The 86,211-nt window shown below is 68.7% G+C and carries 70 protein-coding genes and 3 pseudogenes; 33 read left to right on the top strand and 40 right to left on the bottom strand.

What is annotated here, in order from left to right:
* The 3 genes from X946_RS10440 to X946_RS10450 all read left to right on the top strand — a co-directional run.
* Nucleotides 1–973: ATP-binding cassette domain-containing protein (locus X946_RS10440; protein WP_152611678.1), on the top strand; the 973-nt coding region annotated here is incomplete at its 5' end.
* Nucleotides 970–2,049 (top strand): ABC transporter permease, encoded by a 1,080-nt coding sequence (locus X946_RS10445; RefSeq protein WP_038746782.1) that lies wholly within the window; start codon nucleotides 970–972, stop codon nucleotides 2,047–2,049. The genes X946_RS10440 and X946_RS10445, both read left to right, overlap by 4 nt.
* On the top strand, nucleotides 2,042–3,019 hold the full coding sequence (locus X946_RS10450; RefSeq protein WP_038746785.1) for an ABC transporter permease: 978 nt from the start codon (nucleotides 2,042–2,044) through the stop codon (nucleotides 3,017–3,019). The genes X946_RS10445 and X946_RS10450 overlap by 8 nt, the downstream gene beginning before the upstream one ends.
* Nucleotides 3,020–3,161: 142 nt before the next feature.
* On the opposite strand, the gene X946_RS10455 is transcribed toward X946_RS10450, so the two are convergent.
* The 10 genes from X946_RS10455 to X946_RS35450 all read right to left on the bottom strand — a co-directional run bounded on the left by X946_RS10455 (nucleotide 3,162) and on the right by X946_RS35450 (nucleotide 13,256).
* Nucleotides 3,162–4,007 (bottom strand): hypothetical protein, encoded by an 846-nt coding sequence (locus X946_RS10455; protein ID WP_038746966.1) that lies wholly within the window; start codon nucleotides 4,005–4,007, stop codon nucleotides 3,162–3,164.
* 89 nt (nucleotides 4,008–4,096) lie between these two features.
* On the bottom strand, nucleotides 4,097–6,757 hold the full coding sequence (locus tag X946_RS10460; RefSeq protein WP_038746787.1) for a TonB-dependent siderophore receptor: 2,661 nt from the start codon (nucleotides 6,755–6,757) through the stop codon (nucleotides 4,097–4,099).
* A 114-nt stretch (nucleotides 6,758–6,871) separates the two neighbouring features.
* On the bottom strand, nucleotides 6,872–7,876 hold the full coding sequence (locus tag X946_RS10465; protein WP_038746790.1) for a FecR domain-containing protein: 1,005 nt from the start codon (nucleotides 7,874–7,876) through the stop codon (nucleotides 6,872–6,874).
* Nucleotides 7,873–8,382: a sigma-70 family RNA polymerase sigma factor gene (locus X946_RS10470; RefSeq protein WP_038746793.1), complete on the bottom strand. Its 510-nt coding sequence runs from the start codon at nucleotides 8,380–8,382 to the stop codon at nucleotides 7,873–7,875. The genes X946_RS10465 and X946_RS10470 overlap by 4 nt, the downstream gene beginning before the upstream one ends.
* 913 nt (nucleotides 8,383–9,295) lie before the next feature.
* Nucleotides 9,296–9,835, bottom strand: coding sequence for a hypothetical protein (locus tag X946_RS10485; RefSeq protein ID WP_152611680.1), 540 nt, complete (start codon nucleotides 9,833–9,835; stop codon nucleotides 9,296–9,298).
* 512 nt (nucleotides 9,836–10,347) lie between these two features.
* Entirely contained in the window at nucleotides 10,348–10,707 is a 360-nt protein-coding gene (locus X946_RS10490; protein WP_038746804.1) for a COG4315 family predicted lipoprotein, read from the bottom strand.
* 37 nt (nucleotides 10,708–10,744) lie between these two features.
* Nucleotides 10,745–11,707 (bottom strand): YceI family protein, encoded by a 963-nt coding sequence (locus tag X946_RS10495; protein ID WP_038746807.1) that lies wholly within the window; start codon nucleotides 11,705–11,707, stop codon nucleotides 10,745–10,747.
* 41 nt (nucleotides 11,708–11,748) lie between these two features.
* Entirely contained in the window at nucleotides 11,749–12,573 is an 825-nt protein-coding gene (locus X946_RS10500; protein WP_038746809.1) for an anti-sigma factor family protein, read from the bottom strand.
* The gene (locus X946_RS10505) at nucleotides 12,570–13,091 is read right to left on the bottom strand and encodes a sigma-70 family RNA polymerase sigma factor (RefSeq protein WP_038746811.1); all 522 of its coding nucleotides are present in this window, start codon (nucleotides 13,089–13,091) and stop codon (nucleotides 12,570–12,572) included. Before X946_RS10505 ends, X946_RS10500 begins: the two co-directional genes overlap by 4 nt.
* A gap of 15 nt (nucleotides 13,092–13,106) precedes the next feature.
* Complete coding sequence (locus X946_RS35450; protein WP_038746970.1) at nucleotides 13,107–13,256, bottom strand: hypothetical protein; 150 nt, start codon at nucleotides 13,254–13,256, stop codon at nucleotides 13,107–13,109.
* Nucleotides 13,257–13,699: 443 nt separating this feature from the next.
* Between X946_RS35450 and X946_RS10515 the strand changes: the two genes are divergently transcribed.
* Both X946_RS10515 and X946_RS10520 read left to right on the top strand, forming a co-directional pair.
* Nucleotides 13,700–14,620, top strand: coding sequence for a helix-turn-helix transcriptional regulator (locus X946_RS10515; protein ID WP_038746814.1), 921 nt, complete (start codon nucleotides 13,700–13,702; stop codon nucleotides 14,618–14,620).
* Nucleotides 14,621–14,780: 160 nt separating this feature from the next.
* Entirely contained in the window at nucleotides 14,781–15,485 is a 705-nt protein-coding gene (locus X946_RS10520; protein ID WP_038746816.1) for a fumarylacetoacetate hydrolase family protein, read from the top strand.
* A 179-nt stretch (nucleotides 15,486–15,664) separates the two neighbouring features.
* Here X946_RS10520 and X946_RS10525 read toward each other — a convergent pair whose 3' ends face one another.
* Together X946_RS10525 and X946_RS33600 are read right to left on the bottom strand one after the other, a co-directional pair.
* On the bottom strand, nucleotides 15,665–15,889 hold the full coding sequence (locus X946_RS10525) for a GDCCVxC domain-containing (seleno)protein (protein ID WP_038746973.1): 225 nt from the start codon (nucleotides 15,887–15,889) through the stop codon (nucleotides 15,665–15,667).
* A complete protein-coding gene (locus X946_RS33600; RefSeq protein ID WP_152611681.1) occupies nucleotides 15,886–16,251 on the bottom strand; it encodes a hypothetical protein in 366 nt (121 codons plus the stop codon). Before X946_RS33600 ends, X946_RS10525 begins: the two co-directional genes overlap by 4 nt.
* A 55-nt stretch (nucleotides 16,252–16,306) precedes the next feature.
* Between X946_RS33600 and X946_RS10530 the strand changes: the two genes are divergently transcribed.
* On the top strand, nucleotides 16,307–17,215 hold the full coding sequence (locus tag X946_RS10530; protein WP_326929477.1) for a CPBP family glutamic-type intramembrane protease: 909 nt from the start codon (nucleotides 16,307–16,309) through the stop codon (nucleotides 17,213–17,215).
* Between the two features lie 192 nt (nucleotides 17,216–17,407).
* Here the strand turns inward: X946_RS10530 and X946_RS10535 are convergent, their stop codons facing one another.
* Together X946_RS10535 and paaK are read right to left on the bottom strand one after the other, a co-directional pair.
* Nucleotides 17,408–18,079 (bottom strand): MarC family protein, encoded by a 672-nt coding sequence (locus X946_RS10535; RefSeq protein ID WP_038746822.1) that lies wholly within the window; start codon nucleotides 18,077–18,079, stop codon nucleotides 17,408–17,410.
* Between the two features lie 327 nt (nucleotides 18,080–18,406).
* Entirely contained in the window at nucleotides 18,407–19,744 is a 1,338-nt protein-coding gene (paaK, locus tag X946_RS10540) for a phenylacetate--CoA ligase PaaK (RefSeq protein WP_038746825.1), read from the bottom strand.
* A gap of 270 nt (nucleotides 19,745–20,014) precedes the next feature.
* Here paaK and X946_RS10545 point away from each other — a divergent pair, with 270 nt between their 5' ends.
* Nucleotides 20,015–21,100: a calcium:proton antiporter gene (locus X946_RS10545; RefSeq protein WP_038746828.1), complete on the top strand. Its 1,086-nt coding sequence runs from the start codon at nucleotides 20,015–20,017 to the stop codon at nucleotides 21,098–21,100.
* 365 nt (nucleotides 21,101–21,465) lie between these two features.
* Here X946_RS10545 and X946_RS10550 read toward each other — a convergent pair whose 3' ends face one another.
* Nucleotides 21,466–22,437, bottom strand: a complete 972-nt coding sequence (locus X946_RS10550) for a LysR family transcriptional regulator (RefSeq protein ID WP_038746831.1) — start codon at nucleotides 22,435–22,437, stop codon at nucleotides 21,466–21,468.
* A gap of 21 nt (nucleotides 22,438–22,458) precedes the next feature.
* Here X946_RS10550 and X946_RS36670 point away from each other — a divergent pair.
* The 5 genes and pseudogenes from X946_RS36670 (at nucleotide 22,459) to X946_RS10570 (ending at nucleotide 26,890) form a co-directional block, all read left to right on the top strand.
* Nucleotides 22,459–22,722 (top strand): annotated as a pseudogene (locus X946_RS36670) (hypothetical protein).
* Between the two features lie 60 nt (nucleotides 22,723–22,782).
* Nucleotides 22,783–23,961: an HPP family protein gene (locus tag X946_RS10555; RefSeq protein ID WP_038746832.1), complete on the top strand. Its 1,179-nt coding sequence runs from the start codon at nucleotides 22,783–22,785 to the stop codon at nucleotides 23,959–23,961.
* 127 nt (nucleotides 23,962–24,088) lie between these two features.
* Nucleotides 24,089–24,502, top strand: a complete 414-nt coding sequence (locus X946_RS10560; protein WP_038746834.1) for a MarR family winged helix-turn-helix transcriptional regulator — start codon at nucleotides 24,089–24,091, stop codon at nucleotides 24,500–24,502.
* A gap of 31 nt (nucleotides 24,503–24,533) precedes the next feature.
* On the top strand, nucleotides 24,534–26,495 hold the full coding sequence (locus X946_RS10565; protein WP_038746837.1) for a chloride channel protein: 1,962 nt from the start codon (nucleotides 24,534–24,536) through the stop codon (nucleotides 26,493–26,495).
* 80 nt (nucleotides 26,496–26,575) lie between these two features.
* Nucleotides 26,576–26,890, top strand: coding sequence for a hypothetical protein (locus tag X946_RS10570; protein ID WP_038746840.1), 315 nt, complete (start codon nucleotides 26,576–26,578; stop codon nucleotides 26,888–26,890).
* Nucleotides 26,891–27,179: 289 nt separating this feature from the next.
* Here the strand turns inward: X946_RS10570 and X946_RS10575 are convergent, their stop codons facing one another.
* Together X946_RS10575 and X946_RS10580 are read right to left on the bottom strand one after the other, a co-directional pair.
* Nucleotides 27,180–27,911, bottom strand: coding sequence for a LytR/AlgR family response regulator transcription factor (locus X946_RS10575; RefSeq protein ID WP_038746843.1), 732 nt, complete (start codon nucleotides 27,909–27,911; stop codon nucleotides 27,180–27,182).
* Nucleotide 27,912: 1 nt separating this feature from the next.
* Complete coding sequence (locus X946_RS10580) at nucleotides 27,913–28,923, bottom strand: sensor histidine kinase (RefSeq protein ID WP_038746976.1); 1,011 nt, start codon at nucleotides 28,921–28,923, stop codon at nucleotides 27,913–27,915.
* Between the two features lie 593 nt (nucleotides 28,924–29,516).
* On the opposite strand from X946_RS10580, the gene X946_RS10585 reads away from it, so the two are divergent.
* The 3 genes from X946_RS10585 to X946_RS10600 all read left to right on the top strand — a co-directional run bounded on the left by X946_RS10585 (nucleotide 29,517) and on the right by X946_RS10600 (nucleotide 32,147).
* Nucleotides 29,517–30,059 (top strand): hypothetical protein, encoded by a 543-nt coding sequence (locus tag X946_RS10585; protein WP_038746845.1) that lies wholly within the window; start codon nucleotides 29,517–29,519, stop codon nucleotides 30,057–30,059.
* Nucleotides 30,060–30,325: 266 nt separating this feature from the next.
* Nucleotides 30,326–30,934, top strand: a complete 609-nt coding sequence (locus tag X946_RS10590; protein ID WP_038746848.1) for a pyridoxamine 5'-phosphate oxidase family protein — start codon at nucleotides 30,326–30,328, stop codon at nucleotides 30,932–30,934.
* 943 nt (nucleotides 30,935–31,877) lie between these two features.
* A complete protein-coding gene (locus X946_RS10600; protein WP_317135480.1) occupies nucleotides 31,878–32,147 on the top strand; it encodes a hypothetical protein in 270 nt (89 codons plus the stop codon).
* Between the two features lie 137 nt (nucleotides 32,148–32,284).
* On the opposite strand, the pseudogene X946_RS36140 reads toward X946_RS10600, so the two are convergent.
* A pseudogene (locus tag X946_RS36140) lies at nucleotides 32,285–33,039 on the bottom strand (DUF6683 family protein).
* Nucleotides 33,040–33,219: 180 nt separating this feature from the next.
* Nucleotides 33,220–33,723, bottom strand: coding sequence for a GFA family protein (locus X946_RS10615; protein ID WP_038746858.1), 504 nt, complete (start codon nucleotides 33,721–33,723; stop codon nucleotides 33,220–33,222).
* A gap of 250 nt (nucleotides 33,724–33,973) precedes the next feature.
* Between X946_RS10615 and X946_RS10620 the strand changes: the two genes are divergently transcribed.
* Nucleotides 33,974–35,275: a UDP-N-acetylglucosamine 1-carboxyvinyltransferase gene (locus tag X946_RS10620; RefSeq protein WP_038746860.1), complete on the top strand. Its 1,302-nt coding sequence runs from the start codon at nucleotides 33,974–33,976 to the stop codon at nucleotides 35,273–35,275.
* A gap of 60 nt (nucleotides 35,276–35,335) precedes the next feature.
* Here the strand turns inward: X946_RS10620 and X946_RS10625 are convergent, their stop codons facing one another.
* From X946_RS10625 to X946_RS10660, 8 genes are all read right to left on the bottom strand, one after another.
* Nucleotides 35,336–36,103 carry an ABC transporter ATP-binding protein gene (locus tag X946_RS10625; RefSeq protein WP_038746863.1) on the bottom strand — a complete coding sequence of 256 codons (768 nt, stop codon included), beginning with the start codon at nucleotides 36,101–36,103 and terminating at the stop codon, nucleotides 35,336–35,338.
* Nucleotides 36,104–36,167: 64 nt separating this feature from the next.
* On the bottom strand, nucleotides 36,168–36,881 hold the full coding sequence (locus X946_RS10630) for an ABC transporter permease (protein WP_038746864.1): 714 nt from the start codon (nucleotides 36,879–36,881) through the stop codon (nucleotides 36,168–36,170).
* Nucleotides 36,878–37,567: an ABC transporter permease gene (locus tag X946_RS10635; protein ID WP_038746867.1), complete on the bottom strand. Its 690-nt coding sequence runs from the start codon at nucleotides 37,565–37,567 to the stop codon at nucleotides 36,878–36,880. The genes X946_RS10630 and X946_RS10635 overlap by 4 nt, the downstream gene beginning before the upstream one ends.
* A 561-nt stretch (nucleotides 37,568–38,128) precedes the next feature.
* Nucleotides 38,129–39,244 carry a porin gene (locus X946_RS10640; RefSeq protein WP_038746869.1) on the bottom strand — a complete coding sequence of 372 codons (1,116 nt, stop codon included), beginning with the start codon at nucleotides 39,242–39,244 and terminating at the stop codon, nucleotides 38,129–38,131.
* 52 nt (nucleotides 39,245–39,296) lie between these two features.
* Entirely contained in the window at nucleotides 39,297–39,710 is a 414-nt protein-coding gene (locus tag X946_RS10645; RefSeq protein WP_038746872.1) for a DoxX family protein, read from the bottom strand.
* A gap of 186 nt (nucleotides 39,711–39,896) precedes the next feature.
* Nucleotides 39,897–41,267: a cytochrome c gene (locus X946_RS10650; protein WP_038746875.1), complete on the bottom strand. Its 1,371-nt coding sequence runs from the start codon at nucleotides 41,265–41,267 to the stop codon at nucleotides 39,897–39,899.
* Complete coding sequence (locus X946_RS10655) at nucleotides 41,267–42,880, bottom strand: GMC family oxidoreductase (protein WP_038746878.1); 1,614 nt, start codon at nucleotides 42,878–42,880, stop codon at nucleotides 41,267–41,269. The genes X946_RS10650 and X946_RS10655 overlap by 1 nt, the downstream gene beginning before the upstream one ends.
* On the bottom strand, nucleotides 42,880–43,395 hold the full coding sequence (locus X946_RS10660) for a sugar dehydrogenase complex small subunit (RefSeq protein ID WP_038746880.1): 516 nt from the start codon (nucleotides 43,393–43,395) through the stop codon (nucleotides 42,880–42,882). Before X946_RS10660 ends, X946_RS10655 begins: the two co-directional genes overlap by 1 nt.
* A gap of 1,872 nt (nucleotides 43,396–45,267) precedes the next feature.
* Here X946_RS10660 and X946_RS10670 point away from each other — a divergent pair.
* The 3 genes from X946_RS10670 to X946_RS10680 all read left to right on the top strand — a co-directional run bounded on the left by X946_RS10670 (nucleotide 45,268) and on the right by X946_RS10680 (nucleotide 51,243).
* A complete protein-coding gene (locus tag X946_RS10670) occupies nucleotides 45,268–46,875 on the top strand; it encodes a S8 family peptidase (RefSeq protein WP_081989496.1) in 1,608 nt (535 codons plus the stop codon).
* A gap of 766 nt (nucleotides 46,876–47,641) precedes the next feature.
* Nucleotides 47,642–50,428: a magnesium-translocating P-type ATPase gene (mgtA, locus tag X946_RS10675; RefSeq protein ID WP_081989497.1), complete on the top strand. Its 2,787-nt coding sequence runs from the start codon at nucleotides 47,642–47,644 to the stop codon at nucleotides 50,426–50,428.
* A gap of 71 nt (nucleotides 50,429–50,499) precedes the next feature.
* Complete coding sequence (locus X946_RS10680; protein ID WP_038746891.1) at nucleotides 50,500–51,243, top strand: transporter; 744 nt, start codon at nucleotides 50,500–50,502, stop codon at nucleotides 51,241–51,243.
* Between the two features lie 247 nt (nucleotides 51,244–51,490).
* Here the strand turns inward: X946_RS10680 and X946_RS10690 are convergent.
* Nucleotides 51,491–51,772 (bottom strand): annotated as a pseudogene (locus X946_RS10690) (DNA-binding protein); the annotation flags it as partial.
* A gap of 200 nt (nucleotides 51,773–51,972) precedes the next feature.
* Entirely contained in the window at nucleotides 51,973–53,391 is a 1,419-nt protein-coding gene (locus X946_RS10695) for an aminotransferase-like domain-containing protein (protein ID WP_038746896.1), read from the bottom strand.
* 177 nt (nucleotides 53,392–53,568) lie between these two features.
* Between X946_RS10695 and X946_RS10700 the strand changes: the two genes are divergently transcribed.
* Both X946_RS10700 and X946_RS10705 read left to right on the top strand, forming a co-directional pair.
* Entirely contained in the window at nucleotides 53,569–55,893 is a 2,325-nt protein-coding gene (locus X946_RS10700; RefSeq protein ID WP_038746899.1) for an FdhF/YdeP family oxidoreductase, read from the top strand.
* Between the two features lie 12 nt (nucleotides 55,894–55,905).
* Nucleotides 55,906–56,814, top strand: coding sequence for a bestrophin family protein (locus X946_RS10705; RefSeq protein WP_038746901.1), 909 nt, complete (start codon nucleotides 55,906–55,908; stop codon nucleotides 56,812–56,814).
* A 75-nt stretch (nucleotides 56,815–56,889) separates the two neighbouring features.
* Here the strand turns inward: X946_RS10705 and X946_RS10710 are convergent, their stop codons facing one another.
* From X946_RS10710 to X946_RS10720, 3 genes are all read right to left on the bottom strand, one after another.
* A complete protein-coding gene (locus tag X946_RS10710) occupies nucleotides 56,890–57,537 on the bottom strand; it encodes a hypothetical protein (RefSeq protein ID WP_038746904.1) in 648 nt (215 codons plus the stop codon).
* 290 nt (nucleotides 57,538–57,827) lie between these two features.
* Nucleotides 57,828–59,141 carry an Nramp family divalent metal transporter gene (locus X946_RS10715; RefSeq protein WP_197422216.1) on the bottom strand — a complete coding sequence of 438 codons (1,314 nt, stop codon included), beginning with the start codon at nucleotides 59,139–59,141 and terminating at the stop codon, nucleotides 57,828–57,830.
* 130 nt (nucleotides 59,142–59,271) lie between these two features.
* Nucleotides 59,272–60,528, bottom strand: coding sequence for an oxalate decarboxylase family bicupin (locus X946_RS10720; protein ID WP_038746910.1), 1,257 nt, complete (start codon nucleotides 60,526–60,528; stop codon nucleotides 59,272–59,274).
* Between the two features lie 284 nt (nucleotides 60,529–60,812).
* Here X946_RS10720 and X946_RS10725 point away from each other — a divergent pair, with 284 nt between their 5' ends.
* A complete protein-coding gene (locus X946_RS10725) occupies nucleotides 60,813–62,402 on the top strand; it encodes an ABC transporter substrate-binding protein (RefSeq protein WP_038746912.1) in 1,590 nt (529 codons plus the stop codon).
* A 219-nt stretch (nucleotides 62,403–62,621) separates the two neighbouring features.
* Here X946_RS10725 and X946_RS10730 read toward each other — a convergent pair whose 3' ends face one another.
* Both X946_RS10730 and X946_RS10735 read right to left on the bottom strand, forming a co-directional pair.
* The gene (locus X946_RS10730) at nucleotides 62,622–63,236 is read right to left on the bottom strand and encodes a 2OG-Fe(II) oxygenase (protein WP_038746916.1); all 615 of its coding nucleotides are present in this window, start codon (nucleotides 63,234–63,236) and stop codon (nucleotides 62,622–62,624) included.
* 171 nt (nucleotides 63,237–63,407) lie between these two features.
* Nucleotides 63,408–66,797: an autotransporter domain-containing protein gene (locus X946_RS10735; RefSeq protein ID WP_038746919.1), complete on the bottom strand. Its 3,390-nt coding sequence runs from the start codon at nucleotides 66,795–66,797 to the stop codon at nucleotides 63,408–63,410.
* A gap of 479 nt (nucleotides 66,798–67,276) precedes the next feature.
* On the opposite strand from X946_RS10735, the gene sapR reads away from it, so the two are divergent.
* The 8 genes from sapR (at nucleotide 67,277) to X946_RS10780 (ending at nucleotide 75,148) form a co-directional block, all read left to right on the top strand.
* The gene (gene sapR, locus X946_RS10740) at nucleotides 67,277–68,167 is read left to right on the top strand and encodes a sap1 transcriptional regulator SapR (RefSeq protein ID WP_038746922.1); all 891 of its coding nucleotides are present in this window, start codon (nucleotides 67,277–67,279) and stop codon (nucleotides 68,165–68,167) included.
* Nucleotides 68,168–68,187: 20 nt separating this feature from the next.
* Nucleotides 68,188–68,757: a D-alanyl-D-alanine dipeptidase gene (gene ddpX / locus X946_RS10745; RefSeq protein ID WP_038746985.1), complete on the top strand. Its 570-nt coding sequence runs from the start codon at nucleotides 68,188–68,190 to the stop codon at nucleotides 68,755–68,757.
* 101 nt (nucleotides 68,758–68,858) lie between these two features.
* Entirely contained in the window at nucleotides 68,859–70,460 is a 1,602-nt protein-coding gene (locus tag X946_RS10750) for an ABC transporter substrate-binding protein (protein WP_038746925.1), read from the top strand.
* 20 nt (nucleotides 70,461–70,480) lie between these two features.
* Entirely contained in the window at nucleotides 70,481–71,551 is a 1,071-nt protein-coding gene (locus X946_RS10755; protein ID WP_038746988.1) for an ABC transporter permease, read from the top strand.
* Between the two features lie 43 nt (nucleotides 71,552–71,594).
* Nucleotides 71,595–72,536, top strand: a complete 942-nt coding sequence (gene nikC / locus X946_RS10760) for a nickel transporter permease (protein WP_038746928.1) — start codon at nucleotides 71,595–71,597, stop codon at nucleotides 72,534–72,536.
* Between the two features lies 1 nt (nucleotide 72,537).
* The gene (locus X946_RS10765) at nucleotides 72,538–73,419 is read left to right on the top strand and encodes an ABC transporter ATP-binding protein (RefSeq protein ID WP_038746931.1); all 882 of its coding nucleotides are present in this window, start codon (nucleotides 72,538–72,540) and stop codon (nucleotides 73,417–73,419) included.
* Nucleotides 73,416–74,183 carry an ABC transporter ATP-binding protein gene (locus X946_RS10770; protein WP_186448620.1) on the top strand — a complete coding sequence of 256 codons (768 nt, stop codon included), beginning with the start codon at nucleotides 73,416–73,418 and terminating at the stop codon, nucleotides 74,181–74,183. Before X946_RS10765 ends, X946_RS10770 begins: the two co-directional genes overlap by 4 nt.
* A gap of 629 nt (nucleotides 74,184–74,812) precedes the next feature.
* Nucleotides 74,813–75,148, top strand: a complete 336-nt coding sequence (locus X946_RS10780; protein WP_038746934.1) for a type 1 fimbrial protein — start codon at nucleotides 74,813–74,815, stop codon at nucleotides 75,146–75,148.
* A gap of 176 nt (nucleotides 75,149–75,324) precedes the next feature.
* On the opposite strand, the gene X946_RS10785 is transcribed toward X946_RS10780, so the two are convergent.
* From X946_RS10785 to X946_RS35075, 4 genes are all read right to left on the bottom strand, one after another.
* On the bottom strand, nucleotides 75,325–76,197 hold the full coding sequence (locus X946_RS10785; RefSeq protein WP_038746937.1) for a LysR substrate-binding domain-containing protein: 873 nt from the start codon (nucleotides 76,195–76,197) through the stop codon (nucleotides 75,325–75,327).
* A gap of 746 nt (nucleotides 76,198–76,943) precedes the next feature.
* Entirely contained in the window at nucleotides 76,944–77,831 is an 888-nt protein-coding gene (gene blaPEN-bpc / locus X946_RS10795) for a PEN family class A beta-lactamase, Bpc-type (RefSeq protein WP_038746943.1), read from the bottom strand.
* A gap of 209 nt (nucleotides 77,832–78,040) precedes the next feature.
* Complete coding sequence (locus X946_RS10800) at nucleotides 78,041–79,030, bottom strand: peptidoglycan DD-metalloendopeptidase family protein (RefSeq protein ID WP_442854589.1); 990 nt, start codon at nucleotides 79,028–79,030, stop codon at nucleotides 78,041–78,043.
* A 153-nt stretch (nucleotides 79,031–79,183) separates the two neighbouring features.
* A complete protein-coding gene (locus tag X946_RS35075; RefSeq protein WP_161788654.1) occupies nucleotides 79,184–79,357 on the bottom strand; it encodes a hypothetical protein in 174 nt (57 codons plus the stop codon).
* Between the two features lie 265 nt (nucleotides 79,358–79,622).
* Between X946_RS35075 and X946_RS10805 the strand changes: the two genes are divergently transcribed.
* On the top strand, nucleotides 79,623–80,534 hold the full coding sequence (locus X946_RS10805) for a LysR family transcriptional regulator (RefSeq protein ID WP_038746949.1): 912 nt from the start codon (nucleotides 79,623–79,625) through the stop codon (nucleotides 80,532–80,534).
* An 853-nt stretch (nucleotides 80,535–81,387) separates the two neighbouring features.
* On the opposite strand, the gene X946_RS10810 is transcribed toward X946_RS10805, so the two are convergent.
* Nucleotides 81,388–82,542: a porin gene (locus X946_RS10810; protein WP_038746952.1), complete on the bottom strand. Its 1,155-nt coding sequence runs from the start codon at nucleotides 82,540–82,542 to the stop codon at nucleotides 81,388–81,390.
* Nucleotides 82,543–82,985: 443 nt separating this feature from the next.
* Between X946_RS10810 and X946_RS10815 the strand changes: the two genes are divergently transcribed.
* Together X946_RS10815 and X946_RS10820 are read left to right on the top strand one after the other, a co-directional pair.
* Entirely contained in the window at nucleotides 82,986–84,134 is a 1,149-nt protein-coding gene (locus X946_RS10815) for an OpgC domain-containing protein (RefSeq protein ID WP_038746955.1), read from the top strand.
* Between the two features lie 64 nt (nucleotides 84,135–84,198).
* Nucleotides 84,199–85,044 (top strand): alpha/beta hydrolase, encoded by an 846-nt coding sequence (locus X946_RS10820; protein WP_038746957.1) that lies wholly within the window; start codon nucleotides 84,199–84,201, stop codon nucleotides 85,042–85,044.
* Here X946_RS10820 and X946_RS10825 read toward each other — a convergent pair.
* Nucleotides 85,016–86,074: a delta(1)-pyrroline-2-carboxylate reductase family protein gene (locus tag X946_RS10825; protein ID WP_038746960.1), complete on the bottom strand. Its 1,059-nt coding sequence runs from the start codon at nucleotides 86,072–86,074 to the stop codon at nucleotides 85,016–85,018. The two genes, X946_RS10820 and X946_RS10825, sit on opposite strands and share 29 nt — an antisense overlap.
* Nucleotides 86,075–86,211 lie beyond the last annotated feature (137 nt).

Below are 86,211 nucleotides of genomic sequence, written 5' to 3' on the forward strand. Positions count from 1 at the left end.
TGCTGCCGATGCTGCCGATGCTGCCGATGCTGCCGATGCTGCCGATGCTGCCGATGCTGCCGATGCTGCCGATGCTGCCGATGCTGCCGATGCTACCGCTCGCGGCGCGACGCCGCGCCGCGAGCGGGCCGCGCCGCGCACGCCGGGCGAGGTCGCGCTCGACGTGCGCGACCTCGCGCTGCCCGGCCGCTTCGGCCCGCTGTCGTTTGCGGTGCGGCGCGGCGAGGTCGTCGGCCTGACGGGCGTGCTCGGCTCGGGCGGCAAGGACGTGATCCGCGCGCTCTTCGGCCTCGCGCGCGGCGTGCGCGGCGGCGTCGCGCTCGACGGCCGTCCCGTGCGCGTGCGCCGGCCGCGCGACGCGGTCGCGCACGGCATCGCGCTCGTGCCGGAGAACCGCGTCGCGCACGGCGTCGCGCTCGCGTTGTCGGTGCGCGAGAACGTCGTGCTCGCGAGCCTGCCGCGCGTGTCGCGCTTCGGCTTCATGCGCGGCCGCCGCGAAGCCGACGCCGCCGACGCGCTGATCCGCCGGCTCGACATCCGCCCCGCGCGCGCCGACTGGCCGGTGCGCTTCCTGTCGGGCGGCAACCAGCAGAAGGTCGCGCTCGCGAAGTGGCTCGGGCGCGCGTCGTCGGTCTATCTGCTCGACGAGCCGACGGTCGGCGTCGACGTCGACGCAAAGGCCCAGATCTACCGGCTGATCGACGAGCTCGCGCGCTCGGGCGCCGCCGTGCTGCTGTTTTCGAGCGACCTGACCGAGCTGCTCGACGTGACCGATCGCGTGTACGTGATGGCGCGCGGCGAGATCGTCGCGGCGCGCGCGTCCGCGCAAACGACGACGCAGGACGTGCTCGCGTGGGCGACGCTCGCGCGCGAGCCGCGGCAAGGCGATGCCGGCGCGCACGATGCGGCGGCCGCCGCCGACGCGTCGCGCGACGAGAAGCCGGCGCCGCCCGCCGCGGAGGCGGCGGCATGAGCCGCGGCGCATTCGATCTCGGCCGCCCGGCCACGACGACGCGGCGCGCGAATGACGCGGCGGCCGCGCAACGCCCGCACGCGCGCGGCCGCGCCCTCGGCCATGCGCTCGACCGCCGCGCCCTCCTTCGCGGCGGCGCATGGCTTGCGCTCGCTTTCGTATTCGCGGGCTTTTCGATCGGCTCGCCGCTCTTCCTGACATTCGCGAACCTCGGCAACGTGCTGCAGCAAAGCGCCGTCACCGGCCTGCTCGCGTTCGGCCTGACGATCGTGATGATCGGCGGCGGCGCGGACGCGGTCAAAGGCGGGCTCGACCTGTCGATCGCGGCCAATCTCGGCCTGTGCGCGGCGGTGTTCGCGGTCCTCACGCGCGACGGGCACGGCGACGCGTTCGCGATCGCCGCGACCTGCGCGACGGGCGTCGCGGTCGGCGCGGTGAACGCGTGGGCGGTCGCGTGGCTGCGAATCCTGCCGCTCCTCGCGACGCTGACGACGATGAACGTCTGCGCGGGCCTCGAGCTCGTGCTGACCGAGAACACGCCGGTGCCGTCGGCGAGCCCGCTGCTCGGCGCGCTCGTCGGCGCGGGCCCGTTCGGCGCGGCGTGGCTGGCTTACGCGCTCGTCGGCGTCGCGGCCGCGCTCGGCGTGCTCGTTCACCGAACCCGCTACGGGCTGCGGCTGCACGCGGTCGGCGCGCATCGCGCGGCGGCGCTCGCCGCGGGCGTCGACGCGCGCCGCCACGTCGCGTCGAGCTATCTCGCAAGCGGCCTGTCCGCCGCGCTCGCCGCGCTCGCGTCGTCGGCGCTCCTGAGCGGCAGCGCGCCCGGCGCGGGCGACTACCTGCTGCCCGTCGTCGCCGCGGTGCTGCTCGGCGTGGCGTTCTCGCGGCGGCTCGTGCCGACGATCCCCGGCACGCTCGTCGCCGTCCTGTTCGTCGGCGTGCTCGCGAACGGCTTTCAGTTGAACAACGTGTCGAGCTATTGGGTAAGCGGCGTCGAGGGCGCGCTGATTCTCTTCGTCGTCGCGGCCGTCGCGCTGCTGCGCCGGCGCCAGTCGGAGGGTCCCTTCGATGCATGACGCATTCGATCGCCTGCAACGCTTCGCCGCCGTCGGCGCGCTGGTCGCCGTTCTCGCGTTCTTCGCGGTCGCGGCGCCCGGCTTCGCGACGCTCGCGAACGTCGAGCGCGTGCTCGTCAACAACTTCGCCCTCCTCGCGATCGCCGCGCTCGGGATGACGCTCGCGCTGTCGATCGGCGCGATCGATCTGTCGCTCGGCACCGCGATCGACGTCGCGAGCCTCGCGTTCGTCGCGGCGCTCGCGCATCGCGCGGGCTTCGCACCCGCCGCGCTCGCGGGCCTCGGCGCGGCGCTCGCGGTGGGCGCGGGCAATGCGCTGCTCGTCACGCGGCTCGGGATCGCGCCGTTTCTCGCGACGCTCGGCACGCTCTTCATCGGCCAGACGATCCAGCAGCTCGCGACGGGCGGCGGACAGCCGATCTACCTGCTGAGCGCCGCTCCGCCGCCCGCGTTCGACGCGCTCGCGCACGGCGCCTGGTTCGGCGTCGCGCTGCCGCTGTGGATCGTCGCCGCGCTCGCGATCGCGCTGCATCTCGCACTCGAGCATTCGACGCTCGGCCGGCAGGCACGCGCGCTCGGCGCGCAACCGGGCGTCGCGCGCTACTCGGGGCTGCGCGTCGGCGCGCTCGCGGCGGGCGCGTTCGTCGCGAGCGCGCTGATCTACGGCACCGCCGGGCTCGTGTTGTCGTCGACGGTCAAGTCGTACGCGCCGCAAGCGGGCAACGCGTATCTGCTGAACGCGATCGGCGCGACGTTCATCGGCGCGACGCTATCCGCGACGCGCCGGCCGAACGTCGTCGGCACGCTGGTCGGCGTGCTGCTCGTCAGCTTCGTCGCGAACGGGCTGCTCCTGATCGGGTGGAATTTCTACTGGCAGCAGGTGGCGAGCGGCGCGCTCGTGTTCGCGGTGCTCGTGCTCGGGTCTGCATTCGGGCGCGGACGCCTCGCGCGCGAGGCGGGCCACGCGTGAAGCGGCGGGCGCGACGTCCGCTGATGGCGAGTTGCCGGATGGCGAGTTGCCGGGTGTCGAATTGCCGGACGCGGAGCCGCCGGACGCCGAGCCGCCGGACGCCGAGTCGTCGGCTGCCGCGCTCCGCCTCCAGAGCCGCCGCTCAGCGCAAGCCCGCCGCCCAGTCGATCGCCGCGTCGAACAGCGCGACGCCCTCCGGCGACAGATTGCCGAACGTGTCGTTGTTCAGGAAGAACATCACGCGCCGCGCGGGCGCGAGCGATTCGTAATCCATCGTCGCGCCTTTCTCGTAGGCGAAGATCGCCGCCTTTTCCGGCTCGCCGTAGACGGTCGCGACGATGCTCGCGCCGAGCCCGGGCTTGCCCCAGCTCATCGACGCCTGCCGGCCGTAGACGTTCGTCGTGCCCGCGGGCAGCCCCGCCGCGATCGGATGCGGCGCATTCACGAGCCACAGATAGCGCGCCTTGCCCGTCTCGCCGAAATCGACGTCGTGGCGCTTGCCCGTCATCGCGAAATCGTCGAGCAGATCGTTCTCCCACGTCAGCAGCGGCTTCGCGAGCGTGCGCCAGCCGCGCGCGACGCGCTTGCTCGACACGCTCGACGACACGATCACGAGATCGGCGTCGGCCGCGGCGTCGACGGGCTGCGCTTCGTCGACGAATCGCACCGCGTAGCCGCGCGATTCCAGATGCGCCTTCGCCCGCTCGTCCGTCTTCAGATTGGGCCCGCCGAGCTGGACGAGCATCGCGACGCGCTTGCCGGCAGCGGGCTTCGGCGAGCCGCCGGGCGCGCGCTGCGGCTGCCCGGCGGACGCGGGCGTCGCCGCGGCCGCGGCTGACTGCGTGACCAACTGCGTGGCCGGTTGCATGGCCGGCTGCGCGACGACCGGCGTCGCCGCGCCCGCAAGGCCATATGCGAGCACTGCGCCGCCGAGGCCGCGCAGCACGCGGCGGCGCGCCTGCGCCACACGATCGAATCGTTGCTTCATCGGTTTCTCCCGCGCGCCCGCGCCGTGCGCCGCACGGCACGAAGCGCGCTTCATCGATTCAAAAAATCCGCGATGGAAAACGCCGCCGCTCAGAACTGCAGCGTCGTCAGCAGCGACACCTGCCGCGCGTCGCCGATCGACACGAAGTAGCGGTTCACGCTCGACGGGTAGTAAGTCCGGTTGAACAGATTCTTCACGTTGAGCTGGAACTGCAGCTTCTGCTTGCCGATCCGCGTGTCGTAGGTCGCGAACGCATCGGCGGTCGCGTACGCGGGCAGCGTGAAGCTGTTCGCCGAATCGCCCGGCCGCGCGCCGACGTAGCGCCCCGCCGCGCCGATCCGCAGATCGTCGCCGCCGAACACCGTGCCCACGTCGTAGACGGCCGCGAGCGAGGCCGTGTGCCGCGCGACGTTCCACAGCCGGTTGCCCGCGTAGAGCGGGTCTTCGGTCGTCTTCGCGTCGATGTACGCATAGCTCGCGATCACGTTCCAGCGCTCGCCGATCCGCCCCGACACGTCGAGCTCGATCCCGCGCGAGCGCGCGCGGCCGGACGTGCGCCAGTCGGTCTGGCTCGTCGCGTCGTTGTACTGCGACACGAGCACGTTCTTCTTGTCGATGTTGAAGAACGCGAGCGTGCCCGTCAGGCCGCTCGGCATGTCGAGCTTCGCGCCGAGCTCCCACGACGCGCCCTCCTCGGGCGCGGTCGAGCCGTCGATCACGTAGCCGCCCGTCATCGGCGCGATCTTCGAGGTCGGCTTGAGCGACTGCGTGTAGCTGCCGTACAGCGACAGCGCGTCGTTCCATTTGTAGACGATGCCCGCGCGCGGCAGCCACTTCGTGCCGCTCAGGTTCGTGTTGACCCGGAACGGCCGGCCGCGTCCCGCGATCTGGCTGTAGCGCACGAAGCGCGCGCCGCCGACGAGAATCCACTTGTCGGTCAGGTGAACGCTGTCCTGAAAGAACAGCGACGCGGTGTGCAGCGTGTCGCTCTGATCGCTGTCGGACGCCGAGACGGTCGTCGACGGCGGAATCAGCCCGTACGTCGGATTCAGATAGCTGAACGGCGTCTTGATCGACTGGCGCAGCATGTCCGCGCGATAGACCTGCCGGTATTCGCTGTCGACGCCGAACTGCACGTCGTGCCGCATCCCGGCGAGCGTGACGCGGCCGTCGACGTACGCGATCCCGTAGCTGTCGGTGCTGCGCGAGCCGTGCGTCGCGTCGTTGCTGCGCGTGAGCGTGCCCTTGAGCGGATCGATCGCCGTGATGCGAATCTGGTTCGCATCGTAGGTCTCGCGGTTGTAGCTGTAGCCGAGGTGCACCTTCCAGTCGGGCGCGAGCCGATGGTCGACCGTTAGTTGCGCAAGATTCGATTCGCCGCGCATGTCGTTGAACGGCTCGTCGAGGCGCCGCCGCGCGGGAATCGCGAGCGGCTCGCCGGTGCGCGGATCGAGCGCGGTGCCCCGGTCGAACGGCATCAGGAAGCGCCGGTACTCGTACGACAGCACCACCTGCGTATCGCGGCCGTACCACGCGAGCGACGGCGCGACGAGCGTCTCGCGATGCTCGCCGTAGTTGCGCCAGTACTGTTCGTTCGTCTGATCGACGATCAGGCGGTACGCGAGCCGCGAATCGCCGATCGCGCCCGTCGAGTCGAACGTGACTTCGCCGCCGTTCCTGCCGTGCCCGTAGGTCGAGCCGAGCACCGAGATCGCGTTGTAGCGCGCGAGCTGCGGCTGCTTCGTGACGACGTTGATCACGCCGCCCGGGTCCATGATCCCGTACAGCAGCGACGCCGGCCCCTTCAGCACTTCGACGCTGTCCGTCGTCGCGTTCAGCGAGCGCCCCTGCACGATCGGCATTCCGTTGCGCATCACCGAGCCGTCGCGGTTGTCGCCGAAGCCGCGCTTCATCACCGTGTCCTGCGTGCTGCCGAGCGTGTTGCCCTGCGTGATGCCGCTCACGTTCGCGAGCGCGTCGTCGAGGTTGCGCGGGCGCTGGTCGCGCAGCACCTGCTGCGGCACGATGTTGACGGCCTGCGGCACCTCGGCGAGCGGCGCGTCGCTGCGCAGGCCCGCGGCCTCGCGCGGCGGCCGGTAGCTGTCCGCGTGCAGGCCGCTCGCGCGCACCGAGACGGTGGGCAGCGTCGTGTCGGCCGCGAGCGCGGCGCCCGCGCCCGGCGCGGCCGGCGCGGCGGACAGCTTGACGAGCGTATAGCCGCCGCTCGGCTGCGTCACGGCCACAAGGCCCGTGCCCGTCAGCAGCCGGTCGAGCGCCGCCGCCGTGTCGGCGCGGCCGTGCAGGCCGGGGCTTTGCAAGCCGGCCGCCAGCTCGCCGGGGAACGACAACAGAATGCCCGCCTCGCGGCCGAAGCGGGTCAGCGCGGCGTCGAGCGGGCCGGCCGGGATGTCGTACGCGCGCATCGCGGCGGCCGGCTCGGCGGCCTTCGATGCGGCGGGCGCGGCGAACGCCGCGAACAGCGCGGCGGCGGCGACGCTCTTGACGATGCGACGGGGCGCGAACTGCGGCGCGGGCGCCTCGCTCCGCCGCTGCTCGCTTCGCTGCGCCGCATGCGCGCGGCCATGCGCGCGAGACGGACGCGCGGCGTGCGCCGCCGGTTCAGCGGGTTCAGCGGGTTCAGCGGGTTCAGCCGGTTCGGCCGGCACGAGCGCCGGGGCGGCGAACGCGCCGCCGCGCGCCTGGCGATATTGGCGATATTGGCGATATTGGCGATTGCAGAATGAATCCATGATCGATGACTCGTTGACGATGGGTGGAATGCAGCCTTCACTTCCCATGTCACGCGAACATCGAAAACGGCTCAGGCCCGGCGAGATTTTTTTGTCCGAAGCGCTCGCAAGCGCTCATTCGCGCGCCGCGACGACCGTCACCCAGTAGCGGGTCACGTATTCGACGTCGACGGGCAGCGTCTCGCGCAACGTGTCGAGGATGCGGTCGGTATCGTCGAGCGGATACGTGCCCGACACGCGCAGGTTCGCGACCGCCGCGTCGCAGCGCACGCGGCCCGCGCGGTAGCGGTCGATCTCGGCGAGCAGATCGGCGAGGCGCAGGTTCGACGCGACGAGAATCCCGTCGGCCCACGCGCCCGCGCCGCCGCCGATCGCGCGCGGCGGCCCGGCGAGCGCGTCGCGCGTGAAATCCGCGCCGTGCCCGGCCGTGACCCATGGCGCGTCGCCCGCCGCGCGCAGCGGCGCGATCCGCACCGCGCCCTCGAACACGTCGACGCGCGTCGCGTCGCCGCGCTCGCGCACCGAAAAGCGCGTGCCGACCGGCCGCACGTCGCCGTGCGCGGTCGCGATCACGAGCGGACGGGCGACGGCGCGCGCCGCGTCGTCGCCGCTCGTCACCATGATCTCGCCACGCAACAGGCGCACGCGGCGGGTTGCGTCGTCGAAGCGGACGTCGATCGCGCTGGCGGTGTTCAGGACGACTGTCGTGCCGTCCGCGAGCGTGATCGTGCGCCGCTCGCCGATCGCCGTGCGCACGTCGGCGCCCCACGCGCGCCACGGCGCGTCGACATCGGCCATCCATGCGGCGCCGCCCGCGAACAGCAGCACCGCGAGCGCCTTGACCGCCGCGCGCCGCTCGCGCGAGCGCGGCGGCAACAGCGCGGCCCGGGCGGCCTGCGCGCTCAGCGCGTCTGCGACGCGGCCGAGCCGTCCGTTGACGGATTCGATGTGGCGCCACGCGGCGTCGTGCGCCGGATCTTCCGCGCGCCAGCGCGCCAGGCGCGCGCGCGTTGCGTCGGTCGCATGCCCGGAGCCGAGCTCGACCCACCATTGCACCGCGCGGCGCGCGACGGGCGCGGGCACCGCGGGCGAGCCGCACGAGCGCTGCGCCCCGCTCATGCGGCGATCGCGAAATAGCACTGCGCGCCCGCCTTCACGAGGTAGCGCTTGACGGTCGCGAGCGACACGCGCAGCTCGGCCGCGATCTGCGCATGCGTCATCCCGTCGAGCTGCGCGAGCAGGAACGCGCGCCTGACCGCGGCGGGCAGCCCGTCGAGCATCCGCTCGATCTCGACGAGCGTCTCGAACAGGATCGCGCGCGTCTCCGGCGACGGCGCGACCTCCTGCGGCAACTGCGCGAGCGCATCGAGATACGCGCGCTCGAGCCGCTCGCGCCGCCAGTGGTTGTACAGCACGCGCTGCGCGACCGTCGTCAGGAACGCGCGCGGCTCGGCCGCGTCGATTGGCTCGTCGCGCGCGAGGAGGCGGATGAACGTGTCGTGAACGAGATCGGCCGCGCGATCGCCGCAGCCGAGCTTCTTCGTCAGCCAGCCGTGCAGCCAGCCGCGATGGCCCGTGTAGAGCGCAGCGATCTCTCGCTGCAAAGGCAGAGTGTTGGCCGGCATGGACGTGATCCCCCCGGACCGTCGCGCCGGGATGCGGTTTTGTAAATGAGAATGATTATTATATACAAGCTTGTAATCGGACAGTTAGCATGGCCGCGCGATCTGTGGGGCCGCCGCCACTTTCCGGCGGCGGCGGCGGGCATTCGTGATCCTTGATTCGTCGCTTGATTCGTCGCTTGATTCGTCGCGATGGCCGGCCGATCCCGATGCGCGTCGCGCCGATACGGTCGCCTCGCTCGTCGCATCAGGCAGGCGATTTACGGGGCCGACGCCAACGCGTACGAGCGACGGGCGCCGCACGCGCGAGCGCGTGCCCCCGCCGACGGCCCCCCGATGAGCCATGCGATCGAATGCCCGACGCAGCCTCGCATCGACGTTCGCGACGGCCGCCGCGCCCGCTCGGCGCGCCGATGCGCGATCAGCCGCGCCCCCATCCGCCGCGGATCGACGCAGGCCGCATTCCGGTTGAAGCGTGAACACGTGACGAGCGAGCGCGTCATGGCGATCGTCGGCGTGCGGGCGGGCGCCCGGCGCGTCTCGAGCAGCCGCCGTGGTTCTGGTTCGACCCGTGCGATCGCCGGCTTCAGGCGGCCGGCAGCCCCTCACTCGGCGAACGCACCGTCGCAACGCCGGAATCCGTTTTCATTTCGCCGCGCGCGAGCGGCTCGCGCCGAGCGCGGCCACGGCCCGGCTTGCGGATTCGTCGACGCAATGACGCTCGCGCGGATGATCGTCGGGCACGGCGATGCGATCGCGCAGGACAAGCCCGTCGCTCCGACGATCCGACGATCCGAGATCGATGAACGGCGGTCGAGACGCGAGCGCGACGACGCCCGCGCCATTTTCCCTTCGGAGCGCGCGCCGAAACACTTGCGATCGACAAAGCAGCCGCGAAGGCTGCTTTGTCGCATCGTCACTGGCCGGCTGCTTCAGGCGCAAACGACTTCTGAACGATCCGCCCGGCGACTTGAAGCACCTCCTCCCGCATCGCGCCGTCGAACGATTGCGCGGCGACGCCAAGCTCCGACACCAGGGTCGCCGTCAGCGGGTTCGGTCCCGGCCACGGCCAGGGGTGGCCGGGAGGCCGCGTGCCGCACCAATCGTCGATAAAATCGGCGATGGCGACGTCGACGCTTCTGGACAGATCGCGGCGAGGCTGCCCTTCCGGCATTTGGCGCGCGACCTGGTTCAGACCGATCGCCGAGATGAGAAAGGACGTTGCGGGCGACCAGGGATTCGGTTCGGGGTCGGCGGCAAACCACGGGGTCGGCGGCGGCTCCGACGCTCGCGCGGCGAGGTGCGCGCGCAAATGGTGCGGATGCCCGCCGCCGAGGGACGGATTATGAAGCAGCGCCTTGACCAGATCGTCCCACGAGCCCAACACGGGAATATAGGAGATTATGCGAGCGGCGAATCGAGCTCCATGAACGGACATCCAACCTGCGTCGTTCATCGCTCCCTCCCGGCCGCTTGCCGTGCGCCGTGTCCGGCTGCAGGCGCTCGCGGCGCCGATGACCATCCGCGCCGAACGCGCGCCGCCCTCGGTCTAGATCGTTTTCGGGTCCGACCGCTCGCGCAAGAATCGCTTCGACGCGGCAACCCGATCGTCGGCCGAACACGCCTCCCGTGGGCACACTTGCGGGCATCGCGCTCGTGACGCAAGCGAGGCCGCCCTGTGCGCGCCGCCGGTTCGCGTCGCGCGATCGAGCGAGCGCGTCGGCCGCACGCGCGAAGCAACACCGGCGCGCATCGCGTGCATCATGGCCGGGGCCAGGCCGATACCGCCTTCACGATCGTTCGCGGCCGCCGCAACCGACACGATCGGCCATTCCCGGTGGGTTGGCGGGGTTGGCGGGGTTGGCGGCGATTTTGAACGCGTCGGCCGCACGCATGCGCGAACGGCCGACGCCGACGCACCCGATCGGCGCTCATCCGTCGCGGCCCGCCCTCACCCGCCCTCGCCCGTCACGGCCTCGCGGCGTGCCACATGCCGCCGAAGCCTTCGCCGTTGTGCTGCCCCGGCTTCCTGTCGCCCGAGAAGCGATACAGCGGATGCCCCTTGTATGTCCACTGGAGCTTGCCGCCCGCCGCGGCGATGAGGCCTAGGTCGCCGCCCGGCTTGTCGTACGCGTCGGCGAGCGCGGCCGGCCAGTTCGCCGCGCAGCCGCCCGTGCACGCGCTCTTGCCGGGCATCGTGTCCCGGTCGAACGTGTAGAGCGTCATGCCGTCGTCGTCGACCACCATCCCGTTCGCCGCCTTCGGCGGCTCCGCGAGCGCCAAGGAGGGCACCGCGCATGCGATCGCGATCAGCAAAATCTTCATCATGATGACTCTCCTCCAACGAAAAAAACGGGCGCGCCGGCTACGGATTCGCGCGCTCGCTGACGAATTCGGCGTCGATCCGCATCCGCACGTCGTCGCCGACGGCGGGCAGCCAGCGCGACAGCCCGAATGCGGACCGGCTGAAGTGGCCGTCGGCGACGAACGCGAGCGTGCGCGCAGCGCCCGGCGCGTCGCGCGAAAACCTGTCGCGCGGATCGGCGCCGGCGCCGCGCGCAACCGGGTCGGGCCGCACTCCGCCGTACGGATTCGCGCCGCCATGAACGGCGCTGCGGGAATCGGCGTCGCGCACGTTCGCGTCGGGCGAATCGGCTTCGCGCACGCCGGCGTCGCGCCTGTTCGTGCCCGGCGAAGCGGCTTCGCGCCGCCCCGCGTGCCGCACGTCGCCGCGCTCGCCGCCGCGCCAATCTCCGCTCCGCGGTTCGGCCGCGAACCGGACGGCGAGCGTGATCGGCCGCGTCGTCGCGCGGATCGTCAGCTCGCCGGACAAAAGGCCCGTCGTCGCGCCCGTGCGCTCGAAACGCGTGCCGACGAAGCGGATCTCCGGATAGCGGGCGACGTCGAGCATCGCCGAGCCCTTCACGAGCGCGGCGACGAACGGCACGTTCGCGCCGAGGCTCGCCGCATCGACCGTCACGTCGACGCGGCTCGCGACGAGATCGTCGTCGCCGCCGATCAGTTCCGCGCGCATTCGCGTGAAACGCATCGTCAGGTGCGCGTGCCAGAAGTTGTCGACGCGAAACGTGAGCCCGGAGCGTTGCGGTTCGAGCCGGTAGCGCGGCACCGCGCGCCGCGACGCGTCGAGCGCGCCGGCCGGCTCGGCGGCTGCCGAATCGGCCGAGGCCGAGGCCACGGTCGCGGTCGCAACCGCGTTCGCGGGCGTGCCCGCCGCACTCGCCGCACTCGCCGCACTCGCCGTGAGCGCCGTGAGCGCCGTGCACACGAGCATCGCGACGACTTTCGCGCATGAACCGGCGGCACCCATGATCGACTCTTCGCGGCATCGACGCCGGCCCCGGTTCGCGCCTACCGCCATTGCTCCGGATGGCCGCCGAGCTCGCCGCAGACGTCGACCGCGATCGCGCGCAGCCGGTCCTCGGCGATCTGGCCCGAGAGCGCATACGCGGTGCGGTCGCTGACCCAGTAGAACGTGCGCCGCTCGCCGTCGCGCAGCAGCCGGACCGCCGTCTCGCGCTGCGCGGACGCGCTGACGTAGAGCGCGAGCCGCCCGCCCGCGGGGCTTTCGTACATGAACTGCGCGGCGGGGCCGGCCGTGCCGGGCAGCAGCCGGCCGCCGAGCAGCGCGAAGCCGTATTCGTCGAGCGACGGCGCGGCGATCCGCCGGCCCACGCGCGCCGACAGCCATGCGCCGAGCGCGCCGTCGCGGCCGCCCGCGATTTCGACCGGGTGCCGCGCTTCGGGCGCGTAGACCGCGTAGGCGAGATTCGCCTGGCGCGCGAACGCAGTCTGCGCGGCCGCGGGCGCGGCGAACGGTAATGCGAACTGCGGCGCGAGCTCGGGCGCGAACGCGCCGCCCAGCCAGCCGAGCGCGACGCCCGCCGCCAGCGCGCCGCCCGCGAGCGCGGCGCGCCGCCACCACGGCGTGCGCACGCGCAGCACGATGCACGGGCCGCTCGTTTGCGCGACGGGATCGGCGAACAGCGCGCGCAGCGCCGCACGCTGCGCGCGATAGTGCGACACGACGCCGGCCGCGCGCGAATCGCCCGCGAGCCGTTCGGCAACCGCGCGGCGCTCCACCTCGTGCAGCTCGCCGTCGACGAACGCCGACAGCGAGAAGAGCCCCGGCTCGTCGGAATCCGGCGCGACGGTGGAATCGAAATCGTCGCTCATCGATGATGTCCCATCGTTGTGAAAGACACCGGCCGTCGAAGCGGCGCGTCGGTCAGCAGCGCGCGCATGCGCTCGCGTGCGCGCGAGAGCCGCGACATCACCGTGCCGACCGGCACGCCGAGCACCGCCGACGCCTCCTGATAGCTCAGCTCCTCGACGCAGACGAGCAGCAGCACCTCGCGCTGCTCGAGCGGCAGCCGGTACAGCATCCGCTGCACGTCGCGCAGCACGAGCGCGTCCACCTGGCCCGCCGGCGCCTCGAGCGTGCGCCACGGGCCCTCGTCGTCGTCGACGGCGAATTCGCGGCGCGCGCGCAACTGGTCGATGTACAAATGGCGCAGGATCGTCAGCAGCCACGCGCGCAGGTTGCTGTCGGGGCGAAACGCGCGCATCCGCGCGAGCGCTCGCTCGGCGGTGTCCTGCACCAGGTCGTCGGCCCATGCGGGGTCGCCCGTCAGCGCGCGCGCATAGCGCCGCAGTTGCGGCAGCCAGCCGACGACGTCCGTTTCGAAGCTCACGCGCGGCGCCGTCGTTCAATAGCCGCCGCTGCCACTGCCTCGGCCGTAGCCGCTCGCCGGCGCCGCATGGCCGGACGGCGACATGTCGTCCGACGACGCGCAGCCCGCGGACAGCATCAGCGCGAGCAGCGCGCATACGACCGAAAGTATCCGCGTCGATTTCATTTCCGCCTCCGGGCGGCGCGCCAGTCGGGTCCGGGCGTCGCGCGCACGCCGCGGCGGACGGCGCCCCATGTGTACGAGAACGATCACCGCGCTTGTTTTATTCCGTTGTTTGCGGGACGCACTCACAACCACTCACAACGATACGCGGCTTCGCGGGCGTTGCACGTGCTGGAAAACGCGGTGGAACCGTTTCGGGATCGGATGGCGGGCGTTCCTGCGCGTCATCCCGCGCCGACGCGACGCCGATGCAAGCAAGCTGCGAGCGCGCCCGCCGCCGCGCGCCCAAACACGCGGCCGGCCCATGCCGCTCCCCCCGCGGCCCTTTTTTGCGACAATTCGACGATTGCCCGCCGCGCCGCCGCGCGCGGCCGACCGCACCATCCGCATCACGACAGCCCCGACCGCCCATGCCGCCCACCCCAGCCAAGCCGCGCACGTACGCGATGCCCGAGCGCAGCGACCGCCTCGACTTCTACATCCGCGACGAGGCCACGCGCCAGGCGATCACCGAGCCGCACCGGCATGCGTACTTCCAGATCCAGTTCAACCTCGGCGGTGACACCGAGCAGCAGATCGGCGGGCTCACGCGGGCGTTCCCGCGCGGCGCGCTCGCGTTCGTGCTGCCGTACCGCGAGCACCTGATTGCGCATCCGCCGGGCGCGCACTTCGTCGTGATCAATTTTTCGCAGACGTTCCTGCGCGCCGATCTCGACGTCGACCCGCTCGATCTCGAAGACGTATCCGCGCAGCGCGCGCCCGAGCTCGCGCCGTTCCGCTTCCAGGAGCACCTCGACTTCATCCTGACGGGCGCGGCGTTCGACGACGCGCGCCGCCTCGCGCAGCGCATGCTCGAGGCCGACCGCGCGCGCACGTTCGGCTCGGTGCCGCTGCTGCGCGGCTATCTGCTGCAACTGATCGGGCTCGTCTGCACGCAGTACGCGGGCCCGCTCACGAAACTCGCGCTAAGCGGCGCGCACCGCGCGGGCCGCCGCGACGCGTTCGCGCGCGTGCTGCGCCACGTGCGCGCGAACCTGACGAACGACGAGCTGACGCTCGCGGGCACCGCCCGCGCGGCGTTCCTGTCGCCGAACTACCTCGCGCACCTGATCCGCAAGGAAACGGGCAGCACGTTCACCGATCTCGTCACCGAGCGGCGGATCGCGCTCGCGCAGTCGCTGCTCGCGCACACGACGCGGCGGATCGCCGACATCGCGCACGCGGTCGGGTTTCGCGACGAAGGCTATTTCTCGCGGCGGTTTCGCGCGTGCGTCGGGGTGTCGCCGAAGGAGTACCGCGAAGCGAACGGCGCGGCCGGCGCGGCGAAAAGCGTGGCGCGGAGGGCCGCGAAACCGCGCGCGTCGTAGTTTTGTCCATGAACGCGACACATCCGTCGCATCGGCGTGCGCGCCGCATTGGTATCGTCGACGGGTCGACGACGCCCGCCGCGACGCACGAGCGGACGTCCCGCCCGCGAAGGCCGCTGCTAGCGCTTTCGCTTTCCGAACCCTTTTCCGAGACCAGAAGATGACCGATTACGTTTTCGCGCCGCCCGCCGCTCCGTCCGTCGAAGTCGCCGGCTCCGCCGCGCGCTTTCCGGTGCGCCGCGTGTTCTGCGTCGGCCGCAACTATGCGGACCATGCGCGCGAGATGGGCGCCGATCCGAACCGCGAGCCGCCGTTCTTCTTCACGAAGCCGGCCGATGCGATCGTGCCCGCGAGCGGCACGGTGCCGTATCCGACGCTCACGTCCGACCTGCACCACGAGATCGAGCTCGTGATCGCGATCGGCCGCGGCGGCCGCGCGATCGCCGCCGACGCGGCGCTCGATCACGTGTGGGGCTACGGCGTCGGCGTCGACCTGACGCGGCGCGATCTGCAGGCGCAGGCGAAGAAAGCCGGCCGCCCGTGGGACTGGGCGAAGGGCTTCGACGCATCGGGCCCGTTGACGGCGCTCCTTCCGGTCGCGTCGATCGGCCATCCGCTGCGCGGACGGATCTGGCTCGCGGTCAACGGCGAAACGCGCCAGCAGGGCGATCTCGCCGACATGATCTGGCCGATTCCGGACGTCATCGCGTACGCGTCGCGCGCGGTCGAGCTGCGCGCGGGCGACCTGATCTTCACCGGCACGCCGGCGGGCGTCGCCGCGCTGCAGCCGGGCGACCGCGTGACGGGCGGCGTCGACGGCGTCGCGTCGTTCGAGTTCGTCGTCGGGGAAAAGCCCGCGGCGTGAGCGATTCCGCGCTCGCGCGGCGCGCACGCACGCAGACACTGCCCGCACGCGCGGCGCTCGCCTTCGCGTGCGCCGTGTCGTGCAGCGCGTCGTCCGCGCCGGCATTCGGGCAACGTCGCGCGCAGGGTCGAGCCGGACCGCGGCGGCGGCGCTGACGTCAGTGTCCGCGCCGCCCGACGTCACGCCCGATCCGGCCCCTCGGCTTGCGATCGTCTTTGCATCGACGGGCAACGCACCGAGCCGTACGAGCAGAACACGCAGCAGTCGCCCGGCTTCGGACGCAGCAGCGCGCCGCACGCGCCGCATGCGTAATAGAACAGGCAGACGTCCTCGGGCATCGTCTCGCGCCGCGCGAAGCCGCAGTGCGGGCAGGTCAGCACGGATTCCCGCACAATCTCGTTCATCGCTCCCTCCTCGATACGCGGCGTCGCGCGGCGCGGCCCGCGCGCGAACCGCGCCACACCGCGCTGCATCGCATCGCATCGCATCGCATCGCATCGCATCGCATCCAGAATATCGCCGCCGCCGCGAGCCACCACGCAATCGCAATACGCCGTGTCGCGAGGCTCTCGCCGACGCCAGCGGCGGCAACGGCAGCGGCAGCGGCAACGGAGACGGCCCGCGCACACTCGGCGTCCGCCGTCGCGCTCGCGCCGCGCGGCGATACGGTGGCCTCGGCGGCCATGATCCCGATGCGCCTCAAATCAACGTCGCGGCGCCGTCGCCGGTCGCCCGCGCGCGGCGTCGACGGCAGTTGCTCGGACAAACGGCGCGTCGAACGAAGCCGCGTGGGCGGCCCGCGATTCCAATCGCGTTATGATGTGCGGCCTTTCATCAGATCATTCGTGGTTCTATTCATGTCTGGCAACACCTTCTGGCTCGCGGCTCCGTGGGCCGCACTCTTTGTCGCCGCGCTCGCGGCCGTCTGGTTTCCTAAGCTGCGCGCGGCAAGCCTCGGTTTCGGCGCGCTCGGCTATGCGGGCGCGTTCGCGACCGGCCTGATGGCGCCCGTCGCGCTCGCTCCGATCGCGCTCCTCGCAGCCGCCGCATACGCGGCCGCGCCGCGGCGCCACGCGGCCGTTCGCGTCGCGGGACACGCCGTCTTCGTCATGCTCGCGGTCGCGCTGATGCTTCACTGGCTGCCGGGCTTTCACAACCCGCGCGTGATCGGCCCCGTGCGCTACACGCCCGACGCCGTGCCGTTCTCGATGTACCTGAATCTCGACAAGCCGCTCGTCGGCTTCTGGCTGCTGTGGGCGCTGCCGTGGCTGCAGCCGATCGACGATCGCGCGCGCGCATGGCGCACCGGCATCGTCGCGGCGATCGCGACGTCGGCGGTCTGCCTCGTGTTCGCGCTCGGCGTCGGCCTCGTCGGCTGGGCGCCGAAGTGGCCCGAATCGGCATGGCTCTGGTTCGCGAACAATCTGCTGCTCGTCTGCTTCGCCGAAGAGGCGCTGTTCCGCGGCTATCTGCAAGGCGGGCTGAGCCGCCTTCTCGCGAATCGCGTACCGGCGTCGGGCGCGGTCGCGCTCGTCGCGGCCGCGCTGCTGTTCGGCGCCGCGCACGCCGCGGGCGGCTGGCAGTGGGTCGCGCTCGCGACCGTCGCGGGCATCGGCTACGGAATCGCGTATCGCTTGGGCGGACTGCAAGCCGCGGTGCTCGCGCACGTCGGGCTCAATCTCGCGCATTTCGGCCTGTTCACGTATCCGATGCTCGCGGCCGCGCGCTAAGCGCCGTCCCAAGCGCGGCCGAACCGGCCGCGCGTTGCGTGAGTCGCACGCGCGCTCGCACCGGCCGCGCAACGCGCCTTGATGCGCGGCCGAGTCTGGCTGCCCGTCACGGCCTTTCGTACGCGCGCCGACCGGCCGTCACGCCGTTTCCCGCGCGGCCGCGCCGGCCGCGCGCCGCATCGATCGATGCCGTCACTTCATCTGATCGGCGATCGGCTGCAAGAATTCCGAAAATCCCGTCAGCATGATCTGCACGCCGACGCACAGCAGCAGGAACGCCGACACGCGCATCGCGACCTTCGTCCCTTCGGTGCCGAGGTAGCGCGCGAGGAACGCGGCGCGGCTGTACGTGAGCCAGATCACGAGCGCCGCGAGCGCCGACACCGCGACCGACACGATGCTCGACAGCAGGAACTCCGACAGCTTGTGCGTGCGGTTCGCGTTCAGCGCGATCGCGGTCGCGATCGAGCCGGGGCCCGTCGTCAGCGGAATCGTCAGCGGGAAGAACGCGCGCGCCATCGCGTTGCGCGGCTCGACGGGCTTCGCCGCAGAATCGCCTCCGCTCGGCACGTCGGGCTCGTTGAGCATCTGCCAGCCGGCCACCGCCACGGCAAGGCCGCCGCCGATGCGCAGCGCCTCGAGCGAGATTCCGAAGAAATGCAGGATCGGCGTGCCGACGAAGAACGCGGCGAGCAGCACCATGAACGCGTTGATCGCCACCTTGCGCGCGAGCGCCGCGCGCTGCGCCTCGGTCAGCGACTCGGTGCGCTCGAGAAACAGGAACGCGATGCCGAACGGATTGATGATGCCCATGAGGCCGGTGAAGCCGAACAGGATTTCGGAGATCAGGCGGTCGACGATCATCGGGAAGCGGGAAGAACGAAGAAGGGTTATGGGGCGCCGCTCGCGCGGCCGCGCCATTGTAGAGCATGCTCGCCGAGCCGCGGCCGACGGCACGCACGGCGGCCGAGCCGCCCGGACGGCCTCGGCATTCCCGCCGCCGTTGCGTGTTGCGTGTTGCGTGTTGTCTTTGCGTGTCGACTTTACCCTTTGCGCGTCGCCTTTACGCATCCCCTTTGCGTGTCGGCTTCGTGCATCACCCTTGCACGCCGCCTTTATGAGTCGACTTTACGCGTCGACTTTATGCGTCGACTTTGCGTGCCGACGTCACCCGTTGCCGTCACGCGCCGCTCACGCCGCCTTCCCGCGCGTGTCGATCACGCGCCTCGCCTTGCCCGTCGCGGTCGTCGAAATCCCACCCGCCGGCAGCACCGCGACGCCCGCCGACACGCCGACCATCGTCTTGATCCGGTGTCGCAGCTCGTGCGCGAGCGCCGCCCGGGCGTCGCCGCGCGCGCCCTCCGACGCGCCCGCCAGCGCGTCGGCGCGCAGCTCGACCGCGACGTCGAGCCGGTCCATGTGCCCGTCGCGCGAGACGGTCAGCTGGTAGCGGCCGGACAGCTGCGGCAGCGCGACGACGAGCTCCTCGATCTGGCTCGGAAACACGTTGACGCCGCGGATGATCAGCATGTCGTCCGAGCGGCCCGTGATCCGAGCGAGCCGGCGCATCGCGCGCGCGGTCGGCGGCAGGAGCGCGGTCAGGTCGCGCGTCCGGTAGCGGATCACGGGCAGCGCTTCCTTCGTGAGCGACGTGAACACGAGCTCGCCCTCGCTGCCGTCGGGCAACACCTCGCCCGTCGCCGGATCGACGATCTCCGGATAGAAGTGGTCTTCCCAGACGGTCGGCCCGTCCTTCGTGTCGATGCACTCGCACGCGACGCCCGGCCCGATCACCTCGGACAGCCCGTAGATGTCGAGCGCGTCGATGCCCGCGCGCGCCTCGACCTCGTCGCGCAGCGCCTGCGTCCACGGCTCCGCGCCGAACACGCCGATCGCCAGCGACGACTTGGCGGGGTCCATCCCCTGCCGCGCCATTTCGTCGAGCAGGTTCAGCATGTACGACGGCGTGACGAGGATGATTCGCGGCTCGAAATCGCGAATGAGCTGCACCTGCTTCTCCGTCTGCCCGCCCGACATCGGCACGACCATGCAGCCGAGCCGCTCCGCGCCGTAATGAATGCCGAGCCCGCCCGTGAAGAGCCCGTAGCCGAACGCATTGTGCAGCGTGTCGCCGGGCCGGCCGCCCGCCGCGCGGATCGAGCGCGCGGTCACGTTCGCCCACATGTCGATGTCGCGCGCGGTGTAGCCGACAACCGTCGGCTTGCCCGTCGTGCCGCTCGACGCGTGCACGCGCACCACCTGCTCGCGCGGCACGGCGAACAGGCCGAACGGATAGTTGTCGCGCAAGTCTGCCTTCGTCGAGAATGGAAATTTCGCGAGATCGGCGAGCGTCGTCAGGTCGTCCGGATGCACGCCCGCCGCGTCGAAGCTGCGGCGATAGTGCCCGACGTTGTCGTACGCGTGGCGCAACGACCACTTGAGCCGCGACAGCTGCAGCGCCTGCAGCTCGTCGCGGCTCGCGGTCTCGATCGGCTCGAGTGCGCCGGCCGGGTGGGACGGTCGAGTCATTGGGGTCGCTCCTCCGATGGAGTGATGTCGTTCTGCGTTGTCGAGCGCGAATTATAAACCGACCAGTCGGTCGACAATAAAGAAGTATTCGCGGGCCGTTCCGCAAGGCACTTTTACCGTCCGCGCAAGCATCGGCGGCATGACGGCGGCGCTTCTTTTGCCTGTCCGCCGGCCGCTCGCCGAAGCGCCGCACGGCCCGCACGCCGGATTTCGGTGCCGGACCGCCTGTTAGAATCCCTGCTCGCGCCCCGCCACGACCAAGGACCCGCCATGCCGATCTCTTCGCCCGCCCTCCCGCGCTGGACGCTCATCGCCCCGCTCGCCGCCTGGCTGGTGCTCGCGCTGTCGCGCGTCGTGCCGGCCGAAGGCTTCGCGATCGCATTCGTCGCCGCCGCGCTCGCGGGTGCCGTGTTCTCCGCCGTTCACCACGCCGAAGTCGTCGCGCACCGCGTCGGCGAGCCGTTCGGCACGCTCGTGCTCGCGATCGCCGTCACCGTGATCGAGGTCGCGCTGATCGTGTCCGTGATGTTGTCGAGCGGCCCCGAGAAATCGGGCCTCGCGCGCGACACGGTGTTCGCCGCGGTGATGATCGTCTGCAACGGGATCGTCGGGCTGTGCCTGCTCGTCGGCGGCTGGAAGCACGGCGAGCAGGATTTCCAGGGCCGCGGCGCGACCAAGGCGCTCGCGGTGCTCGCGTCGCTGTCAGTGCTCTCGCTCGTGATGCCGAACTACCTGAGCGCCGCGCCCGGCCCGCGGCTGTCGACGTCGCAGCTCGCGTTCGCCGGCGTGTCGTCGCTGGTGCTGTACGGCATGTTCGTGTTCGTGCAGACGGTGCGCCACCGCGACTACTTCCTGATCGACGGCAGTGCCGACGAATCCATCCATGCGGTGCCGCCGAGCGGCCGCACCGCGCTCATGAGCATCGTGTTCCTGTTCGTGAGCCTCGTCTCGGTCGTGCTGCTCGCGAAGCTCCTGTCACCCGCGGTCGAGCGCACCGTGTTCAGGCTCGGCGCGCCCGAAGCGGCGGTCGGCATCGTGATCGCCGCGCTGGTGCTGCTGCCGGAAGGGCTCGCCGCGGTCGGCGCGGCGCGCGCGAACCGGCTGCAGACGAGCATGAACCTCGCGCTCGGCTCCGCGCTCGCGAGCATCGGCCTGACGATTCCGACCGTCGCCGCCGTGTTCATCTGGACGGGCGACCCGCTCACGCTCGGCATCGGCGGCATGGAGACGGTGCTGCTGTCGCTCACGCTGCTCGTCAGCACGCTGACGCTGAGCATGGGGCGCACGACCGTCCTGCACGGCGTCGTGCACCTGTCGCTGTTCGCCGCCTATCTGTTCCTGTCGGTCACGCACTGACACGCATCGCCGGCTCGGGCGTTCCGCGGGAAGCTTCGCGCCGATCCCGGATGGCGGCGGGCAAGCTTGGATTTACATCGCGTGTCGCGCGCCCTTACGCGCCGCGGTTCGTGTTGCCGGAAAGAATCGGCGGCGGATAGAGCGGCCATCGCGCCTGCGTGCTTCGAGCGTGCTTCGAGCCGCTCGCTGCCACGAGCGGCTCGAAGCACCGTGCCGGCCTTCCGTGCGCGACGGCCAACGAGCCGCACGTCCCTGCACGTCGCCGCCCGGCTCGATCGCCTAGTCGTCTCGATCGGATTGATCGCGCCGCGCGTCATCCGGCGCGCGGCGCATGATGCGCGATACGCTCACCGCCGCGGCAACGGCTACGCGACTTCGCGCAGCTTCTTCCCCGCCGCCGCGCCGTTCAGCCGATTGAGTTCCTTCAAATCGTTCTCGAGCGCGGGCGCGAGCGTCGTGCGCAGGTGATCGAGGAACGTGCGGATCTTCGCATCGAGATAGCGGCGCGTCGCATAGACCGCGTACACGCTCAGCGTGTCGAGCCGATAGTTCGGCAGCACGCGCACGAGCCGCCCTGCGCGGATGTCGTCGAGCGCCGTGTACAGCGCGATCGAGCCGATCCCGCGCCCCGCGCGCACGGCCACCGACAGCGCATCCGGCACGTTCGCCTGGAACGGCGCGGGCGGCAACGCGTACACGGTCTCGTCGCCGTCGTCGCGCTCGAGCCGCCATTCGCCGCCCGGCGACGCCGGCGTATCGAGCCGCAGGCACACGTGCTTCGCGAGATCCTCGGGCGTCGTCGGCGTGCCGTGCCGCGCGAGATACTCCCGCGACGCGACGAGCACGCTGCAGCTCGTCCCGCAGGTCTGCGCGACGTAGCCCGAATCGGGCAAGTGCGACGCCGACACGATCGACACGTCGTAACCCTCCTCGACGAGGTTCGGCATCCGCTGTGCGAGCGTGAGCTCGACCGACACGTCCGGGTTGTCTTCCTGATAACGCACGATGGACGACACCACGTGGCTCTGCCCGAGCCCGGTCATCGCGTGAATCCGCAGCTTGCCGCTCGGCCGCAGCAGCGCGTTGCGCGCCTCGGCGTTCGCGTAGTCGATCTCGGCGAGAATCGATTTCGCTCGTTCGAAGTAGCGCTGACCGCTTTCCGTCAACCCGAGATGGCGGGTCGTCCGGTGCAGCAGGCGCGTCTGCACGTGCGCTTCGAGGTTCGAGACGGCGCGCGACACCTGGGCGGTGGTCGCGTCGATTTCCTTCGCGACCGCGGTGAAACTTCCGGCTTCGACGACGCGCACGAACAGGCGCATGTTATCGAGCATGTCCATGGGGATTGGCTTCGGGAATGAATGGGAAACGATGGCCGGCGAGACGCGGCTGGCGCCGCCGAGCGCGGCCGGGGACGGCTGATCGACCGGATGCGCGGGCCATGAGACAGGCTAGGTGCGGGCATCGCGGGCGGCAAATGTCGTGATTCGTCGAGATCAGTTCGGGCGAATTGTACGCCGATGCGCGCCGGCGCGCTCGCTCGCGCCCATTTTCCGCATCCTGAAACACCGACGGCCGGCCCCGTCATCGTCGGGGTCGGCAATTTATATCACAATGACATATAATTTCGCGTTCGTCGCGCGACCGATCGGCGCACCCTCCATTTACGTTACGGCACTCCGACCTTGTCTTCGTCCCACGCGTTTCGTCATCGCCTCTTTCAGTGGCTCCTGCGCTTCGTCCCGATTCCCGTGACGCTCGGCTGGCGCGAGCGCCTGCGTTCGTGCGCGGGCGCGCTCGCCGGGATCGGCTGCGTCGGCGTGACGATGCGCGCGCTGCCGGGCATCCCGGGCGACATGCCGCTCCTCGTCGCGCCGATGGGCGCCTCCGCCGTGCTGCTGTTCGCGGTGCCGGCGAGCCCGCTCGCGCAGCCGTGGTCGCTGATCGGCGGCAACCTCGTCGCGGCAATGGTCGGCGTCGCGTGCGCGCGGTGGATCGCCGATCCCGTGCTCGCCGCGTCGCTCGCGATCGCTTGCGCGATCGGCGCGATGTTCGCGCTGCGCTGCGTGCATCCACCGTCGGGCGCGGTCGCGCTGACGGCGGTCGTCGGCGGCCCGGCCGTGCATGCGCTCGGCTTTCGCTTCGTCGTCGAGCCGATCGCGCTGCAATCGACGGCGCTGCTCGGCGCGGCGCTCGTCTATCACGCGCTCACCGGCCACCGCTATCCGCACGGCGGCGCGCGCAAGCAGCCCGAGTCGAACGCGCACGCCGCCGCGCCCCCGCTGCACGCGCGCTTCGTGCGCGCCGATCTCGAAGCGGCGCTGAAAAGCCGCGGCGAATGGCTCGACGTCGCGCCGGAAGACCTCGAATCGCTGTTGCGCGAAACCGAGCTGCGCGCGTATGCGCGCACGTTCGACGAACTGTCGTGCGCCGACATCATGTCGCGCCACCCGATCAGCATCGCGCCCGACACGCCGCTGCCCGCCGCGCTGACGCTGCTCGAGCGGCACCGGATCAAGGCGCTGCCCGTGGTCGACGCGGATGCGCGCGTCGTCGGCATCGTCACGCGCGCGGACTTGTCGAAGGCCGCGCCGCACGCGACGCCGGGCCTGTTGCGCCACCTGTCCGCGCGGCTGCCGCGCTCGCTCGTCGGCCCGGCGTTCGTCGCGCGCGCGGTGATGAGCGCGCGCGTGCGCACGGCGCGCACGACCACGCCGATCGCCGAGCTCGTGCCGCTCTTCGCCGATCACGGCCACCACCACATTCCGGTCGTCGACGCCGAGCAGAAGCTCGCCGGCATCGTCACGCAGGCGGACCTGATCGCCGGGCTCTACCGGCAATCTCAGGAGCGGCTCGCCGCGTAAGCGCAGAGAGCCGAAGCGAAGAAAACCGAGACGGGACTCGACACCATGAGCACGAACGCGCCGGACACCGCCCAAATACATCACAACATGATATATTTTCGCGCTTTCCGATCACGTTGGAGCGTCGATGACGAAACCGGCACGCGAGCTGCGCAAGGCGGATTTTGCCCAGCTTTCCGAATTCCGCTACCAGATGCGGCGCTTCGAGCGCTTCTCCGAGCGGGCCGCGCAAAGCGAGGGCATCACGCCGCTGCAATACCTGCTGCTGCTGCACATCAAGGGCTATCCGGAGCGCGACTGGGCGACGGTCGGCGAGCTCGCCGAGCGGCTGCAGGCGCAGCATCACGGCGTCGTCGCGCTCGTCACGCGCTGCGAGGCGCTCGGCCTCGTGCGGCGCAAGACGAGCGAAACCGACCGGCGGCAAGTGGAAGTGCATCTGGAGCCGGCGGGCGAGCGCGTGCTGGCCCGGCTCGCGGAGCTGCACCGAGCCGAGCTGAAATCGCTGCGCGGCGCGTTCCAGGTGCCGCAAATCGATTACTGATCCGACAATCAACGCAATCTCTGCCGACACCATGAGCATCGCCGATCCACACAAACGCGATTTCGCGACGAACGCAAGACTGCCGCGCATCGCGCTCCTCGCGCTCGCGATCGGCGTGCTCAGCACGTTCGCCGCGTTCGCGCTGCTGAGCCTCATCCATCTGTTCACGAACCTGTTCTTCTTCCAGCGGCTCTCGTTCGCCGACCGCTCGCCCGCGCTGAACACGCTCGGGCCGTGGGCGGCCGCGGTGCCGGTCGCGGGCGGCGTCGTCGTCGGGCTGATCGCGCGATTCGGCTCGGAGAAGATCCGCGGCCACGGCATTCCCGAAGCGATCGAGGCGATCCTGTTCGGCAAGAGCCGAATGTCGCCGAAGGTCGCGGTGCTCAAGCCGCTCGCGTCCGGCATCGTGATCGGCAGCGGCGGGCCGTTCGGCGCCGAAGGCCCGATCATCATGACGGGCGGCGCGATCGGCTCGCTGATCGCGCAGTTCGTGAAGGTGACGGCGGCCGAGCGCAAGACGCTGCTCGTCGCGGGCGCGACGGCCGGGATGACCGCCGTGTTCGGCACGCCCGTGGCCGCCGTGCTGCTCGCCGTCGAGCTGCTGCTGTTCGAATGGCGGCCGCGCAGCTTCCTGCCCGTCGCGCTCGCCTGCGCGGTCGCGGGCTTCGCGCGGGCCGCGTTCTTCGGCGTCGGGCCGCTGTTTCCGCTCGTGACCGCGCCGCCGTCGGCCGCAGCGCTCGGCTCGTGCGCGGCGGCCGGGCTGCTGTCGGGCGCGCTCGCATGCGCTCTGTCCGTCGCGCTCTACAAAACCGAGGACTGGTTCGGCAAGCTGCCCGTCCACTGGATGTGGTGGCCCGCGATCGGCGGCCTCGCGGTCGGGATCGGCGGGCTAATCGAGCCGCGTGCGCTCGGCGTCGGCTACGACGTGATCGGCGATCTGCTTCACGGCAACATCGCGCTGCAGTTCGCGCTCGCGATCCTCGTCGTCAAGGCCGTGATCTGGGTGATCGCGCTCGGCTCGGGGACCTCGGGCGGCGTGCTCGCGCCGCTGCTGATGCTGGGCGCGGGGCTCGGCACGCTGCTCGGGCCCGTGCTGCCGGGCGGCGAGCCGGCGCTATGGCCGCTCGTGTGCATGGCCGCGACGCTCGGCGCCACGCTCGGCGCGCCGCTCACCGCGATCGTCTTCGCGCTCGGCCTCACGCACGATGCGAACGCGCTGCTGCCGCTCCTCGCGGCGACGCTCGTCGCGCACGGCTTCGCGACCGTCGTGATGAAGCGCTCGATCATGACCGAGAAGATCGCGCGGCGCGGCTATCACATTTATCGCGAATACGGCGTCGATCCGCTCGAGCGTCATTACGTCGACGAAGTGATGACGCGCGACGTCGTCACGATCGACGCGGACCTGAGTGTCGGCGTCGTGCGCGCGCGGTATTTCGGCGCGACGCAGGCGCACCGCGCCTATCCGGTCGTGCGCGACGGCGTGCTGATCGGCCTGCTCGATCGCGCGACGCTCGATCGCGGCGGCGACGCGCACGCGGGCGATGCAAACGGCGGCGAAATGCGGGCGAGTGACGGGCGAGCGAAGCGAGAGCCGATGGCCGACATGCGGGTGGCCGACATGCGGGTGGCCGACATGCGGGTAGCCGACATGCGGGTGGCCGACATGCGGGTAGCCGACACGCGGGTGGCCGACGCACGAGTACCCGACCTGCCGGTGGCCGACCTGCTGCCGCGCCGCACCCCGCCTTTCTCGCTCGCCGACGAAACGTGCCGCCTCGTCGCGACGCGGCTCGCCGTGCATCGGCTCGAGCGCCTGCCCGTGGTCACCGATCCCGACACGATGCGGCTCGTCGGCATCGTGTCGCGCAGCGATCTCGTGAAGCCGGCGCTGCGCCACTTCGACGACGAGCACAAGCGCGAACGCTTCCGCCGCGCGCATCCGGCCGCGTTCGTGAGGCGGCGCTTCGCGCCGGCGCGCAAGACGGGCTGAGCGGCGCGCTCGCGCATGGCACATGGCGCCGGCGATCGCATCGGCGGATAATTCCCCGCTGCGAATCCGGCTGGCGCGCGATGAAACACGAACTTGAGAATCAGATCGAGACACTACGCAAGCGCATCGTCAAAACCGGGGTGTCGAGCAAAACCCCGGATGAACGGTCGATCTGGCTTCGCGCCCGGGCGCGCGAAGTCGACGATTGGAAAAATCGGCTCGGCGGAGTCGATTTGACGCCGCCGGTCATTCAGGCGCTGCAAGCCCGGGCGGACGCATGCCTGCGTTGCGCGCAGCGCAAGGTTCGAACCGCGAACGAGGCCGACGAGCTGCGCGCCGAGGCCGGGGCGGTCATGCCGGCGCATCCTCCGCGCCTGCGACGCAAGCGGCTCTGATCGGCCGCGCGCGGACGGCGAATCTGGCGCATTCCGTTTATCGATTCGCTTTCGCCTCGCCGCCGGGCGACGCCGCGCGTCGGCGCCTCGAGTGAAGAGCGCCGCGACCGGCGGGTGCGCGCCCACGTTCGGCGCATCGCGCGCTGCGCGTTGCGGAACGTCGGCTTCCCAACGTCATCGCGCATCCGGCGCGCGAGCGAAAAACGCAGCCGTCCGGCAAGCCGCGCCGCCTGCCGATCCGATTCGCTCGTGCGAGGCCATCTCCCGCGACGACCCGACGCCCAACGCGTCACATATGCTTGAACTGCCCCGCATACGCGCGGCTCACCGGCAGCACATCGCATCGGCCGCGCAGATGAATGCGCAGACGCCCGAGCAGATCGCGCTCGATCCGGTCGATCGCCGCATACGAGACGATCACGCCGCGATGCACCTGCGCGAAGCGATCCTGATCGAGCCGCTGCAGCAGTTCCTTGAGCGGCGTGCGGATCACGTGCCGCTCGCCCGCCGTCACGACCTCCGTGTATTTGTCGAGCGCCCGGAAATACAGCACGTCGTCGACGGACACGAGCCGCGTCGTATCCTTCAGCCCCACCGTCAGCCAGCGGATCGGCGTCGCCGCCTGCGACATCCGCGCGCCAACGAGCGCGTGCGCGCGCGCCGGCGCGAAGCCGCCGCGCTGCAGCTTCGCGATGCAGCGCAGAAGACGTTCGTCCGTCACTGGCTTCAGCAGGTAGTCGACGGCCGATCGATCAAATGCCTCGACCGCATGCTCGTCGTACGCCGTCACGAACACCACGCGAACGTCGGGCACGAGGCTTGCAAGCTTCAGCCCGTCGATGCCCGGCATGCGAATGTCGAGAAACGCGACGTCGGGGCGCGACGCGTTGAGCGCCGCGAGCGTGTCCACGCCGTTGCGCGGCATCGCGACGATCTCGAGCTCCGGCCACAACCCGGCAAGGCGCTCGGCGAGTTCGGCGGAGAGGTTCGGTTCGTCGTCGGCGATGAGCGCGGTCGGCATGTCAATCGATCGGAATGTGCAAGGTCGCGGTCACGCCCCGCGCGGCGCCGGCCGTCGCGCCTACCGACACGCGGCCGTGCTCGCCGTAGAGGCGCTTGACGCGCGCGACCACGTTGGCGAGCCCGACGCCGCCGTGAAGCTTGGTTTCGCCGTTGCCGAGGCCGACTCCGGTGTCGATCACGCTGAGTTCCAGCGTCGCGCCGTTGCGCACGCCGCGGATGCGAATCTCGCCGCCGTCGATCGACGGCTCGATGCCGTGCAGCAGCGCATTCTCGACGAGCGGCTGCAACAGAAGCGGCGAAAACGCGAGCTCCCGCAACGGCGCGGGCACGTCGATCGCATAGCGCAGCCGCTCGCCGAGCCGGATCGACGCGATCCGCAGCAGCGCATCGACGAGCTCGAGCTCCTCGCCGAGCGTCGACGTCGCCCGGCGGGTGCGGCCGAGGCTCGCGCGCAGGTAGCGGTTCAGGCTGTCGAGCATCGTCGACGCGCGGACCGGATCGCGCTCGATCAGGCTCTGCACGTTCGCGAGCGTGTTGAAAAGAAAATGCGGCTCGATCTGCGCCTGCAGCAGCGCGAGGCGCGCGGCCGTCTCGGCCTGACGCGCCTCGGCGGCTTCGCGGCGCTGCGTCTCGAGCGATGCGCGCATCCTCGCCGCCTGCACGAACAAGATGAAGAACGCGCAGGCGACACTGGTGAGCGCGAGCGACGAGCCGTACGCGAACCATTCGCGGACGCTCGCCCGGCCGATCAGATGCGGCACGTGCCCGATCGTCGACGCCGTGATCTCGAAACCGGCGAAGACGCTGACGGGCGCGACGATCAGCACCTTCGGCAGCACCCCGAGCTTGCCCCGCGTCAACTTGTCCGCGCACCAACAGAGCAGCAGCGCGGACAGGCCGATGCCGTTCGCGAGCACGAGGTACGGCAGCACCGCGTCGTCGCGACGGTTCGCCCACGAGCTCAGGCCGATCACGCAGTTGAACAGCACGAGGCCGAACAGACCGAGCATCCTGCGGCGCATGGTTCGCGGAACGCCGGAATCGGTCGTCCGAGCGAACAAAAATGGATGAGGCCGGCTTTGCATGGTGTCGAGCGAGCGAGAACGCGAACGAAAGCGATGCCACGACCTTGACGCCAGGCGCGCGCAAACGGCGCCGCGTGCGACGAACGGCGCCGACGCGCGACGAAACGCCATTGCATCCGACGCGCGGCGACGCCTCGGTCACGATTGTAGTGGAACGCCGAGTCGAGCGGCCGGCCTTGCCGAATGCGGCGAGCCGATCGTGCGCGCCCCGCCCGTTCGCGCATTGCAATCGCATTGCCCGCCGTCGCGGCGTCGCATCGTCGCGCCGATCGACGAACGCGGCTTGCGGCGACGCAACATGCCGGGCAAAACCCGCTCGCAGCAAACGCCGCTCAGGCCACGCCGGGCCGACCGCGATGCCGCGTGAGACGTGCCGCGCCGCCGTATGTTGCCCGCCCGCTCGTCGCACATCGATGCCGTTCGTCGCCCGGATTGCGCTGTCCGTCGCAAACAACTGCGCACGCAATCGAGCGCGCCTATTGTGGTCGACAAGCCGACCAACGATTGCGATCTCGATCATGTCCTCGATACCCCGCCTCCCGCCCTACGTCTTCGTGCTGTTTTGCGCACTGGTCTACGTCGGCGTGAAACGCTGCTTCCCGCGCGAAGTGACGCCGACGCGCCCGCTTCTGACGCCGATCGTGTTCGCGATGCTCGGCATCACGAGCCTCAATTCATTGTTCCCGCGCGCGGGCACCGGCGCCGACGCCATCGCGCTGACAAGCCTTGCCGCCGGTGCGGCGATCGGCTGGCTCCATGCGCGCCGCTGGAAACTGCAATTCAACGTCGAGAAAACGCGTCGGCTCGTGCGCCTGCCGGGCGACGCGAGCCTGCTCGCGACGCTGATGCTCACCTTCGCCGCCGAAACCTACATGCATTACGCGGTCACGGCCGCGAAGCCGTGGGCCGTGACGAACGCCTTCGTCATCGCGTCGTTCGCGGTCTGGGGCATCCTCGTCGGCATGCCGCTCGGCCGCGCGATCAACGTGGTCGCGCGCTGCGTCCGGCGCGCGAACGAATCGCGCGGCAAGGACGGCGCATACACGTTCGATTCGAACTGACCCGATATGCGCGAGAACGCGGCGGTGCGCAATCGGCGCGATCGGCGCGATCGGCGCAGTCGCCGCGCGGCGATCGCGCCAGGCGCGCGGCGGCGTTCGGGCAAGCCGCGCCGGCCGATCGACGGGCTCGCCGTCGAGCCCGCGCCCGCCAATGCGCGCCCGATCGCACCGAATGCCGGCCGGCCGAGCACCTCGACACCGAAGACAGGAATCCCGCGCGGCCCACATAATGACGAACCCATCGGCCGGATCACACAGGATCAACGATGCTTCTCACGACCCTCGAACAACTCGAAGCGCACTACGGCAAGCCGAGCGACCGCTCTCTTTGGAAGGAGATCCCGCATTTGAGCGACGACTACCGCGCGTTCGTCGCGAAATCGCCGTTCATCGTGCTTGCGTCGTCGGGCCCGGACGGCCTCGACTGCTCGCCGCGCGGCGATCGCCCCGGCTTCGTCCGCGTGCTCGACCCGCACACGCTCGCGATCCCCGATCGCCCCGGCAACAACCGCGTCGACACGCTGCGCAACATCGTCGCGAACGGACGCATCGGCGTGCTGTTCGTCGTGCCGGGCATAGGCGAGACGCTGCGCGTGAACGGCCGCGCGAAGGTGTCGATCGCCCCCGAGCTGCTCGCGTCGTTCGCGGTCGACGGCAAGCCGGCGAAGGCGGCGATCGTCGTCGACATCGAGGCCGTCTATTTCCATTGCTCGAAGGCGTTCCTGCGCTCGCAGCTGTGGGATGCGTCGCGACACGTGCCGCGCGCGGAACTGCCGTCGCCGGGCGCGATCCTGAAGAAGCTCGCTCCCGCCGAATTCGACGCCGAGCAATATGAGCGAGAACTCGAGGAGCGTAATCGCACGCGGCTTTATTGATACCGCTTAGTCGATGCGGCTCTGTTGATTCGGCCACGTCGATTCGATCGACCGACACGCGCGGTGCGGACGAAGCGCGCCGTACCGCATCGCACGTGACGCGGCGCGGCGCTGCACGAGACGGCGGATGCGCGCGAACACACCTGCATCGACACGCACCGACACGAGATGCGCAAGCGAAATGATCGCGATGCGCACCGTTCGCCCGAAGGCGAAACGGCGGCAAGATGAAACGGGAGCGCCGGCGGACGTTCCGCCTGTCAGACGGGAAGACTGCTCGGAGATCGACTTTCGCTGTCCAAAGCGTCGGTCCCGTGAGTTGAAAGCATCGTCTGTTCAATGAGGGCCGCTTGCCCCGTCAAACGAGCGGCGCGCGCCAAACAATCTATGACAATCTTTTGCCGTCGATTTGAACGTGCTTAACAGTCATCGAGCGCATCCTTTGCCATCATGAACTCAACGAATACGAACGCGACGGGGCCACCGTTAGCATGCACCCTGCGCCAAGCGGCCGCAGAGCCGCGCGGCGCAGGCTGACGGTTTCAAAAGCGCGCCGCATCCGGCGCGACGGGTCGCACCGAATTCCCCGCTTCACTCCTTCGCAGCGCCAATCCATTCATCCCATTCGTCCGCAAGCATGCGCGCGGCCTCGGCGACGCCGGGTCGTCGCGCGTGTGTGTGCGCCGCAGCAATCTCGCTGCGACACTCTCGCGACGTGCGCAACGCACCCGGTTGCGATTGGCAAGCTCCTTAACATCTTGTTTCCGAATCGTCGGAACATCGCCGACGATGCGCACTCAGACTGGATCGTAGTACCCGTTGAAACCCGATTCACGAATCACGACCAGAGGGAGATAACGTGAAATACTCACCGTTCATCGCATTGATCATGGCAGCTTCGGTGGCAACTTCGGCCAGCGCCGCAGGTACCGATGTCCAAAACGTGGGACAGAGCCAGAAGCCTGCGCAGGACGTCGCAACCTGCATCGCGAAGACCTGGGCCGACAAGGCGCAGCAGCAGGTCGTCACGCAGGAAGTGCTCGCGAACGGTCTCGCCGCTGACGTCTACGTGCCGGGCCAGCAGCCGCCGAACGGCGCAGCCGCGGTCGTGCGCCCCGCGCCCTCGGGCAACGCGAAGACCTGGGTCGGCTTTCGCGCGGGCAGCGGCGCCGCGGGCGGCGCTGCCGCGAGCGACATCAATAGCTGCCTGTAACGCCTGACCTGCCGGCGACGCCGGCATGCGCCGAACACGCCGGCGCGGCGGAAGTCGCGCCGGCGTGTTGCGCGTTTACCGCTCCCTCGCACCGCCCCGCCCCCTCGCGCGCCGACCGATCCGCATGCGCGACGCCTTCATCGAGTCAGCCCGTTTTCCGTCAGCCGCAGCCCTTTCACGTCGATGCCGATCATCTTGCGCGTCGACTGCCGCACGCCGTCACGCAACTGTTCGAGCGCGGGCGCGTTGCCGCTGCGGCGCAAGTCGTTCTGCGCCGTGACGGCGATCATCGCCAAATAGGCAAGCGTCTCGGCGAGCCGCTGCTTGTCGGCGTCCGACATCGCGCGAATGCGGTCGTCACGAACCAGCGTCGCGCTCGACTTCGCGCGCAGCGCATCGACGCCCGCTTGCCGTCCGCGCGCGTCCTCTCCGTTGACGACCTCCCACGACATCACGACATACGCGGCGAACACGTCGCCCAGATTGCGGCGATCGAACGCGCGGCGCGGCGCGACGCCACGCGCTCGAACGCCTCGAGCAATTCGCCCTGCTCGACCACGCGCTTCGCCTCGTCGCGCCTGGACGCGTCGCCGTGCGCGAGGAAGTTCACGATATCGGCCTGCACCTGCCGGTGGACGGCGGCCGTCTCGGCGAACGTCAACGCCGCGGGCGCCGCATGCGGCGAAGCGGAACGCGCGCGATCGGCGCCGCCGCGCGCATCGCGCCCGGGCACCTGCGAGCCGCCCCCGAGATTGCCGCCGAGGTCGTCGTTCACGATCATGCCCCGCCCGAGATCCGCCGTCGCGCCCGGATCGAATTGCGCGAATGCGGGCGCCGCGACGAGCGAGGACAGCAGCTTCAGCGCGGCGGCGAAGCGAATGATTTTCTGCATGAGCAACCCTTCTCCTGTTTCGGGAATCTGCGTAGACGCAACGCCTCGTGTTCGCGCATGTCGATCGCGCAGCGGCACGTCGACGCATCGGCGCGCCAATCCACGCATGTCGCGAGCATTGCGCGCCGCGCGCCGAGCATGCCGCGCCGAACACGCTGGCGGCGAGCGCCGTGGCCGCCGCTACTGCGCGCCGCGATCCCGCCTCGCGCGCAGCACGGCGCGCCGCTCGAGGCTCTCGGCCGACCACACTTCGTCGGACGCATAGTATTCGGGCACGGCGCGCGCGTCGGGCGGCAAGATCACCCACAGCTCTTTCGACGACGTGAAGATATGAATGTCGGGCGGCAGGCGGTCGGGATCGTCGAGCGTGCCGACGCGAACGAAGCTCACCGCGCCGCCGCCGCCCGCGTAATGACTCCACACCGCGATGCGGCAATGCGGACAGCGCGCGATCTTCTGGCCCTTGCCGCTGTTCGACGGCGTATCGACGATGTCGACTTCGCCGCGCAGCAGCAGCAAGCGGTCCGATTCGATCAGCGCGTTCAGCGCGAACGCGGTGCCGGTTTCCCGCTGACACCAGCGGCAATGGCAGCAATGCACGATGAGCGGCCGGGACGTCATCCGGTAGCGCACCGCGCCGCACGTGCAGCCGCCTTCGTAAATCGGGGGTTCGTCGGTTGGCATGCGTCGCCTCGCTTGAAAGGGGCACGATCGCCTGTGCGTCGCGCCATCCGATGATCGCCCTTCGCGCGATTCGTGTGAAGCGCCTTCTCTTGCTTCGCCCGGCCGAACCCGCCCGCGTCCGACGTCGCGCGCCCGTCGCGCCGCCGCGCCGCGCTGCGCCGCGCTGCGCCGCGCAACGAATCTGCGAAATCCCCGCGAACGGTGGCATGATAACGACCTTGCGCGTCATTACACCCACCTGCATCCGAACATGTCGAACCTGATCGTTCACGGCGGCGCCCCGCTTCGCGGAGAAATCACGCCGTCCGCCAACAAGAACGCCGTCTTGCCCATCCTGTGCGCGACGCTCCTCACCGATCGGCCGCTGCGGCTCGTCGGCGTGCCGGACATCACCGACGTCCGCAAAATCCTCGACATCTTCCGCACGCTCGGCAGCGACGTGTCGATCGACTACGCCACGGGCGTGCTCGACCTGCATCACCGCGCAACGGCGTTCGATCCGGCCGTCCACCGGCTGCCGGAGGAAATGCGCTCGTCGATCATGCTGGTGCCGCCGCTGCTCGCGCGCTTCGGCGTCGCGCGGCTCGAGAACGACGTGAAGGGCTGCACGCTCGGCGTGCGCGAGATCGACCCGCACGTCGAGGTGTTCGAGCGCTTCGGCGCACGGATCGAGCGCACGTCCGATTCGCTGATCGTGCGCGCCGACGGCCCGCTCACGCCGAATCATCACTGGTTCGACTACGCGTCCGTCACGACGACCGAGAACTTCGTGCTGTGCGCGGCGTCGGCGAACGGCACGTCGACGCTCGTCAACGCAGCGTCGGAGCCGCACGTGCAGGAGTTCTGCCGGTTCCTCGCGATGCTCGGCGTGCCGATCGAAGGCATCGGCACGTCGCATCTGAGCGTTCAGGGCGGCCGCGCGCTCGCGGGCGGCGAGTACCGCTTCAACGAAGACTTCCACGAGATCGCGACGTTCCTCGCGCTCGGCGCGATCACGGGTGGCGACATCGCCGTGCGCAACGGCTCGCCCGAGCAGTTCCCGCTGATCGACCGGACCTTCGCGAAGTTCGGCGTGCAGGTCACGCACGAAAACGGCTGGTCGCACGCGCTGCGCGACGGTCCGCTGAAGGTGAAGCAGCCGTTCACGCGCAACATCCTGACGAAGGTCGAGGCCGCGCCGTGGCCTTACCTGCCCGTCGACCTGCTGCCGATCTTCATCGCGCTCGGCGTGCAGGCGCAAGGCAGCGTGATGTTCTGGAACAAGGTCTACGACGGCGCGATGGGCTGGACGGGCGAGTTGTCGAAGTTCGGCGCGCACGTGTTCCTGTCCGATCCGCATCGGCTGATCACGTTCGGCGGGCTGCCGCTCAGCCCGGCGCGCGTCGAGAGCCCGTACATCATCCGCGTCGCGATCGCGCTGCTGATGGTCGCGGCTAGCATCGACGGGCGCTCGGAGATCCTGAACGCGCAGCCGATCCGCCGCGCGCATCCGCACTTCGTCGAGAATCTTCGCTCGGTCGGCGCGAACGTCGAGTGGACGAGCGGCGAGTAAATCGATGCGCCGCGCGGGCGCTCGCGCAATCGCGACGCGCCCGCGCGGCTTGCCGGCCGCCTACTTGAGCCGGCCGGACAGGAACTGCGCCAGCCGCTCGCTCTTCGGATTGACGAGCACGTCCTGCGGATGCCCCTCTTCCTCGATCCGCCCCTGGTGCAGGAAGATCACATGATTCGACACGTTGCGCGCGAAGCCCATCTCGTGCGTGACGACGATCATCGTGCGCCCTTCTTCCGCGAGCGCCTGCATCACCTTCAGCACTTCGCCGACGAGTTCCGGATCGAGCGCCGACGTCGGCTCGTCGAACAGCATCACTTCGGGCTCCATCGCGAGCGCGCGCGCGATCGCGACGCGCTGCTGCTGCCCGCCCGACAGATGCGACGGATATTTCGCCTCGACGCTCGGCGCGAGCCCCACCTTCCGCAAATACTCGCGCGCCCGCGCCTCGGCCTCGGCGCGCGGCAGGCCGAGCACGCTGACGGGCGCCTCGATCACGTTCTCGAGCACGGTCATGTGCGCCCACAGATTGAAGTGCTGGAACACCATCGAAAGCTTCACGCGCATCCGCTGCAATTGCTTCGGATCGCCGATCTTCGGCGCGCCGCGCCTGTCGCGCGTCACGCGAATCGATTCGTCGCCGAGCGTGATCGTGCCCGCGCACGGCTGCTCGAGAAAGTTGATGCAGCGCAGGAACGTGCTCTTTCCCGAGCCGCTCGAGCCGATGATGCTGATCACGTCGCCCGCCTTCGCCTGCAGCGAGATTCCCTTCAGCACCTCGTTGTCGCCGAACTTCTTGTGCAGGTCGTCTACCGTGAGCTTGTACATTCGCCGTCGTCCTTGATCGTCGTGGAATTTCGTTGCTCGATGCCGCTGCGCGCCGCGTCGCGCATCAATGCCCTTGGGGCTTCAGGAACGCGAGCCAGCGCGCCTCCATCCGGCGGAACAGCCAGATGAGCGCGAACACGACGATCGCGTACAGCGCGGCCGCGATGCCGTACGCCTGAAACGATGCGTAGGTGGCCGAATTGACGTCGCGCGTGACCTTGAGGATGTCGGGCACCGTCGCCGTGAACGCGAGCGTCGTCGCATGCAGCATCAGGATCACTTCGTTGCTGTAGCTCGGCAGCGCGCGGCGCAGCGCCGAGGGCAGGATCACCCGCGTATACAGCTTGAACGGCGACATCCCGTATGCAAGCCCCGCCTCGATCTCGCCAGGCGACGTCGATTTGATCGCGCCCGCGAAGATCTCGGTCGCGTACGCGCATTCGTTCAGCGTGAACGCGAGCAGCGTGCAGTTCATCGCGCTTCTGAAGAAGCTGTCGAGCCACGCATGATCGTGCACGACGCTCAGGCTGTAGATGCCCGTGTAGCAGAGCAGCAGTTGCACGTAGAGCGGCGTGCCGCGAAACACGTACGTATAGAGCCAGACCGCGCCCGACAGCGCGCGGTTGCTCGACGCGCGCGCGATCGCGAGCGGCACCGCGAGACCGAAGCCGAGCCCGATCGACACGACGAGCAGCCACAGCGTGATCGCGAGGCCGCTCATGCGGTAGCCGTCGCTGAACAGGTAGTTCTGCCAATATTGACCGATGATCTGAATCACAGCGCCAGCCTCCGCACACCCGCCGAATAGCGTTTTTCGAGGTACATCAACACGAGGTTCGACAGCGTCGTGATCGCGAGATAGATCGCGCCCGCCGCGAGCGTGAAGAAAAAGAAGTTCAGCGTGCTCTTGCCCGCGTCCTGCGCGGCTTTCACGACGTCGGCCAGGCCGATGATCGACACGAGCGCAGTGGCCTTCACGAGCACCTGCCAGTTGTTGCCGATGCCGGGCAACGCGAAGCGCATCATCTGCGGGAACATGATTCGTGCGAACACGCGCCACGAACTCATTCCGTATGCGAAGCCCGCTTCGAGCTGGCCGCGCGGCACCGCGAGAAACGCGCCGCGAAACGTCTCGGTGAAGTACGCGCCGTAGATGAAGCCGAGCGTGACGATGCCGGCGACGAACGGATCGATGTCGATCTGGTCGACGCCGAGCATGTCGGTCGCGTCGTTCAGCAGGATCTGGATGCCGTAGAACAGCAGCAGCATCAGCACGAGATCGGGCACCGCGCGGATCAACGTCGTATAGAACGTGCCGATGCCCGCCAGCATGCGATTGCGCGACAGCTTGGCCGCCGCGCCGGCGAGCCCGAGCGCGAGCGACGCGGCGAGCGAAAACACGGCGAGCTTGATCGTCTCGAGCGTGCCGGCCCACAGCAGCGGGCCGAAGCCTTGAAAGAGCATCTGCGATTTCCTCGATGTGCGCGGGCGCAGCGCGCCGTCGCCGTGAAGCGCGCGCGCAAGCTGTCCGTCGGGTTTCAGGGGGATTACGAATCGCTTCGGCGCGGCGATTTCATGCCGCCGAAGTTGTATGTACAACTTTGCTTCGACCGAATTCGGCCGGCAATCAGTGTTTTTCTCTAATGTCCGGCCGGCCGCATCATGCTCAAGCGCGATGCGCGGGCCGCAGCGCGCGATCGTCGGGAGCGCGAATGAAATTCGTCACGGGATGGACGAGTCGGTTCGTTCGTACGCACCTGCGCGCGGCCGTCTCATGTCTGACGTAATGGGTTCATCGCCTGTTCACCGGGATTCGCGGCAAAGCCCCTCGAGAGGGGTCGGCGATGTTCGGCGGCAGCGCAAGACAACGGCCCGCCGCTTTCGGCCGGCTCCGGACGACCGACGGATGCGGGAAGCCGAATCGTCGACAATCGGCGGGCGCGCCGCCATCATTGGCGGAAAGCGCGGAACAACGGGCTTCGACCGATGAGCCGAAGCCTCGTTTCCCGCAACGCGCGACGTGGGTCAGAAAGTATGCATCATCCCGACGTACGCGCCCGTCTGCGATTCACCCGCGAGCGGGCTCGTGTTCGGCGTCGCGTCGCGCGGCGTCGCGAGCAGCGAGAAGTTCGAATTCCCGCCGTTGCGCATGTAAGCGACCGTGCCGTACAGAAAGGTCCGCTTCGACAGGTTGTAAGTCGTCCCGAGCGCGTACAGGATCGCGTGGCCGGACGGATCGTGCGCCGCGTCGCTGCCGTCGCCGCCGCGCACGCGCACGTAGTAGCCGCCGCCCGTCACCGCCCACTGCGCCGTGGCCTGATAGGTCGCGCCGAGCCAGAAGTGATCGGCGCGATCCGCAAGGCCCGCCGGCGTGTCGGGCGCCGAATAATGCGTATAGGCGCCCTGGATCTTGAACTTCTGCACCTTCACGTTCGCGCCGATGAAATACTCGCGCGAGCTCGAGAAGATATTGCTCATGCGGCCGTTGCTGTCGCGCAGTTCGTCGTACATGCCGCGCACGTCGAGCATCGGCGAGTGATACGAGATCATCACGCCGTCCGAGCGGCCGAAGTCGCCCTGCGCGCCGTAATTGAAGCCGCGCGACTGGTTGCCGAACGCGTACTGCGCCTGCACGTCGAAGCCGCCGAACACCGGGCTGTGATACTCGACGTTGTTGCTCGTCTGCTGCCAGTTGCGCCCGCGCACGAGCGACGCCGACGAGAACGCCTGCTGGACGAACGGATCGAATTCCCACACGCCGTCGCTGTCGATGAAGAGATTGCGGCCCGCCTGCAGCTTGCCCCACGTGTCGTTCGTCAAGCCGACGTACGCGCGCCGCGACCACATCCGGCCGCCGCCCGTCGTGCCGTTCATCACCTGGAACGCGGTCTCCAGGTTGAAGATCGCCGACGTGCCGCCGCCCAGATCCTCGACGCCCTTCAGGCCGAACATGCTCGTGCCCCAGTCGCCGCTCTCGGCGCTCCAGCGCGACGAGCTGCCGCCCGAGGGATTCGCGATGTGATTCAGGTATTCGACGCCGCCGTCGACACGGCCGTACAGCGTGACGCTCGTCTGCGCGCAAGCGAGCGCGGGCCCGGCCGCGACGAGCGCGGCCATCATTTTCTTCGAATGAAAAACCATTGTTCTCCGCCTGTTGTCTTCTCTCAGGTTCAACACACGTCCGGCACGCCGCTCAACCGCGATCGAGCGAATAGCGTCCGGGGCCAGCCGCGCACAGAGCGAACAAGCCGCCCGTGATCGCGATGTTCTTGTAGAAATGGATCATCATGTTCATCTGCTCGGCGGCGGCCATCGACCAATAGTGATGGCCGATGAACGCGGTGCCGATCGTGTAGAGGCCGAGCAGCAGCGCGAGCGGCCGCGTGTAGAAGCCGATCAGGATCGCGATGCCGACGAAGAATTCCATCACGATCGCGACGACCGCCGCGATCGAGGGCAGCGGCGTGCCCTCGGAAGCCATGAACTGGGCCGTGCCCGAGAAATTCAGCAGTTTCTCCCAGCCGAAAATCACGAACAGGATGACGATCAGAATGCGGGAAAGCAGCAGCAGAGCGTCTTTTTGACGCGCAAGGAAAGTTTGTCTCATCGTCGTGCGGAGCGGGAAGCGGGCGTCGCGCGCGCTGCGACGACGCGTCGCGCACGAGCCGGTTGCGAACCGAGGCGGCCCACGGCGCGCGCCGCGCGCCGCCTCCCTGTCGACTGCGACCTGCCACCGGACGGCCGCCCGGTGCGATGCCGTCCTCCTCGATCGCCGGATAACCCGACCCGTACGTTACTGCGCGGCGCGCAGCTTCGCAACGTCCTGTTCGCTCACCTTCGCCGCCGGATTGCCGAACTGCCCGGTCAGATAGTTCGTGAGCGCGGCGATCTGCGCGTCCGACAGCTCGTGGCGGAACGCCGGCATGCCGACGTCTTCCTTGCCCGCCTTGCGCGCGACGCCGTTCAGGATCACCTGCACGAGATTCGTCGGGTTCGGCGCGCCGACCGTCGAATTGTGGAAGAGCGGCGGATAGTAGCCGTCCGGCGTGCCCTTGCCCTGCATCTGGTGGCAGCTCGCGCAGTTGCCGAGATACAGACGCGCGGGATCGACGCCCGTCGACGCGAGCGCGACCCCGCGCAGCCGGATTCCGTCCTCGGCCGGCTTGCCCCATGCGGCGCGCGCCTTCGCGCTGCCGTCGGCGACGGCGGGCACCGTGCGGACGTACGTCGCGATCGCGCCGATGTCCGCGTCGGTCATCTGCGAGAAGCTGTGCTCGACCGCCTCGGCCATCGGCCCCGCCGCCTGCGCGAGACCCGGCACGCTGCCCGTGCGCAGGTACTGCACGAGCTGCTGCTGCGTCCAGCCGCCGATCCCCGCGTTCGCGTCCGACGTGATGTTGTAGCCGTCCCAGCCCGAGAGCACCGAGCCCGCGAGGAAGCTGCCGCCCGTCTCGTCGAGCGATTTCTCCTGCAGCGCGACGCCGCGCGGCGTGTGGCACGTGCCGCAGTGCGCGAGGCCCTGCACGAGATACGCGCCGCGGTTCCATTCGACGCCGCGCTCCGGCTTCGGCTGGTACGCGCCGTCCTTCAGGAACAGCAGGTTCCAGATCTTGAGCGGCCAGCGCATGCTCAGATACCACGGGATCTCGTTCTTGCGCGCAGGCTGCCTGACCGGCTCGACGCCGTGCATGAAGTACGCGTAGAGCGCCTTCACGTCGTCGTCGCTGACCTTCGCGTACGACACGTAAGGCATCGCCGGATACAGGTTGTCGCCGCTCTTCGCGACGCCGTGACGCACCGCGCGCTCGAAATCCGCGAACGTCCAGTCGCCGATGCCCGTTTCCTTGTCGGGCGTGATGTTGGTCGTGTAGATCGTGCCGAGGACGGGCGCGCGCATCGGCAAGCCGCCCGCGAACGGCTTGCCGCCCTTCGCGGTGTGGCACGCCATGCAGTCGCCCGCGACGGCCAGATAGCGGCCGCGCTCGACGAGCGCGGCGTCGGCGGAAGGCGCGGATGTCGCCGACGTCGCAGATGCGGCGGCAGCGGCCGGCGAGGACGAAGCCGCAGCGGCAGGCGCGGCGGCAGCGCCGGCGTCCGCCGCGCTCGACAGGCCGGGCAACGCGAGGCAGCCGGCCAGCATGAAGGAAAGCGTTCGTTTCAGCATCAGATTTCCTTCTTCAACTGGTCCGAGATCCGCAGCGCGAGCGCCGCGATCGTCAGCGTCACGTTCACCGTGCCGACCGTCGGCATCGTCGCGCTGCTCGACACGAACAAGTTCGGATGGTCGAACGTGCGGCAGTCCTTGTCGACGACCGAATCGCGCGGATCGGCGCCCATGATCGTCGCGCCCGTGATGTGGTTGTTCGGCGCGAATTCGTCGTTGAACACGACGTCGGTGCCGCCCAGCACTTTCGCCGCGGTCGCGTAGACCTCGCGCGTGTGCACCGCGCCGCGCTTCACGTAGTCGTCGATCGCATAGGTGATTTCCGGGCGCGGGATGCCGATCGCATCGGTCGCCGTCTTGCTCGGCACGATGCGGTTCTCCGGTTGCGGCAGGATTTCGTGGAAGCAGTCGAACTGCACGTAGCGCGCGGAGCGGTCGCGGATCTGCGCGTCGAGCTCGGCGGGCTTCAGCAGCTTGCCGGCCTTGAAGATCTTCTGCGTTTCCTGATCGATGCGCGACAGGTTCGACAGGTGGATCTTCTTCGCCGCCTCGGTCGCGCGGAACGGGCCGTCGCGGAAACCGATCAGCGACGTCATCTCCTGCGGGCCGCGCCCCGGCCACAGCTTCTCGCTCGCGTAGAAAGACACGCCGGTGCCCGGATGGTCCATCAGGTTGCGGCCGACCATGTCGGAGCTGTTGCCCACGCCGTTCGGGAAATCGTGGCTCGTCGACATCAGCATCAGCTTCGGCGTCTCGATGCCGTTCGCGGCGAGCACGAAGTACTTGCCCTCGACGCGGTGCTCGACGCCCTTCGGGTCCTTGTAGAGCGCGGCGACGATCTTCTTCTGCGGGCCGACCTCGAGCTTGTGGACGACCGCGTTCTCGACGAGCTTCGCGCCCGCCTGCTCGGCCTTCTCGACGTGAACGATGCCGTTGTACATCGCGCCGATCGGACAGATCGGCATGCAGTTGTTGTTGCCGCAGCAGGTCGGACGGCCGTCGTACGGGCGGCTGTTGCGCGCGACCGGCTCGGTCACCACGTGGAATTTCGGGTCGTGGTTGTTGAGCGCGGTCTTGATCGTGAGCTCGTTGTAGGACAACGGCAGCGGCGGCATCGGGTACGCCTCTTTGCGCGGCGAGAACAGGTCTTCCTCGGGGCCGGGGCCCCAGACGCCCAGCTCTTCCTCGGCGCGCTGGTAGTAGTGCTCGAGATCGTCGTACCGGATCGGCCAGTCACGGCCGACGCCGTAGACGGTCTTCATCTTGAAGTCGTTCGGAATGAAGCGCCACGCGGACGCGGCCCAGTGCCACGTCGTGCCGCCCACCGCGCGGATGTACTGCGAGTTGAACTTGTGCTCGCCCTTCAACACCAGGTAGTCGTTCGGCGGGCCGTATTCCGGATGCGGCGCCCACGGGCTCGACGGATACGGCGCCATGAAGTCCATCTTGTCCGGCTGGTTGCGAAAGCGCTCGACGATTTCCCAGCGCGGCATGCGCGGGCCGGCCTCGAGCAGGATCACCGACTTGCCCGCCTTCGCAAGCTGATGCGCGACGATCGCACCCGCGACGCCCGAGCCCACGACGACGACGTCGGCTTGTTGTGTATCGGACATCAGGCTTGCCTCTCGATCGGTTTGTCGGCCCAGAAGCCGGGTTTGTTGGGGCAGTACGAGCGGATCACGAGCGTGTCCGACACGACGCCGAACATCAGCGCTTCTTCATAGGTGATCACGACGTTGTCGACGATGCCGAGATACCACGCTTCGAGAATGCGCAGCGCGAGGGCTTCCTGATCGGGCGTGAGCGTATTCGCGGCGAGCGCGCCGGCGAGCTTCGGCAGCCCGTCGCCGAGTTCGAACGAGCCCTTCTGCAACGCGTGCAGCAGCCGTTCGCCGACTGCGCGGTTCAGGCCGGTCTTGCCGGTCAGCGCCTCGGACAGCGTCATGAACGCGTCGAGCGGCGCGGCGCTCGGCGCATCGGCGAGCGCGCGCAGCGTGAGCGATCCCGCAAGGCCCAAGGCGCTCAGCGCGAGCGAGCGCTGCAGCCATTGGCGTCGGGTGAGCCCCCCACCCATGGGCTCGACCGCGTCGCTCGGGCGACGCGCGTGGGGATTGGTGTCGTTATTCATCGTTCCTTCTCTCAAGCGTCGGGCTCGGGAAAACGAGTGTTGATATTTCTCAAACTACGGCGCGGCTCCGAAATGTACGCGTTCGCCGCCAATTGAACAATCCCTTTATAGTTCATCGAATCGTTTTGCACTCCCTTGCAATGCGGGTTCCGGCGGCTTTTTCAGTTTTCGCAAAAAATTGTTTCTCAATGCGGCGTTGCGGCGTGCGGACTATCTGGAGTACGCAGCAATAAGGCGTGGCGCGATCACGGAGGCGCGCGCCGATGACTTGAACGAACGGCGCGGCGCAAACGGCGTTCGGAGGCTGCCGGAATCGATGGCGGAAGCCGCGCCGCGGCGCGGCGCGGCTGTTCCGTTGACGCTCGATCGGCCGCGCGGTCGGTTCGACGCGCCGGCGCATCGCACCGACCGCCTCCGCGCGCGCCGATGCCAGTCATTCGTACGATTGCCCGGACTCCTGAAGAGCGCGCGCATTTCAGGCCGACAACGAATGGTTCAGTTCACGAATTCGGCCAGTTTGGCGGAATCGTCTGAATGAGGTGTTTGCCACGGCGCTTTTCCGCTCCCCCTATGCCCGCCGCCGCGTGATTGCCGAATCGAGGAACGTTTTGCACGCGGAAACGTTCCGACATATCGTGCCCGCATCGTTATCGTGGATACGCGGCGCACGTGCGGCCACCCATACGCCGAAGAAGCGCTTTTCATTCACGAACGCGCCGCACGACGGCGCCCGGCCATCGCGAACGCTCGCGCTCGATCGCCCCGCTCCTGGACGGTTCGGCGCGGCCCTCCACGCCGACGATCGTCATACTCATACGTTTGCCTTCGCTCGACTTGCGCAACGCACGCGCGCCGCACGTGCCCGCCGCCGTCGCGAAGGTCTTGCCGCGAGATCGCTGAAATCCTCGATGCCCGAATCCCTGCGCGTGCGAAAGCGAATGCCCGCCGGGAGGAAACATTTCGCTCGGCCGCGCCGCCCGCTTCTGCCGCTCATGCGTATTCGTCATTGCTGCGGCTCCAACGGTCGCTCGTGTGGTTCCGCACGAGCGAAATGCGGTTCCGCGACGAGAACGAAATTGCGTTGACGACGAGCCCGGTGCGTTTCATCGGCCGCTCGAATTCGCCTGCTATCTTCGTCGCGACGTCGCGCGAATAGCCGGCGCCCCTCCACGGTTCGTCGGAATCAGAAACGGCATCGGCGCTTCGCGAGCGCCGAGTCGCGCAACGCCCGCCCCGTCGATATTCCCGAGCGCTCCAGCAAGTTCGCGCGCATCCACCGAATGCGCCCGCGGCCGAACCGGCACGCGCATGCGGCGGCAATCCGTTTGAAACGAACGCACATGCTTTTCGCGAGGAAAAGCCGGAAGAAATGCGATCGTAATGCGATCAAAAACTTCGAGCCCCGACGCGCGGCGGCCTCGCCTTTCCGCTCGATGACGCGCCCGCATGCCGAATATGCGCCGAGCGCGCATCCGATTGGCCGTTTTATACGGTCGTTCTCCGTTTCCCCCGCTTATCTCAAAAAATAATCTCGAACCAGGCCGCTTCGTACACCAAAAATGCTCGTGATTTTGTGCGGCAAGCGACTATATTTTCCGAAAGACTATCAAGAATTGTTAAACGCAGCCGTTACTCACACCAGTAACTCCGATCGGGCGCGCACGAGCCCGACGGATTCAGAACAAGACCTGGCGACGTACGGGATGCAACGAGGACGAGGATGCTCAGCGACCTCCCGCGCCATGGCCTTGACCGCGTTGACCGCGCATGCGGTTTCGAACCCACGGGTGGAGAGGCACCATGTACAACAAACGTAGCAATCCTGACAAGACGCGGTTTGGCCAGGCCCGCGCAGTGGCCGGCATTCTCTCCATGTCCTTCCTCGTTCCGCTCGCCGGTTGCGGCGGCGGAGGCGGCGGGGGCGGAAGCAGCACCCCTTCGGCAGCCGCACAGCCGACGCCGGCTCCGGCGCCGACACCTGCCCCCTCATCGGGTTCGTCGCAATCCGCGACTTCGTCGACATCGACAGCCGCTTGCCCCGTCACGCAAGCCGCATCGACAGCCGCAAGCGCGCAGCTCGCCTCCAGCGCCGTTTCGCAGGACGCGCCCGTCGACCACCTGATCGTCAAGCTGCAGGACGCGGCGGCGACGGCGGGATCGGGCGCGCGCATCATGGCCGCGACGAACGGCGCGACGCGACTGGATGCGGTGATCCAGCGCGTGATGTCGCAATGGAACACGAAGAGCGGCGCCGCTCGCGCCTATGCGCAAAACGTCGCGCCGACGAGCGCCGTGCAGGTCGAGCGGACGATGTCGGGCGGCGCCACGCTGCTCGCACTCGGACAAAAGATGAACGCGGATACGGCCAGCGCACTCGCGCAAACGTTCGCGGCCGACCCCGACGTTGCGTACGCGGAACCCGACCGGCGTGTGTTCGCCCGCACGGTGGCGAACGATCCGGACTACGCGCAGCAATGGAACTACTTCGATCCGACGGCCGGCATCGATCTGCCGAACGCATGGAACGTGACGACCGGCTCGCCGGGCATCGTCACCGCGGTGCTCGACACCGGCTATCGCCCGCATCCGGACCTCATCGCGAACCTGCTGCCCGGCTATGACTTCATCACCGACATCAACACCGGCAACAACGGCCACGGCCGCGGCCCGGACGCGACCGATCCGGGCGACTGGGTCACGCAGCAGGAGCTGACCGATCCGTCGAGCCCGTTCTATCAATGCGCGAGCGGGCCGTCGAACAGCAGTTGGCACGGCACGCAGGTCGCCGGCATCATCGGCGCCGCCGCGAACAACGGCATCGGCATCGCGGGCGTCAACTGGTACGGCAAGATCCTGCCCGTGCGCGTGCTCGGCAAGTGCGGCGGCGCGACGAGCGACATCGCCGACGCGATGCGCTGGGCGGCGGGCCTGCCCGTCGCCGGCGCGCCGACGAACCTGACGCCCGCGAAGGTGATCAACCTGAGCCTCGGCGGCACCGGCACGTGCGGCGACACGTTCCAGCAAGCGATCAACGACGTGATCGCGAAAGGCGTGAGCGTCGTCGTCTCGGCCGGCAACGACGGCCAAGCGACGACGCTCGATCGCCCGGCGAACTGCCAGGGCGTGATCGCGGTCGGCGCGACCGACAGCACGGGCCAGCGCGCGTGGTACAGCAACTTCGGCACGGACATCACGCTGAGCGCGCCGGGCTCGAACATCCTGTCGACGACCAATGCGGGCACGACGGTGCCGACCACCGACGCGTACGGCACGCACAGCGGCACGAGCCTCGCCGCGCCGCAGATCGCAGGCATCGCATCGCTGATGCTGTCGGCGAATCCGAACCTGACGCCCGCCCAGATCGCCCAGAAGCTCGCAGGCACCGCACGGCCGTCGCCATCGACGACATCCTGCCTCGCGCGCGCGCCGGGCGCGGGCATCGCCGATGCGGGCGTAGTGGTTGCGTCCGCAACGAAATAGGCGAGCGCCGCAATCACGCGCGCATGCGGCGGCCGCCCGAACGGGCGGCCGCTCGCGCTTGCGGCCACGCATGGCCGCCGTCGCCCGGCACGAATCGCACATCGCACCGCCCGCGAATATGCGCGCAAGTCGCGTAAGCGCGCTGTAAAAAGCTTGACGCTTCGTACGCCGACCCTTTACCATCGCCCCGTCTTGATACTTGGAGTGTTCCGTGAACACCGATGCGAGTTGTAGTCGGTCCTGCACCGGCTTGACTGCTGACTGAGGCATTCGCGCAGAGCCCCCAACGCTTCTGCCGCATCCCGGCCAGCAGGATGCGGCGTCTTTCCGGCCGTCTCGGCCCGATCTTCCCGCCACGAATTTTCCGAACGAACGACGCATGCGCCGCCATGCGCGCGTCGTGCACGCTCGTTCGCACGATGCACGGCCTGCGCCGTGCACGCGGGCGCATGCGCTCGCGCGCCGCCGCCGCGTGCGTGTGCGCGCCGATTTCGCATGCGCCCGCCGTGCGCAGTCCTCCTCCCGGACGCCGCCTCGCGTCCGCCCCACGATCGACAGGAGTCCAGATGGAAGCAGACGACAGTAGCCGATTACCGCTCGCCGGCGTCATGCCGCGCGACGCGCGCGTCGCGTCGGCTGCGCCGGCGAGCGATCCCGATTTCCCACTCACTCAGCCGAACGCGCGCGACGCGAGGCGGCGGGAGACGCTCGGCCCTCGATGACGCCGGCGCTCCCCGCCCGCCGCGCGCGGCACACGGAGCGACCGATGACACAACGCACTCCTTCAAAAAACAAGCAACGCGGATTCCTCCATTACGGTACGCGGGGCGACGGCGACGATCGCCGCCCGATGCGCATCGAATACGAATCCGCTCGACCGCTCGCCGACACGCTCGCCAATCTGCGCACGAGCGAGCGCGGCCTCACGACCGCCGATGCGAAGGACCGCCTGCTGTGCGACGGCCCGAACGAAATCGCACACGACAAGCCGCCGCACTGGACCCGGCAGCTGTTGAGCTCGTTCAACAATCCGTTCGTCTACGTGCTGCTCGTGCTCGCCGCGATCAGCTTCCTCACCGACGTCTACTTCGCCGAGCCGGACGATCGCGACTACGTCAAGATCACGATCCTGCTGTCGATGATCACGATCAGCGTGCTGCTGCGCTTCGTGCAGGAATTCCGCTCGCTGCGCGCGGCCGAAAAACTGAAGGCGATGGTCCGCACCACCGCGACCGTGCAGCGCCGCACCGACGATGCGAATGGGCCGATCAAGCACGACGTGCCGATGCGCGACGTCGTCGTCGGCGACATCGTGCATCTTTCCGCCGGCGACATGATCCCCGCCGACGTGCGGCTCATCTCGTCTCGCGACCTCTTCATCAGCCAGGCCGTGCTGACGGGCGAATCGCTGCCCGTCGAGAAATACGACACCCTCGGCGCCGTCGCGCAGAAATCCGCCGAACCGGCGAGCGGCCCCGGCGGCGGCGCGTCCCGCGCCGAGCACGCCGCACACGACGGCTCGCTGCTCGATCTCGCGAACGTGTGCTTCATGGGCACCAACGTCGTGAGCGGCACCGCGACCGCGGTCGTCGTCGCGACGGGCGCCGATACGTATTTCGGCGCGCTCGCGAAGAACGTCGTCAGCCACAAGCGGATCGAGACGAGCTTCGATCGCGGCGTATCCAGCGTCAGCTGGCTGCTGATCCGCTTCATGCTCGTGATGGTGCCTGTCGTCTTCATGATCAACGGCTTCACGAAAGGCGACTGGCTGAGCGCGCTCACGTTCGCGCTCGCCGTCGCGGTGGGCTTGACGCCCGAGATGCTGCCGATGATCGTGAGCGCGAACCTCGCGCGCGGCGCGGTCGCGATGGCGCGGCGCAAGGTCGTCGTCAAGCGGCTGAACTCCGTCCAGAACTTCGGCGCGATGGACGTGCTCTGCACGGACAAGACGGGCACGCTCACGCAGGACAAGATCATCCTCGAGCATCACCTCGACGCATCCGGCCGCAAGAACGAGGACGTGCTGCGTCTCGGCTGGCTGAACAGCTTCCATCAGAGCGGCCAGAAGAACCTGATCGACATCGCGATCGTCAATCGCGCGAACCAGCTCGGCGACTGGATCAAGCCGCAGGGCTATCGCAAGATCGACGAGCTGCCGTTCGATTTCGTGCGGCGGCGCCTGTCCGTCGTCGTCGAAGATCCGCGCGGCACGCACCTGCTCGTCTGCAAGGGCGCGGTCGAGGAAATGCTCGCGGCGTCGACGCATGTTCAGGACGACCAAGGCGTGCGCCCGCTCGATTTCGTCGAACGCAAGCGGCTGCTCGCGCAGGCGAGCGCGTACAACGAAGACGGGTTCCGCGTGCTGATCGTCGCGACCCGCGCGATTGCGCGCGGCGACGAACGCGAGCAATACCGGACGGCCGACGAGCGCGACCTCGTCGTGCGCGGCTTCCTGACCTTCCTCGATCCGCCGAAGGAATCGGCGGCGCCTGCGCTCGCCGCGCTGCGCGAGAACGGCGTCGCCGTGAAGGTGCTGACGGGCGACAACCCGACCGTCACGCTGAACGTGTGCCGGCAAGTCGGCCTCGAGCCCGGCAAGCCGCTCGTCGGCGCCGAAATCGAGGCGCTCGACGACGCGGCGCTCGAAAAGGCGGTCGAGCGCACGACAGTGTTCGCGAAGCTCACGCCGCTGCAGAAGGCGCGCATCGTGAAGGCGCTGCAGGCGAACGGCCACACGGTCGGCTTCCTCGGCGACGGGATCAACGACGCGCCCGCGCTGCGCGACGCCGACGTCGGCATCTCGGTCGACAGCGGCGCGGACATCGCGAAGGAAACCGCCGACATCATCCTGCTCGAGAAGAGCCTGATGGTGCTCGAGGAAGGCGTGATCAAGGGCCGCGAGACGTTCGGCAACATCCTCAAGTACCTGAACATGACCGCGAGCTCGAACTTCGGCAACGTGTTCTCGGTGCTCGTCGCGAGCGCGTTTCTGCCGTGGGAGCCGATGCTCGCCGTGCAGATGCTCGTGCTGAACCTCATCTACGACACGTCGCAGATGCTGCTGCCGTGGGACAAGATGGACCCCGAGTTCCTGAAGAAGCCGCGCAAGTGGGAAGCGAAGAACATCGGCCGCTTCATGCTGTGGGTCGGACCGACGTCCTCCGTGTTCGACATCACGACGTACGTGCTGATGTGGACCGTGTTCGGCGCGGGCGCGCTCTACCACGCGCAAGGCGGCGCCGCCGGCCAGCTCGTGATGAACTCCGGCTGGTTCGTCGAGAGCCTCGTGTCGCAAACGCTCGTCGTCCATCTGCTGCGCACGCAGAAGATTCCTTTCCTGCAGAGCACCGCATCGCTGCCCGTGCTGCTGTCGACGACGACCGCGATCGCGATCGGCTGCTGGCTGCCGTTCTCGTCGTTCGGGCAAGCGCTTGGCTTCATCCGCCTGCCCGGCGACTACTGGCTGTGGCTCGTCGCGACGATGGCCGGTTACATCGCGCTCGCGCAGATCGTGAAGACGCTCTACGTCCGTCGCTACAAGCAGTGGTTCTGACGCGACGCCTCCACGCTGCATCCGGCCGCGCGCCGCGCGCGCCGGCCGCTCGTTTCATCGAAGGTGACGATATGAAAAGAATGCTTCCGCTCGCGGCCGCGGGCGCCCTCTTCACGCCCGCCGGCGCGCACGCCGACCACCCGTTCACGTCCGACGACACGAACACGCAGGGCGACGGCAACTGGCAGTACGAACTGAACGTCGAGCGCACGTCGAAGCAGCCCGACATCGGCCGCCAGCAGCTATGGAACACGACGCTCACGCGCGGCTTCGGCGAGCGCGTCGACCTGTACGTGCAGGCGCCGTACACGCACGTGCAGACGCGCTCCGACGAGCAGGGCTCCGGCTTCGGCGACGTCGAGATCGGCGCGAAGTGGCGCGTGCTCGAACATGGGCCGTTCAGCATCGCGGTGAAACCTCGCTTCACGATGCCGGCCGGCCACGACGCGCGCGGACTCGGCAACGGCCGCGTCAACGCCGGCGCGACGCTGCTCGCGCAGTACGACATCGCGCGCGTGCAGTTGCTCGCCAACGCGGGCCTCATGTACCAGTCGAATCGGCAGGACAACCTCACGTCGATCTGGCAGGCGTCCGGCGCGATCATCTATCGCGCGACGGACAAGCTGCGGCTCGGCATCGACATCGGCATCTCGCGCAATTCCGAACGCGGCGCCAGCGCGAATCCGGCGTACGTGATCGCGGGCGCGATCTACACGCCGCGCGACTGGCTCGATCTCGACGTCGGCTATCGGCGCGGGCTCAACGATCAGATCTACGATCATTCGTTGATGGCGGGGATCACCGTGCGGTGGTGAGCCGCGTAGCCGCGGCAGCGTGACGGCGGGGCGGGCTGTCGGCCGCCCCGCTCTCTTTTGTATCGCCGGGCTTGTATCACTGGCCTTGTATCACTGGCCTTGTATCGCCGGCCTTGTATCACTGGCCTTATATCGCCGGCCCCGCTTCGCCGGTCTCGTTTCATCGCGCGAACCGCATCGCGCGTGCGTCGGCGCTTCGTGACGGCCGCGCGCCCTCCTGCGCTCATGCGAGCCACCCACGGCCGCGTCAGCCGTCGCCGCGCGCCGCCGTGCCGCCGCCGAAAAGCGCATCGCACAACTCGCGCCCCTGCGCGGTCAGCGCCGCGCGCCCCGTGCCGTCGTCGCGCATTGTCGTCTCGGTGAGGCCTGACGCATCGAGCTGCGTCAACGTGCGTCGCAGCACGCTCATCGGCACGCGTGCGCGCTTGCCGAGCTTCGCGAGCGACCACGGCGCGCCGCGCGCGTCGTCGGCCGCTTCGCGCAATTGCAGCAGCACCGCGACGATCGCCGGATCAAGGCCGTCGTCGCCGTTCGGCGACGTCGAGCGTTCATCGCCTGCCGGACGTTCGCCCCGCTTACCGCTCTCGCCGTATTCACCGCATTCAACGCATTCAACGCATTCAACGCATTCAACGCATTCAACGCATTCAACGAGTTCACCGCGTTCGTCGCGCACGTCGCGCACGTCGCGTTCGTCGCCCATCGCATCCGTCATCGCCGCCTCGGCCGTCATCGCTTCGCACACACCGCGGCCAGCCTGCCGAGCGTCTTCACGGCCGCCTCGATCTGCGGCGACCACGGATAGCTGTAGTTCAACCGGATGCAATGCCGGTACGCGAGCGTCGTCGAGAACATGTGCCCCGGCCCGAGCGTGATCTTCTGCGCGAGCGCGAGCCGGTACAGCTCCATCGCATCGACGTCGTGCGGCAGCTCGACCCACAGCACGTAGCCGCCGCGCGGCTGCGACAGCCGCGTGCCGTCCGGAAAGAAGCGCCGCACCATCGCCGCCATCATGCTCGCCTGCTGCGCATAGAGCTTGCGAATCCGCCGCAGATGATGGTCGTAGCCATCGTGCTTCAGATATTCGGCGATCGCGAGCTGGTCGATCGCGGGCGTCGCGAGCGTGTTCAGGAACTTGAGCTTCTCGACGCGATCGCGGTAGCGCCCCGGCATCGCCCAGCCGATCCGGTACGCAGGCGACAGGCTCTTCGAGAACGACGCGCAATGCAGCACGAGCCCGCGCGAATCGAACGCCTTCAGCGTGCTCGGCCGCGCGGCGCCGTAATACAGCTCGTGATAGACATCGTTCTCGATCGCCGGCACGTCGTGCCGCGCGAGCAGCTCGACGAGCGCGCGCTTGCGCTCGTCCGGCATCAGGAAGCCGAGCGGATTCTGGAAATTCGGCATCACCATGCACGCGGCGACGCGCTCGCGCGCGAGAATCCGCGCGAGCGCGTCGAGGTCGATGCCCTCGCCCGGATGCGTCGCGACCTCGATCGCGCGCATCCCGAGCCGCTCGATCGCGTGCAGCATCGCGTAGAACGTCGGCGATTCGACCGCGATCGTGTCGCCCGGCTTCGCGACCGCCTGCAGGCACAGATTGATCGCCTCGGTCGCGCCGATCGTCACGACGATCTCGTCCGGATCGACCGCGACGCCGCCTTCCAGGTAGCGGCGCGCGATCTGCCGGATCAGCTCCGGATTGCCGGGCGGCAAATCGTCGATCACGCCCCAGCGCGTACGCCGCCGCGCGATCGCGTGCGCGTGCCGCGCGATGCGCTGCGCGGGAAACGGCGTCGCGTCCGGGTACGGCGAGCCGAGCGGCACCGCGTCGTCGCGCGCGATCGAGCGCAACGTCGACAGCACGAGCCGGCTCACGTCGACGGCCGACGGCACCGCGACGGGCGCCGACGCATGCAGCTCCAGCTCCGGCGCCTCCTGCCGCGCACGCACGAAGTAGCCGGACTGCGGCCGGCTTTCGATCGCGCCGCGGCTCTCGAGCACCAGATACGCGCGCACGACGGTCGTGACGCTCAGCCGGTGCTGGCGGCTCGCCTGCCGCACCGACGCAATCCGCTCGCCCGGCCGGTAGACGCCGCGCCGGATCATCGCGTCGATGTCGTCCGCCAGTTGTTCGTAGCGCTTCACCGCTCGCCCCGTTCATTCATTTGTCGATATGAAAGAGTACAGTTTATTGACGCAACGCACCAGAATTGCGAACTGTATTCTTTTTCTTTCCGGGGAGGTGTGCTCCCGGGCCGCGCCGCCGTGCGCGTACGCTTCGTTCCGTCGCCGTCCCCAACCGGCGCTCGGACTCTCGAAGACATGAAAATCAAGGAACCAGACGCGCGCATCGCGCCGTACGCCCACCCGGCGGGCGGCTGGGGCGCGCTCAAGTACGTCGCGATCAACCTGTTCAAGGAAAAGGTGCCGGGCGGCAACTACCGCGCGCTGCTGCGTCAGAACCAGCCGGACGGCTTCGACTGCCCCGGCTGCGCATGGCCCGACCGCGAGCATGCGTCGACGTTCGAGTTCTGCGAGAACGGCGTGAAGGCGGTGGCCGCGGAGGCGACCGCGAAGCGCGTGACGCCCGCGTTCTTCGCCGAGCACACGGTCACGTCGCTCCTCGATCAATCCGATTACGAACTCGAGCAGCACGGCCGCCTCACCGATCCGATGGTCTACGACGCCGCCAGCGACCGCTACGTGCCGATCGCATGGGACGCCGCGTTCGAGCTGATCGCGAAACGCCTGCGCGCGCTCGACGATCCGAACCGCGCGGCGTTCTACACGTCGGGACGCGCGAGCAACGAGGCCGCGTTCCTGTACCAGCTGCTCGTGCGCTACTACGGCACGAACAACTTCCCCGACTGCTCGAACATGTGCCACGAGGCGACGAGCCGCGGGCTGCCGGCCACGGTCGGCGTCGGCAAGGGCACCGTCACGCTCGACGATTTCGAGCTGGCCGACACGCTGCTGATCTTCGGCCAGAATCCGGCGACGAACCACCCTCGGATGATGGGCGAGCTGCGCGCGTGCGCGAAGCGCGGCGCGACGATCGTATCGGTCAACCCGCTGAAGGAGCGCGGGCTCGAGCGCTTCGCGAGCCCGCAGCATCCGGCCGAGATGCTGACGCTGTCGAGCACGCCGATCGCGTCGACGTTCGTGCAGCCGCAGGTCGGCGGCGACTTCGCGCTGCTCAAGGGCGTCGCCAAGCGCGTGCTCGAGCTCGACGACGCGGCCCGCGAGCACGGCGACGCGCGCGTGCTCGACGTCGCGTTCATCGCCGCGCACACGGCGGGCTTCGACGCGTTCGCGGCCGATCTGCGCGCGGAAAACTGGGCCGCGCTCGTCGCGCAAAGCGGCGTGCCGCGCGAGCAGATCGACGCGCTCGCGCAAATCTACGTGCGCGGCGAGCGCGTGATCGCGACGTGGGGCATGGGCATCACGCAGCACAAGCACTCGGTCGCGACCGTGCACATGCTGTCGAACCTGATGCTGATGCGCGGCAACATCGGCCGTCCGGGCGCGGGCCTTTGCCCCGTGCGCGGGCACTCGAACGTGCAGGGCAACCGCACGGTCGGCATCGAGGAGAAGCCGTCCGACGCGTTTCTCGACCGGCTCGGCCGCACGTTCGATTTCGCGCCGCCGCGCGGCCACGGCTACGACGTCGTCGAGACGATCGAGGCGATGCTCGACGGCCGCGTCAACGTGTTCATCGGCCTCGGCGGCAATTTCGCGATGGCCACGCCCGACACGCCGCGCACCTGGCAAGGCCTGCGCAATTGCGGCCTGACCGTCCACGTCACGACGAAACTCAACCGCAGTCACCTCGTGCACGGCCGCGAAGCGCTGATCCTGCCGACGCTCGGCCGCACCGAGATCGATCGGCAGAACGGCGTCGCGCAGGGCGTGAGCGTCGAGGATTCGATGTCCATGGTCCACGTGTCGTACGGGATGAATCAACCGGCGTCGCCGAACCTGCTGTCGGAGATCGCGATCGTCGCGCGGCTCGGGCACGCGCTCTTCGGCGGCGACAAGATCGACTGGCTCGGCTACATGAACGACTACGCGAAGATCCGCGACGCGATCGAGGCGAGCATCGAAGGCTTCGACGGCTACAACGCGCGGATCGCGCGGCCAGGCGGCTTCCATCTGCGGATCGCGTCGCGCGAGCGCGAATGGCTCACGCCGAGCGGCCGCGCGAACTTCATCGCCCACGCGCTGCCCGCCGACACGCCGATCCAGCGCGCCCGCGCGCGCCACGGCAAGCGGCTGATGACGCTGATGACGACGCGCTCGCACGATCAGTACAACACGACGATCTACGCGCTCGACGACCGCTATCGCGGCGTGTTCGGGCAGCGGCGCGTGGTGTTCGCGAACCCCGACGATCTCGCGATGCTCGGCTTCGAGGCGGGCGAGCGCGTCGATCTCGAGACGGTGTGGGACGACGGCATCGAGCGGCGCGTCGAAGGCTTCCTGCTCGTCGCGTACGACATTCCGCGCGGCTGTCTCGGCGCGTACTACCCGGAGACGAATCCGCTCGTGCCGCTCGACAGCGTCGGGGACGTCTGCAACACGCCGACGTCGAAGTCGATTCCGGTGCTGATGCACCGGTGCACGGCCCACGCGCCGCGGGCGGCGTAACGCGGGCTCCGCATGATCGTCAGGCCGCGCGAGCACTGGTTCCGGATGCTGTTCGTCTGGAACGGTTCGGTGCTCCCGTCGATACTGCCGCAGCTCGCGCTGATGAGCGCCGTGAGCGTCGTCGCGCTGCTGACGGACGGGCGCATTCTCGGCGAGAAGGTGCCGCTCAATCCGACGCCGTTCACGCTCGCCGGCCTCGCGCTCGCGATCTTCGCCGCGTTCCGCAACAACGCGAGCTACGACCGCTACTGGGAGGCGCGCAAGCTGTGGGGCGGCGTGCTGACGGCGGCGCGCGCGCTGACGTCGCAAGCGATCGGCTACGACGCGACGGCCGACGGCGCCGCGTTCGCGCGCGCCGCCGCGGGCTTCGTGCACGCGCTCAAGCATCAGTTGCGCGGCACCGATCCGGCGGACGACCTGCGCCGCCGCCTGCCCGCCGACTGGATCGCGCCGACGCTCGCCGCGCAGTTCCGCCCGAACGCGATCCTGCACGCGCTGCGCGGCCGGCTCGCCGACCGGCATCGTCGCGGCGCGCTGACCGACACGCAGCTGTGGATGCTCGACGCGCAACTCAACGAGCTCGGCGCGAAACTCGCGGGCTGCGAGCGAATCGCGTCCACGCCGATCCCGTTTCCGTATCACGTGCTGCTGCACCGGACCGTCTACGCGTACTGCGTGATGCTGCCGTTCGGGCTCGTCGATTCGATCGGCATCGCGACGCCGTTCGTCTCGGTTTTCGTGTCGTACACGCTGATCGCGCTCGACGCGATCGCAGGCGAGATCGCCGATCCGTTCGGCGACGGGCCGAACCATCTCGCGCTCGATGCGCTGACGCGGCAGATCGAGCGCTCGCTGCTCGAATTGGCCGGCCTGCCGCTGCCGGACGAAATGCGCGCCGGGGAGAGCCACCGGCTGACGTGACGGCGGCGATGCGCCGCCCGGACGCGGTGCCGATCGAATCGGCGCCTGCCGATCACGGCGACGCTCGCGCGTTGCTCAATGAGCGTCGCGAGTCAGCTTGATCAGCTTCGTGCCCTTGAACCGGCCTGCCCGATCGAAATCGAACGCGACATGGGCGACATGCTGGGTGCCGCACGCGTGACAGCCGTCCACGAGCTCGTAGGCGAACACGAAACGCTGCCCGTGCCCGCGCGTATCGGCCGCCGAGACGAAGCGCGCGCCGGCGCCCCACATCTCGAGCGCGCGATACTTCTTCTTGAGTGCGCTGTAGCCCCGCGCACGACTGATATCGACCGAGTCGATCAACTCGGTCGTGACGAGCGGCGGCACGCCGTTCAGCAGCACGTACGCTTCGTTCGTGTTCGCCCGCCCCGGATAGGTGACCACGCCCAAATCGACACGCCCCATTTCCTTGAACGAACTCAGATATCCGCCGTCGTTGTCGGCCTCGAGAAATGCGATCGCCTGCCGGCTCGCGCCCGATTTCTTCAGATAGTCGATCAGGCAGGCCTGATTGCCGTTGCAGGTTCGCCAGCCCGAGAAATCGTCTCCCTTCGGGGGCGTCCATACGGTCGCGGGCGAGTATTCGTCCGCTTCACCGCCGATCGTCGCCGCCTGTGCGACCACGGAACTCAGCACGCCGAATAATGCGCATAGCAGAATCCGCTTTTTGAATTTTGTCATTGGGCCATCTTATAAATAAATAGAGTGAAATCGATGCATCGCCGAGGCCGCAGTTTCGGCCGCTTTTCGGCCGATTTCATCGATTCGGCGTCGATCGGACATCGGCGATCGATGATGCCATAGAATCAGAGCCGATCGCGCATACGACGCGTTTTATCCATGATTAGTCGATAAACAAGAATTCATCGATAACTATGCTTTGATCATTGGGACTACTGCGAGAAGCAATCGGGAGCCGACATCGGACATCGCGCCCGCGCCGATTGCCCCGATCGACACGCGATGCCGCGTCAATGGCACGCCGCCCAGATCAGATACACGTTCAGCGCGACGATCGTCGCGGCCGCCACGCTCGCCGCGACCCGCATCGGCATGCGCAGCGCGTAGTCGCCGAGCACCGCGCGCCGGCTCGACAGCAGCAGCAGCGCAACCATCGGCAGCGGCAGCACGAGGCTCAGCACGACCTGGCTCATCACCATCGCGCGCGTGACGTCGCAACCGAGCGCGACGATCGCGAACGCGGGCGCGATCGTCACGACGCGCCGCACCCAGATCGGCACCTGGCGCCGCAGGAAGCCCTGCATCACGACCTGCCCCGCGAGCGTGCCGACGACCGAGCTCGACACGCCGGACGCGAAGAGCGCGACGAGAAAGAGCGCGCCCGCCGCCGGCCCGAGCAGCGGAATCAGCGTGTGATACGCGTCGCCGATATCGGCCATGCCCGGCATCGTCTCGTGGAACGCCGACGACGCCATCATCACCATCGCGATGTTCACGAAGCCGGCCGCGCCGAGCGCGAGCGCCACCTCGCGGTTCGAGAAACGCAGCAGCAGCCGGCGCTCGCGATCGTCGCGCGGCGTCGTGCGCCGCTGCGTGAGGCTCGAGTGCAGATAGAGCGTGTGCGGCATGATCGTCGCGCCGATGATGCCGACCGCGAGCGTGAGCGCCGCGCCGTCCCGCAATTGCGGCGTGACGAGATGGTAGGCGGCCGCGTGCCAGTCCTGCGGCGCGATCAGCAGCTCGCCGAGATAGCTCGCGCCGATCACGCCGACCAGCGCCGCGATCGCGGCCTCGAGCGGCCTGAAGCCGCGCTTCTCGAGCGTGAGGATCGCGCAGGTCAGCACGGCCGTCGCGCCCATGCCGACGACGAGCGGCAGATGGAACAGCAGGCCGAACGCGAGCGCGCCGCCGAGGAATTCGGCGAGGTCGGTCGCCATCGCGGCGATTTCCGACGCCGCCCACATGCCCCAGACGACGGGCTGCGGAAACTGCTCGCGGCACAGCTCGGCGAGGTTGCGGCCCGTCACGATGCCGAGCTTCGCCGACATCGCCTGGAACAGCATCGCGATCACGTTCGCGGCCAGCACGACCCACAGCAGTTCGTAGCCGTATGCGGCGCCCGCCTGGATGTTCGTCGCGAAGTTGCCGGGGTCCATATAGCCAATCGACGCGATCACGGCCGGGCCGACGAACGGCAGCGCGGCCGCGACGCCCTTGCGGCGCCCTTCGAGCGCGTCGCGCGCCGCGCGGACGGTGCGCGAGCTCGCCTCGCCGGCCAGCGCGAATTCGCCTGCGGATTTGCTCATCGTGGTGGAGAAAAGCATGGTGTTTGTCCGTTCGAGTTCTGAAGCGTTCTGAAGCATTCCGAAGCGCTTGGAAGCGTTCGGAATGCGCGGCGCGGCGGGCCACGAGACCCGCCCGCCCCACGACCGCGCGGCGCGGCCGGCGCCGCGCTTACGCCGGCACCACGTCCGGCCGGTTGCGCGGAAAGCGCGCGATCACGTCGGGCGCGACGTTCAGATGCGCCTCGACGAGCTTCGGCGGCGTGTGCGCGAGCCAGTCGGACAACGACACTTCCGCGTAGCGGTCGGCCTTGAAGATCTCGAGGAACACGAGATCGGTCGCGCCCGTGTTCTGCACGTAGTGGCCGAGGCTCTTCTTCACATAGCCGACGTCGCCCGCGCGGAAATCGGCCGTCTGCGCCTTCGGGCCCGTGTCGAACACCGTCATCCGCGCCTCGCCCCGGATGTAGTACTGCCACTCGTCCGCGTTCGGATGCCAGTGCAACTCGCGCATGCCGCCCGGCTTCACCGTGACGAGCGCGGCGGCGATCGTCCTCGACACGTCGAAGTTCGCGCTGTCGACGATCCGCACCTCGCCGCCGCGCGTCTGCACGTTCGGCTTCATGTCGCCCATCGAGAAGATGAACGGATGCCTCGGCGCGCCGCGCGACGAAGCCGACGCCCGCTGCGCGTCGGCAAGCGGCCCCGGATCGTCGCCCTGAAAAATCCACAGGTCGTCGAGCGGAATGTTCGAGAACGCGCCGGCGGGCACGCCGAAGTTCAGCGCGAGCACGTCGGGCGGCGTGTGGGCGATCCAGTCCGTCACCAGCAGCGTGTTGAATTCGGACGCGCGCCCGTTGTCGAACGCGAGCAGGAATTCGGCGCCGTCTACGCCGAGCCCCTGCAGCGAATGCGGCAGCCCGGGCGGGAAATACCAGAGGTCGCCCGCCTTCACGTCCTGCACGGACGGTCGCCCTTCCTCGTCGAGCACGGTGATCCGGCAGCGGCCGTCGAGCATGAACGCCCATTCGGCTTGCTGGTGCCAGTGCATCTCGCGAATGCCGCCGCGCGTGAGCCGCATGTTGACGCCGGAGATCGTTTCGGAAATCGCGAAATCGTCCTGCGTGACTTCGCGCGCCCAGCCGCCGTTCTGAATTCGCTTGTGCGAATTATTGAATGACGCCCAGAAAATCGGCATTCCGTTGATATCGGTGGCCGGCGGATTCTGAATAGACGGAAATTCCTTCATCAGCGCCGGATTTTTCGGCCCGGGATCGGTCAGGCTCTGCGAATTGCGCGCATTCACCGCGCCCTCGGGCGGGCTGTCCGGATTGCCGAACGAAGCGGCCTTCGCGGAAACCGCGATGCCGGCTGCGGCGAGCGCGCCGGCCGTATTGGCGAGCATCTTGCGTCGGGACAGGTTCGTCATGTTCACCTCTTCGATCGTCTTAACAAAAAAATGAATGCCACGGAATATCGATTCGACTTTCTTTAAATCGACATCCTGCCATGCAAGTTAAATACAAATAATCAAAAAAATTAAATGACTTGTTAACCTGAACCGATGAATTAATCTGATTCCCTTTAAGTTTGTAATATTCGGACGGCCGCGCGGCGGCGGTTGCCGCTCCGCGGCATCCCGGCCGCCGAGGTTTCTGAAACACGCCCGACAATGAGAGAATCGGGCTCGGCACCCTTACCGACGGAGTCTCGATGAAGCACTTGCTGTCCAAGCTCGCGGCGAGCGCCGCGCTCGTCGCGCTGGCCCCCGCGTTCTGCGCGCACGCCGCCACCCCGCCCGGCATCTTCGTGATCGCGACGCAGCTCGGCGAGTTCACGACGCTCGATCCGAGCGAGATCTACGAGCTCGTGCCGTCCGAATACGTCGCGAATGCATATGAACGGCTCGTGCGCGTCGATCTGCGCGATCCGTCGAAGTTCGAAGGCAAGATCGCGCAGTCGTGGAGCGTCGGCGCCGACGGCACCACCTACACGTTCAAGCTGCGCGCCGGCCTGAAGTTCCACTCGGGCAATCCGGTGACGGCCGACGACGTCGCGTGGTCGCTGCAGCGCACGGTGCTGCTCGACAAGGGCCCGGCCGGCGTGCTCGCGGACCTCGGCCTCACGAAGGACAATGTCGCGCAGAAGGTGAAGAAGATCGACGACATGACCGTATCGATCCAGACCGAGCGCAAGTACGCGCCGAGCTTCGTGCTGAACGTGCTGAGCGCCGATCCGGCGTCGATCGTCGACAAGAAGCTGCTGCTCGCGCACGAGAAGAACGGCGACTTCGGCAATGCGTGGCTGAAGAACGCGGACGCGGGCTCGGGCCCGTACCGGCTCGTCAAGTGGACGCCGAACGAGAGCCTCGTGCTGCAACGCTTCGACGGCTATCGCACGCCTTATCCGATGAAGCGCATCGTGCTGCGGCACGTGCCCGAAGCGTCCGCGCAGCGCCTGCTGCTCGAGAACGGCGACGTCGACGCCGCGCGCAACCTGAGCCCCGACAGCCTCGACGCGCTGTCGAAGGCGGGCAAGATCAAGGTTGCGTCATGGCCCGTGTCCGCGCTGCTGTATCTGAGCCTGAACACGAGGAATCCGAATCTCGCGAAGCCCGAGGTGCAGGAGGCGATGAAGTGGCTCGTCGATTACGACGGCATCCAGCGCGGCATCGTCAGGACGACGTACAAGGTGCATCAGACCTTCCTGCCGGACGGCTTCCTCGGCGCGCTGAACGCGAATCCGTACAGGCAGAACGTCGCGAAGGCGAAGGCGCTGCTCGCGAAGGCCGGGCTGCCGAACGGCTTCGCGGTGTCGATGGACATGCCGAACGATTACCCGTACGTCGAGATCGCGCAGGCGCTGCAGGCGAATTTCGCGCAGGGCGGAATCAAGGTGAAGCTGATCCCGGGCGACGCGAAGCAGGCGATCGGCAAGTACCGCGCGCGCCAGCACGACATCTTCATCGGCGAATGGTCGCCGGATTACATGGACCCGAACAGCAACGCGCGCGGCTTCGCCTGGAATCCCGACAATTCGGACAACGCAACGCACAAGCTGCTCGCATGGCGCAACGGCTGGGACGTGCCGGAGCTGACCGCGAAGACCGACGCCGCGCTCGCCGAGCCGTCGACCGCGAAGCGCGCGCAGGAATATCAGGCGCTGCAGAAGGCGGTGCTCGCGAATTCGCCGTTCGTGATCATGTTCGAGAAGGTCGTGCAGGTCGCGACGCGGCCGGGCGTCACCGGGCCGGAGATCGGGCCGATCAACGATCTCGTGTCGTATCAGACGCTGAAGAAGTAGCGACGTCGGCGCGCGCGCATGCCCGTGCGGCCGTATGCCCGTATGCCCGCGTTGCCGCGCTCCGTCACGACGTCACGACGTCACGACGTCACGACGTCGCGATCGTCGCCGGTCTCGACATCCGGCATCGCATCGCCCCGCGTGTCAGTCCTGTCGGGAAACCGCGGCCCGCTCGCGGCGGCGCATGCGTTCGCCGCCGCGCCGCGAAACCCGCGCGCGTCACGTGCGCGGCGGCAGCCACTGCGTCTTGAACATCAGCGTGATGCGCATCGACGGACATGCGCGCGACACGCCCCGCGCGACGTGATAAACGAAGCCCGGAAAGATCAGCAGCCGGTTCGGCTTCGGATACACGGCGCTCAGGATGTCGCTGCGGTCCTTGTTGAAGAGGACCGTCTCGCCGCCCCAATCGGGGTTCCAATGCTCGTGCGGGTAATAGACCGCCGTGCACGCGCCTGCGGCGAGCGAATCCGCATGCACCGAACCGTCGGCGCCGTACGGCAGACCGTTCGCGTAGCAGCTCCGCAGCGCGTGCTGCTTCAGGTGCGTCTGCGCGAGCCGCCGCCAGCACGCGTGCAGCGGCGGCGCGGCGCGCGCCAGCTCGTCGGCGGCACCCGGCCCGACATGCGGCTGCGCGGGGTCCGTCGCACCCGCGAAATGCCGGTTCCAGAAAGGCTGCGTATCCGCGCCGCCGTGCGAGCGCCAGCCGTGACGCCACTCGCCCGTCGACAGAAACCGGTAGATCTCCGCGTGCTCGCGCGGCGGCAGCAGATCGTCGACGATCGTGATGTCCTGCCACGCGTGCGGCGCGCGCGGCGGAGTTGAAATGTCCATCGTGTCTCCGTGAATGTCGATGACGGCTCGATGCGACGCGCGCGCCGCCGAAGCTGCCGCGCACGCGCCGCCTGATGCCTGATGCCTGATGCCTGATGCCTGATGCCTGATGCCTGATGCCTGATGCACGACGCGCGGAACGCGGGCCGGCCGTCCCCCGCGCCGCGCGCGTCAGAACTTCCAGTGCAGGCTGCCTTGCACCGCATGCTCCGATTGACGGCTCGCGAGCGACCCGGCGTAACCGATGCGCAGCAGCCCGTTCTTGCCGAGCTCGAGCCCCGCGCCGAGGTTCAGCACCGCCGCATCCTTCGCGACCGGCACGCTCGACACGGAGAACGCGCTGCTTCCCGTCACAAACGCGAGCGAGCCGACCGGCTGGCCGCCCGTCAGCGCGTGCTGCCATCCGGCACTGCCTTGCAGCGTCAGTTGCAGCCGCGGCGTCAGGCCGACGCGCGTCTCGCCGCGCACGCCGAGCGTCGAGAACGTCACGTCGTGATTGCCTTCCAGAACGCGCAGCGCCGCCGCGCCGCCGGTTTCGGTCGTCCCCTGATTCTTCAGATGCACGTACGCGAGGCCGAAGAAAGGCTCGAGCGTCCCGGCGGCGCCGAGCGCGAATCGGTAGCCGGCTTCGCCGAACACTTGCGTCGACTCGGCGTTGAGCGTCGTCGTCTCGCTCTCGGCCGCCGCGCCGTATTGCACGGCGCGGTCGACGCCGCCGCGGTGCCACGCGTGCGCCGCGCCGACGCGCACGCCGAATGCGCCCGGCTGCCAGCCCGCATACGCGCCGACGTGGAAGCTGTCGAACGACGCGGACGACGGCTGATTCCTCAGGTTCACGCCGGTGTGACCGTAGCCGGCGAAGCCGCCCGCGCGCACGCCGTCGCGCAGCGCCGCGTCCGCGCCGGCGAGGAAGCCGCCCGTCGAGCTCGTATAGCCGTTGACGTCGCCGCTGCCGCTCGCGCTGCCCCACGAGCCGAGCAGGCGCGCCCACGCACCCGGGCGAGCCGGCGCGCCCCGCACCGTCCACAGCCGGTCGAGCGCCGCGTCGCGCACCTGTCGGCTCTCGTTGATGAGCGCCGCATAGGCGGCCGGGTAGATCTCGCCCGTCAGTTGCGCGAACGTCGCCTGCGGCGCTTGCGCCGACGCCGCGAGCAGCACGCTGTTGTAGACGGCGCTGCCCGGATTCACCGTCTCGAGCGCGGCGGCGACGCTGCGCTCGTTGGCGGTGCGCGCGACGCTCGCGAACGGCGTCGCATTGCGATCGATCGTGAGGCTTACGCTCGTCGGCCCATAAGCCAGCACCGGATCGACGAACAGATAGCGGCCCGGCGCGTCGAACCGGCCTTCGACGCCGCCCGCCGCATTCAGGATCTCGAAGCGACGCCCGAGCACCGAGCGCGACTGCTCCGGCGTGAGCGCGGGCGGCGCGTTCTCGAGCGCGAGCGTCACCGCGCCGCCGTCGATCCGCGCGCGGCCGCCCGCGACGATCCGGTCGCTCGCGCCGCCCGGCGCCACCTCGACCGCATAGGTCGAGCCCGGCGCGAAGCGCGCGTCGCCCGACACCGTCAGCACACCGACCGAATGGCCGGGCGCGACAGTGCCGTTGGCCGCGGCCGTGAGCGTGCGCACCGTGCCGTTGCCGTTCACGATCCCGCCGTTGCCGACCGACACGTCGCCGCTCGCGCCGTCGAGCGACGCCCGGCCGCCGTCGACCGACACGTCGGCGGTGCGGCCGGTGATCGCCGCGACGCCGAGCGCGCCCACCGCGACATTGCCGCTCGTGCCGCCGAGCGACGCAAAGCCGCTCGCGACGCGCACGTCCGCCGTCGTGCCCGTCACGGCCGCCTGCCCCTGCCGGTCCACCGACAGGTTCGCGCTCGTCCCCGCGATCGTCGCGACGCCGCCGTTGACCGCGATGTCGGCCACGCGGCCGTTCACCGTGAGCCGGCCCGCCGGATTGACGACGGCGCCCGCCGCGATCGATCCGTCGATCCTCAATTCGCCGCCGTCGACGGTCGTGAGCCCGCGATAGGTGTTCGCGCCCGCGAGCGTCAGCGTGCCGCCGCCCGACTTCACGAGGCTGCCCTGATACTCACGCGCCTGATACGCCGCCTCGCGCGCGACCCCGAGCGCATAGTCGATCCTCTCGCCATCGCTCGCGCCGGCGGGCAGCCCGCGCTCCCACCCCTTCGTCTTCAGCGTGTCGAGCCATGCCCGATGTTCGGCGTCGTCCTCCAGCTTGCGCGCGGCGAGCGCGACGTCGGAGATGTCGTTCGACCACACGTCCGCGACGCCCGACGGCAGCGCCGCATTGAACGTGCCGAGCAACTGGCCCGGCCCGTTCATCGCCTTCTTCAAGTCGACCAGCCCCCAGCCGCCGAACCCGTTCGGCACGTTCGACGCGCCCGGCTTCGCCGGATGCACGGTCGAGAACAGCCCGTTGTTCGTGTAGTCCGGCCGGCTCGGGTCCGGCTCCATGTTCTGCGCGGTCGAAAACAGCACGGACAGCGCCTGCTCGCCCGTCATGTACGGAAAACGCTCCATGATCAGCGCGAGCGCCGCCGACGCGTGCGGCGCGGCCGCCGACGTGCCGTTGAAGTTCGCATAGGTCGCGCCCGTCGGCGCCGCCGCGCCGCCCGTGTACGTCGTCGACGGCACGCCCGTCGGCGCCATCACGCACCACCATTTCGCTATCCCGCACTGGTTGTAGACCTGGCCGCTCAACTCGTCGTAGCCCGTCGTCGTCATCCAGCGCCCTTCGAGCTCCGGATGGAAGTACGCATACGCGCCGCGCAGGCTCGCGTTCCCGTAGCCGGTGTTGCCCGAGCTGAAGTTGTTGATCACGCCATCGCGCGACACCTTCGCCGCCGCGTCGAGCCACGTTCCCTGGCCGGTGGCGGTGCGCACCGCCTCGTGCAGCTTGTATGCGTCGGTGACGTTCGCGAGCGTGCCGTAATTCTCGTCGACCGGCTGCGAGCCCCAGCTGTTGCTGATGATGCGCACGCCCTTCGCGGCGAGCGCGTCGTAGACGTCGGCGAAGTACTTCGCGTCCGACGCGGGGAACTTCGGATCGGACACGCCGAACCGGAAGCCGTCCGTCGCGTTCGTGTTGCCGACGTACACCGTCGCGTCCGGCGCGACGCCGTGCATGCCGACGCCGTCGCGCGCCCCGCCGACGACGCCGCTCACGAGCGTGCCGTGGCTGTTGTTGTTCGGGTTCAGCACGCCGGAGACGCCCGCCGCCGTCACGGGAACGAACCGGCTGCCGGGCAGCTCCGGATGCTGCGCGTAATAGCCGGAGTCCAGCACGCCGATCGAAACGTTCGCGCCGGTGTAGCCGGCCGCGTACGCGTACTCGGCGTGCATCGCGCCGAGCCCCCATTCCTTCGTGAATTCCGGCGTGCGCCAGCTCGCCGGATCGCCGCGCCGGCCCGGGTCCTCGTACGGCTCGGCCTGCGCCCAACCTGGGCGGGCAACGGCCGCGGCGGCCGCGACGACCACCGGGACCAGCAGCTTCGACCCGGCGCGCTTCATCGTTTTCGAATTTTTACGCCGGGCCATTCGGTTTCTCCTCGATTTTCAATTTATTCTTCCTGCCAATATGGATCATCGGTTTTCTCCTTTTTATTTATTGGCGGCGCAATTGCGCCGCCTCGCTCTCTTCGCACGCATGCCGGGCCATGCGACGACCGGCCTTGTCGCCGCAGCGGCCCGATCCGGCGCGGCGCGCGCCCATGGCCAATGGTTCACCGCGCCGAACCGGCATCGCCGCTCCGCTTATTCCTTCACGGAAAAACGATTAAACGGGCGATGATTTTAATTTCAATGTAATGTTCAGTAATGCAATAGAAATGAGACACGAACAAAATCATCTGCGCAATACTTCGCATGGCGATTCATCGCGTCGGATTCGGGTCGCCGATAATAGAGCGCTATGAATATACGGATTCGATAGATTTTTTGATGTGGCGCGCGTTATTTTGTTTTTGTTAGATAAATGTCATGTCTATCGATTTCGACAGATAACTAACAGCGCATTCATGCCCCCCGCCTTCGTCCAGACCGTCGAAGCACGCTTTGCCGAGCTCACGCCCACGGCGAAACGCATCGCGAGCTACATGCTCGCGAACTTCGAGCGGCTCGGCCTCGAAACCGCGGACCAGATCGCCCGCCAGGCCGGCACGAGCGGCATCTCGGTCGGACGCTTCCTGCGCAGCGTCGGCTACCGCAACCTCGACGACCTGAAGCGCGAGCTGCGCGGCACGGCCGAGCGCTCGTGGATGATCACCGACCGCCTCGACGAATACCGCCGCGTGACGGGCGCGTTCGCGCCGGCAAGCGCGCGCGCGGCGCCGGACGGCGCGCACGCCCCGCTCGACGACGCGCTCGCGCGCGAGCTCGACGCGATCCGCCACGCGTACCGGCTCGCGCGCACGCCGGCGTTCGCGCAGGTCGCCGATCGCGTCGCGCGGGCCGACGCGGTGTTCATCCTCGGCATCCAGTCGACGCGCGGGATCAGCAACGCCTTCCACAGCTATCTCGAATACCTGCGCCCGCGCGTGTTCTATTCGGACGGCATGTCGGGCTCGTACGTCGATTCGCTGAACTCCGAATTCGCCGATCCGTACTGCATCGTCACCGACACGCGCGCGTATTCGCGGATCGCGCGGCGCTATTGCGAGGCCGCCGCCGCGCGCGGCGTGCGCTTCGCGCTCGTCACCGACGTCTACTGCCCATGGGCGCGCGAGCTGCCGTGCGATCTGCTTCAGGTGAAAACCGACGTCGGCCAGTTCTGGGATTCGCTCGCGCCGCTCACGTGCCTGTTCAACCTGCTGATCAGCGCGGTCGTCGACCGGCTCGGCGATGCAATCGACGCGCGCGTCGCGCGCAACCGCGAACTGCAGCGCGCGCTCGATCAATTCGAATCTTGAAGCCGCCGGAGACGCCGCCCGTGAAGACCTCCGCCCATCGCCTCGTCGAGATCACGCCGGACACGCACGGCGTCGACATCGATCTCGTCTACGCGACCTGCCGCAACCTCACCGGCAAGCCGATCTACCGGCGCTCGCACTGCCTGCTGCTCGAGCCGGCCGAAGCCGCGCTGCGCCGCGCGGTCGCGGTCGCCGCGCAGATCGGCCTGCGGCTGCGAATCTTCGACGCGTACCGGCCGCCGCGCGCGCAGCAGGTGCTGTGGGACTTCCTGCCCGATCCGAACTTCGTCGCCGATCTCGGCCGCGGCTCGAACCACAGCCGCGGCGCCGCGCTCGACCTGACGCTCATCGACGCGAACGGCGCCGCGCTCGACATGGGCACGGGCTTCGATGAGATGGTCGCCGCGTCGAACCACTTTCACGACGGCCTGCCCGAGCCCGTGCAACGCAACCGGCTGCTGCTGCTCGGCGTGATGCACGCGGCGGGCTTCACGCACATCGCGAGCGAGTGGTGGCATGACGAGCTGCCGGGCTCGCGCGCGCTGCCGCTGATCCATGACGACGCGAGCGCGCCGCGGCGGTTGATGTGACGCCCGCCCGCGATACATGCGATACATGCGGCGCGCGACGCGGCCCGCCCCCGCGCCGGAGCCGCCGCCCTCACCTCGAATCCCTGCCCCATGGAGCGCGTATGAAACTCTCGATGCCCAAGCTCGCCGTGGCGCTCGCCGCTGCCTGCGCGTTCGCCGCCGTCCCGGCGCTCGACGCGCGCGCTGCGCCCCCGAAGGACATGTTCGTGATGGCCACGCTGCTCGACGAATTCATCTCGCTCGACCCGGGCGAAATCTACGAGCTGGTGCCGCAGGAATACGTCGCGAACACATACGACCGGCTCGTGCGGGTCGATCTCGCCGATCCGTCGAAGTTCAACGGCGACGCCGCCCAGTCGTGGACCGTGAGCCCGGACGGCCTCACGTTCACGTTCAAGCTGCGCGCCGGCCTCAAGTTCCACTCGGGCAATCCGGTGACGGCCGACGACGTCGCCTGGTCGATCCGGCGCGCGGTGCTGCTCGACAAGGGGCCGGCCGCGGTGCTCGCGGGCATCGGCCTCACGAAGGCGAACGCGCTCGCGAACGTGCAGAAGCTCGACGACGTGACGGTGTCCGTGACGACCGACCGCAAGTACGCGCCGACCTTCGTGCTGAACGTGCTCGGCTCGTGGCCCGCGTCGATCGTCGACAAGAAGCTGCTGCTCGCGCACCAGCAGGGCAGCGACTTCGGCAACGGCTGGCTGAAGACCCGCGAGGCCGGCTCGGGCGCGTACCGGCTCGTCAAGTGGACGGCGGGCGACAGCATCGTGCTGCAGCGCTACGACGGCTACCGGCTGCCGCTCGCGATGAAGCGGATCGTGCTGCGGCACGTGCCGGAGGCGGCAAGCCAGCGGCTCCTGCTCGAAAGCGGCGACGTCGACGCGGCACGCGACCTGAGCCCGGACGATCTCGCGGCCGTCGCGAAGAGCGGCAAGGCGAAGGTGACGCCGTCGCCGCAAGCGACGCTGCTGTACCTCGGCCTGAACACGAAGAACCCGACGCTCGCGAAACCCGACGTGCAGGAAGCGCTGAAATGGCTCGTCGACTACAGCGCAATCCAGAGCCACGTCGTGAAGACGACGTACAAAGTCCATCAGACGTTCATGCCGGAGGGCTTTCTCGGCACGCTGAACGCGAATCCGTACCGGCTCGACGTCGCGAAGGCGAAGGCGCTGCTCGCGAAGGCAGGCGTGCCGAACGGCTTCACGGTGACGATGGACGTGCGCAACGACTATCCGTACACCGAAATCGCGCAGGCCGTTCAGGCGAACTTCGCACAGGCGGGCGTCAAGGTGCAGTTGATTCCGGGCGACAACAAGCAGACGCTCGCGAAATACCGCGCGCGCCAGCACGACATCTACATCGGCGATTGGTCTGCGGATTACATCGATCCGCACAGCAACGCGCAAGGCTTCGCATGGAACCCGGACGATTCCGATCAGTCCAGCTACAAGATGCTCGCGTGGCGCAACGGCTGGAACATCCCGCGGCTCACCGCGCAAACCGACGCGGCGCTCGCGGAACCGTCCGCAGCGAAGCGCGCGCAGTCGTATCAGGCGATGCAGAAGGAGGTGCTCGCGAAATCGCCGTTCGTGATCCTGTTCGAGAAAGTCGCGCAGGTTGCGACGCGGCCCGGCGTGAGCGGCCTCGAAGTCGGCCCGATCAACGACCTCGTGTCGTATCGTAATCTGAAGAAGCAGTGACGCCGCACCGGAACCACGACATGTCGACACCCGCCTCCTCCCTCGAAGCGCTCCGCACGCTGCCCGCGCGGCGGCCCGGCGTGCGCTGGGCGCTGCGCGTCCTGCGCTGGGCGCTCACGCTCGCCGTGACGTTCGCCGGGCTCCTCGCGCTCACGTTCGTGATCGGCCGCAAGGTGCCGATCGATCCGGTGCTCGCCGTGCTCGGCGACCGCGCGTCGGCGCAAGCCTACGCGGCCGAGCGCATCGCGCTCGGGCTCGACAAGCCGCTTGCCGCGCAGTTCATGATCTACGTGCGCGAGGTGCTGCACGGCAATCTCGGCATGTCGCTGCTGACCTCGAACCCGGTGCTCGACGACATCAAGCGCGTGTTTCCCGCGACGCTCGAGCTCGCGACGCTCGCGACGCTGATCGGCGTCGCGCTCGGCGTGCCGCTCGGCGTCGCGGCGGCCGTCAGGCACAACCGGCCGATCGATCATGTCGCGCGCTTCGTCGGGCTGATCGGCAGCTCGGTGCCGGTGTTCTGGCTCGGGCTGATGGGGCTGCTGCTGTTCTACGCGCGGCTGCACTGGGTCGCGGGGCCGGGGCGGCTCGATCCCGTCTACGACGGCATGGTCGACACGCGCACGGGCAGCCTGCTGATCGATTCGGCGCTCGCCGGCGAATGGGACGTGTTCGGCAACGCGCTGTCGCACATCGCGCTGCCCGCGGCGATCCTCGGCTACTACTCGGTCGCCTACCTGAGCCGGATGACGCGCTCGTTCATGCTCGATCAACTGAGCCAGGAATACATCGTCACCGCGCGCGCGAAGGGGCTCGCCGAGCGCCGCGTGATCTGGCGGCACGCGTTCGGCAACATCGCGGTGCCGCTTCTGACCGTGATCGCGCTCACGTACAGCAACCTGCTCGAAGGCTCCGTGCTCACCGAGATCGTGTTCGCGTGGCCCGGCATCGGCTCGTATCTGACGGGCGCGCTGCTGAACGCCGACATGAACGCGGTGCTCGGCTGCACGCTCGTGATCGGGATCATGTTCATCACGATCAATCTGCTGACGGACGCGCTCTACCGCGTGTTCGACCCGCGCGCCCGCTGACCCGCCGCGCGCATCCGACCGTTTCCGCCACGAACACGCACACATGAACGCTTCACCCCACCGCTCCACGCCGAATCCCGCCGCGCCGACGCTGCGCGCGTGGCTCCTGTCCGACGCGCCGGCGTCGCGCCGGCAGGCGACGCTCGGCCTCGCCTACCGCCGTTGGCGCCGCTTTGCCGGCAATCCGCTGAACCTCTTCGGGCTCGCGATCCTCGCCGCGCTCGTCGCGATCGCGATCGTCGCGCCGCTCGTCGCGCCGCACGATCCGCTACGCCAGGTGCTCGCCGACCGGCTGCTGCCGCCCGGCTCGCCGTCGCACTGGCTCGGCACCGATCAGCTCGGCCGCGACATCCTCTCGCGCCTCGTCGCCGGCTCGCGCGTCACGCTCGGCATCGCGATCCTCGTCGTCGCGATCGTCGTGCCGATCGGGCTCGCGATCGGCACGACCGCCGGCTACTGCGGCGGCTTCGTCGACAGCGCGCTGATGCGGATCACCGACATCGCGCTCGCGTTCCCGAAGATCGTGCTCGCGCTCGCGTTCGCGGCCGCGCTCGGGCCGAGCGTCGTCAACGCGGTCGTCGCGATCTCGATCACCGCGTGGCCCGCGTACGCGCGGCTCGCGCGCGCGGAGACGCTGCGCATCGCGAACGCGGACTTCATCCACGCGGCGCGCCTGCAAGGCGCATCCGATCTGCGCATCGTGCTGCGCTACGTGGCGCCCCTTTGCCTGTCGTCGGTGATCGTGCGCGCGACGCTCGACATGGCCGGCATCATCCTGACCGTCGCGGGCTTGGGCTTTCTCGGGCTGGGCGCGCAGCCGCCGAGCCCGGAATGGGGCTTCATGGTCGCGTCGGGCCGCAACGTGCTGCTCGACGCCTGGTGGGTCGCGACACTGCCGGGCGCGGCGATCCTCATCGTCAGCATCGCGTTCAACCTGCTCGGCGACGGTCTGCGCGACGTCTTCGATCCGCGCCATGGAGCCTGACATGTCCGCTCGCCCCGGTTCTCCGAACACGCCGCCGCTCTGCGAAATCGAAGGTCTTCGGATCGGCTTTCGCACGCACGACGGCACGCTCGTCGAAGCCGTGCGCGACCTGTCGCTTTCGCTCGCGCCGGGCGAGCGGCTCGGCGTCGTCGGCGAATCCGGCTCCGGCAAGTCGCTGACGGGCCGCGCGCTGCTCGGCCTGCTGCCCGCCGCCGCGCAATGGCGCGCGAAGGCGCTGCGCTTCGACGGCCGCGACCTGCTCGCGCTCAACGCCCGCGAGCGGCGCACGCTGTGCGGCGGCGCGATGGGCATGATCCTTCAAGATCCTAAATATTCGCTGAACCCCGTGATGACGGTCGGCAAGCAAATGGCCGAGGCGTTCCGGCTGCGCGAGCCCGGCCTGCGCGGCCGCGCGCTGCGCGAGCGGATCGTCGGCACGCTCGCGTCGGTCGAGATTCGCGATCCGGCGCGCGTCGCCGACGCGTATCCGCACGAGCTGTCGGGCGGGATGGGCCAGCGCGTGATGATCGCGATGATGGTGTCGACGGGCCCGCGCCTGCTCGTCGCCGACGAGCCGACGTCCGCGCTCGACGTCGCGGTGTCGATGCAGGTGCTCGCGGTGCTCGACGACATGATCGCGCGCCATCGCACGGGCCTCGTGTTCATCAGCCACGACCTGCAGCTCGTCACGTCGTTCTGCGATCGCGTCGCGGTGATGTACGCGGGGCGCGTCGTCGAGACGTGCGCGGCGCGCGATCTCGCCCGCGCGTCGCATCCATATACGCGCGGCCTGCTCGCCGCGACGCCGCCGCTCGTGAATCCGCCCGACGAGTTGCCGGTGCTCGAGCGCGATCCCGCGTGGCTTGCGGAGGCGGCACGATGAGCGGCGCACCGATGATCGACATCCGCGACGCGTCGATCCGCTTTCCAACCCGCACCGGCCACGTGGACGCGGTGCGCGGCGCGAATCTCGCCGTCGCCGCGGGCGAGGCGTTCGGGCTCGTCGGCGAATCCGGCTCCGGCAAATCGACGCTGCTGCGCGCGCTGACGGGCCTCGTGCCGCTCGCGGGCGGCGCGCTGTCGATCGACGCGCGCCCGATCGAGGGCAAGCTCGACCGCGCATTCCGCCGCGACGTGCAGATGGTGTTTCAGGACCCCTACGCATCGCTGCATCCGCGCTTCACCGTCGACGAAACGCTGCGCGAACCGCTCGCGATCCACCGGATGCCGGATGCGGACGAGCGGATCGCGCGCGCGCTCGCCGAGGTCGGGCTCGGCCCCGCGTTCCGCTTTCGCTATCCGCATCAATTGTCGGGCGGCCAGCGGCAGCGCGTCGCGATCGCGCGCGCGCTGATCGTCGAGCCGCGCGTGCTGCTGCTCGACGAGCCGACGTCGGCGCTCGACGTATCGGTGCAGGCGGAGATCCTGAATCTGCTGAAGCGGCTGCATCGTGAACGCGGGCTGACGATGATGCTCGTCAGCCACAATCTCGCGGTCGTCGGGTTCCTGTGCAGCCGCGTCGCGGTGATGCGCGACGGCGCGCTCGTCGAACAGCTCGGAATCGAGGACGTGCGCGCGGCGCGCGTCGGTTCCGAGTACACGCGAACGTTGCTGCGCGCGACGCAAGGCTATCGGCGAGCGGGTTGACGGGCGAGCGGGTTGCGCCGACCCTCGGCGGCGCTCGTGCGCGGGCGGCACGCCGCGCATTGCTTCGCCGATTGTCTGCTTCAGGTGATTCGCCGTCGCCCGCACTCCGCCAGGCACGAGGATCTCGCGTTGTTCGGCACGTTGACGATGCTCGCTTGATGCGTTCCCGACTCGTGCGGCGCGGCACACGACGCTCGGCGCAACGTGCCGCCGTCACGCCCGATGCGGCAGCCGTGGTCCGTGGTCCGTGATCCGTGACCCGATCGACCGGCATCGCGCGAAACCGTCTCCGTCACGAACGCGCACCCAATACGTCGCACCGCTAACGACGCGTCCGCATGCGTCCGTTCGACGCAGCGCGCCGACGCGCCATCGCGGCCCTCGCATCACCGATGCACCGACGCCCCCCGCGCCCGCCCGCACGCCGCCTTGCATTCGCGGCGCGACGCTTCTATCTTGAAAGCGTCGGCGTCGTTCGAACGATGCCGAGCCGTTCGTTGTCGACGCAACCTTCTAATCCGTCCGCATCAAGTTTTCGCATGCACTGCCGTTTACGCAATTAGCTTCGCAGCGTATCCGCAGCACGCCGTTCGGAACGTTGCGCAGCGCCCATTCGCGTGGAGCACTCTATGCAACGTTCATCGCTCATTGCGTCCAGCCTGTTGGCCGTGTCGATGTTTGCGCTTTCCTCCGCAGCCCACGCCCAGCAGACCGGGATCATCCGCTTCAGCGGCATGATCGTCGAGCCGCCGTGCTCGTTCTCGATCACGAGCGGCGCCGGCGCGCAAGCACAACTGCAGCCCGCCTGCCCGCGTCCGGCCAAAGGCGACGTCACGTTCGTCGATCCTCAAAGCGGCGCCGCGCTGCGCACGGTGAAGTTCACCGAGCAGTCGCGCGCGATTCCGCTGCCAGCGGGGCGGCCCGGCGAAACGTCGCGCATCGTCGCCGTCGTGTCGTATCTGTAACGGCCCGCGCGAAACGAGTGTTCGCCGTTGCACGGATTGCGGCACGCGGCAGCATGCGGTGTTCGGTGTTCGGTGTTCGGTGTTCGGTGTTCGGTGTTCGGTGTTCAGCACTCGGCGCACGACGTTCTCCATCGGTCAAACGACACGACCCCCATCGAACCCGACACCCTGTCTCGTCAGTCGCGATTCGCGTCGAGCCATGCGCTGAAACGCTGGATCTTCTGCTGTTGCGCGACGCTGTCCGGATAGACGAAGTAGTAGCGCGCGCCCGTCTTCTGCACGATGTCGAGCGGCATCGCGAGCCGCCGTGCGGCGAGATCCTCTTCGCTCAGCGTGAGGTCGCCCAGCGCGACGCCGAAGCCTTGCGTCGCGGCGCTCGTCGCGAGATCGAGCGAATCGAAGCTCGGCCCGCGGTCCGGGTCCACGCCGGTCACGCCCGCATAGTCCAGCCAGCGGCGCCAGTCTCGATGATCGCGCGTCGGATGCAGCAGCGTGTGGCCCGCGAGATCGTCGACGCCCGCGAGCGGCTTGTCCTTCAGCAGCTCCGGCGAGCATACGGGCGTGAGCCGCTCGTCGAAGAGCGGCACGGCCGTCACGTCCGGGCCGGGCGACATCCCATAGACGATCGCCGCGTCGAACGGCTCGCTCTTGAAATCGACGTCGTGCCGCCAGGTCGTCGTCATCTGCACGTGCAAATCCGGATGCTCGCGCTGGAAGCGCATGATGCGCGGCAGCACCCAGCGCATCACGCAAGTCGGCACCTTCAGCGCGAGATCGGTGCGCTGCCGCGTGAGCTTCAGCGAAATGTCCTCGATCCGCGCGAAGCTCTCGACGACGACGGGCAGCAGTTGCTCGCCCTCCGCCGTCAACGTGAGGCCGCGCGCGTGGCGCATGAAGAGCGGGAAGCCGTAATGCGCTTCGAGCGACTGGATCTGGCGGCTAATCGCCCCTTGCGTCACGCACAGCGCTTCGGCTGTACGCGTGAAGCTGCGATGGCGCGCGACCGTCGCGAAGATCTGCAGGGCATTCAAGGGCGGGAGGCGGCGCATGGCGGTCGACGGCTGGACTGAAGTAACTCGGCGATTCGGAGACGCGCGGGCGATTCGACGAGCGATGCCTGCGGGCGAGCCGTCACGATAAGCGAAATGCGGCTGTTGCGCGAGCATGGACGCCGCATGCCGTTGCGCGACGCGTCCGGCGAAACGGCTCGGCGCGCGCCGAGCTCGCCGAGGCGGCCATTGCGGCGAGCCTCATCGGAGCGATTCGCGCGTCGCCGACTCGCATATCGTTCGCACCGAACTCACGTCGAAATCATGCGGAAATCGCGTCGACATCGCGCCGTTATGACAGACGATTATCGGCGTCAGCGTCATGAAGCGCGAGACGGGCGACAAGCATGCCGCGCTGTCCGCCCGAAGCGGCGAACGCGCTTCGCGCTTCGTATTGTCGATTCGATGTCGACGGCGAACCGGCGGCCGGTGCGCGGCGCGCCCGCATTCGACATGCGCCGATGCCGACACGCGCCGCCCGCAGCACACGCGCAGCATCTACCACGCCTCTACCGGGCGGCCTCATGACGCGCGCAGTCCGGCGGACTGCATCGCTGCAGCGCCACGGCGCGCGGCCATCAACGCCGCGCCGATCCATGCATCGAGCGCCGAATTCGCCCGCACCCCGCACATTCGCCGGCGCATCGGCCCCGCGCCGCCCGGCGCAACCACCCAGCCGCATGCGCCGCGCAGGCCGCCGGGCGGTTCACGTCGAGCATGCCGAAACGGCTTGCTCCGCGACGCCGTCAGGCAAACGCCCGCGCGGCGATGCGCGCCGCCGAAGCGATCACGTCGCTGCGCGCCTGCGCATTCTTCTCGCGCATCGTCGTGTAGACGACGAACACGATCGGCGCGCGGTTCGGCGGATATGCGACGCCGATGTCGTTGCCCGTTCCGTAGTCGCCCGTGCCGGTCTTGTCGGCGACGCGCCAGTCGGCCGGCACGCCCGCGCGAATCCGCGCGTCGCCCGTCTTGTTGCCGAGCATCCACGCATCGAGCTGCGCGCGCTGCGCGGCGCCGAGCGCGTCGCCGACGAGCAGCCGACGCACGCTCGCGGCCATCGCGGCGGGCGTCGTCGTGTCGCGCTCGTCGCCGGGAATCGCCGTGTTCAGCTCGGTCTCGCGGCGATCGAGGCGGAACGTCGTGTCGCCGATCGAGCGCGCGTACGCGGTGACGGCCTGCGGACCGCCGAGCAGCGCGATCAACAGGTTCGCCGCGGTGTTGTCGCTGTACTGGAGCGTCGCCGCGCACAGCTCGGCGATGGTCATGCCTTTGCCGACATGCTTCTCGGTGATCGGCGAATAGTTGACGAGGTCGCGCTTCGTGTATCGGACCCGGCGCTGCAGCAACTCGGCGTCGCCCGCGCTACGCGCGAGGATCGCGGCCGACAGCATCGTCTTGAACGTGCTGCAAAACGGGAAGCGCTCGTCGGCGCGATACGCGATGCGCGTACCCGTCGCGGTATCGAGCGCGACGAAGCCGAGGCGACCGTCGAACGTCGACTCGAGTTCGCGCAATTGCCGCTCGGCGGCGGTAACGCCGTTCGAATCGCCGCGCAGCGGCGCGCATGCGCCGACGAGCGGCACGGAGACGGCCGCGGCGAGCAGCGAACGGCGCAACGGAGAATGGTTCATAAGCGGATAGCGAGAAGATTGAACAGAAGCGGATCGGGCCGCGCGGCACTCGCGCCCGCGATCTCGCGGCCCACGAGCGTATCAGTTCTCGTCGCACGAATCCGTGTGAAATTGTGGCCGTCCCGTGCTCGCCCACGCGTACGGCGACGCGCGCTCGCGGCCCGCTCGCCGCCCCACTTCCGTTCGCTTGCCCCCGGCGTGCCCGGCCGCTATCCCTGCTGCCGGCCCGGCAGATACTGCATCGGATTGACCGGCTTGCCGTCGCGCCGGACTTCGAACAGCATCCCCGCGCGCGCGCCGTCGCCCGTGCCCATTTCGGCGATCTGTTCGCCCTGCTGAACAACGTCGCCCGTCTTCACGAGCACCTTGCGGTTGTGCGCATATGCGGTCAGGAAATCCGCGTTGTGCTGGACGAGGATCAGCGTGCCGTAGCCGTTCAAGCCCGTGCCCGCGTACATCACGCGGCCGGACGCCGCCGCGCGCACGGGGTCGCCCGCATGTCCGGCAATCCGGATGCCGCGATTGCGGCCGGGCTGGAAGGTTTCGACGATCGCGCCCTTCGCCGGCCACGCGAGCGCGATCGACTGCGCGTGGCGCTTCGTTTCCTGGACCACGCGACGGTCCGCCGCGCGATCCGCGGCGCTTTCGGGCGCCGAAGCAGGCTGCGGCGCGCCGGCCGAGGTCGCGCCGCCGGCGGGCGCCGCGCCCGCGCTGCTCGCCGCATCGGCTGCGCGAGCGGCGTCGGCGGCATTGCCGGGCGCACGCGCGGCATCGGCACCGCTCGCCGCCTGCGAAGCGGCCGCGTTTTCCGCGCCGGGCGGCGCGATCCGCAGCGTTTGTCCGATGGCGATCCGGGTCCGGCGCCCGAGGCGATTCCAGGTTTGCAGATCGCGCACGGTGCACCCATTCGCTTGCGCGATCGCGGATAGCGTATCGCCGCGCTTCACGACGTAGCGTGTCACGACGGGCGCCGGCGCGGCGGCCGCGTCCTGATGCTGCGCCGCATCGCCGGGCTGCGGCGCGGACGCCGCCTGCGCGGCGCTCGCCGACGACGCGGCCGCGCCGGCGAGCGTATCGGTGGGCGCGACGGGCGACGTGGTCGCGCAGCCCGCGACCACGAGCGCTGCCGCCGCGCCGGACAGCCACGCGACACTGCGGTCGATCTCGCTCTTGCTCATGCTCGAGACAACTCCGGTCATGGAATTTTTCGAGCATCTCAAAAATCGCCGGAAGCGCGTGTAACCGGATGCAAGAATGATGACAAAATCGCAGCGAGCATTGCCGATGCTGGAATTGAATCGATCGAGTCTCACGGCGAACGAAATAATTCGCCGGCACGGCGACACGAACCCTCATTTGACGCCGAGCGAAAAATACATGTTCAGCGCCCAAAAACAGGCGATCCAAGCCCATTTCCGCCGATCGATCGCGTTTTCAGGCACGCCGCTCGACGGCTCGCACAACCGCCGCCCGGCGCGCCGCATGATGAATTCGCGCGCCGCGCCGGCCTCGGTCACGCGCGTCACAGGTACTGCACGCTCAGCGTCGAAAACGCGAAAGCGATGCCGCAACAGAGAAAGAAGATGTGCAATGCGATCTTGAACGCCAACTGCCAAGACGGGTTGCTACCCATGCGCGCCTCCGGGCCGACGAACGAGTGGACATGATGCGCGGCAATTCGTCGCACGAAAATGCGGAACCGGCGAAGCGGGCCTCAGGCACCGCCTGAACGCGGCGCCCCGCAATCCTGTTACCGTATCGGCCATTACAACGACAACGCAAGCAAGCTCCATGCGATTCGACTTGACCGATCTGCGACTTTTCCTGCACGTCTGCGAGGCCGGCAGCATCACGGGCGGCGCCGAGCGCGCGCACATGACGCTGCAATCCGCGAGCGAGCGCATCCGCGGCATGGAGGAAGAGCTCGGCGTGCCGCTTTTGCAGCGCGCGAAGCGCGGCACGCGCGCGACCGAAGCCGGCCGCGCGCTCGAGCACCATGCGCGCGTCGTCCTGCAACAGATCGACCATATGCGCGGCGAACTGCAACAGTTCGGCGCCGGGCTGCGCGGCCACATCCGCCTCCTCAGCAACACCGCCGCGCTCAGCGAATATCTGCCCGACGCGCTCGCCGAATACCTGCCGCGTCACCCGAAGCTGTCGGTGAGCGTCGAGGAGCGGTCGAGCCAGGAGATCGTTCATGCGATCCGCGGCAAGACCGCGGATTTCGGGATCGTCGCCGATTCGGTCGGGCTCGACGGGCTCGAGCAGATGCCGTTTCGCGAGGACTGGCTGATCGCCGTCGCGGCGGTCGACCACCCGCTCGCCGCGCGCGAGCGGGTCGCGTTCGCCGAGCTCGTCGACGCGGACTTCATCGGCATGACGGACGGCAGCGCGCTGCAGGTCCACCTCGCCGAGCAGGCGAAGGCGCTTGGCAAACGGATCGATTACCGCGTCCAGTTGAAGAGCTTCGACGCGATCTGCCGGCTGATCGCGCGCGGCGTCGGGATCGGCATCGTGTCGCGCCACGCGGCGCTGCGCGCGCAGCAGACGATGCAGATCCGCCTGATCGAGCTCACCGATCCGTGGGCGCACCGCCGGCTGACGATCTGCGCGCGCAGCTTCGACGAATTGCCCAAGTACACGCGCGACTTCATCGCATTTCTCGCGCATGATCCGGGCAAGAACGAGTCGTGCGCGGCTTGAGCTCGGCGGCGGATAGGTGGATAGGTGGATAGGTGGATAGGTGGATAGGTGGATAGGCGGATAGGCGGATAGGCGGTTCGGCCGCGGTGCGTCGGTCGGCGGCCGCTCGTCGCCGCGCAAGCGCCGGCCCGCAAAGCCGCGCGATCGGCGGTGCGGCGCTTCCTTTCGCCGCGCGCCCGCGATGCGACATGCGGCGCACTCGCGGACGTTCGGTGGCCGCTCGTTCGAGTCGAACCAACAGATCGACCGCAGTGCGCAGCGAGTCGACGCGAGCATTTCAATTCCGATACGCACGATCCGAATTCGCAGGCGGACATGAACGGCGCATACGCGCTGCGATTGATCTGCGTCGCGCAGCAAACGCAAACCTGACGCGTCGGCCGAATCACTCGATTCTCGAATCGGCCTGCACTGGATCGGCAGTCGCTCGAGATGGACAAGGCAGGCCCCGCGGGCGGGTCGTTTTACGATCGTCGCACGCCGCTTCGAGCGTCAGCGAACAGCCGGATACACGGCGAGGCGACAGCCCGCCGACGCGCGTCCCGCATGGCGCACGCGCCTGCCGTCAATCAGGAGGAAATGGAGGAAAACGAAGTGAGGCTCGGCGGCCCCGAGCGTCGGCGATGTCGCGAAACATCGATTGAAACGCCCCCGCGACGGCACACATCGGGCCGTTTCGCGCCGGCCGCGCACGCAAAAGCAAAACCCACGCATCAGGCGATGCAGCCGTCCCCGCCTGATCGATAAAGCCGTTCAGCCGGCCCGAACGAGCCGGCTGAATGCAAAACTCCAACTTGAACCGGCCGGCGGCGGCACGTCGATCGATCGCGCGCCGCCCGCTCGGCCGGTGCGATCAGAACTTGTGGCGGATCGCCGCGCGGACCGCGAACTGGTTCGCCGACGCCGACGGGCCGTCCGTGCCGACGACATAGCCGCCGTCCGCGATGGTGCCCGTCTTGTCGCCCGCGACCTTCTGCCATGCGCCCTGCAGATAGACATCGGTGCGCTTCGACAGGTTGTAGTCCGCCATCAGGCCGACGGTGTGGTACTTCGGCTTCGCGGTGCCCGCGGCCGCGTCGAACTTGCCGTCCGTATACACGTACTGCGCGCCGATGAAGAGCGCCGGCGTCAGCTGGTACTTGCCGTTGATTTCGAAGTTCTGGAACTTCGTCGCGGTCAGGCCGAGGCCCGTGAACGTCGACGACGGCAGATACACCGTCGAGACCGGATTCTTGATGTCCGCCTTCGTGTACACGAAGCCGACCGTCGCCGGGCCGAACGTGTAGTTGACGCCGCCGCCGAAGATACGCAGGCGATCGGCCGTGAAGTTCGCGTCGTTGTCCGCGATCGCGCCGCCCGCCGTCTTGCCCGGGTTGTTCGCCTGCAGATATGCGGCGGCGAGTTGCAGGCCGCCCAGCGTATAAGCGGCGCCGATGCTGTACTGACGGTTGTTCGAGAAGCCGGTCGCGTTGCTGAAGCTGTACGTGCCGCCGACTTGCAGGCCGTTCCAGTCCGGGCTCGCATACTTGATCGTGTTGTTCACACGGAAGGAGTTGTCCGTGTTGTCGTTGTCGAACGGGTGCGAGAACAGCGTGCCGCCCCAGTTGCCGTTCGCGGTCAGCGGCGCGAGGTAGTCGACGACCGAATCGTACTGACGGCCGAGCGTCAGCGAGCCGAATTGCGTGTGCGACAGGCCGACGAACGCCTGGCGGCCGAACATCCGGCTGCCCTGGCCGAGCTTGCCGCTATTCAGGTCGAAGCCGTTTTCCAGCGTGAAGATCGCCTTCAGGCCGCCGCCCAGGTCTTCCGAGCCGCGCAGGCCCCAGCGGCTGCCTTGCGCGAAGCCGCTCGCGAGCTGGTAGTTGCTCTTGCCGATGCCGTTGACGTTCACGTTGCTCGTGTAGTTGAAGCCCTCGTCGATCACGCCGTACAGCGTGACACTGCTTTGAGCGAAGACCGGCGCGGCGAACGCGAGCAGTGCGGCGGCGGAAATGGCTTGCTTTTTCATTATCGATATCTCCAGACCTTGTGTTCGGCGGCCTCGCACATGCGAAGCCGCCACGACGCATGTGACGTTTCGGCGCCCCCTTTCGGGGCGTTTCATTTCGGGGGGCATCTCGGGCGCATCCCGCCTCGTACGGCCGACGCCTCGGGATTGCTGCACTGGGGGAAATACTGTCATGCAAAAAATGCAACGTCCATGTTGGTGCATCACTTTTTTACATTTCGTTGCGTATTGCCAACTGCCGTGTCGGGAATTCGTCAGACTCGTCCGTAACTTCGCGTAAACCCGTAACCCTCGCCATCGATGGCACAATGCGCGAGCATCGTTGTCTGAATCCGATCATGTAGCGTGCCGCCCCCCACCATGCGCCATTTGTCCGCCCCCGTTTTCGCCGTTCGAGCCACGCACCGCGTCCGCCGCGCGTCGCCGCGCGCCCGCGACGCCGCATGAACGCCGCGCCAGCCCAACGTTACGCCGAGCTCGACTTTTTTCGCGGTCTCGTGCTGCTCATCATCGTCGTCGACCATATCGGCGGCAGCATGCTGTCGCGCGTCACGCTGCACGCCTACGCGCTCTGCGACGCGGCCGAAGTGTTCGTGTTCCTGGGCGGCTTCGCGACCGCGATCGCGTACAACTCGCTCGCCGCGCGCCACACCGAGTCCGCCGCGCGCCAGCGTTTCATCAAACGCGCGTTCGAAATCTATCGCGCGTTCCTGTTCACGGCCGGCCTGATGCTTTTCATCACCGCGATGCTCAACGCGTTCGCGATCGACGCGCCGAACATGCCGACCAACGATCTCGACGGGCTGATGCACGCGCCGCTCGCCGCGCTGCGCGACATCCTGCTGCTACGGCGCCAGCCGTATCTCGCGTCGGTGTTGCCGATGTACGCGTTCTTCGCGCTGCTCGTGCCGCTCGCGCTGCCCGTCGCGCGCAGCCGCTGGTGGTGGCTGCTCGTCGCCGCCAGCGCCGCGCTGTGGCTCGCGGCGCGCAAGATCGCCGGCTATCTGCCGACCGTCGACGGCGTGCCCTGGGACTTCAATCCGTTCGCATGGCAGTTCCTGTTCCTGCTCGGCATCGTCGCGCGCTGCCAGCCGATCTACCCGGTGCTCGCGCGGCGGCCCGTAGGCTGGTTCGCGACCGCGGCCGCGATCGTGGTGGTCGCGGCCGGCGCGTACTACCGGCTGCGCATCGAGCCGTTCCCGGCCGATCCGTCGATCAAGCAGAATCTCGGCGTGCTGCGGCTCGCGAATTTCATCGCGATCGCGTGGCTCGCCGCGAAGCTCGTCCACCTCGGCTGGATGCATCGGATCGCGCAGGCGATGCCGTGGATCGGCACGATCGGCCGGCAAGGCCTGCTCTGCTTCGTCGCGGGCACGGGCATCTCGCTGCTCGTCGATTCGCTGCTGTACGCGGCGACGGACGGTTATCTGAACGTGCCGCTCGGCCTCGTCGCCGACGCCGCCGCAGTCGGCCTGCTGTACGTCGTCGCGAAGCTGTACGCACCGCTCGTCGCGCGGGCGTCCGAGTTCGTCAGGCAATGGCGGCTCCCGCAGCGGCCGCCCCGGCTGCCGCTGCGCCGCCCGCGGCGCTGAAAATCCGCATACGGCCGTCATTCGCTGCTGCTAGCATATCGGCGCCCATTCCCATTACGCCGTCATGCGCCGATTCGTCTTGCCTCTCGCCGCGCTGCTCGCCGCCGCGCTCCATCTCGCCGCGCACGCGGCGCCCGCCAGCAGCATCGTCACCCGCACGTTCCGCTCGCAAGCGCTGCACCGTGACTGGTCCTACACCGTCTACCTGCCCGCGGGCTACAACCCGGAAGGCGCGCGCTATCCGGTGCTGTATCTGCTGCACGGCAACGCCGGCAACGCGAACGACTGGATCACGCAGGGCCGCCTGCAACTCACCGCCGACGCGCTGATCGAGCGCCGGGACATTCCGCCCGTCGTGATCGTGATGCCGCAAGGCGGCACCGACTGGTACGTCGACCGCAAGGAAAAGATGCAGAGCGCGTTTCTCGACGATCTGATGCCCGACGTCGAAGCGCATTACGCGGTGTCGAACCAGCGCGCGGGACGCGCGATCGGCGGCGTGTCGATGGGCGGCTTCGGCGCGCTGCGTTTCGCGTTCCTCGAGCCGGAGCGCTTCTGCGGCGCGATGCTGCTGAGCCCGGCCGTCTACGCGAACGAGCCGCCCACGGGCTCGGCCGCGCGTTACGTCGGCGTGTTCGGCGACAAGCAGTTCGACCCGAAGGTCTGGCACGAGCTCAACTACCCGGCGCTGTGGCGCAGCTACTTCGCGCAGCCGCTGCGGCTGCGGATGTTCATCGCCGCCGGCGACGACGATCTGTCGATCCAGGCCGAGTCGAGCGTGCTCTACACGAGCCTGCGGCGCGCGCAGAATCCGGCCGCGCTGCGGATCGTCGACGGCGCGCACACGTGGGACGTGTGGCGCCGCCTGATCGCGCCTGCGCTCAAGTACACGCTCGAGTGCGTGAAATGAGCGCGACGCGGCACGCGGCGAGATCCCAGGCCGCGCAGCCGACGCTCTTGAAGAAGACCGGGGTGCCTTGCAACGGCTCGCTCGGTGTCGGTGTCGGTGTCGGTATCGGTGTCGGTGTCGGTGTCGGTGTCGGTGTCGGTGTCGGTGTCGGTGTCGGTGTCGATTTCGAAGCTGATGCGGTCGCGTACGTTTGCTCCTTTGCGCGCAGCGCGTCGGCAAGCGAGCGCACACGCGTCCAGTCGACGCCCGCGACGATCAGGTCGCCCGCTTCGTGGCGCGCGCCCGCCGGATCGTCGACGTAGAGCGCGCTGCCCGCGATCGTCCGCGCGCCGACCTCGGCCGCGTCGGGCGTGAACGCGCCGACGCCGACGACGAGCCTCCCCGCTCGCGCCGCCTCGTCGTAGACGGGCGTGGCGCTCGTCGTCGACGTGATGACTGCGTCGAGCGTGTCGGGCAACGCATCGCCGTCGAGCGGCTCGGACGGCTCGAACGGCTCGAGCGTCGGCAACACCGCTCGCAGACGCGCGCAGAATGCCGCGGCCTGCGCGGCCGTTCGCGCCTTCACGCGCACGCGTAAGCCGGGAAACAGCGCGGCGAGCGCGTCGACGTGGTGCGCGGCCTGCGTGCCGGTGCCGATGAGCAGCACGTCGCGCGGCGCGGCGCGCAGGAACGTGCGGATCGCGAGCAGCGTGACCGCGGCCGTGCGGCGGCCCGTGACGGTCGGGCCGTCGAGCGCGAAGAGCGGCTCGCCCGTCGTCGGCTCGAAGACGCTCACCTGCCCCTGGATCGTCGGCAAATCGCCGCCGCGATTGCGCGGACACACGGTCACGAGCTTGTGGATCGCGAGATCGCTCGCCGACGCGGGCATCGACAGCATCGCGCCGCCTTCGTTGAGCGGCACGACGAGCCGCGCGGGGCTCGCGATCCGGCCGTCGGCCGCGTCGAGCGCCGCGGTGCGCAATGCGTCGACCAGCTCGGCGAACGGCGTGAGGCGCGCCGTCTGCGCCGCGTCGAAAACCGCTGTCGTCATCGTTTGTCCTCTCGAAGGGGCTTCGGAGTCGGAGGCTTTGCTTCTTCGGTTCTTCGGTTCTTCGGTTCTTCGGTTCTTCGGTTCTTCGGTTCTTCGGTTCTTCGGTTCTTCGGTTCTTCGGTTCTTCGGTTCTTCGG

Origin of the sequence: Burkholderia sp. ABCPW 111, assembly GCF_000773065.1 — a bacterium.
Lineage (GTDB): Bacteria > Pseudomonadota > Gammaproteobacteria > Burkholderiales > Burkholderiaceae > Burkholderia > Burkholderia savannae.

Excerpts from the sequence above, each read along its gene's own strand:
- X946_RS10495 (WP_038746807.1), bottom strand. The coding sequence starts at position 11,707 with ATGGGTGCCGCCGGTTCATGCGCGAAAGTCGTCGCGATGCTCGTGTGC.
- X946_RS10465 (WP_038746790.1), bottom strand. The coding sequence starts at position 7,876 with ATGAGCGGGGCGCAGCGCTCGTGCGGCTCGCCCGCGGTGCCCGCGCCC.
- X946_RS10565 (WP_038746837.1), top strand. The coding sequence starts at position 24,534 with ATGAGCATCGCCGATCCACACAAACGCGATTTCGCGACGAACGCAAGA.
- X946_RS10815 (WP_038746955.1), top strand. The coding sequence starts at position 82,986 with ATGAACGCCGCGCCAGCCCAACGTTACGCCGAGCTCGACTTTTTTCGC.
- X946_RS10455 (WP_038746966.1), bottom strand. The coding sequence starts at position 4,007 with ATGAAGCAACGATTCGATCGTGTGGCGCAGGCGCGCCGCCGCGTGCTG.
- X946_RS10640 (WP_038746869.1), bottom strand. The coding sequence starts at position 39,244 with ATGGTTTTTCATTCGAAGAAAATGATGGCCGCGCTCGTCGCGGCCGGG.
- X946_RS10780 (WP_038746934.1), top strand. The coding sequence starts at position 74,813 with ATGCAACGTTCATCGCTCATTGCGTCCAGCCTGTTGGCCGTGTCGATG.
- X946_RS10485 (WP_152611680.1), bottom strand. The coding sequence starts at position 9,835 with ATGAACGACGCAGGTTGGATGTCCGTTCATGGAGCTCGATTCGCCGCT.
- X946_RS10650 (WP_038746875.1), bottom strand. The coding sequence starts at position 41,267 with ATGCTGAAACGAACGCTTTCCTTCATGCTGGCCGGCTGCCTCGCGTTG.
- X946_RS10715 (WP_197422216.1), bottom strand. The coding sequence starts at position 59,141 with ATGCTTTTCTCCACCACGATGAGCAAATCCGCAGGCGAATTCGCGCTG.
- X946_RS10515 (WP_038746814.1), top strand. The coding sequence starts at position 13,700 with ATGCCCGAGCGCAGCGACCGCCTCGACTTCTACATCCGCGACGAGGCC.
- X946_RS10580 (WP_038746976.1), bottom strand. The coding sequence starts at position 28,923 with ATGCTCGGTCTGTTCGGCCTCGTGCTGTTCAACTGCGTGATCGGCCTG.
- X946_RS10550 (WP_038746831.1), bottom strand. The coding sequence starts at position 22,437 with ATGGACATGCTCGATAACATGCGCCTGTTCGTGCGCGTCGTCGAAGCC.
- X946_RS10765 (WP_038746931.1), top strand. The coding sequence starts at position 72,538 with ATGTCCGCTCGCCCCGGTTCTCCGAACACGCCGCCGCTCTGCGAAATC.
- X946_RS10720 (WP_038746910.1), bottom strand. The coding sequence starts at position 60,528 with ATGACGAACCTGTCCCGACGCAAGATGCTCGCCAATACGGCCGGCGCG.
- X946_RS10535 (WP_038746822.1), bottom strand. The coding sequence starts at position 18,079 with ATGATCGTCGACCGCCTGATCTCCGAAATCCTGTTCGGCTTCACCGGC.
- X946_RS10590 (WP_038746848.1), top strand. The coding sequence starts at position 30,326 with ATGCTTCTCACGACCCTCGAACAACTCGAAGCGCACTACGGCAAGCCG.
- X946_RS10445 (WP_038746782.1), top strand. The coding sequence starts at position 970 with ATGAGCCGCGGCGCATTCGATCTCGGCCGCCCGGCCACGACGACGCGG.
- X946_RS10670 (WP_081989496.1), top strand. The coding sequence starts at position 45,268 with ATGTCCTTCCTCGTTCCGCTCGCCGGTTGCGGCGGCGGAGGCGGCGGG.
- X946_RS10705 (WP_038746901.1), top strand. The coding sequence starts at position 55,906 with ATGATCGTCAGGCCGCGCGAGCACTGGTTCCGGATGCTGTTCGTCTGG.
- X946_RS10575 (WP_038746843.1), bottom strand. The coding sequence starts at position 27,911 with ATGCCGACCGCGCTCATCGCCGACGACGAACCGAACCTCTCCGCCGAA.
- X946_RS10800 (WP_442854589.1), bottom strand. The coding sequence starts at position 79,030 with ATGACCGGAGTTGTCTCGAGCATGAGCAAGAGCGAGATCGACCGCAGT.
- X946_RS10520 (WP_038746816.1), top strand. The coding sequence starts at position 14,781 with ATGACCGATTACGTTTTCGCGCCGCCCGCCGCTCCGTCCGTCGAAGTC.
- X946_RS10635 (WP_038746867.1), bottom strand. The coding sequence starts at position 37,567 with ATGCTCTTTCAAGGCTTCGGCCCGCTGCTGTGGGCCGGCACGCTCGAG.
- sapR (WP_038746922.1), top strand. The coding sequence starts at position 67,277 with ATGCCCCCCGCCTTCGTCCAGACCGTCGAAGCACGCTTTGCCGAGCTC.
- X946_RS10680 (WP_038746891.1), top strand. The coding sequence starts at position 50,500 with ATGAAAAGAATGCTTCCGCTCGCGGCCGCGGGCGCCCTCTTCACGCCC.
- X946_RS10755 (WP_038746988.1), top strand. The coding sequence starts at position 70,481 with ATGTCGACACCCGCCTCCTCCCTCGAAGCGCTCCGCACGCTGCCCGCG.
- X946_RS10560 (WP_038746834.1), top strand. The coding sequence starts at position 24,089 with ATGACGAAACCGGCACGCGAGCTGCGCAAGGCGGATTTTGCCCAGCTT.
- X946_RS10805 (WP_038746949.1), top strand. The coding sequence starts at position 79,623 with ATGCGATTCGACTTGACCGATCTGCGACTTTTCCTGCACGTCTGCGAG.
- X946_RS10820 (WP_038746957.1), top strand. The coding sequence starts at position 84,199 with ATGCGCCGATTCGTCTTGCCTCTCGCCGCGCTGCTCGCCGCCGCGCTC.
- X946_RS10725 (WP_038746912.1), top strand. The coding sequence starts at position 60,813 with ATGAAGCACTTGCTGTCCAAGCTCGCGGCGAGCGCCGCGCTCGTCGCG.
- X946_RS10810 (WP_038746952.1), bottom strand. The coding sequence starts at position 82,542 with ATGAAAAAGCAAGCCATTTCCGCCGCCGCACTGCTCGCGTTCGCCGCG.
- X946_RS10785 (WP_038746937.1), bottom strand. The coding sequence starts at position 76,197 with ATGCGCCGCCTCCCGCCCTTGAATGCCCTGCAGATCTTCGCGACGGTC.
- X946_RS10645 (WP_038746872.1), bottom strand. The coding sequence starts at position 39,710 with ATGAGACAAACTTTCCTTGCGCGTCAAAAAGACGCTCTGCTGCTGCTT.
- X946_RS10460 (WP_038746787.1), bottom strand. The coding sequence starts at position 6,757 with ATGGATTCATTCTGCAATCGCCAATATCGCCAATATCGCCAATATCGC.
- X946_RS10450 (WP_038746785.1), top strand. The coding sequence starts at position 2,042 with ATGCATGACGCATTCGATCGCCTGCAACGCTTCGCCGCCGTCGGCGCG.
- X946_RS10660 (WP_038746880.1), bottom strand. The coding sequence starts at position 43,395 with ATGAATAACGACACCAATCCCCACGCGCGTCGCCCGAGCGACGCGGTC.
- X946_RS10525 (WP_038746973.1), bottom strand. The coding sequence starts at position 15,889 with ATGAACGAGATTGTGCGGGAATCCGTGCTGACCTGCCCGCACTGCGGC.
- X946_RS10620 (WP_038746860.1), top strand. The coding sequence starts at position 33,974 with ATGTCGAACCTGATCGTTCACGGCGGCGCCCCGCTTCGCGGAGAAATC.
- X946_RS10770 (WP_186448620.1), top strand. The coding sequence starts at position 73,416 with ATGAGCGGCGCACCGATGATCGACATCCGCGACGCGTCGATCCGCTTT.
- X946_RS10615 (WP_038746858.1), bottom strand. The coding sequence starts at position 33,723 with ATGCCAACCGACGAACCCCCGATTTACGAAGGCGGCTGCACGTGCGGC.
- paaK (WP_038746825.1), bottom strand. The coding sequence starts at position 19,744 with ATGACTCGACCGTCCCACCCGGCCGGCGCACTCGAGCCGATCGAGACC.
- mgtA (WP_081989497.1), top strand. The coding sequence starts at position 47,642 with ATGACACAACGCACTCCTTCAAAAAACAAGCAACGCGGATTCCTCCAT.
- X946_RS10470 (WP_038746793.1), bottom strand. The coding sequence starts at position 8,382 with ATGCCGGCCAACACTCTGCCTTTGCAGCGAGAGATCGCTGCGCTCTAC.
- X946_RS10585 (WP_038746845.1), top strand. The coding sequence starts at position 29,517 with ATGTCCTCGATACCCCGCCTCCCGCCCTACGTCTTCGTGCTGTTTTGC.
- X946_RS10730 (WP_038746916.1), bottom strand. The coding sequence starts at position 63,236 with ATGGACATTTCAACTCCGCCGCGCGCGCCGCACGCGTGGCAGGACATC.
- blaPEN-bpc (WP_038746943.1), bottom strand. The coding sequence starts at position 77,831 with ATGAACCATTCTCCGTTGCGCCGTTCGCTGCTCGCCGCGGCCGTCTCC.
- X946_RS10655 (WP_038746878.1), bottom strand. The coding sequence starts at position 42,880 with ATGTCCGATACACAACAAGCCGACGTCGTCGTCGTGGGCTCGGGCGTC.
- X946_RS10545 (WP_038746828.1), top strand. The coding sequence starts at position 20,015 with ATGCCGATCTCTTCGCCCGCCCTCCCGCGCTGGACGCTCATCGCCCCG.
- X946_RS10735 (WP_038746919.1), bottom strand. The coding sequence starts at position 66,797 with ATGGCCCGGCGTAAAAATTCGAAAACGATGAAGCGCGCCGGGTCGAAG.
- X946_RS10490 (WP_038746804.1), bottom strand. The coding sequence starts at position 10,707 with ATGATGAAGATTTTGCTGATCGCGATCGCATGCGCGGTGCCCTCCTTG.
- X946_RS10625 (WP_038746863.1), bottom strand. The coding sequence starts at position 36,103 with ATGTACAAGCTCACGGTAGACGACCTGCACAAGAAGTTCGGCGACAAC.
- nikC (WP_038746928.1), top strand. The coding sequence starts at position 71,595 with ATGAACGCTTCACCCCACCGCTCCACGCCGAATCCCGCCGCGCCGACG.
- X946_RS10750 (WP_038746925.1), top strand. The coding sequence starts at position 68,859 with ATGAAACTCTCGATGCCCAAGCTCGCCGTGGCGCTCGCCGCTGCCTGC.
- X946_RS10700 (WP_038746899.1), top strand. The coding sequence starts at position 53,569 with ATGAAAATCAAGGAACCAGACGCGCGCATCGCGCCGTACGCCCACCCG.
- X946_RS10825 (WP_038746960.1), bottom strand. The coding sequence starts at position 86,074 with ATGACGACAGCGGTTTTCGACGCGGCGCAGACGGCGCGCCTCACGCCG.
- X946_RS10710 (WP_038746904.1), bottom strand. The coding sequence starts at position 57,537 with ATGACAAAATTCAAAAAGCGGATTCTGCTATGCGCATTATTCGGCGTG.
- X946_RS10500 (WP_038746809.1), bottom strand. The coding sequence starts at position 12,573 with ATGAGCGACGATTTCGATTCCACCGTCGCGCCGGATTCCGACGAGCCG.
- X946_RS35450 (WP_038746970.1), bottom strand. The coding sequence starts at position 13,256 with ATGAAATCGACGCGGATACTTTCGGTCGTATGCGCGCTGCTCGCGCTG.
- X946_RS10570 (WP_038746840.1), top strand. The coding sequence starts at position 26,576 with ATGAAACACGAACTTGAGAATCAGATCGAGACACTACGCAAGCGCATC.